The organism is Aquimarina sp. 433, from assembly GCF_054054605.1.
The window spans coordinates 230,686-346,028 of record NZ_JBSWZK010000003.1; the positions used below are offsets into that span (position 1 = coordinate 230,686).

Genomic DNA, 115,343 nt, shown 5'->3' on the forward strand with positions numbered 1-115,343 from the left:
AGAAAATAAGTCAGATTTTCAAGTCCATACCGGCCCAGCACTAGGTTCTTTTAATCAATGGGTCAAAGGAACATCTTTAGAACACTGGAAAAACCGTCATGTTGATGAAATAGGCATAAAAATAATGGAAGAAGGAGCTGATATATTATCAGAGAAACTTTTAAATATGATAAAATAAAAAAATACTATGAAAAACAATTTAATACAGATTATCAAAGACAACTTACTGGAGATTTTACCAGAATTACAGGATCAGGAAATTTCCACAACTGAGACCTTCGTCGATCTCGGTGCTAATTCTGTGGATAGAGGTGAGTTAATTACATTGACATTAGAAAAATTAGACTTGGATGTATCTAGAATCGAGTTTGTGACCGCAGAAACTATTGACCAATTAGCAGATTTATTAATGGAAAAACAAAAGTAAATGAATGAAAATCAGATTTTTGAATTGATCGTTGCTAATATTAAAAAAATAGCTGTCCATTTGGAAGATGTAACCATCAAAAAGAATGCAATCTTATCGCCTCTTGGTTTAGATTCTATTGGTAGAGCTGAGTTAATTATACAAACGATAGAAGACCTTCAAGTAAATGCTGTGTCTTCTGAATTTTATTCGGCAAGAAATTTAGGCGAATTAGCAAGAATGTTTGAGCAAAAAGTTAATAACATAAATTAATGATTTTACCTGTTACACAAAATAATGTTTTGGTTACCGGGATGGGAGCTTGTACTCCAATCGGAGTTGGACTGAATGAATTTTCTCAGTCCTTAATGAACGGAAGTACTAATTTTTCAACTACAGAATTTAAAGAACACGATAAAGAGTTTATATATCCAATAGCAGAGCTAGAAAATTTTAATTTTAAAAAATCTGTAAACGAATTTATATTGGATGATCCTATTGTAGATAAGATAAAGTATTTAAGGAATGTGTCGAAAAGTATTGGTAGTGGCTTATTTTGTGCAATCGAAGCTTGGTATGACTCAGAATTAAATCGTAGCGATGTAGATTTAGATAAAGTGGCAATAGTTTCCTCAGGGACTAATATTCAGCAAGCATATCATCAGGAAGTACGGAAAAAGTATCAAGACAAAGTCCATTTTATAAACCCAAATTACGGTTTTAATTTTTTTGATACTGATGTAATAGGTGTTTTGTCCGAGTTACTTGAGGTTAATGGAGAAGGACATGTAGTTGGAGCTTCCTCAGCTAGTGGAAATATGAGTATAATCCAGGGAGTTCGACTTATCAGAAATAACGAATATGATGTAGTAATTGTAGTTGCACCTGTGATGGATCTTTCCATTTATGAGTTTCAGGGTTTTACAGCTTTAGGTGCTATGGCTAGAGTTGATAAGCTTTCACCTAATGAAATTTGCAGGCCATTTGATTCCTTGCGAAAAGGCTTTGTGTATGGTCAATCTGCTGCGTGCCTCATTCTAGAATCAGAAAAGCATGCGACTGCCAGAAGAAAAAAGGCTCACGGTGTAATTGCCGGATACGGAGTTAACTTGGACGGGAATAGAAATCCTAATCCTTCATCCGAGGGAGAAAAAAAAGCTATGATTAAAGCTATGAAATCTGCAAACGTGTCACCAAGTGATATACGATATATTAATACCCATGGGACGGCCTCAATTTCTGGTGATACAGCCGAAATTGAAGCCCTGATTGGTTCAGGACTGAGCGGGATAAAAGCAAATAGCACTAAATCACTAATTGGGCATTCTTTATCTGCATCAGGGGTGATTGAAACTGTGGCTACATTACTTCAAATGCAACAGGGATATCTTCATCCTTGTCATAATTTATCCAATCCGATAACTGATAAAATCCAATGGGTTTTAAACTCCAAACAATCATTGATGCATAGCTATGCGATTAACAATAATTTTGGCTTTGGTGGTATAAATACATCAATTGTAATAAAGAAATAATAAATAAAATAAAATAAAAATATGGATGTAGGGATAGAAGCTATGAATATTTATTGCGGTTCAGCGACTCTAAATGTTTCTGATTTAGCAACGGCAAGAGGTTTAGATGCAATGCGCTTCGAAAAGTTATTGATCAATGAGAAAACGGTTATCATGCCATATGAAGATCAAGTTTCTAATGGAGTAAATGCGGCAAAACCTATACTCGATAGTTTATCCAAAGAAGAAATTGATCAAATTGATATGATTATAACTTGTACAGAGTCTGGTGTCGATTTTGGAAAGTCTATTAGTACGTATATCCATCATTACTTAGGATTACACAGAAACTGTCGTCTTTTTGAAGTGAAAAATGCATGTTATTCTGGCACAGCGGGATTACAAATGGCTATCAATTATATTTACTCGGAGACATCGTTGAATAAAAAAGCCCTTGTAATATGTACCGATATCATTCGGGTAGGGGAGCTAGATGGATCTATAGAAATGTCTTTTGCAGAGCCAAGTTCTGGATCTGGTGCCGTTGCAATGCTGGTAAGTAATAACCCTGTAGTTTTTAAAGTGGATAAAGGAGCCAATGGTTATTATGGATATGAAGTAATGGATACATGTAGACCGGCACCAGATGTTGAAGCCGGAAACGCAGACCTTTCCTTGTTATCATATCTTGATTGTTGTGAAAAAACATTTGAAGAATATCAAAAAAAAGTGGACGGAGTAGATTACGAATCTACTTTTGGATATTTAACTTTTCATACCCCTTTTGGAGGAATGGTAAAAGGAGCGCATCGATCAAACATGAGAAAGTTTAAAAAGGCAAATCCAAATTATATTGACCAAGATTTCGATAAACGTGTAAAACCGTCTCTGCAATTTTGTCAACGAGTAGGTAATATAATGGGGGCTACAACGCATCTAGCATTGGCAAGTACTATTGAAAATGGTGATTTTAAAAACGGTAAACGTATAGGGGTATTCTCCTATGGATCGGGATGTTGCTCTGAATTTTACAGTGGAGTAGCTTCTGAAAAGTCCCAACAAAAATTAAGAGAATTTAAACTAACCGAACATTTAAATAATAGGTATCAACTATCCGTAGAAGAATACGAAAACACATTTTCTGTAAACACAAAATTAAAATTTGGAACTAAAAATTACCAGCTAGATTTTGAACAATTTTCAGAACCTTTTAGCCATATACAAAATAAAGGTAAATTAATTCTTACCGAGATTAAAGATTACCATCGAATCTATAAATGGACTTAATATGCATACAGAAGAAAACCCATTTAAAACAATCAAAATAAACCAATGGAGACAAACTGTTACAATTAAAATAAACAGGCCAGAAGCGAATAACGCAATTGATCTAACATTAATTAATGAAATAACAAAAGTCTTTACCCAGTTCGAATTGGACAAGGATATCAAAGTGGTTTTGTTTGAAGGATTGCCTGATTTCTTCTGTACTGGTTTAGAATTTAAAACGATCGAAGTTGAAAACTTTGAAATATCAAATAAAGAAAGTCAAAATAAATTTTATGATTTATTAAAAAGTATCGCTTTTAGTTCTAAGGTAACCATAGCTAAAGTTAAGGGTAAAGTTAATGCAGGAGGAATTGGGATAATAGCCTCTTGTGATATAGTAATTGCAGATCACAGTGCAACTTTTGGGTTGTCCGAGGCTTTGTTTGGTTTACTTCCTGCTTGTGTAATGCCTTTTTTAATTCGGCGTGTTGGATATCAAAAAGCACAATGGATGGCACTAATCACTCAAGGGGTGTCCGTAGATAAAGCTCTTGAGATTGGATTGGTCGACGAAATCGGGACAAATTTAGAAGAGAATGTAAGAAAAAATTTACTTAGGTTAACAAAGTTAGAGACTGATACAATTAAAGAACTAAAAGAATATATGGGCGAATTGTGGATTATTAATGAACAAACTAAGGAATTGGCAGTAAATAAGATTTCTTCTCTTTTAATGAGAGATACGGTACGATCGAAAATCAACAGTTTTGTCAATGAAGGAAAAATGCCATGGAATCAGTAGTAAAATTAAAAGAGCTAGGTCATGATATTGTAGAAGTTACAATGTGTGATAAGGAGGCTAGAAATACTTTTTCAGAAAGACTAATCAATGGCCTTGTAGACATATTTGAGAAAATCAATAACAATACTACATATAAGGTAGTGATACTTGCTGGATATGATAATTACTTTTGCTGTGGAGGAACCAAAGATGAGTTGATTGCCATTCATAAAGGAGAAATAGTCTTTAATGAGAATCCATTTTTTACCGCCCCATTGCATTGTAAAATACCTGTAATTTCTGCAATGCAAGGCCATGGAATTGGTGGTGGATTTGTGTTTGGTTTGTATGCCGATTTTTGCATCTTGGGCAAAGAGAATATTTATACTACAAATTTTATGAATTATGGTTTCACTCCAGGTATGGGTGGGACCTATATGGTACCCTTTAAGTTAGGATCCGAATTAGGAAAAGAAATGTTGTTTTCTGGACTTAATTATAGAGGTCAAGAGCTAAAAGAAAGAGGCATTCCTTTTAAGGTAGTTCCTAAAGTAAATGTATTGAAAGAGGCGTTTTCTTTTGCAAAAACACTTAGTCAAAAACCAAGAATTTCATTGATAACGCTTAAGGAGCATATGAACGGTGAGTTAAAGAAAAAATTGCCAACAGTTATTGATCAAGAACTTAAAATGCATGAGATAACTTTTCATCAACCGGAGGTAGCAGAAAGGATAGAAAAAATGTTTGGCAGATAAGTCATTTAAAAGGATTATAAAAACAAGTTATACCAATAATTTTGATAAATAATAATGTAAAGATAGGATTTCTATTCTCTGGTCAAGGGAGTCATTATAGGAAAATGGGACAAAAATTGTTTGAAAATAATAACGTTTTTAAACAAAGTCTTATCACCAGTGATTCTATTATTCAGAAAAATATAGACCGATCACTTATATATGAATTATACAAAGAAACGAATCCTACATTCGATGATCTTCTAATTACCCATCCGGCAATAGTAGCCATAGAGATTGCAATGTATACAGTAATGGAGGATCTAGGAGTATTTCCGGATTATGTTTGTGGAAACAGTCTAGGAGAGTTTGCTGCAGGAGTGGCCAGCGGAATATGGGATGCAAGAAGTGCTCTGGAAGCATCAATAGAACAAGCTAAATCTATTGTACGAGAAAATACAGAAGGAGGAATGATAACAGTATTTCGAGAAGGAATTAGTAAGTTAAATAAGTTGTATACAAAGCATAATTTGTATTTAGCATCTTCTAATTTTAGTGGACATAACACATTTTCAGGTTTAAAACACGATATAGAAGCTTTTAAACGCGAATTGAAAAAACTAAATTTAAATCATGTTCAACTTCCTGTAAATTATCCTTTTCATTCTCCATTGATTAAAAATGCAAAACACGGATTTGATTATTTTATGAGTCATAATATTTCTCTATCAACACCACGTTGTAATTATTACTCTGGCGCCGATGGCAGACAACTTTCTGAATTTGGTAGAGAATATTTTTGGGATGTTATAAGCCGTTACAATAATATTTCTAAGACAGTAGAATCGATAGAATCCAATGGAGAAGGCATATATATAGATTTAGGACCTTCTGGGACTATGGCAACTTTTGTTCAATATAACATAAACAAAAGTTCTAAATCCAAAGTTTTTAAAATCATGACTCCTTTTCAGCAAGAAGAAATTCAATTGGAAAGATTTATCAATGAATACAAAATTAATACCACTTGAGATAGCTCTGGTATGCTTTTATGATTATTAATGAATTTTAGAAAGAGTCAAGCCTTAAAATATAACATATGAATAGATTAAATTAATGATTGGAGAAGGGAAAATTATTTTACAAAGAGACAAGATGACCTTTGTTTCTTCATTTTGCGTGCTAAATAAAGATGCTATCGATTTGGATCAATATTTACACTTTTTACATAGAAAAGAATTGAGATATCTTGAAACATTAAAATTTGAAAAAAGAAGATCAAACTTTTTAATGGGAAGAGTAGCAGCAAAAACCGCCATATCTAAACTAAGTGATGAACCATTGGACTCAATAGCCATAGAGTATGGGGTATTTAAATTTCCAATCGTAAAATCCATAGGGATTCATAATATCCAAATAGGTATAAGTCATACTAAAAATATAGGCTTTGCTATTGCTTTTCCCGAAGAACATCCTATGGGAATAGATGTTGAAATTATAGATGATAATAGGGTAAATACAATAAGAAAATTTATTACAGAAAAAGAGCTGGGTTTAATTGCCAATATTGAGAAACCTTTTAATATGACCTCCACGTTGGTTTGGTCGGTTAAAGAAAGTATTTCTAAAATATTTAAAACCGGATTGACAATGGATTTTAATGTTTTGGAAATGAAAACTTTAATTAAAAAAGGAGATTTTTATATTAGCACATTTCAAAATATAGCACAGTATAAAGGAATTTCTTATCAAAATCAGGAGTATATTTTTTCTTTGGTGTTACCAAAAAACACCGTAATAGATTTAGAAGTATATAAGAATACAATAGATCAAATCTTAAACACAGAATGTAACAAATAAGTTTATGTAAGTTACTCTTACTATAGAAATGCTCTGAAGTAAATTAATTTATAAAACTAAGTGGAAAATAGATAAGCAATTAATGAATGTTAAAACTTTTTATGTGTCCGGTCTTTCGGTGAAAAATCAATGTTATTTAATACACTTAAATAATACTGGAATTTTTATCGATCCGGCTTGGAATTATGATTTGCTTAATGGTTTTTTAGAAGAAAATAACATTAAGCTAAAAGCTATTTTACTCACTCACTCTCATATAGACCATATCAATCTTGCAAATGAATTTGCTCAAAAATATAACGTACCAGTTTATATGTCCAAGGAAGAAATAGATTACTATAATTTCAGTTGTACAAACCTTATAGAAGTTAAACACCTTCAGGATATTATTCTAAATGGTTTTAGAATACAACCAATTCTTACTCCAGGTCATACCAAAGGTAGTGTTTGTTACCTGATAGAGAACCATCTTTTTTCTGGGGATACTGTATTTATAGAAGGAGTAGGGATTTGTAGTGTTGAAGGTAGCGATGTGCATCAAATGTATGATTCTGTTCAGTATCTCAAAAAAAGTTTACCATTGGATACTTTTATTTGGCCTGGACATTCTTATGGAGAATTGCCCGGAAAAACCTTGAGGTTTTTGTTAAAAAACAATATTTATTTTCAATTAGAAAACAGAAAACATTTTACAAGTTTCAGAATGAGAAAAGGCCAAAAAAACCTGTTTGATTTTATGTAGTAGTAATAACAATGAATTTAAGAAAATTGATTTTAATTTAAGTAAGTATGAATAAGGTAATTTATTGTTTTACTTTAAGAGAATATAGAAAACAACATGCACGCTATCAAAAAGAAATTAGGTTTGAAGATGCACTAAAACTTGCTATAAAGGAAATTACACTATCTATTTTAATTTCTAAGAAAAAAGGGTTTGTAACAGAATTGATAACAGATGTAGAAAGTTATCAAGTTCTTAAGAATCTTCCTTGCGATAAGCTGTCTCTGGACTTAGAATTTATATCGGATAAGTATTCATCTTGGGTTGAGGTAAAAGCATTTATCATTGCAAAACAAACAGAACCTTTTGTTTATATGGATTGGAATATTTTGCTCAATGATGATGCAATAGTGCAATCGTTAAAAAACTGTAAAGAGGATTTTGTAATAGCTTCACTTTATGATATTCCTTACTATTATCGTGCGGAAGATCAAATGAGAGTTTCTCATAGAGACATAGGAGAATACTCTTGGCTTATAGATATTGGAGGGAATTATATAGAAGAATTTCAGCAACATCATTTGTATGCATTCAATTGTAGTATTTTAGGGTTTAATAACTTAGATTTTAGAGATGCATATATTGAGAATTTTCTAAAGTGCCTAAACGTTATACGAAAAACTGATAAAAAGAACGACTCTATGCGTACAATAGAGGAATATCTTTTGTATGCAGTTGCTAAGTCCAGAGATGCATCTTATAATGCATTGTTTCATGAAATTTATGAGGAGCGAAAACGTGAGAATAATTTATTCAATTCAAGATCATTACTTAGATCAAAAAAGTTAAGAGAAGCACTTTCTAAAATTCTACTTAGACAAGAAGAACATAGATTTAGTTCCTCAAACTTAAAGGACAGAAAGTTTTCGTTAATCTTGGCAAAACATCGAAAATTGAGACCCGATTTATTCAATGAACAAACTTTGAAATTATCTAAAATTTTAGCCAAAAAAACACCAACCGAGATTCATGATATTTTCAAGAAGGAATTCCCAGATCATCCACTGGTGAGTACTAAAACAAATACAAAAGCTTTTAATGGTGTTATGATAAGTTTATGTACCGTAGTGATGAACAGAAAGGAGCATTTGATAAAAACTCTTAAACACAACTTATCCATAATAAAGGAGTTTAAAGGAAAAGTGGATATTAATGTCATAAATTATAATTCAACTGACGGATTAGAGGATTATTTGTTTGAGCAAAGTTGGTTTTTAAAAGGGGTACAAAAAGGTTATATAAATTATTATCGTAATTATAGTGCAAGATTTTACCATCGTACATTGCCTAAAAATGCAATTCATTTCCTTGCAGAAGGTACATATCTTATTAATATTGATGCTGATAATTTTGTGAGTACAGATTACTTAAAATATTGTATGTCTTCAATAAATGAAGATCACAATGTTTATTTTCGGCCTTCACGAGAAAGCGCATCAGGAACATACGGCCGTATTGGAATTCATAGAAGAGACTTTAAACATATTGGTGGTTACAATCTCAAAATTGAAAATTATGGTTTTGAGGATGTAGAAATTACTATTAGATTACGTAAAAAAGGAGTTAACCAATTACTAGTACCTGCATTTTTATGTCAGGACGCTATTGATCATAAAGACGAAATACGTACCGAAAATGAAAAGAATACTAAGATCTTTAATGATAATTGTGATGAATCAGATCATAGAAATAGAAGAATTGAATTTGATCTATATCCAAATAAATATCTAAATGTGGACATCGAAGTATTTAAAATCAATCATAAAAGAATCCCGGAAAAAGTTTTAGACCTGGAGGTGAAATAATATGAAAGCTTTATTTTTTTTATTAAATCATCAAAATGAAGGCACCTTTGAAGTTGAATTTCAATAATTAATAAAAAAACATATGTTTTTTTGAATAAAATTAGTGTCAACAAAATACCTCTTCCTATCTTTGTTCGACCAAAGAAGTTGGTTGATAACATTGTTTTTACCTAAAAATTAATCGATTGAAACTAAATATTAAAAACGAAACTTCGAGGCTTAGAGCTGTTGTTTTAGGAACCGCTGTAAGTAATGGTGCTGTTCCCAAAGTCGAGGAAGCATATGACCCAAAATCTATAGAGCATATAAAAGCTGGTACCTATCCAAAAGAAGAAGATATGGTGGCAGAAATGACAGCAGTGGCTAACGTTTTTGAAAAGTATGATGTAAAGGTTTACAGACCTCAGATAATAGAAAATTATAACCAAATTTTTGCACGTGATATTGCTTTAGTAATTGAGGATAAATTTATAAAATCCAATATCCTTCCGGATAGAGAAAAAGAGATTCAGGCTATCCAATACGTTATTGATGAAATTGCACCGGATAAAGTTTATAAAGCTCCATCAGATGATATTCATTTTGAAGGAGGTGATATTATGCTTCACAACGATCATATTTTTATTGGAACATATAAAGGCGAAGATTATAGTGATTGTATTGTCGCAAGGACAAATATGAAAGGAGTTTCTTATATTCAATCGCTTTTCCCTAGTAAAATAGTTAAAGAATTCGATCTCAATAAGTCTATGGAGGATCCAAGGGATAATGCTTTACATTTGGATTGCTGTTTTCAACCTGTTGGTAAAAATAAAGCAATTATACATAAAGAAGGTTTTAGAAACTTAGATGATTATCAATATTTAGTAGATCTTTTTGGAAATGAAAATCTATTTCATATAGATAAAAATGAAATGTACTACATGAACTCTAATATATTTTCCATTTCTGAAGATGTGGTAATTTCTGAAAAAGGCTTTACAAGATTAAACTCTTGGTTAAGAGGTTTAAATATAACGGTAGAAGAAGTTCCTTATTCCGAAATAGCAAAACAAGAAGGATTGCTTAGATGTTCTACGATGCCGTTAATCAGGGATTAAATGGTGGAGAATTATATAACAACTTTTGTAAAAAGATGAAACAAGTTACAAATACTATAGTAATGATTCGTCCTGTTAGATTTAGGATGAATGAACAAACAGCCGTTAATAATTATTATCAGAAGACCTCAGATGATAAGATAGATGTTAACAAGAATGCTCAAGAAGAATTCGATGCTTTTGTTGGAAAACTGAGAGCGGTTGGTGTAAATGTTATCGTTGTCGAAGATAAACTGGAGAATGATACTCCAGATTCTATTTTTCCAAATAATTGGGTGTCTTTTCATGAAAATGGAGATATTGGCTTATATCCAATGTTTGCAGTTAATAGACGTCGAGAAAGGCGTCCTGAAATTTTAGATGCTGTGGAGAATGAAGGTTTTGAAATAAAAAATGTTGTTGATTATACCTCTGCAGAAGAGGATGATGTTTTTCTTGAAGGTACAGGAAGTATTGTATTGGATAGGGAAAATAGAAAAGCATATTGTGCTTTATCTCCACGAGCAGATGAAGAGTTGTTTATTGAGTTTTGTGAGGACTTCGAGTATACTCCTGTAATTTTTACAGCGTATCAGACGGTAGAAGGAGAAAGATTGGCTATTTATCATACGAATGTAATGATGGGTATTGGTGAGACTTTTGCAGTAGTTTGCCTAGATTGTATAGATGACAAAAAGGAACGCAAAAACTTAGTAAACCATCTGAAAGACGACGGAAAAGAAATTGTAAACATCACTGAAGAACAAGTAAATCAGTTTGCTGGAAATATGCTTCAAGTTGTTGGCGCAAAAGAGCAAAGATATTTAGTGATGTCTTCTGCTGCATTCCATAGTCTAACTCAAAATCAAATTACAACCATAGAAAAGCATTGTGAAATCCTTCATAGTAATTTGGAAACTATCGAAAAATTAGGTGGAGGAAGTGCTCGTTGTATGATGGCTGAAGTATTTCTGCCCGAAAAATAATGAAACTTATCTTTAGTGGCTTGTCTATTCATGTTTGCCAGAAAAAACATAAAAGAATATAGAAAAAGGTGATGTAATATCTTTTAGTTATTTTTGAGTATTGTAAAAATGATTAAATGCTCTCGAAAAAAACAAAATATGGTTTAAAAGCTTTGACCTATATCGCAAGAAAAAAATGTGAGCATCCGGTTTTGATATCCGAAATAGCCAAAAGTGAAAATATTTCGCAAAAGTTTTTAGAAAGTATATTACTAACCTTGCGTAAAAATGGAATTCTAGGATCTAAAAAAGGGAAAGGTGGTGGATATTATTTAATTAAGCCGCCTAAAGAAATTTCAATGGCTGCTGTCATTAGAGTATTAGAAGGACCTATCGCGATGCTACCATGTGTGAGCTTAAATTTCTACGAAAAATGTGATGATTGTCCAGATGAAGATGCTTGTACAGTTCATAAACTGATGATAGAGGTAAGAGATAATACCTTAAAAGTTTTAGAAAACAAGACTTTAAATGATTTTATAGAATAAAAAGGATAAATTGTTAATTTTCAATAACTCTAATAAAATCATAAGGACCTTCAATCTTACCCCAAACTTGTTTTCCTTCGCTATCATATCCACGATCCCAAGAAGATATTTTATTCCTGCTCATAACAATATTACTTGTAGTGTATTTAATTTTTTTACTAAAACTACTGGAGCAAGAGTTTTTACTGGTTTTTCCTTGATATATGGTCGACGTCTTTTTTTTAAAATAAACGTCACAACCTGCTCTAACGGTTAAACTGTCAATTGTTAACTGATTAAAAAGAGACGTGTCTTTCCAACCATTAATGTATTTTTTTTGATTAGGGATTATATAGCTGCTACTACTTATGGTAATACTGTCTACTCTTTTAATGTTAATAATTCTTTGGTTATAAATCGCAGTACTTTTTTCTTCATTAAACAGTTCTTGATAGAACCAATAGCCAGATTGATCTTTCCATATTGGGGAGTTAATAAGGCAAACTGCTGCATACCCGGATTCTTCTTTAGCTTGTTTTTTGGAAGAAAACTTACCTGTTAATATCTGTACAAAATCTTCTAATTCAGGATCGTTTATAACTTTACTGTTGCAGTTACATAAGAAGATTAGTGTGATAAGAAAAGGGAGTAATTTCCGCATTTGCCTTTTTTTCAAAAATACTAATATTTATTACAAAAAACGTATTTTATCGACTTAAATTGCCTTTTGTCTATGTTTTATTGCGTTTTGAGAAGAGATATTTCGTATCATTCCGCCGAAAATAAAGTAATGAAAAGGAACCATAACATACCAATACAATCGTCCCCATATCCCTCTTGGCCTAAAAGTAGCAGTTTGATGAAGTATGTTGTTTTGATCAATATCAAATTCTAACCAGGCTTCTCCTGGTACTTTCATTTCTGCGAATAGTAGTAAACGTTTTTCGGTTTTATCTGCTACAAGTACTCTCCAAAAATCTAAGGCATCTCCCGAATTAATTTTATCAGGATTTGTTCTACCTCTTCGTAATCCTACTCCTCCAAAAAACTTATCAATATGGCCTCTTATTTTCCACATCCAATCACCGTAGTACCAACCGGTCTCGCCACCAATTGCCCATATTCTTTCTATAACAAGTTCTGGATCTTTTATTTTTATCTTTTTTTTGTCTTTTAGGCACCCTTTTCTAGGTACCGTAACATATTTTTGAATATCCTGATTAAATCGACCACTTATCATAGAATCTTTCCAGCTTGATACAACCTGGTTCTGCTCTATTTTTATAAATGCTAGTTCTAGAGCTTTGGTATACGTCATAGGTTCTATACCTAGTATTTTTTGTAATCGCTTATCATTAGCAACCACAGGAATACTCATGCTATCTACTAGATTTAGTGCGAGCTTATAGGATGTAGAAGTTACAAAATATAGCCAATACGAAGAAAGCTTAGGAGTCATCACCGGTAATGTGAAAATAAATAGCTTAATACCTCTAACCTTAGCGTATAATTGAAGCATCTGTTTGTATGTAATAACATTAGGGCCGCTAATGTCAAAGGATTGGTTATAGCATTCAGAATTTCCCAGTACGCCAGTCATAAAGCTTAAGACGTCTCTGATAGCTATAGGATGTGTTTTTGTGTTTACCCATTTTGGCGTAATCATTATCGGGAGTTTTTCACAGAGATCTCGAATGATTTCAAAGGAAGAACTTCCAGAGCCAACAATGATTCCAGAACGTAAAACTGTTAAATTAAAATCGCCTTTATATAATGTTTCTTCCACATTTTTTCTAGACCATAAATGCTTAGATAGGTTTTTTTCATTAACTATTCCACTTAAATATATGACCTGTTTAATATTAGTGTTTTTGACTAAAATGTTAAAGTTTTGAGCAGAGATTTCTTCTTTCTTATCAAAATCTGAGGTAGAAGAGCTCATAGAATGGATAAGATAATAAGCTACATCAATCTGGTGTGGTAATTTGCTTGGATCTGGACGCTCAAGAAAATCTATTTCAACAATAGAAATCTTATCGGCCATTTCTTTATCAATAGAAAATCTATCTCTATCTCTTACACAACAGATTACGTCGTGACCTGCATCTAAAAGTAAGGGCAATAACCTCATGCCAATATATCCATTGGCTCCAGTAAGTAATATTTGCATTTTTTTTGATTTGGAATTGCTTAGCGCATTACTAAAAATGTATTTTTTCTTTTATTACAAGATACGAATTGATATCGATAGAACTGGTAGAACCTGATATTTCTTTTATCTTTGCAGCCTGATTTTGAGATCAAATACAATTAATAAAATGACATTACAGCAAATCATTTCAGAACAGGTAAAAGCCGCCATAAAAAAACTGTACAACGCAGATTTAGAATCTGTAGAATTGCAAGGAACTAGGAAAGAGTTTGAAGGAGATATAACCGTAGTAGTTTTTCCTATGCTTCGTGTGGTAAAAGGTAACCCAGTTCAAATAGGGGAGGCCATAGGTGCATATCTTGTCGAAAATGTTGAAGATATTACTTCTTTTAATGTGGTAAAAGGATTTTTGAATCTGGTAATTGCAGATTCATATTACCTAAAATTCTTTAAGGATGTTAAAGACAAAGAAAATTATGGTTTCCTAAATCCAAAAGAAGGAGATAAAGCTGTAATGGTAGAATATTCTTCTCCAAATACTAATAAACCTTTGCATTTGGGACATATCAGAAATAACTTATTGGGATATGCAGTAGCCGAAATTATAAAAGCTAGCGGTAAAAAGGTATATAAAACACAAATTATCAACGACCGTGGAATTCATATTTGTAAAAGTATGGTAGCATGGCAAAAATTTGGTAATGGAGAGACTCCACAATCTACTGGTTTAAAAGGTGATAAATTAGTAGGGAATTATTACGTGAAATTTGATAAAGAATATAAAAATCAGATTGCTACACTAGTAGATGAAGGAAAATCAGAAGAAGAAGCTAAAAAAGAAGCACCAATATTAATTGAAGCCCAAGAAATGCTACGTAAGTGGGAAGCTGGAGATACAGAGGTCGTAGATCTTTGGAATACCATGAATAATTGGGTATATGATGGCTTCGAACAAACGTATAAAGCTTTAGGTGTAGACTTCGATAGTTATTATTATGAAAGTAACACCTATTTGCTTGGTAAAGATAATATTGAAGAAGGTCTAGCAAAAGGAGTGTTCTTTCAAAAAGACGATGGTTCTGTTTGGTGTGATCTTACCGATGAAGGTCTCGATGAAAAACTAGTATTAAGAAGTGATGGTACGGCCGTGTATATGACTCAGGACATAGGTACAGCAATCCAGCGAGTAAAGGATAATCCAGATATTGGAGGTATGATTTACACGGTTGGAAATGAGCAAGATTATCATTTCAAAGTTCTCTTTTTGATTCTTAAGAAATTAGGATATGATTGGTCCGATAATTTACATCATTTAAGTTACGGAATGGTAGATTTACCAAGCGGTAAGATGAAAAGTAGAGAAGGTACCGTGGTAGATGCGGATGATCTAATAGTTGAAATGACCGAAACAGCAGGTGAAATTTCTAAGGAATTAGGGAAATTAGATGGGTATAGCGAAGAAGAAAAAAATAATGTTTATAAAACTATTGGTTTAGGAGCATTAAAATATTTTATCTTAAAAGTAGATCCTAAAAAAAGAATTCTTTTTGATCCAGCAGAGTCGGTTGATTTTCAAGGAAATACAGGGCCTTTTATACAATATACCTATGCTAGGATTCAGGCGATTCTTCGTAAAGCAGATTTTAATTGGAAAGAGGAAGTTAGTGATATAGCTCTAACAAGCAGAGAGAAAGAACTTGTTAAATTATTAGAGGTATATCCCGAAATTATTCAGAATGCGGCTAAGGATCTTAGTCCAGCGGTGATAGCAAATTATACTTATGATTTGGTAAAGGCGTACAACTCCTTCTTTCAAAATATATCTATTTTTGGAGCTGATTCAGAAGAAGAAAAGATATTTAGAGTACAACTTTCTGGAGCAGTAGGAGAAACCATTAAATCTGCGTTTGGATTATTAGGAATAAACGTGCCGGAACGCATGTAAATGGGAAACTATGATGTATGGTGCTTGGGTAATCTAATACAAAACGTACTTCCTTGCCCAAGCTTACTTTCTACCTCTAACGTTCCTTGATTAAGTAATATTAATTCATTACATATTTTTAATCCTAACCCTGTTCCTGATTCATTATCTGTTCCTTTGGTGGTTAAAGTAATATCAGAAAACAGTTTTGTGATGTTTTCTTTTGGTATTCCAACGCCAGTATCTTTGAAATAGATGCTTACTGAGTCCTTTTGCTCTTTTTTATTTATAGTGAGAGAATCACCAGCTTTGCAAAACTTAACCGCATTAGCGATGATATTTTGCGCTACAATCGTGCACATATCTTTATCTGCAAATACTTTGGTGAAATCAGTAATATTATTAATCAGTTTTACTCCTTTTTCAGAAGCACGAGAAGTAAAGAAGACAATTTTTTCATTGATAACTTCAGTAAAGTCAAAGTCCTTTGGAGTAGCTTTGAGCTCTTTCATTTGAGATTTCGACCAATTTAAAAGGTTGTTTAATAGTATTGAAGTCTGATGTGTGCTATGAGCTAAGATAGGAATGATTTCTTTAAATTCGGTTTCGGAAATAACGTCATCTTTTAATAAATTAAGAGTTTTGTCTAAACCATGAATTTCATTTTTTAAATCATGTGAGACTATAGAGAATAATTTGTTTTTTACCTGGTTCGATTGGTTTAGTTCTTTTATGTATTTTGCTCTTTGGATACGCGCCTTAATAATTCCTATGATGAAGATAAAAGCAACTATAAACGCAGCAATGGCAAGATATGTGTAGATTTTTTGTTTAAATAGTTCTTCTTTAGCTTCTTGTTTTTCTCTTTTTTGTTTATCTAGAGAAGCTTGTTGTTTTTTCTCATTTTCTAATCTACTCTTTACAATATCTATTTGTTGTGTCGTTTCTTTTAATGTGTGTTTTTGATACAAATCCTTGTACTGTTTTTGCCATTTGTATGCATTTAAAAAGTCGCCTCTTGCAGAATCTAGAACAGCATATAGGTCATAAGAGTTGAGAAGGAGTGGAGTAGAATTCATTTTTTCTGATTCTTCTTTGGCAGAAGAAATATAATTTTCCGCTTCTTCAAACTTTTTTGTAGTAATAGCGATTTCGGCTAAGGACAATTTCGTTCTAATCAGCCTTTCTTTGTAGGCAACTTTACCACCAATAAAAAGAGCAGATTCATAATATTTTTTGGCTTTCTGATAGTCTTTTTTGATAAATGATATTCTTCCTAATGCACTATAACTTTCAGCTATTCCGTAGCTATAGTTCTCCTTTTTATTCATCTCCAAGGATTCATTAGAAAAATACAAAGCACTATCTAATTTGTTTTCTTTAATGTAAATAATGGCTATGTTGTGAAGCGTAGAGCCTACGGTATTCGAACCTGTTTTCTTTTTTAATTCTAATGATTGTCTATAATATTTTTTAGCGGGCTCAAAGTTCTTTAAATGGGCATATACATTACCGATGTTGTTGATAGTGGTAGCTAATTTTAGGCTATCTTTTAGTTTCTCATAATAGGAATAAGCTTCTAGGAGATGAATCAAGCTTTTTTCTGCGTTTCCAAGCCTTTGTTCGATAACGGCTTTGTTATTTTGGGTAATAGCTAATCCTCTAGTATGATTTACCCTTCCGTAATATAAGAAGGCCTGATCATAACAACGTAAAGCCTCAAAAAGTTGATCGGTTTGGTTATAAATATTTGCTTTTTCATTATATAGCTTTCCAACCCCTTTATCATATTTTATTTGTTGAGAGATTCTTATGATAGTGTCGGAATATCTTAGACCTTCTTCAAACTTTTCCTTTAGGCTTAAATCATATATGAGATCAGCAGCTAGGTCAATATTCGAAGAATCGGCGATAGAATTTGTTGCATTCACAATACTATCCAACTTTTGATGTTGACTATAGGTATGTGCATACAGAAATAGCGCTACAAACGCTAGATAGTAAGTAGTAGGTTTCATAATAAGATTTAAGGCACTTAAAAATTACAATATTTTTGGGGACTTTATATTTTTTTTAACAAAAAATTTTATTCCTAAGTCATTTTTCTTATTTTTATGGAGACTGACGTTTTACCCCAAAAGATTAGAAGAACACTTCTGTTTATTTCATGAATTACCTAATATCAAGAGCTACCGATACTGATTTACCATTAATGCAACGACTGTTTTATCAAACAGTAACGATGTATGGTTCGAAAATTTTCACTAAAGCCGAAGTGAAAATATATTCCCGTCTTGCATTGGATAAAAACCATTGGATTCAAAAATTCAAAGATGATTTTATTTATAATGCCAAGCTTAATGGAGAAATAATAGGATCATTTACTCTTAACAAAAATGGAGATATTGAATATATTTTTGTTCATCAAAACTATCAGGGAAGAGGGATTGCAAAAAAACTATATCAAAAATTAGAAGAAGTTGCAAAAGATGCTGGTGTAGAAATGCTTTCGACGCAAATAAATCTCAATACAAAAGCTTTTTTCGAAAAAAATGGTTTTAGAGTTGTTAAGAACATTGAGAAAGTTGCTGGAGGTGATGATGTAGTGAGTTATAGTGGAATAAAACACCTTTAAAAACTAAGACGAAAAAAAGCATTTGGAGTTGTTCCGAGTCCAAATTCCTGTATTTCTTCAATCTGATTTGTATCGTTTAGCGTATAGTATTGATTAAACGTATTTTCTTGGTCCAAAACATTCCATACAGAAACTCCTGTTAATCCACTTAAGTAATTGTTAATTTTAAACTTATACGTAGCAGATAAATCAACTCTTATGTAGTTATTCAGTCTTGAGCTATTTGGAGCTTCATACGTAATAGTATCTCCCATATCATTGTTTGTGAAATCAGGTAGTGTGTTAGGTTTTCCACTGTGCCAGTTGATACCTGCGGATATTTTGAGATTATTTCTATTATAAGCAGCGGCAAAGTTAATGTTGTGTCTTATATCTATATTATTAGCAAAATTAGATGGGACAAGATTATTAAAAGAATAAGTGTTGTCCGCATAAGAATAACTAAGCCAGGTACTAAAATTTTTAAACCTTTTATTAATCAAAAAATCTACTCCCAAAACCTCATAAGAACCATGATCATCAGAAAATTCGAATTGATTCTGAAACCCTTGGCTTCTGGTAATGATACCAGATACTTCTTTGCGATATATATCTGTAGATATTAGCCAGTTATTATGATTATAACTAAGCCCAACTGAAATCTGGTTGCTTTTTAAAACAGGAATGTTATTGTCATTGGATAGTACCCATCTCCTGTTTTCAATACCCAAAAAGTCATTTTGAAGGTCAATGATTTGCGAGGTCGATTGACTTTTGATTTCGCCCAAGATCTCTAGCGTAAAATGATTAGAAAATCTCTTATAAAAATTTATTCTTGGTTCTAGAATATATGTATCAAATTTTTCCAAATAATTAAGACGAGCTCCTAAATTACCATATAAAGATCCATCTTTAGAATGGTATGCAAGTTCTGAAAAGATACTATGAGTTCGTATTACTTCTTTTGTCAGATTCCTAAATGTAGGGTTATTAAGGTCTTGCAGATAGGTAATACCTGTTTCATTAAATTGATATCCATTTTTAAAATTGAGATTGGTGTTTACCTTTAATTCAGTATTCAGTTTTAAACCGTTTTCCAATACGTCATTTTCCTGAAGTAGGCGTTGATTATTTTGGATATCTGAGTTGATGGTTTCTAATCGATAATTTGTTCCATAGAGAAGTAGTTCTGTTTTGAATACGTCGCTCCATTTTCTTTGATATAAAAGACCACCAACCAAATTATTTTGTTGGGCACTGCTTTCCCGAGAAATATCTATCTGGTTATCAAAAGAGTTTTCTTGGAAAACTAAATTGTTTCTCATAATGAGTCCATTAATCTTTATTAGGTCTTTATCGGATAATTGATACAACCACCTAAGACTTATATCATAAAAAGAAAACCTTTGTCCAGAATTACCATTACTAATCACTTCAGAATTTTGAAAAGCTTTATCAAAATATTGATTATAAGTAGGTGTTTCTATAATGTCATTAATAGAATGTCGAATGGCAAATTGAACAGAAGATTTTTTGCCGATAGGCGTATCAATGTAAGTGTCGGCACTAATTAGGTTTAGTCCGATACTTGCATCTAATTCTTTATGAACTTTATCAGAAGTGTTCATAGCAATCACACTAGATACTCCATCACCATATGCAGCACTTGAACCATTTTTAAAAACTTGAACATTCTTTGTAAGAAAAGGATTAAAAGCAGATATGAGACCGAAAAAATGACTGGATTGATACATTTTAATTCCATCCCAAAGAATAAGGTTTTGATCATTTGTTCCTCCTCTTACATTAATATCAGAAACAGTTTCATTTACACTTAAGACACCTGGAAGTGCCTGAATAGTTTGTAATAAATCAGGTTCCACAAGACCGGGAAGAATTCCAAAATCATTATAATCGATCTGTATTGAACCGTCTAATTGTTTATCAATCCCCTTGATTAAATAATCGTTAATCACAATTTCATTGATATATTCAAATTTTGGTGTTAGAAGGATTTTTTTACAAGGTTGTTTAATAAAATCAAAAGCCGAAATTGTTAGGGGTGTATATCCTAAAAAACTAATAGTTATTTTTTCATTTGGAGAATCTATTTGAAGCGAAAAGTTTCCAGTAGAATTGCTGATAACCGAATCTGCCGAACTTACAACAGAAGCGTTGGCTATAACTTTTTGATCAATATCATATAAAATTCCACATATCTTTTGAGGAATGAATTGAATCGTTATCGTATTGTCAGGTAGTATAACATACTCAAATGGTGTGTTTTCTCTTAAATATAACAGCACATCATCTAAAGATAAAGTTTCCGGAGGTTTGTTAATAGATATATACTCTAATTCCTCATTTACATATGAGAAATCATATCCGAATTGTTGTTGTACATCTCTTAAAATAGAGACAAGAGGATATAGTTCTTTTTCAGTTTGACAATAACTAGTAAAAAGAATAAAAAAAAATAGAATAGTAGAAACGAGGATTTTGGGTCGAATCACTCTTTGAATAAAGTTACAGTTTTGTTATTAATCACATATTTCAAACGCATAGGAATCGTAATTGATTTCAATGCTAATTCAATATCTGAATGTACAAAATTACCTGTAAATATTATACTTGGATCGATATTTTTTGTTTTAATTTCAACCCCATATTGCCATTCTAACTCTTTTAAAACTCTGGAATAAGGAGTTTTGAAAAAATAACTTTTGTTGTAGTACCATTTTGGTTCCTTATCATTAACCTTTAATTGTTTGATACCTTTTGAGTCATATACAACAGCATCTCTTTCTCTAAGATACTTTGTTTCTTTGTTAATTGTAACACTTACAACCCCTTCATAACAGGTTACTTCTAATAAGTTTTCTCTTTGTTTTACATTAAACCGAGTACCTATGACACTAATTGTTCCTAATGAAGTTTCAACGTCAAACTTTTTTCCTTGAGCAACATTAAAATAAGCTTCGCCAGATAAATGTATTTTTCGCTTAGTATTCCAATTCTTTTCATCATATGTTACTAAAGAAGTGGAATTTAATCTAACGGTTGACTCGTCGGGTAAGTTAATTTTGGTTTTTTGGCTTGCTAATGTTTCTACTTTAGTGTTATAATCATTTGAGAAAGCAAAATATAATCCAATTCCAATTACAAAAGCAGCTGCAATACGTAATACTACTTTCAAATAATTCTTACTTGGTGAATTTGTATTTCTAGATTTTAATTGCTGATTCATTTTCTGCATATTCTCTGACACATCAAATTCTGGAGCACTAAATTTTTTAGCGGTCTCTGATATTTTTACATAAGAATCATAGACGTCCAATTTTTTGAACGCCTCTGATTCCTGCTTAGTGAGTTGTTCGTTGTCCAACCACTTTTGTATAAGATCTTCCTTTTTCATAACAAGATTCTTAATTATATAACAATTGGTAGGTCTAAATTCCTACCTGCTTTTTAATTTTTTTAAATTCCCTCTATTTCTGTTCTTAGTTTTTCTAGTGCAGTATAAATTCTTTTTTCTACGGCTTTTCTAGATATTCCTAAAAGTTCAGCAATTTCTTTATGCTTTTTACCCTCAACTCTGTTCATTAAAAAAGCAACACGTTGTGCTTCTGTAAGATTAGAAAGAGCGTTTTGATATTTTAAAAGGTATTCTTTCTCTTCCAAAATGAATTCAGGACTTTCATTGGTGCGATCTTTTTTTTCAGATAATTTATATTTTAATTTTACTTTGTCATGTTTTATCTGATTTAATGTGAGATTATTAGCTACAGTAAATAAAAAGCTTTTGGCTTTGTCTACAGTAACATTACCACAGTTATCCCAAAGTTTCATAAAAGCTTCTTGAACTTGATCTTTTGGATTGACTTGCGAACCGTATTTGAAATAAATGAAATCATGAAGATTTTTAGAATGTTTTGTAAAAAGTTCAGAAAACAATCGTTCCTCACAAATATCCTTAAATAGGGATTTAGGCATTTTGATTTTTTTTCAAATGTAAAAAAAATATAAAGTTGGTGGGAATTTCATCTTTGAAATTGTTATACTAGTTGAATATAAAGAAGAAAAGAGTATGCGTGTTTTAAGAAAATGTTTTTTGACAATCTTGTTTGGTTGCGGGTTAGTATTAATTTCCTGTCAGGAAGAAGAACAAGAGATTATAGATCCAACTATTGACAATACTATTCCTCAGAATTCTCGACTTGCAGGTCTTATGAGAAATATTGTTACACATGATGGTTCATATGATGACGTCGTAGATGGAGGAAATTGTTTTAGTATTAACCTACCTTATACTATAATACTTAATACTCAGCCAACGATAATCGATTCCATCGAGGATTATAATCAATTTAGTAGTTCAGATGATATAGAAATCCAATTTCCGATTAAAATTACAACAGCTAATCATGTAGTTGAAACTATAGAAAATAAAAATGATTTAAATGCATTAGCGAATACTTGTGAAATACAAGATGAGGATATCGAGTGTGTTGATTTTGTATATCCTTTTGTGTTTGCAACATTTGATTCTGGTAATAATATATTAGGGACGACAGAAGTGTTTCATGATGCTCAAGTGTTTGGATTTATGGGAAGTTTGAATGAAAATACCGTAGTATCTATTAACTATCCTATTCAATTGCTTCTTAGTAATGGAGAATTTTTAGAGGTAGCACATAATACCGATTTACTTTCTGGTATTGAGGCGTTTGAACAATCATGTGAAGAAAATGATGGATAAAAAATGTTTAATTTTTTAACTAAAAAGTTAAACAAAAAGTTAAAAAAGTGCTAAAATCATATTTTGAGGTAGCAATTTTAGAAATCGAGTTGTTTCATCATCGAACAAATAATTAAAAATAAAAACCAATAACATGAAAAATTACTTCAAAAAGGCTTTTTTCGCATTATGCTTAATTTCGATCGTTGCTTGTAGTGACGATGATGATACTACTTTTATCCCTGTTTCAATGACCATCGCGGATTTCGTTGCGGACAATGCGGATTATAGTTCTTTACTTGCAGCTTTAGAAAGAACAAATCTGGATGTTACGTTAAATAGCAATGGAGATTTTACAGTATTTGCACCAAACAATGCAGCATTTACTGAATTCTTAGACGGTGCAGCTTTAGAAGATGTACCAGTTGAAACTTTAGAACAAATTCTATTAAATCACGTTTTAGATGTTAGAGCTCCATCTTCTAGTCTCTCTACAGGCTATGTGAGTAATCTAGCAACAGAGTCCAATAGTAGTGCTAATCTTAGTATGTATATCAATACATCTAACGGAGTAGTTATTAATGGTGATGTTACGGTAACAACTGCTGATATAATGACCGACAATGGGATTATTCATGCAGTAGATAAAGTTATTCCACTACCTACTATGCTTACATTTGTAGGAGCTGATAGTAATTTTTCAACCTTAGCTACAGTTGCAACGACTACCACTGGGTTTTTAACAGACTTTGGAGCTGTTCTTAGTGGAGCAGATAGTAATTTAACATTATTAGCTCCAGATAACGATGCTTTTACTGCTTTAGGAGATATTTCTGGTGTTCCAGCAGCTACTATCGAGCAAATTTTATTAAATCATGTGATAGCGGGAACAAATATTTCTTCTTCCCTTACTACAAGTTATAATAACACTCTAGCTACTTATGGAAGTACTATGAACAATCTTAGTATTTATATAAATACGGAAAACGGAGTTTCCTTTAATGGGATTTCCACGGTTACAGAAGCTGATATTGTAGCATCTAATGGAGTAATACACAAAGTTGGGTCGGTAATTACTTTACCTACTGTAGTAACATTTGCTACTGCAGATGCAACTTTTTCTACACTCGTAGAAGCTTTAACAACGCTAACACCTTCTACAGATTTTGTAGCTGCCTTAAGTACAGAAAATGGAACAGCACCAGCTCCTTTTACAGTTTTTGCACCAACTAATGATGCATTTGCAGCGATTGATGTTCCAATGGATGAGAATGTTTTGGCTAATATTTTAAATTATCACGTAGTTGGAGAGAATAATGTGCGCTCTACTGATTTGGTAGATGGTCCTGTTACTATGTTAAATGATATTGATGTCACTATTGATGCTTCCGCACCGAGTGTTACTGGATCAGGAAATACAACGGCTAGTAATATTGTCGTAGTGGATGTGCAAGCCGCAAATGGAGTGGTACATGTGATTGATCAAGTTTTGATCCCAGCTCCAACAAATTAAGATAGAACCCTCTTTTTAAGATTACCCCAAAATAAAAATTCTTCTTTAAGGGCATTTAGTTATAGATTGATTTTTCAATTAGTTAAGAGCTAAATGCCCTTTTTTACACACTCATTTTAAATATTAACTAATTTAAATTAAAACCTATGAAAACGTTAATCAAAAGATTATCGGTGCCTTTGTTGTGCCTTTTCGTAATCAATGTTTTTATCTCTTGTAAAACAGATAATGAACAGTTAAATGAATCAGATCCAAGTTTGATTGAATTTGAAGAATCAAACATCATCAGCTTTGATGAAATAGAAGAAATGACCCAAAATATAATTGATGGTGAGTTGCTAGAGCCTGAAAATGAAGAAGAAGCTTTTGGCTTGTCTAAAAATTCTTTATTTGATATTAGTAGAGAAAGAAGAGTATATGATTTTTCTGCATCAATCAATAGCGGAGCTGGAGCAGGAACTAATATTGAAGGTGAACTTCGTTTAAATTTTACTTTATATCATGCCAGTTTTACCATTGTTAGAGGAAACTTGGTATTACCAGATGGCTCAAGAGCACGAACTAGAGGAGCTATTATAAGTGATGGTATTGTTTATCTAATCATAAATCCACCCGGAAGGAATTTAATTTTTGGAATTGGTAGAGTAGATGAAGAAGGTAACTTAGAAGGAGGATTTAGAATTTTTGGGAATGGTATTGGTAGAGGAGAATGGAGTGCGGAATTAATTAAAACAATTTTCCCTGATAAAACAATAGTGGAGTTAATTGTTGAGGATGGTAGATTCACCTCTTTAGTAGGAGCATTACAAGCTACTGATTTAGTAGCGCCTCTAACAGGAGAAGGTCCGTTCACTGTTTTCGCTCCAACCGATGAAGCGTTTGCTGCATTGGATGAGGTTCCAGAATTAGAAGTTTTAAAACAAGTACTGTTATATCATGTAGCGACTGGGAGATTAAATACCCCACAGTTATTGGCACAGGAAATGATTGAGACATTACAAGGAGAAAATGTAAAAGTTAGTCTAGATGATAATAATGAAATAGTAATCAATGATACCGTGAAATTACTTTCTGCAAACATCGGAGGATCTAATGGAGTAATTCAGGTTATAGATGCAGTATTGATACCGCCATCATTTCAGCCACTACCAAGTATTGTAGAGATTGCTGTAGCCACTCCAGAGTTATCAACTTTAGTAGGTGCTTTGCAAGAGGCTGATCTTGTTGATACTTTGAATGGAGACGGACCTTTCACAGTATTTGCACCGACCAATGATGCATTTGCCTCTTTAGAATCGATTCCTAGTGGAGAAGCTCTTACAGAAGTTCTTTTATATCATGTTGCAGCAGGTAAGTTTACGGCAGAAGATTTAATAGCTGGTCAGACGGTTACAACAGTGCAAGGAGATGAGGTAACTATAGAAATGATAGATGGAGAAGTGTTTCTAAATGGGTCTATTAAAGTTGTAATTGCAGATGTTGAAGCTTCTAATGGTATTGTTCATGTTATAGATGGGGTTTTACTACCTCCTGCTAATTTACAATCAATCGTAGAGATAGCTGTGGCCACACCAGAGTTATCAACGTTAGTAAGTGCATTACAAGCGGCTGATCTTGTTGATACGTTAAATGGAGATGGTCCTTTCACAGTATTTGCACCGACCAATGATGCATTTGCTGCTTTAGAAGCGATTCCAAGTGGAGAAGCTCTTACAGAGGTTCTTTTGTATCATGCTGCAGCAGGTAAGTTTACGGCAGAAGATTTGATTGCTGGTCAGACAGTTACAACAGTGCAAGGAGATGAGGTGACTATAGAAATGATAGATGGAGAAGTATTTTTAAATGGATCTATTAAAGTTGTAATTGCAGATGTTGAAGCTTCTAATGGTATTGTTCATGTTATAGATGGGGTTTTACTACCTCCTGCTGATTTACAATCAATTGTAGAGATAGCTGTAGGTACACCAGAACTTTCTACTTTAGTGGGTGCATTACAAGCAGCTGATCTTGTTGATACGTTAAATGGAGACGGACCTTTTACTGTATTTGCTCCAACTAATGATGCATTTGCTGCTTTAGAAGCGATTCCAAGTGGAGAAGCTCTTACAGAAGTTTTGTTATATCATGTTGCAGCAGGTAAGTTTACTGCCCAAGACTTATTGGCTGGTCAAACTGTAACTACCGTACAAGGAGAAGAAGTAACTATAGAAATGATTGACGGTGAGGTGTTTTTAAATGAGTCCATTAAAGTGTTATTGGCAGATATAGAAGCTTCAAATGGAATTGTACATGTAATTAATGAAGTTTTAATTCCATCAGCATTGCACTAAAAGAAACAGACATTTGAGTTAGCCATAAATAATTGTCTGAAGGAGCTATTAGAAAGAATTTTTAATGTCTTTCTAATAGCTTTTTCTTTTTTTAATATTAATTGCAGGATGATGTAGAATTCTATCTTAACCATTTTTTATAAATACACTTCAAATCATTAAATTTGCACCATTCTGCTAAAAAAGTAGATGTTGAAAAATCAGAATAAAGTATATGTTTGATAATTTAAGTGATAAGTTAGATAAAGCGTTACATATTTTAAAAGGTCACGGTCAGATTACTGAAGTAAATGTTGCTGAGACACTTAAAGAAGTACGTAGAGCATTGGTAGATGCTGATGTTAATTATAAAATTGCTAAAGATTTTACAGCAACCGTAAAGGAAAAAGCATTAGGTCAAAACGTGCTTAAATCGCTTAAGCCTGGTCAATTAATGGTTAAACTTGTAAAAGATGAGTTAACTGAATTAATGGGTGGTGATGTAGCTGGAGTTAATCTCTCAGGAAATCCTTCTGTCATCTTAATGTCAGGTTTACAGGGTTCTGGTAAAACAACATTTTCTGGAAAGCTAGCGAATTATTTAAAGAATAAAAAAACTAAGAAACCACTTTTAGTGGCTTGTGATGTTTATAGACCAGCAGCGATAGACCAGTTGCATGTTGTTGGTGAACAAATTAATGTAGAGGTTTTTAGTGATAGAGGTAACTCTGATCCAGTTGCTATCGCAAAAGCAGGTGTTGCTCATGCAAAAGCTAATGGATTTAATGTAGTTATAATTGATACTGCAGGTCGTTTAGCTGTAGATGAGGTGATGATGACCGAGATTGCAAATATTCATAAAGCCGTTACTCCAAATGAAACATTATTTGTAGTAGATTCCATGACTGGGCAGGATGCTGTTAATACTGCGAAAGCATTTAATGATTTATTGAACTTTGACGGAGTAATCCTTACGAAGCTTGATGGAGATACCAGAGGTGGAGCAGCTATTTCTATTAAATCTGTTGTAAATAAACCGATAAAATTTATTGGTACTGGTGAGAAGATGGAAGCTATCGATGTGTTCTATCCTTCCAGAATGGCGGATCGTATACTGGGGATGGGAGACGTAGTTTCTTTAGTGGAAAGAGCGCAGGAGCAATTTGATGAAGAGGAAGCAAGAAAGCTACAAAAGAAAATTGCAAAAAATCAATTCGGTTTCGATGATTTCTTAAAACAAATCCAGCAAGTAAAGAAGATGGGAAATATGAAAGATCTTGTGGGGATGATTCCTGGAGCTGGTAAAATGATGAAGAATGTAGATATAGATGATGATGCATTTAAGCATATTGAAGCGATTATTCATTCCATGACACCTGAAGAGCGTACAAAACCTCAAATTATTAATGCGAGTAGAAAAAAACGTATTGGAAAAGGTTCAGGCACCTCAGTTCAGCAGGTAAATCAACTACTTAAACAGTTTGATCAAATGAGTAAAATGATGAAGATGATGCAAGGCGGCGGCGGCAAGCGTATGATGCAAATGATGGGTAAGATGAGATAACTTTTATAATCAATTAATAATTTTAAATATAGAGTAGGGGCTTACTATGGAAGTTTTAGACGGAAGAAAAATAAGTAACGATATAAAAAACGAAATTGCTGCTGAAGTTCAAAAGATGAAAGATCGCGGCGAAAAAGTTCCACATTTAGCAGCTGTTTTGGTTGGAAACGATGGGGCGAGTTTAACTTATGTAGGAAGCAAGGTAAGAGCTTGTGAAAAAATCGGATTTGAGTCTACTTTAGTTAAAATGCCAAGTACTACAAGTGAGGTAGAATTACTAGCAAAGATTAAAGAGTTAAATGAGAACTCAGATATCGATGGATTTATAGTTCAATTACCATTACCACCTCAGATAGATACTCAAAAAGTGCTTTTGGCAGTAGATCCTGATAAGGATGTAGATGGTTTTCATCCAATGAATTTTGGGAAAATGGCGTTAGATATGTCAACTTTTATACCAGCGACACCGTTTGGTATATTAGAGCTATTAGAACGTTATAATGTAGATACTAAAGGAAAGCATACCGTTGTAATTGGAAGAAGTCATATCGTCGGTAGACCCATGAGTATTTTAATGGGTAGAAAGGGTTGGCCTGGTAATTCAACAGTTACGCTTACTCATAGCCATACAAAAAACATTACTCAGATTATTTCTCAAGCTGATATTGTGATCTCCGCTTTAGGGGTTCCTAACTTTTTAAAAGCAGAAATGGTTAAAGATGATGCTGTTATTATTGATGTGGGTATTACCAGAGTTGCGGATGATTCTAGAGAAAAAGGGTATAGAATTGTAGGTGATGTGGATTATGAAAATGTAAGTAAGAAAGCTTCTTATATTACACCTGTTCCTGGTGGTGTAGGACCTATGACAATAGCCATGTTGCTTAAGAACACTTTGTTAGCAAGAGAAAGACATAGAAAATAAGTTTCTTTTTATTGTTTAGGTGTATTTAAATTAAATAGAAACATCATTACATAATAAAAAAGCTCTAGTTCGATTGAACTAGAGCTTTTTTATACCGCTTATTAGGTTGTTTTAGAAAGTTGTTATTTAGTCCAGTTTGTAGAGAACTAAGCAGAAAGGAAAATAAAAGAGGTGCCATAAAAATGGCACCTCTTTTATTTTTACATTTATTATTGGTGATAATAAATTATAATTATGTGTGTTTTTTAATATTTTCCGAACGCACTTGCGTCAATGTTGTCTTGATCTTCTGCATCATTACCATAAAGTGTTCCATTTGGTAATAAGTCAAGAGATAAACTATATGAAGGTACATTCATTCCTTCAGGAGTTTTGATTGTGTTGTAATCTAAGATATCCTGACCTTTTTCGTATAGAGGATTCTTCGTAAATTGTCCTTGTCCTCTTCCTTTAGGAGCATTTGGATCTTCTCTCCAATCTTTTCCATAAGCAATAACACAGTAGTACTCACCTTCAGGAATATTTCTTATGTATTGTGTTTGATTACTATTGATATATACAATTCTGATTGTTTCATCGTCTTTTGCTGTTTTACCCATTTTCACAAGTTTTACAACAACATCTGTATTTTTACCAACTTCTATTTTAAGGTAGTTGTCCAACTTATACTCGAACTTACCTTTAAAGTTAAAGGATTTTGGTGTTGCTCCAGATTTGTATGTTTTCTTTTCCCAGCTTGAGAATTTATTTTCTCTTACTGCTTTAGATGGAGCAGCGGCAGCTCTATTAGAAGAACTTGCATTGCTTCCGTTAGAAGATGTTTTTGATTCTATAGGTGTATAAGCAGTTTCAGTAGAACCAAGAGTTCTTTTGTTTGCTTCTTCTAATGCTTTCTGAGTTTCAGCTAATTCTGCAAGTCTTCTTTGCTCAGCCACACTCTTATTTTTATTAGCGGCAGCAGCGGCAGCGGCAGCAGCCGTTGCTTCCTGTTCTGCTAATCTTTGTAATCTTTCAGCTTCTGCAATAGCTTTTCTCGCAGCTTCGGCAGCAGCTATTTTAGCAGCTTCAGCATCTCTAATTGCTTTTTCTGCGGCAGCTTTAGCAGCTCTTTTCTTAGCTTCTGCAGCTTTAGCAGCTCTTTCAGCTTCAGCAATACTATTATCTTCTGCTAATAACTTGGTAAGTACGAATCCATTACCATTCTTATATTGTACAGTACTCCAATCACCATATCCAGAACTAATAACGTATACTTGAGTTCCTTGTGGTATCTCACCGATAATATCAAAATTCGCTCCAGGTCCAGTTCTTAACTCTAACTTTGCAGTAGACATTAAATAGCGGTCTAATGACTTTATCTGAGCGAAAGTCGAAGAAGTCATCACCAATAACAAAATAAATGTAAAAATTGATTTCATAATCTTTCTGTGTTTACATAATTAAAATTCAAAAATAAAGCAGATTAGGGTCTATAATCTTTGTATTGCTTTTTTTCGGGTTTACTCTATAATATTAAAAAATTTATTCAAATTCATGTTCAAAAATGCGTTCTCAAAAAAGATGCCAAACTTATTTTTCTGACATTTAGAAATTGTTAACGATTTATAGTTTCGTTAAAAATATTTCCAATTTTAAAGAACGTTTTAGCTTGTAAGTTCCTGATTTAAAGCGATTTACACATGTTTTTTTATAGTGTAAGTTTAAACTTGTTAATTAATCACCTGAAATGAAAACTATTAAACTATAAACAAAAGTAAGTTATTAATCTGAAAAACGCAACTAGTTTTCACTTTATTTACATAAAGTTTTACTTTTTTTTTATTCAATTTGTGTTTTTCAACGATTTTTTTGTGTATTACATCTGATTTATATTGATTTTATTGGGCTTGAAGTCGGTTCGTGTTTTTTGTTAGTTCGTGATAATATTTTTTAGGTTTTTTCGAAGATGCGAATGAAGTTAAAAACTTAAATTTTCACAATATTTTAACATAATTAATTATGCTTGCATAGCTTTTTTTTAAATTTGAGTAGATTGAATTTTACTTTTATTAGATTTATTGTTTTGATAATTAAATAGTTATATTTTTTCTACTCTTCGTTTTTATAAAATCGAAAATTGTTTTTGAATTCTTGAAAAGTGGTGTTTCATTTTATCTATTATGGTTTTACCTTGGGGGTATTTTGGAATTTATTTGGCATAATTTTTAGCCATATTTATCTATGGTCAGAAATTGCTGACGGTTTTTTGTGTGTACGATTTTAGTGAGAATTTGATTTTTATTCAGAAGAATTTGTTGTTGTGCAACTAGAATATGCTTAGTGAGTATTCTTTATTAATTCAGGGAATTTTTTCTGAAAACGTTTTAATCTAGGCACGGAAATATTTTGAATATACCTGTTGTAAGGGTTTCTTTTTTCATAATCCTGATGGTATTCTTCTGCTTTCCAAAATTTTTGAAAAGGCATGATTTCTGCAGCAATTTTTCTATTGATACTTTTGCTTAAAAACTCCTTCTTTTTTGTAATAATTTCCTTTTGAGTATCATTTTGATAAAATATAATGGATCGATATTGGGGACCTCTATCAGGGCCTTGACCGTTTATTTGGGTTACATTTTGTGATCCAAAATATACATCTACTAAGGTAGAAAACGAAACTATTTTAGGGTCGTATAGTACTTCAACAGCTTCTGCATGACCGGTCCGCCCTGTATTACTTGATTCATATGTCGGGTTTTCTGTATGTCCTCCGGAATACCCAGAAATAACCTCTTCTACGCCAATTACACTTTCATAAATTGCTTCAACACACCAAAAACATCCACTTGCAAAATAAGCTCGTTCCAATCCATTTATTGGTTCAACTTGAACAGGCGTCATATTTTGTGTTTCTGTATTTGTTAGTGTATTTTTCGTTTGACTAGTTCCTTGGCAGCCAAAAAGTAAAATCGAAATAGTGAGTGTGCTATATAATAATGTCTTCATGATAATAGTTTTTGCTATTAGTAGTCTGAGTTTTGAAAGAAACCTTTCAAGATGCACTTGTAGCAAAATTAATTAGATTCTGAGTAATGAGGTCTTAAAGAAGTTGTAAATAAAGAAGGCTATCATATCGATAGCCTTCTTTATTTAAGTTTTATTGAATTTTTTATCCATTCATGGATATTAGAAATTCGTCGTTATTTCTCGTTTGTTTAAATCGCTCATTAATGAATTCCATCGCTTCGACAGGATTCATGTCTGCTAAATATTTTCTCATTACCCACATTCTTTGAATTGTGCTTTCGTCTAATAAGATGTCATCTCGACGTGTGCTAGAAGAGGTGAGGTCAATTGCAGGGAATATTCTTCTATTAGATATTTTACGATCTAATTGTAATTCCATATTACCAGTACCTTTGAATTCTTCAAAAATAACTTCATCCATTTTAGATCCGGTTTCGGTTAAAGCTGTTGCAATGATTGTTAATGATCCTCCATTCTCAATATTTCTGGCAGCTCCAAAGAATCGTTTTGGTTTGTGCAAAGCATTAGCATCTACACCACCACTTAGAATTTTACCAGAAGCAGGCTGTACTGTGTTATATGCTCTTGCAAGACGTGTAATAGAGTCTAATAATATGACAACATCATGGCCGCATTCTACTAATCTCTTAGCTTTTTCTAGAACGATATTGGCAATTTTGACATGTTCATGAGCTTCTTTATCAAAAGTAGAGGCTATTACTTCTCCTCTTACATTTCTTTGCATGTCTGTTACTTCCTCTGGGCGCTCATCAATCAGTAATATCATTTGATACACTTCAGGGTGATTTGCTGCGATTGCATTAGCAACATCCTTTAGTAACATGGTTTTACCTGTTTTAGGTTGTGATACAATCATACCACGTTGTCCTTTTCCGATAGGTGAGAATAAATCCATGATTCTTGTAGAGATAGTACTTTGCTTCTCTGCAATTTTGAATTTCTCCTGAGGGAAAAGAGGAGTAAGGTGTTCAAAAGATACTCTATCTCTTACTACCTGCGGGTCAAGTCCATTGATTTTGTTTACTTTTATTAAAGGAAAATATTTTTCTCCTTCTTTTGGAGGTCTTACTTGTCCTAAAACGGTATCTCCTGTTTTTAATCCAAAAAGTCTTATTTGAGATTGAGATACGTAAATATCATCAGGAGAAGAAAGGTAGTTGTAATCACTAGATCTTAAAAAACCATATCCATCTTGCATGATGTCCAGAACTCCTTCACTCTGAATAATTGCATCAAATTCATAATCGGGTTCTTTATAGCGATTTCTGTTATCTCTATTTCCATTATCCCTGTTTCCGTTATTTTCTTTTTTATTATTGTTGTTATTACGGTTTTTGTTCTGGGATTTATCGTTATTCCTGTTTCTATTGTCCTTTCTTTCTTCTTTTCGCTCTTCCTTTTTATCCTCTTGTTTTTTGTCCTCTTGCTTTTTCTGAGGTTTTTTGTTTACAACAGGTTGTTTGTTGCTTTGATTTGTGTCTCTTGCTTCTTTTTTAGGAGTAGTGCTTTTTTCCTGAGCGCCTGTTGCTTCTTTTGCAGTAGCTGTATTCGGTGCTTGAGCTTTTTTTGTGCGTGGTCTTTTTTGACGCGCAGCAGGTTTTGGTTTAGCTTTTTCAGTTTTAGCCGAAGTATCTTCTGTAATGACCTCTTTTACCTTATTAGGGTTCGCCGCTTGGTAATCTAATATTTGATATACCAAGTCTAATTTTTTCATGCTGCGAAATTTAGGCACATTTAAACTTTTCGCAATTTCCTGTAGCTCAGGAAGCTTTTTCGCTTTTAATTCAGAAATCTCTAACATTTAAGTTTGTTATATAATTTAAGGTTCTGGTGTTAAATTTTCTAAAGAAGAATTCTAGGAAAATTTTATTAAGAAGGTAAGTAACCTAATTAAGAATGGGTTACATCATTTGTGATGCAAGTATACGACTTTATTTTTGATTTTTTACACATATTTATAAAAAGAAACTCTTATTTTTGCTTTTCCAAAAGAAGAAGGGGTAATGATACAACGAATTCAATCCATATACTTACTATTAGTAGCGTTAATAGCTAGTGTAGTTTCTACATTAGTACCTTACGGATTTGATCAAGATAAAAATGAATTATTAGCAAAAGATAATCTTTTGGTGTTAGGAATGTTTGCTGGATCTGCGGTTTTAGCAGTGGTGAGTATTTTTTTGTTTAAAAATAGACAGCTTCAATTTGTTTTGGGGCGAATCAATATCTTATTAAACTTTATTTTACTAGGAGTATTTGTTTATTGGTCGCTAACATTATCTGGAGAAACATTGGTTTCAGAGAAAGGTATTGGGATGTTACTTCCTATTATTTCTATCGTTTTATTAGTGGTAGCCAATAAGGCTATTAAAAAGGATGAAAATCTCGTAAAATCAGTAGACCGATTACGATAAACCTAAAATCTTAGTAGTATTAGTGCGTTAGAACCCGGAGTATGCCAACTTCGGGTTCTTATTTTTTACCAAGTTCGATTACTTCTAGATTTTCTATTTTATCCTGATCTATAGTAAATCGCAACATTGTTCTTATTTTATGGAAGCCGTGTTTTCCCGCTGCTCCAGGATTCATGTGCAATACTCCGTTTGTTTTATCAGGAATTACCTTTAATATATGAGAGTGACCACATATAAATAAGTCAGGAGGATTGTTTTTTATTTCTTGTCTGGTATTGCTGTTATATTTTGGTGGATAGCCGCCAATATGAGTAATCCATACAGATACTTTTTCGCAATGAAATCGTTGATGTAAAGGAAAGCTTACTCTTGCTTTATCATTATCTATATTTCCATATACCGCTCGAAGCGGTTTTATATTTTCAATTGCATCCGTTACACTTAAGTCTCCTATGTCTCCTGCATGCCAAACTTCGTCAGCTTGTTCTACATAGTGTAAGATCCGATCATCTATATAACTATGAGTGTCACTTAGTAAAAGTATTTTTTTCAAATTGATGTATTGGTTTGGTTTATTATCATATAAATAATCGCAAATATGATCGTAGAATTAATCTCTTTTATATGAAGTATATTTGCCATCATATTAAAAACAAAAATAGAATAAAGCTTTGAGATATTTTTTAGAACTTTCTTATAAAGGAACTTCTTATCATGGTTGGCAAAGACAGCCTAATGCAATTTCTATACAAGAGGTGTTAGAAAGTTCTTTGTCCTTATTATTAAAAGCAAAAATAGAGATTGTTGGAGCAGGAAGAACAGATGCAGGTGTTCATGCAAAACAGATTATGGCGCATTTTGATTATGAAAAGGATATCGATGTAGACCAATTATGTTATAAGCTTAATTCTCTTCTTCCTAAAGATATTGCAATTCAAAAGATATATTTAGTGCAAGAAGAGGTGCATGCTAGGTTCGATGCTATGAGTAGGTCATATGAGTACATTATTACTTTAGAAAAAGATCCTTTTAGTATAAATCATGCTTACTATCTTAAAAAGGATTTGGACATAGATTTAATGAATAAAGCTGCTAAATTACTGTTAAACTATACGAACTTTAAATGTTTTAGTAAGTCCAAAACCGATGTAAAAACGTATAATTGTACTATTACAAATGCTGTTTGGGAAAGAAATGGTAGTTTGTTGATTTTTAAGATTACGGCTAATCGTTTTCTCAGAAATATGGTTAGGGCTGTCGTAGGAACTCTTGTAGAAATAGGAGAACATAAATTAGATCTTGAAGATTTAAAAGAAATTATAAAAAGTGAAAATCGTAGTGAAGCTGGGTATTCTGTACCAGCTCATGGATTATATTTGACAAAAGTAGCATATCCCAATACTATATACTTAACACAATAATGGCAGGAAAAAGCGGAAAAGCATTTGATTTTAAATTATTCAGAAGATTGATAGGGTATACAAACCCTTATCGATTTACCTTTTATTTCGTAGCGCTATCTGCAATATTGTTGTCAGGATTTGCTATACTAAGACCGCTACTGCTGCAAAAAGCGATTGATAAAAGTTTTATTCCTAAAGACGGTAATTTAATCTTGTTTTACATTGGTTTAATGCTAGGAGTATTGCTGTTAGAAGTAGTGTTTCAATTTCTGTTTATTTATTTTGCAAACTGGTTAGGGCAAGAAGTTATAAGAGATATAAGGGTAAAACTTTTTGATCATATGTTGAGTTTTAAAAAACAATATTATGATCAATCTGCTGTGGGAAGATTAGTTACTCGTGCGGTTAGTGATATAGAAACCATAGCAAGTATTTTTAGCCAAGGACTTTTCATGATTATTAGTGATCTGCTTAAAATGTTTGTGATTCTTTGTTTCATGATTTATTACAGTTGGCAACTTACATTAATTGTTCTTGCTGTATTACCTTTTATTGTTTTTGCTACCAGAGTTTTCCAAAGAAAAATGAAAACAGCGTTTGAGGAAGTAAGAACGCAAGTTTCTAATCTTAATTCTTTTGTACAAGAGCGAATAACAGGAATGAAGATTGTTCAGCTTTTTACCAGAGAAGAAATAGAGTATAATAGTTTTAAAGAGATTAATGAAAAGCATAAAAAAGGTTGGATAAAAACTGTGTGGTATAATTCTATCTTTTTCCCAATTGCAGAAATGTCGAGTTCGATTACTACTGGATTGATCGTATGGTATGGAGGTTTAAAAGCTGCACAAGGAGATGTAATTACCTTAGGAGTAGTGATTGCTTTTATAGAACTCTCACAGATGCTTTTTAGACCTCTGAGACAAATTGCAGATAAGTTTAATACACTACAAATGGGTATGGTAGCGGCAAATAGAGTGTTTGCTATTCTAGATACGGAATCTAAGATCAATGATTTTGGACAAATAGAGCTTGAAACGATAAAAGGAGCAATTGATTTTGAAGATGTAAGGTTTAGTTATGTTGAGGACGAAGAGGTTTTAAAAGGAATTTCGTTTTCAGTAAAACCAGGAGAAACCGTAGCGATTGTAGGAGCTACTGGTGCTGGAAAATCTACCATTATCAATTTACTAAATAGGTTTTATGAAATAGATGATGGAGTTGTTTCTATTGATAGCACAAACATTCATGATATTGATTTAAAATCCTTAAGGAATCATATTGCAGTTGTGTTGCAGGATGTGTTTTTATTTGCAGATACTATTTTTAATAATATTACACTAAACAATCCTGATATCACAGAAGAAAGGGTGGTAAAAGCTGCTAAAGAGATAGGAATCCATGATTTTATAAAAAGTCTTCCGAATGGATATCATTATAATGTAAAAGAAAGAGGTGTAATGCTTTCTTCTGGGCAAAGACAATTAATTTCTTTTCTAAGAGCGTATGTAACCAACCCTGGAATTTTAGTGTTGGATGAAGCTACCTCTTCTATAGACTCGCATAGCGAACAACTGATCCAAGATGCTACGGATAAAATTACTCAGGGAAGAACCTCTATAGTAATTGCTCACCGACTAGCTACCATCAAAAATGCAGATAAAATTATTGTAATGGATAGTGGTAAAATTGTAGAGCAAGGAAACCATAACGAACTACTAGAAGTAGAAAATGGGTATTATAAAAACCTCTACGACGTGCAGTTTAGTGAAATGAGGGAGGTTTAATTAAACCGCTTTCTTCTAATATTCCAGAAGCTATTCCTGCGGTAATCGCAATTCCAAACACTATTAAACTTATTAATAGAAATCCAACAAAACCCTTAATTATGACTCTCCAATAACTAATATTATATAAGTTTTTGAACAAGAAGGTTGCATAAATAAGTTGTATTAATAAAAATATAGAACTAGTCTCCTCTACGTAGTCTCCAAAACAAAAAGTAATAATGTAGGGTATAAAAGTAAGTATGGTAATATGAGCTATGAGATACGCATTGATTACGTTGTGTTCTAGAAAATTGTACTTTCTGTATTTTCTAAAGACAAAGCGAGACATGAGTGAAAACAGAGGTATTAAGATAAAATATCCCAAGGTTGGAAATTTTTCTACCGTTTCTTTTAAAAACTCTACTACCTCAGAATTTTTATCACTTTTATCTATTTCGGAAGCAATGTTAAATGCTTTCTCCTTTATAAAACTTAAAAGAGTAGATAGGGTAAGAGATAATAACAGATATGATGGTAAGTTTAAATGCTTTTTTCTAACTCCATTGATATAGTCATTAATAACAATGTGAGGTTTTATTGTTAAGTCCTTAATGGTTTTTATAAGGGTACCATCAATATTTAGATATACTTCTGTTATTTCAGCAATTAAATTTTTATAGGTAATTCTTTTTGTAATCTTTTTAGCTCCGCAGTGAGAGCAAAAGTTTACATTTTCAACATTATATCCGCAGTTCTTGCAATTAGAAACTGTAACAGTTTTATCCATTTATTTCTTAGGTGATTTTTAAATATTTGATGTTTTAAATAGAAGAGCTTCCGTCGATAGGCATTACACCACTTTGTATCATAATAAAAGCAATAACAATGGAGAAAATAACAAATAATATGCTCATGATTACAAAAAACAATAGTGTTTTTAAAATGATCTTTTTCCAACTTAAGTCATATAACTTCTTTAAAACATATGCGATGTAGAATATAGAAGCAGAGAATTGAACCCATAGTACTGGATAAAGATTCTCAATAGTTAAAAGTATAGGCAAGGTTATGAAGCTTATTACCATGGTAATGTGTGAATAAGCGTATAGATGAATAACCAAATGTTCCGTTAGATTATACTTTTTATAATTTAAAAACACTAGCCTAGAGATTAAGGCTAATATCGGAATTGTTAAGAAAGAGGTAACAGATTGGTATTCAAAAGAAATATCAGATGCTATTTTACTTACTTCTAGTTGTTCTTCGGAGACCATTGTTTTCGCAAAGATATCCTCCATGTATTTTTTTAGAATAAATGTATATAAACTTGCTATGGTAAGAGAAATTGCAAAATAACTAAAAACGTTTATATACCTTTTTCTAAGTCCATTAATAAAACCATCAATTACATCCTTTGGTTTTGTGAAAAGATGAACGAATGTTCTAATAAAAGAATTATCTAAGTTTAAAAAACGATCACTAAATTCCTGAGTTAAATTTTTAAAAGTAATTCGCTTCGTAATTTTTTTAGCACCACATTCTGGACAAAAGGGAAAGTTGGCAATTTCGAAGCCACAGTTCTTACAATATTTAAGGTTACTAAGTTTATTGTCCATCTATTGTAGATCTTTCTTTATTTTTTCAATCAATTCTTCTGGTGTTTTAAAGATGACAAATTCACCATTTTTTATATAAGATATCTGACCAGTTTCTTCACTTACAATAATAGCTAATCCATCGGTTTTTTCGGTAATTCCTATGGCAGCACGGTGTCTTAATCCAAATCGTAAAGGGATGTCTCTGTCGTTTGAAACTGGTAATATTACTCGAGTAGCAACAATTCTATTGTCTTCAATTATCATAGCTCCATCATGTAATGGACTATTTTTATAAAAAATGCTTTCTATTATTGGTGTTTTAACCAATATGTCGAGTTCATCGCCTGTGTTTTTAACAAAGTCTAATGCGGTATTTCTTTTAATTACAATCAATGCTCCCGTAAAGGTATCTCCCATTTTCTGACAGGCTCTCACAATAGCACCCACATCAGTTACACTATCTTCTGGAGTGTCTCTAATGAATTTTAATTGTCGCAAAAATTTTCTTCTTCTACCAAAGTTTGTAGATCCAATCATAAGAAGAAATTTTCTAATCTCTTGCTGAAAAACAACAATCAACGCAAACATCCCTACGCCAATAAACTCGCCTAAAACACTACTAAGCATCTCCATTGCTAGAAACTGAGTCAGCTTCCAGACAAGATAGATCATTACGATTCCTATAAAAATATTGATAGCGGCAGTACCTTTAACCAATTTATACATATAGTAGAGTAGCAGTGCTACCAACACGATATCTAGGATATCTAATATTCTAACATTGATTAAATCCAAAGGCGGTCTTTTTGTAAAAATAGAAAAATTAGCGAAACTCTGTTTCAGATCTTTTATTCAAAATGATTAATCTGTAAAATTATTGTATTTGTTTACTAGATTTACACATTCCATAGCTTCTTTTACATCATGAACTCTTAATATAGAAGCTCCTTTTAACAAAGCAATAGTATTGAGAGAAGTAGTTCCATTCAGCGATTCAGAAGGAGTGCTATTCAGAGTTTTATATATCATCGATTTTCGAGAGACACCCGCTAGGATGGGAAGTTCTTGTAGCTGTAGTAGTTCTAATTTATTCAGCAGTTCAAAGTTCTGATCAATATCTTTAGCAAATCCAAAGCCAGGATCTATAATAATATCGTTGATACCCGCTAGTCTTGCTTCTGCTACTTTTTGAGAAAAATAAAACTGAACTTCTTTCACCAAATCCGAATATTGATTTAGTGATTTCATGGTTTGTGGGGTGCCCTTCATATGCATCATAATGTACGGGACTTTTAATTGACCTACAATGCCAATCATATCCCTATCAAGATTGCCCGCTGAGATATCATTTATAATTGCCGCTCCAGCATCAATACATTTTGTGGCGATACTACTTCTAAAAGTGTCAATGGATAAAATGGCATTTGGAAATTTAGAAAGAATTAAAGTTACAATAGGTAAGACTCTTTTCTCTTCTTCATCAACAGAAATATGAGCTGCTCCTGGTCTGGAAGAATAAGCTCCAAGATCAATAAATGTAGCTCCTTCTTGCAGCATTTTTTCTACCTGCAATAAGATTTGTGATTCATCTTTATATTTTCCTCCGTCATAAAAAGAATCTGGAGTTAGGTTTAAAATTCCCATTACCTTCGGGGAACTGAGATCAATTAAAGACCCTTTGCAATTGATAGTCATAGAAAGGTTTATGCTATATTTTTAATGTTTATTTGGTATAATTGCCATATTAAAGCGAAATTTACGCAAAATTCAACAGTTATATGCAAGATACGTCTACCCAATATGACGCAATAATCACCAAATGTCGTGATTTATTTACTAAGAAAATGAAAGATTATGGAAGTGCCTGGAGAATCTTAAGATTACCATCACTTACAGATCAAATTTTTATAAAAGCACAACGAATTCGTGGGCTACAGGAAAATAAAGAAAGAAAGGTAGATGAGGGAGAAGTTTCTGAGTTTATTGGGATCATTAATTATAGCTTAATGGCTTTGATTCAATTAGAAAAGGGAGTGGTAGATCAGCCGGATTTATCTGTAGATTTGGCGACAGAATTATATGATAAGCATATCAATATTACTAAAACATTGATGATGAATAAGAATCATGATTATGGCGAGGCTTGGCGTGATATGAGAGTAAGTTCTCTTACCGATCTAATCTTACAAAAACTATTAAGAGTAAAACAAATCGAAGATAATAAAGGTAAAACTTTAGTAAGTGAAGGGATCGATGCAAATTATCAGGATATGATTAATTACGCCGTATTTGCGATGATTCATTTGGGTGAAGCAAATTAATTTTTGATTTTATAAAATACTGTTAAACTAAAAATAACAAGATATAAACCCTTTATCTTGTTCGCGATAACTTATAATCTCCATATTAAAGATGAAAATACTAGTTGGTTTTTCCAGAATATTTGTAGCAGCACTTTTCTTATTTTCAGGATTTATTAAGCTAAATGACCCACTTGGGTTCTCTTATAAATTGCAAGAATATTTCAGTGAAGGCGTTTTAAATATGGAGTTTTTGATTCCGATTGCATTATTGCTAGCAGTGTTTCTATGTATTTTTGAAATTATCGTCGGAATCACCTTATTGTTAGGATATTTACCAAAGTTTACGGTATGGTCTCTATTAGGCATGATCGTTTTCTTTACATTTCTTACGTTCTATTCAGCTTATTTTAATAAGGTAACAGATTGTGGGTGTTTTGGAGATGCACTTCCATTAACTCCTTGGGAATCGTTTACAAAAGATGTGATTCTCTTAGTGTTCATTCTTATTTTGTTTTTCGGAAGAAAATATATTACACCTATTCTTCCAGAGAATTCACATAAGTGGATCGTATTTGTATCCTTTACAGCTTGTTTGGCATTCTCTTATCATGTACTAATGCATTTACCAACTTTCGATTTTAGAGCGTATAAAATTGGAACTAATATAGAAGAAGGAATGTCAGTGCCCGAAGGAGCTCCTGAAGCAGAATTTGAATATTCGTGGAAGTTTGATGTAAATGGAAAAGAAGAAATTATCAAAACTAGCGGAGAATATCCTCAGGTAGATGGCAAATATATTGGGGTAGAAACTAAAATGATCGAGGAGGGATACATTCCACCAATTCATGATTTTGCGATAGAAAAAGATGGAAATGATTACACCGCCGAGTTTTTAGAAAAGGAAAATGTGGTTCTTATCGTAATGTATAATCTTTCCAAGAGTGAAGGAGAAGGAATGAGTGTTATCAAGGGATTAACAGATAAAGCAATGGCTCAAGGGTATGATGTGATAGGGCTTACAGCCTCATCTCCTGAAGCAGTAGCACAGAAAAAAGAAACCTATAATCTTAATTTCGATTTTTATAGTACCGATGAGACAGCGCTTAAAACAATTCTAAGATCCAATCCTGGAATTGTGAAGTTGAATAAGGGAACCATTACCGAAAAACTACATTGGAATGATGCCGATCAGCTGATTTTAGATAAAGTAACACCTTCCAGGCCTAGAATAAATGCAGAACTAAAGTCTAAATTAGATAGTATTGCTAAACTAGATCAGAAGTTTAGAAAATTAATGCAAGCTAAAACAGTTGAAGAACGAGATAGTATTGCGAAGTTGGTAGGAGCTACTGAGGAAGAAGCTTTGAGTGATTATTGGTTCCAACAAAATAAAATTGATTCTTCGAATACAGTATATATAGAGCAGGTATTTAAGCAATATGGGTATCCTGGTAAATCTCTTGTAGGCGAACCTACAAATAAAGCTGCTTGGTATGTAATTCAACATTCTGATAGAATAGATAAATACCTTCCTTTAATTAAAGAAGCTGGAGAAAAAGAAGAAATTCCTTTTAGACTTGTAGCAATGATGGAAGACCGATATTTGATGGGTAAAGGAGAAGAGCAAGTATATGGTACACAAGGAATGACATTTAATTCTGATACCAATAAACCAATTGATATTATCTGGCCCATAAAAGATGCGGAAAATGTGAATGAAAGAAGAGTAAAAGCAGGATATAATACTACCATTGAAGAGTACGCCAAGCTTTTGTATGGCGATACTTTCGAATATAAAGTTTATACCTTAGAAGAGGTAGAGCAATTAAAGCAAAAGTCAAACTAATATGATTTCCTACTTCTATAAATTAGGGTATGCATTACTTACTTTATTAGGAGTGATAACAGTAATCTTTCTTTTATTTACAATTCTTCCTGGTGATCCTGCTCAGATGATGATGGGGCAAAACGAAAATCAGGAGCAGTTAGATATTATCAATAAGAAATATGGCTTTGATTTGCCATTGACAACACAATATCGATACTATCTAAATGATCTGTCTCCCATTTCTTTTCATAGTACTCAAAAGGATGACTTTTCCTATTTCGATACAAAAAAGTATGTTGGAACATCTTTATTAAACATCGGTAATGTACATATGGTTTTGAAATACCCCTATTTAAGAGAGTCTTTTCAGAAAAACGGAAAGAAGGTAAGTCAGGTGATTAAAGAAACCTTACCTAATACAGTGGTTTTAGCTGTTTCTGCAATTTTTATAGCTATTTTATTGGGGATTACTATGGGTATTATTAGTGCATTGACCAAAGATCAATGGCCAGATCGATTATTGCAATTGATTAGTACCATCGGTATGAGTGTTCCTTCTTTTTTTAGTGCTATAATTTTTGCTTGGTTGTTTGGTTATGTATTACATGAATACACCAATTTAAACATGACAGGTAGTTTGTATGAGGTAGATGATTTTGGAGAAGGAACATATATTCAATGGAAAAACTTACTATTACCAGCAATCGTATTGGGAGTTCGTCCACTGGCAGTAGTGACTCAATTAATGAGGAATTCTTTATTAGAAGTAATGAGTCAGGATTATATAAGAACCGCTAAAGCAAAAGGTTTGTCTCTATTTCAGATTATCCGCAGACATGCATTGAAGAATGCATTAAATCCTGTAGTGACCGCCATCTCTGGATGGTTTGCATCCATGTTAGCAGGAGCTGTTTTTGTAGAATATATTTTTGGATGGAATGGACTAGGGAAAGAAATTGTAGATGCCCTAAATACTTCGGATCTTCCAATAATTATGGGTTCGGTTATTGTAATTTCTTCTGTATTCATTCTAATCAATATATTTGTAGACGTTATCTATAAATGGTTAGATCCCAGAATTAGAGCATAACGATAGTGTTAAAAATGTAACCAAATAAAAACCACACAAATAAATTAAAATTAATGAGAGCAAAAATTGTAGCAGGAAACTGGAAAATGAATAAAAACCTTGCCGATACTGGAGTTTTACTTTCTGAGTTAAAAGAAAAACTAAACACATCAACAGAAGCCCAAGTAATAGTGGCACCAACTTTCACCAATCTGTATTATGCTTTTGAAGAATTAAAAGGATCCAATATTGGGGTGGCAGCACAAAATATGCATCAGGCAGAAAGTGGAGCCTTTACTGGAGAGATTTCTGCAGATATGTTAAGTAGTATTGGTGTAAAAACCGTTATTTTAGGTCATAGCGAAAGAAGAGCGTATTTTGGAGAAACGGATGAATTGTTGGCTGAAAAAGTTGCAACTGCTTTAAAACATGGTATGACAATTATATTTTGTTTTGGAGAAGAATTAGAAGAACGTAAAAGTGATAATCATTTTAATGTTGTCGAAAGTCAGTTAAAGAATGCATTATTTAAGTTGGATAGTGAAGCTTGGAAACAAATAGTATTAGCATACGAACCCGTTTGGGCAATCGGAACAGGTGAAACTGCAAGTCCAGAACAAGCACAAGAAATGCATGCATTTATACGTAAAACAATTGCAGAAGCATATACAGCAGAGATTGCAGAAGAAGTTTCTATATTATACGGTGGTAGTGTGAAACCAAATAATGCCAAAGAAATTTTTGCTAAACCAGATGTTGATGGTGGTTTAATAGGAGGAGCTTCTTTAGATGCAGAAAGTTTCTCTGCGATTGCAACTTCTTTTTAAACACTAGATATTATTATAAAACAGAAAGGTATTCGCTAAAACGAATGCCTTTTTTGTTGAACAAAAGATTAACTTTGCGCTTTAATTTTTAGCATATGACAGTACCGATATATATAGGATATTACTTTACCATACAACCATTACAACCAGCTACAGAGATTCTGATTGCAGAGTTAGGTTATGCAGGTTTTGAAAGTTTTGTGGAAACAGAAACTGGAGTGGAAGCATTTATTCAAAAACCAGAGTGGAATGAGCATATTTTAGACAACATCCATATTCTAAATTCGGATGAATTCGAGATTACTTATACAACCAAAGAAATAGAACAGGTAAATTGGAATAAAGAATGGGAAAAGAATTTTAATCCTATTGTAGTGGATGATATTTGTGGTGTTAGAGCTCCTTTTCATGAAAAGTCGGATGTGATGTATGATATCGTGATAGAACCTAAAATGTCATTTGGAACAGGGCATCATGAGACTACACATATGATGATCCAACATTTACTGAAAGCTGATTTAGAAAATCAAAAAGTGTTGGATATGGGTTGTGGTACAGGTGTTTTGGCTATTTTAGCAGAGATGCGTGGTGCACAACCTATCGATGCAATTGATATTGATAATTGGTGCTATTTGAACACTGTAGAAAATGTAGAGCGTAATCAGTGCAAACACATTACAGCATATGAAGGTGACGTTTCCTTGTTAGAAGATAAAAAATATGACGTAGTGATCGCTAATATTAATAGAAACATATTGTTGAAAGATATTTCTATATATGCAAAAACACTAAAATCCAACGGACAACTTTTTTTAAGCGGTTTTTATAGCGAAGATTTAGAGCTAATTACTAAAGAATGCAATGCTAATAATTTAGAGTTTGTAAATAGTTTGGATAGAAACAATTGGGTAGCAGCTTGTTACAAGTTAAAATAATCTAATATACGATTCGTTTTTCTGTATGAAATAGTATATTTGTATAAAAATAAGGAGATGAGCACACAAGAAAAGGTTTTAGAAGAAGTTTTAGAAAAAACCACAGAACAAAATAATAATGAAATTGTTCTCTATAATGATGATGTAAATACTTTTGATCATGTTATAGAGACTCTGATTTATACGTGTGAGCATACTCCGGTTCAGGCAGAACAATGTGCGATGTTGGTACATTATAAAGGAAAATGCACGGTAAAAACTGGTGCTTATGAAGAATTAGTGCCCAGATGTTCGAAGCTGCTTCAGGCTGGTTTAAGTGCAGAAATTGTTTAACAAAAATATTTATAAAGAAACGCTCAATATATTTTTAATATTGAGCGTTTTTTTGTTTGAAATTAAAATTTTGTTGGAGTAAATTATAACTCCTTCTTTAATATTAGCTAGTTAAAATAGAAGCCTTGCTGAAGAGTTTAATAGTAATGATATTGCAGCATTGAATTATCTATACTAAGATCTTATTACCTTTTTTGGTCTGATAATCAGAGTGTAAAAATTATGAAAACCCAACTTCGGTTGGTTTTTTTATGCTTATTATGTGTTCGGTCCTTAAGCTAATTGAAAAAAGAATGATGGTGTACTCTTAAGTTTTTTTGCAAAAAGTCATCAATAAATAGATGTTAATAAATTTTTAACATTATTTAGTTAAAAATTTATGACATGTAGGAAAAAACCTTCCAATTGTTATAAGTGTGATTTTTGTTTACATTTATTTAACATCGTTCGAAATATCATTGTTGCGTCCTTAGTTTTGTTAATTTATTGTAAAATTTCAAGTGCACTTCATCGGTTATATTGTGTGAATTAAAGACGAGGTTTTGTTAGATTTTTCGCAACTTTGTTGCATTTAATTTATCCTTTTTAAGTATTGATAGAGAATAGTTTAAGGAATTAACTGATATATCCAAAAAATTATCATATCTTCAACCCGCTTTAAATTTAAAAAGATTCAAAGCTTGTTAAATTAATAGCAATAAAATAGGTTTACTTATGAGAATCTATTTTAGAAAAAAGTAACTACACAAACTCAACTTTTTTAAAATGAAAAAAATCAAAGTATTAGCGCTTTGCGCTATCGCGGCTGGTGTAATCACATCTTGCCAAAAAGACGAAATTAATAACGATCTTCAACCAGAATCAATAGAGCTTAGTAAAGATCTTCAAGACAAGATGTTAGCTGCAGGTGTTAACCCTGGTGACGCTTATATCAAAGATTTAGTTAATCCATTGACCGGAGAATCCCAAAGAGTGGTGACTTCTGGTGATATTACGTTGTTTGAAGATATTCTTAAATCTGGAGGTTATGCATTAGGAGATACTGAAGATGGTAACAAGCAATATAGAACAAACAACTTAGTTTCTTCTGGAAACAGAACTATTGATATTCTTGGTTATACTGGTTCTTGTTGTGCTTTATCAAGTAGAATGCAAACGGGTCTTCAATGGGCAGTAAATAACTATAATAGAATCAATACTACATTAAATTTCAGATTAACATTTGGAACGAATTTCCAAGCCGCTGATATGGTAGTATATGATAATGGACAAGGTGGACAAGGTGGTTCTGCAGGATTCCCAGAAGGAGGTAGACCATTCAAGTTTATCCAGATTTTAAGTGGTATGGCTAGCGCAAGTAATAACGTTAATGAGCACGTTATTGGACACGAAATAGGACACGCTTTAGGTTTCAGACACACAGACTACGCTCGTAGAAGATGTGGTGGAGCTAATGAAGGAACTGCTGGAGTTGGTGCAATCAATATCCCAGGAACGCCTTCTGCTAACCAGTGGGGACAGAGTGGTTTAGACTCTGGTTCTTTAATGATTTCTTGTTTCGACGGAAGCGAGGATGGAGAATTTTCTAACTTCGATATCGTAGCATTAGAATTCTTGTACTAAAAAAAATAATCCTATCGTGTATAGGTATATATAAAAAAGCTTTGAATCCATAATGTAGAAACCATCTCAATACTGTTGAGGTGGTTTTTTTATTCTAGGAGGGTTAATATCCCAAGGCTTGACTCGCAAGTAAAACGTAAACAGTGTGACACTAGAAGTCCTTTGAATACTCCGTGAACTTGCTCCCGAGATTTTTACTTTCAGGTAGATTCTTATTATAAATTACATGTAGTATACAGCTCAATATGTGGTGATGTGCTAGAGCGTGTTATTTCCTATGGCTACTAGGAATAGATAGTATATACTTCTTGTAATTGTTTCTTTAAATGGTTTTAACGTGATGGGGTTTTAAAAGAAGCTGCTAGAAATCAACTCTAAAGGATAAATTTGGCGTAATTCCAGCAGATATAGTGTTTACTTCTTGTAATAAAAAGTCATTGTTGTCATCGAATCTAATATTGTAAGTTCGATTTAGGGTGTTTTCCTTATCATACAAATTGAATAAAGAGAACCCGATCTTGCTTCTCCAGGTATCACTTTTAGACAACTTAAACTTATAAGAAGCAGAAAAATCTAATCGGTGATAGGTGTTTAATCTTTCGCTATTAGTTTCTTTATAATCAATGAATAGAAATCCATTATCTTCTGTAATTCCTGATGCGGGAGTATAGGGTCTGCCATTTCTAATTGTCCATCCGAGAGAGAATTCAAAATTATTCCATTGATAACTATGAATCCATGAAAGAGAATGTTGAACATCAAAATTCCCAGGAAAATAATTACCATCGTTTACATTTTCGAATTTAAAATCTTGGTTAGTGTATGAATATCCAATCCAAGTTCGATAATCCCGAATTCTTTTTTTGATTAACAAATCAATTCCAAAAACTTTGCTTTCTCCAGTTTCCAAATCTAACACCCCATTAAATCCATTAGCAAAGGATGTTAAGCCTTCGGTATCTTTATAGTATCCTTCTATATCAATATGCCAATTATTCTTGTTAATAGTAAACCCTCCTGATATTTGATCACTGCTCAGCATAGAAACAAATTCTGAATCTGCCAATAGCCAAATCTGATTATCCAGATTAAAATCGTTAGGTAAATAATTTGCAACCTGACTAATTACTTGATTTCTCCTTTCTGCAGCGATTTTAGTAATTATATCATTAAATATATTAAACTCTATATTAATTCGTGGTTCCCAATATGTTTTGTCTAGAACAGAAAAGTAATTGCTTCTGATCCCTGCACTTAGTTTGAATTTTTCGTTTAAGTTTAACTTGTATTCTCCAAATACAGCATGTGTAATATTATTATCGCTTTCATCGAATGTGAAATTATCTGCGGAATAGTCGGCATTGTATGTTACATCATTACTAGAAAAATCATAGCCTATCGAAAGACTATGTTTTGAATTGATGCTCCAATTGGTGTGAACTGATGCTCCTGCATCTCTGATGGTATTCGTTTCTATAATGTTGTTATTTAAAAAAAGGAAACCATCGCTAGAAGCCCTAACTTCACGCAGTCCGTCATAATTAAAATTATAGTTCGAAAAGTAAATATTGGCCGAATGAGAAAAGTTGTTACTCCATAGTTTTTCCCATTTTATGTTTGCTCCCTGATTTACGAACTCTAAGTTATCTTTTTGGTTCTCATCGAAAGGTTCACTAAAACCTTGTATGTTTTTAATATTTAAAGTGTAATCGAGATTATTATTGGTAAAAATAGAACTAATGGTAAGCTTGTCGTTTTGTTTGTTGTTTTTTGATAAATCTAAAATAGCTTTGAGAGTTAGGTCTGTGAAATAAAATATATTTTCGTTTTCAACAGTTTCTTGATCGAGATTTTGATTGTCAACAAAGAATCGGATACTTTGAAATGCTCTATCAGAATAACTCCTAAAAGTAGGTGTTTCAATAAGATCAGTAAAGGCTCTTCTTGCAGAAATGATAACACCTAGCCCGTCATCTACAGGAGCTTCAAAATAAGCATCGATATTAGTCATATTGATGCCAACTCCAAACCCTAAATCTTTAGGTATTTCGTTTTTTGATTCTATATCAACTACACCAGAAATTCTATTACCGTATTTAGCTTCTGTACTACTTCTGGAAAGTTTTATGTTTTCCGTTATGTAAGGGTTAAAGATAGAGAGCAGATCAAAAAAATGACCAGAACTGTACATTTTAATACCATCCCAAAGTATAAGGTTATGATCTGGTGTTCCCCCTCTTATATGAAGTCCGGAAGCGGTTTCTGTAGGACTTTGAACCCCTGGTAAAAACTGAAGTGTTTGTAAAATATCTGGTTCTACCAATCTTGGTAGAATACCTAGTTTACTGGGATCAATATTTATGGCACTATTTGCTCCTTGTCGAGATATTCCTGAAGTAACATACTCTGTAATAACAACTTCGCCTAGTTGAAAGTCATCTTCCTTCATTAAGATTTTAATGCAATCTATGTTTTCCAATTCTTTTGCTATGAAATATCTATTTTTATAGCCCAAAAATCTAATATCGATTGTATCATTTGGTTTTGCTAAGTGAAGCTGGAAGTATCCATTATCGTCAGTAGAAGTTGTTTTAGATTGATTCCGATTAACGACTAGAGCTTCTTGTAAAGGATTTTGTCTTCTATAATCTAAAAGATATCCACAAATCGTTATTCTCCCTACCTTTTTTTTCTTACGAATTACATAATATCTATCGTTAATTTTTTCGAAAAAAAGAGAGGATTGACTTTCTATTTCTTTTAGAATGTCTGAAAGTATGTTTTTAGAAGGAGTTGTAACTTGTTGTTTTTTAACAATTTCTGGGTTAAAAGAGAATTTAATACTATAAGAGTCTTCAAGATTTTTTAAAACTTCTTCTAAAGAAATTTTATCATAACTTAATGACTCTGTTTTTTGCGAAAAAGAGGGTAGGTGTAGAAGGATTAAGAGGAGAAAAAAAAATGATTTCATTTATTCTTTAACGAGAACTATGTTGTTTTCGTTGTTAAAAGTATATGAAATTTCCATAGGAACAAAGATTGTTTTTAATGCTAATTCAATATTTTGGTGACTATAGCTGCCTGTAAAACGTTTATTAAGGTCAATTTTTGCAGTATCAAATGAAATATTAAACTGATTTTCTAAGGATTGAATCACCTGATTTAGTGGTGTATTCGTAAAAGTAGTTTCACCAGATAGCCAACTTGGTAATGAGGATTTGGTGTTCCAGTTTTCTACGACAGAATTAGCAATTCTAAACGCATTTCCTTTAGTAAGTGTTGCTTCGCCAGTACTTTCTGATCCAATAGCTTTTACTTTTCCTTCATGGCAGATAACTTCAAAAAAATCTTTTCTGGTATTCATGTTAAATTGTGTTCCTAAAACTTGAACAGTACCGGAATTAGATTCTACAATAAAATTCGAACCTTTTGTTACTTTAAAAAAGGCTTCTCCTAGCAAGACCACTTTTCTACTATCAGTCCAATCAGATTTTTTATAGGATAATTTCGATTTTGAATTTAAAATTACCTCCGATCCATCTAAAAGTTGAACCGTCATTTGTTCTCCATAATTTGTAGTATAAACAGTAGAACGGTTAAAGAAAAAGAAAAGACCAATAAGAACTAGTAGCGTAGCGGCAATACTATAAATCCATTTTGGAGCGAAAGAAATTACTTTAGTGCTGTTAGTAGCATCAAGCATATTTTTCTTTATCCTTTGCAAATTTTGCTTTTTGTCATAAGCCGGAGACCCCAACATTGCTACCTTATCAACGATAACCTTGTATTTTTGATATTCCTCAGAATTTTCAAATTCCATTTTCTCCTTTGGGTCAAGGTCGTTATTGAGCCATCGAGCTAAAAATGTTTCGTCTGAATACGGATTTTGCATTTGTTTTTTTGTTCTTCGTTTATGCTTTCTTTTTAATTAACAGTCTTATGTTGAATTACCCTACATAAAATTATAAAATATCTCCTAATTTTTCTCTTAAACTTACTAGCGCATAATGTATTCTCTTCTCTATGGCTTTTACAGAAACCCCTGTCATCTCAGCTATTTCCTTGTAGGATTTTTTGTCTATTCTTGATAATAAAAAGGTCTCTCGCTGTTTTTCAGGAAGATCGTCAATGGCTTTTTTAAGTTTTGCCATAAACTCTTTTTCTTCAATTATAAACTGAGGGTCTTGATTATTCAAATCCGAATGCGGCTTTTGTTCGTATTTTAGAACAACCTTCTTGTGCGCAATATGATTTAGTAAATTGTTATTTGCAACTGTAAATAAGTAAGATTTGGCTTTATAAAAAACTACTTTCTTGCAATTTTTCCATAATTTGATAAAAGCGTCCTGTATAATGTCTTCCGCAAGACCAAGGTCACCGCATTTGTAATAAATAATATTGCGCAAGGACTCGGAACAATCGTCAAAGATTAATTCGAAATTTTTTTCATCACATACAGATTTCTTTTCCATAATAATTCTCGAAGATATTTATTTTCCGGAGATATTAAAATTTATTGTTTTAACAGTTTTATTTAGCTTCTATTGTTACACTTAAAAAACATCGTTTTTGAAATTAAATTTTATTGAATTCCTACAAAAGTTAAAGAAATAATAAATAAATTTTGTATTTAACTGGTAGTGAGGGTGTTTTAATTTATGAATTTTAAAAAAAATAGATTATGTTAGCGAAATTAAAAAAAAACAATAGAAAAAGTAGGGTTTTCTACCTTTCGATTGTTTATTATAGAAGTAACTCAACAAAATTTGTTTAAATGAAAAAAATTATTCTTGTTATTGTTGCGTGTTCGTTTTGGTTCGCGGGTACTGCACAATTTAATTCTTCGGCTCCTTGGATGAAAGAGCTTAATGCGCAAAAAAAGTCTTCCGGTGATAGTGAACCTTTAAAATTCCAAGAAATTGTAGATGCTTTTAATGAGTATTGGAAGGATAAAGATCATACTAAAAAAGGTTCTGGATATAAGCCTTTTAAAAGATGGGAGAATTTTTGGAAGGATTGTTTAAATGATGATGGAACCTTAATGAGCCCAAAACAGATTTGGGATGCTGGAATGCAAAAAAATGCATTACAAAGTAAAATGGTGGATAACAGTAATTGGGTGGCTATCGGTCCAGATGATATTATTGATAGATCTTTTTCTAGCGCTAATATTGGTCGTGTGAATACCATTATTGTAGATCCTGTTGATCCTAATAAATATTATGCAGGTACACCAGCAGGTGGTATTTGGAGATCTTTAGATGCGGGAGCGTCTTGGGTACCACTATCAGATGAATTACCTCAGATTGGGGTTTCTGCAATAGCAATTGATCCGGTTGATACTGATATTATTTACATTGGTACTGGAGATGATGATGCTAATGACACCGTTAGTGTAGGTGTTTTGAAATCAACAGATGGAGGACAAACCTGGAATACCACAGGCCTAACATTTACGGTTTCTGGAGCTAATAATATCAGTGAGATATATTTAGATCCTTCTGATAGAAATAAAGTTTTTGTTTCTAGTAGTAGAGGGTTTTATAAGTCTACAAATGGAGGAACTAATTTTGCCAGAATTTTTAATGCTGATCTTAATGATATGAAATTAAAACCTGGAAATTCTAATGTGATATACGCGGTTTCAGATTCTCAAGTTTTTAGATCCGATGATAATGGAGATTCTTTTTCAACAATTACGAGTGGATTACCACTATCTTCAACTTTGTCAAGAATGGTAATTGATGTAACTCCTGCTAATCCAAATTACGTTTATGTAATGAGTGCAGCGAATGATGCTAATTTTAGCTTTGAAGGAATTTACAAATCTACTGACAGTGGTGTGAATTTTACTAAAACGGCTTTTACAAATACAGATATTTTTGGAGCTGGTCAGGCGTGGTATGATATGGCATTAGCTGTTTCTGATACTGATGCAGATGAAATATATACTGGAGAATTGGATATCTGGAAATCTACAGATGGAGGAGATAACTTCACTCAAGTAAATAGATGGTCCGTTAGAACAGAATCTTATACACATGCAGATATACATTTCTTACGTTTTTTTAATGGAGATTTATATTGTGGTAGTGATGGTGGTATTTTTAAATCTACAAACGGAGGTAACACCTTTAGTGATCTAACACAAAAAATGCAAATTGGTCAATTTTACGAGATTGCTGTTTCTAATTCTAACGGTAAGTCTAAGAAAATGGCAGGTGGATTACAGGATAATGGAAGTTTTGGATTAACAACTGCAGGAGAATGGAATGTATATGGTGGTGGAGATGGTATGGATGCTGCTATTGATCCTAATAATGATGATAACTATTATGGTTTCATGCAGTTTGGTCAAAATTTATGGATTTCTACTAATGGAGGTCGTACTCAGACATCAAGAGTAGCAAGACCAGGAGATGTAACCAATAACACAGCAAATTGGGTTACACCACTTCGAATGAATAGTGAAAGTGAATTGTATGCAGGATACAACGCAGTTTATAGACTAGATGGAAATGCTTTTGTTCGTGTATCTCCAGATTTTACAGGTTCTTCGGATACTGGAAGACATAGAATAGACCAATTAGAAATTGATCCGTCTAATTCTGATATTATGTATGCTACCATTAACGAAACGATGTGGAAAAGTACAGATCGAGGTGTGTCATTTACAGAAATAGAATCTTTTACCTTAAGTATATCTTCTGTAACTATTCATAGTAGTAATAGTAACATAGTATACGTAACAACATCTGGAAGATCAGGCGGTGTATTTAAATCAACTGATGGTGGTCAAAATTTTACGGATATTACTGGAGATTTACCAGCTGTTCCGAAATTGGTAATTAAGCACCAAGGATTACATTCTCAAGATCCTTTGTATGTCGGTACAACAATCGGTGTGTATAGAACTGATAATACAACTCCAGGAGTTTGGGAGACATTTGATAATAATTTGCCTAACTCTCCTGTTAGAGATCTAGAAATTAATGTTAATGATGGTAATATTACAGCAGCAACTTATGGTAGAGGTGTTTGGCAGTCTCCTATTCCTGTTGAATTAGCTCAAGATGATATTCGTTTAGTTGCAATTAATTCTCCAGGTACGGAAATTAATTGTGGAGCAGTTTCGCCTTCTTTTACAGTTAAAAATAACGGTACTAATCCAATTTCTTCTATTGATATAGAGTATGTGGTTGATGGTAATTCTAATACTACTACTTGGACAGGGACTATAAATTCTAATGCAACTGCGGTAATTGATTTACCTGAATTAAATTTAGATTTAGGAGAGCATAGTATCAGTGTTGTAGCTTCGGTAGCAAATGATGCAAATGGAGGGAATAATTCTATAGACGTTAATTTTAATACTAATTCAACTTTTAATGTTTCAGAAGGTGTAAACGATTTTGAGGATGCAAGTGATGCTTTATTAACAGGTGGAGGAGTTTTATGGGAAAGAGGAGTTCCAGCAGGTGCTTTATTAAATACAGCTGCGTCTGGACAAAATGCTTATGCAACTAACCTAGATGGTAACTATCCTGATGGTATAACTAGTTATTTGATTTCTAAATGTTATGATATGACTACCGTTGGAGAAAATCCTGTTCTTAAGTTTAATATGGCTTTTGATATAGAGTTGGATTGGGACTTTATCAATGTAGAATATTCTACAGATGGTGGGGCTGCATGGAATATTCTTGGCTCAGCTAACGATCCAAACTGGTATAATAGTGATACGGCGGTTAATTTAAGCAATTGTGCTACTTGTCCTGGAGCACAATGGACTGGAACTGATGCGACTATGAAAGAGTACAGTTATGACTTATCAGCGTTTTCTGGTGAGAGTAACTTTGTTTTCAGATTTAACTTTGTGTCTGATGGAGCATTTAATAATGAAGGTGTGGTTATTGATGATGTTGTTATTGAAGGAAATACACTTAGTGTAGAAGAGGTAGAAAACAGACCGGCACTAAGCTTGTTCCCAAATCCTTCAAGTGGTATTTTTAATATACAATGGAGAAACGCTGCTAATGTTTCTTATACCGTTTCTGATTTAACAGGAAAGGTAATTGCATCTCAAAAAGGATTAATTTCTTCTGAAAATGCAGCTCAAATTAATTTATCTAATTACGCAAGAGGAATGTATTTCCTTAATGTAAACTTAGATGGTGTAGAAGAAACAAAAAAGCTTATTAAAAACTAAAGGTTTCACTTATTAATAGGTTATTATTATCATCTGTTAATAAAAAATAACTTTAATATAAAGAAGGCTGTCAGCAATTTATTGCGGACAGCCTTCTTCGTTTTATCTGTCATCACTATTTAAAAAAGATGGATCTAACGATCAGTTTTCGTTTAATAAACAAAGATATTCCAAAGAGAATATAGAATACACTTTTGAAAGTATACCAAAAAGTAAACTGATAAAAAGCTCCTGAAGGAACACCACTTGGTTTTATAATGATGAGTGTGTGTAATACTATCCTTAGTAATCCATAACCAATTAGTAATATGCTCCAATATTTAATTAGTTTTGGAGTGTTTTTTTTCTTTTTAAATAAATAAAAAAAGGGAGATGTTAGTATTATCATTATCAAAAAAGGGTAGAATATACCTGCTAATAGATATTCAATACTTTTAATGATAAAGGGAATAAAACTTACAATTAATAAGATTTCATATAGCTTGTTGGGTAATGTTTGTCTTTCAGGTCTCATTGTGCTAGTTTTTTAAAAATTTTGAAAACGAAGTTTGTGGAGGATAATAGGTACTCAAAATTGATAGTTTCATAAGTGTCTTTGGGAGTGTGAATAAAAGGTGTTGTATCTCTTTTAGCATATTCTTCAGAAATTCCAACAGTGTTAAAACCCTCATCAATAAATGATTTATGATCAGAAGAGCTTACTGTAGTGCTGTATATGGGAATGTGGTATTTCTTAGCATTGCTTTCATATAGATTTTTAAGCTTCTTAGAGGGTAGCTCTATTTCAATTCCATAATTTTGATCCTTGTCCCATCCCATCATATCTATAGTGTGTACAGAATGTATCTTTCTATTCATTTTTTTTAGCATTTTTGCGTAAGCTTTACTGCCGACTTCTCCATCCTCCTCTTGATCGAACAAAACGATAAGAAAATTGATGTTTCTTTTCTTTAGTTTTGCGAGTTTATAGGCAATGGCTAAGCTTAAGGCTACTCCTGTAGCATTATCAATAGCGCCAGGACAATTACGTTCAGAATCATAGTGTCCTCCAAATAGTAGGTATTCATTGCTATCTGTAGTAGCAGGTAATATCGCTGCAACGTTAATTCCCTGTACGGGTGGTAAACATAAATCAAGTAATGGATTTCCGTTTGAGGTGCGGTAATAATGATTTTCAAGTTGCCAGCCTATTGAAGATAAATAATCAGATAGATAATTTGCGGTAATATCACGCTCTTTGGGTGATGCCCTTTGGTTTAAATAGGTTTTGTATTTAATAGGAGTCTTTCCTGTTAATTTTTGTAAGATTTCCATTTGCATTGAGGTGATCTCTTTCTCAGGTGCTAGTTGATTTTGAGAATTAGATAAAAAAGGAGTTAATAGTAGACCAATGATACTGAGTTTTTTTAATAAATTATTCATTTACATTTGTTTAAGTGTTTTTCAAATCTATAGGTAATCATTCCTTTGAGCTAAATTTTATGATCAATATAGATGTGTATACTGCACACTATATAAATTTATGGGTGCAGATGTATCTATGTGTTTTTGTAGCGCATTGGTCATTGTTTTAATAGTGTTTATCCATTAAATTAGTTGAGATCATCAAAAAGAAATACATTTGGATTATGTCTAAGCGTTATAGAGAATATTTTCATGTCATACTTCTTGGAACTATTATTCTCATTTCTGTCATTGGAATGGTTCGATTCAAAAGGCTTGAAGAACTTTCAGGATTACCAATTCATGATTATTATTTTTATGTATTTCAACTTATCTTTTTGCTTACTATTGGATACATTGTAATACGTTGGTTTTTCAATTTGTGGAAACAATATCAAACACTTAAAAATGATAAGAATAAGGCTGAATTAATGCTATTAAAAAGTAAGGTGGATCCTCATTTTTTCTTTAACACGTTGAATAATCTATACGGTCTCGCGATAGAGAAATCGGAGAAGGCTCCTGATGTAATCTTAAAACTTTCGGAAATAATGCGTTATACTATTTACCAAGGAGCGGAAGATGTGGTGTCTATACAACAAGAAGTAACGTATTTAGAACAATATATTGAGATTCACTTGTTAAGATATAAAAAAGAGGTAGCTATTTCTTTTAAAAAGGATATAGATGATTATCATCTAAAGATAGCTCCATTGTTGCTTATCATGCTGCTAGAAAACGCTATTAAGCATGGTGTGGAAAGTATGATTACAAATGCATATGTTAAAATAAATTTGAGTGTAAAAAGTAGTACGTTGTCTTTTGAAATAGAAAATAATTTTAAGTCAAATACTAAAAATGAGAATAAAGAGGGTATAGGTTTGAAAAACTTAAAGAAAAGACTTCAGTTGTTATATCATAAAAAACATCAATTAACACTTAGCAGGGATCATGATGTTTTTAAAGCAAATCTAGAGATAAAGTTATGATTAGGTATGTGATTTTGGATGATGAGCCTATCGCACATCGGATTATTGAAGGTTTTGCAGATAAACTCCCAATGTTGCATAAGGTTGGAAATGCATATAACGCATTCGAAGCACTTTCTCTTTTAAAAGAAAGTAAAACAGATCTATTGTTTTTGGATATTAATATGCCAGAGTTAAGCGGCTTCGAGTTTTTAAAAACGCTTTCTCTCCCTCCAAAAATAATTGTTACCTCTGCTTATAAAGAATTTGCACTAGAAGGATACGAGTTGGACGTAATGGATTATTTGTTAAAACCTTTTGCATTTGAACGATTTCTAAAAGCTGTTAATAAAGTGATTCTTTTAGAAAAAAATGAAATACCGTTAGAAGGCTCGGAAAGGAATCAGTATATATTTATTAAATCAGGTAAGAAACAAATTAGAATATCTTTAGATGATATTCTTTTTATCGAAGCTGCTGGCAACTACTGTAAAGTATTTCTGGAAAATCAAATGATTCTTACCTTATATAAAATATCAACCTTCGAAAAAGAGTTACCCTACAATTTTTTGAGAATACATCATTCATTTATCATATCAAAAGAAAAGATCCAAATTATAGAGGGCAATCAAATTAAAATAGGTGATCATAGCATTCCTATTGGACAAACCTATAGAAGTACTGTGAATAAAATGTTGTCGAGATAAGAGGAAAGCTTTCTAGAGCTTAAAAAAAATATAAAAGAGGCTGCATAGTACAGCCTCTAGTAAGTTTGGAAATTATGTTAATTCAAGGTGGCAATAGGCGCAGTATGTCCTCCTTTACTTACGGATCCATCAGTAGCAGTACTATTACCTCTTAATAGTAGTATTCCAGCTACATGTGGTGAGGCCATAGAAGTACCTGAGATTCTATTAAACTGTCCGTTTAACCAAGTTGACCAAACATCTGTTCCTGGAGCCCAACGATCAACACTTCTTCCGAAGTTTGAACCAGAGGCAGGAGCATCTGTATTAGTCATATTACCTACAACCCAAGTATTAGGGGTTTGTAATAATTTTGGAGAATAAAATTGAGTGTCGTCATTGCTATTACCTGCAGATGTAGCTCCATAAGTGGTACGCTCTAAGTTTCTGAATGCATCATCTATTGCTTGCGAGGTAAATCGACTATTGAAACCTACACTAAAATTCCAGGTTTCACCGGTATTTGCGTTATCCGCAACATAATCTACTCCTTGAATCAGACCGTCAACAGTACCATTTCCATCGGCATCTAGAACTCTAACGGCAACTACGGTTGCGCCGTATGCCACACCAATAACTCCAGAGCCGTTGTTTCTGGCAGCAACTGTTCCTGCTACATGTGTTCCATGTCCGTCTTCATCTACCCAAGATCCACCAACAAAACTTATGCTTTGATTAGTATCTATAGTTAAATCGCTATGAGGGGCAATACCGCTATCTATTATCCAACAAGTTTTTCCGACACCATTTCCTCTACCTACTCGATTTATACCCCATGGTAAAAACTCTCCATTACTTAGCTGTGAGTCATTGGTTACAGCTTTGTTTTGTACCGTAGGAGGAAGACTGCTTACCGGTTTACCAGATTTAAAATTTGCTTTTAGTATATAATTCGGTTCTACATAGGCAACTGCAGGATCTTCTCTAAGTGATGTTGCCTGTTCTGCAGATAGATTTCTAGCAGTAAAACCTTGTATTGCTTTGGAGTAAGTGTTTTTGATATTCTTAATCGAAATTCCCTGTCGGGATAGGATTTTGTTGGATTTATTTTCTATTTCTGCACTTTTACCAGAAATGGATTGATCCTGATGATATACTATAATATATTCACCAGGTATGGCCTGATTAGCTCCTATATCATTTACGATATCTATTTCAGATGCTGTATCGTTAAAGGTTTCTTCATTCTTTTCACAACTATAAAATAGAAATGAAAAAACGGTAATTGTGCTTAAAATTCTAAATCTAATCTTCATGATTTTGAGTTTTGTGTTAAGGTTTAATTTAAGAGTATGATGAGCGATTAGTTTACGTGCTCATCTCTATTATAAACGTTCGAAAAATGAAAATCCCTAAAAAGGAATTGATGTATTGTATAAGCGGAATATTCCGCTGTATAAAACGTTGAAAACACTAAATAAACAACAGAAATAAATTGAACGATTTTAACAAAAGAAGAGTTAATTCTTAGTGTTTTTTGTGAATTAATACGATTGTTGTAATGAAAATAAGAATTGTGTTGATAAAATTTTAATGGGTAGGAATAGGCTAAATTTTAGAAAAAAAGTCATGCTTCTTTACTGTTGTATTTACTTTGTATATATCTATAATTTGTTTCCTGCTCTCTATTTGGTTTGTTACCAAAAAATACCTTGAATCCTTATTATCCGAGTGTCATAAAACTATTTTTTTGTTTGTACTCGGATTCTTGAACGAGTTCAAATCTTATACAAACAAAAAAGCTCACCATTTGGTGAGCTTTTCATTCTTAAGTGACCTCGGCAGGATTCAAACCTGCAACCTCTTGAGCCGTAATCAAGTGCACTATTCAGTTATGCTACGAGGCCTTTTTTGCGGGTGCAAATATATGTGAAAATTATAAATTAAAAAACTATTTTAAAATTTCTTTTTTAAAATTTTCAGTGATTTTATAAGCTTCTTGAAGATTATCATCCTTTACTAAAAGCTCACTCGAATTTTGAAAAGTTCCAAAGCCTGCTAATCTTGCAGATTCATCATGATTTTTAATGATGGTAGCAATGCCTGCCTCATCAAGTAAAAAAGCTAACCTGTTTGCAAGTATTGATGTTCCGATATATAATTTTACGTATGTTCCCATAATGCGATATTTTTAAATATTTTTTAAGTGGGATGCATTATACATCCCATTCTTAAATTCTACTCTTTAGATGTTTTTTGAGACATCATTTTTTTTGCTAAGTCCGCACCAATTAGTGATTGTAATAGGTTGGTGTCTTTTCCTGATTTTCCTCCATCCTGAATATAAATTTCAGGTAGTTTTAGATCCTTTAATTGCTTGGCAACGTTTACAGAGGTTTTAAATTCCCATTCAGCTCGCTCCTGTGGTGTAAGACCAGCATTTACCAGCTTTGCATTCTCATAAGACTGTGCGTCTGCCATTGTTTTCTGAGTTTTTGCTTTAAACTGTGCTACTTCATAGTTTTTTCGCTCTTCTATAAGATTGAATTCTGCCACCTTAGCTTTTGTTTCTGCTTCGATGGTTTTTTGAATTTGCTCTTTTTCTAAGCGAGCTCTTTCTGCAGCTTTCTCAGCTTCTCCACGAGCAATCTCCTTTTGAGCTCTATAGAATTCGCGTTCTGCCTGCTGTTTTTCTAATTGTGTCTGTGCTACTTCTTCTTTCTGTAACTGAAGACGTTTGTCAAACTCAGGCTCCCAGTCGATTTCAGTGACAACTGCTTGTACCACCGTTAAACCATATCCTCTTAATGAGTTGCCTTTCTCGCGAACAGGCTCTCCATTATGATATTTTATACGAAATCTCTTTTGTTTCGATTCTTTATTAGGAATAGTTCTTACTGTAGTACTATCACCAATAGTTTCTCTGGTTTCTGTAGCAATAAACTCTTCCAAAACATACATTCCGTTTTCTAGCTGATCTTTGAAATACCGATCAAAATCAGATGCTTGTCCAGATATATAATCTTGTGCATCCATAAGTTTACAAGTATTCTTAATAGACTGATCTATGTTAGGGATAATTCTGGATCTGATTAAGTTTTTCTCCGTTTTGTTACGATCTGCCACAGATAAAAATTGATCTTCATCTGCAGTGTTGATACTAATCACTACCGAAGTAGCGATTCTCGCTTTTACCGCATCGCTAAATGCCCAATATTTTGCTTTGTCTACATTAGCGTATTTGCTTTGCTCGCCCAACTCATTTTTCTTGTTAGGGATAACGTATTTAATAGGTAATTCAAACTGTATAGGGATTAATCTTCCCCACATTTTGGTATTGATTCCCTGGTTAACTACTGCTTTCTGGCTTCCCCAAGGGTATTGTACTGCATACGCTGTTCCCGGTTCTGCATAAAAGAACATCCCAGAGATGACACTCATACATAACCCTATAAGGATCATGGCAATGTTTCTTTGTCTAGTGAACTTGTGTAATAATTTTGATTCTTTGAAAAATGGTTTGATGATGAAAATGGTAACTCCAATAATAACCATTATGATTCCTAAATATGTAAGCATAGCAATGACTTTTTAAAATGTTAGTTATTTATAATTAATCAAAAAGAAAGACTATGTTTTACATGATTTCTAGGTTTTAAATTGAAAATAATTGTTATCGTATTGTTGTACTTTTTTAAAATATAGTACTAGAAGTTTATAAAAAAATATTTTGGAAGAAATCTATGAAAGTGAATATTTTTTGTAATCTAAAAGATGATTCATGTTTTATTATGTAATTATATACTCTTTAATATTGTTATAAAATATAACTTAAAAAGAATTTTTTATAAGTAATTGTAAGAATTGAAGGCTATTTTTTGAGATGGTTTTATAATCCAAGAGGCTTTTGATAATTTTTGAGGCTCTTTTTTCGATTTTCATTATTTTGCAACTATGAACATAAAAGAACTGATAAGAGATATTCCTGACTTTCCTAAACCAGGAATTATATTTAAAGATATTACTCCTTTACTAGCTAATTCTGAAGCTTTGGTATATGTAGCAGATCAACTTGCGGAGTTAGTTCCCAGTGAAATTAAAGTAGATAAGGTAATTGGTATTGAAGCTAGAGGCTTTATTCTAGGAAGTATGATTGCGCAACGTTTAGGTGCTGGATTTGTTCCAGTTCGCAAACAAGGTAAATTGCCATCAGACACTTATAGCAAGAGTTATGGGTTAGAATATGGAGAAGATGTTTTAGAAATCCATCAGGATGCTATAAAAAAAGGAGAACGTATACTAATTCATGATGATGTGTTGGCAACTGGAGGAACGGCAAAAGCCGTTTGTGAATTGGTAGAACAACTAGGAGGCGAAGTTGTGCAGTGTAATTTTATTATGGAATTAAGCTTTCTAAATGGAAAAGATAAACTTGATTATCCTATAGCTTCTGTATTACAATATTAGCAGAAGGGACAAATAAAAAGCGTCTTTACCGCGGTAAAGACGCTTTTTATTTTTGTATTATTCTCTAAAAAATTATTTTTTGGTAATCGCAATGATGGCGCCATCTTTTGCTTTATCTCCATATAGGCTAATGGCAATATTAGATTTTAAGAAATCTACTTCTTCTAACTTATCGGCTTTGGCTAATTCATCCAACGTTTTGAAGTCTGCTTCTTTTCCATCTATAATGATTAATTTTTCGATATCTGGATCATCTACAAAGCTGTACTTCTTAGATTTTCCAAAATTCGCAGGGAACTGCTGGTTGTTAAAGAATATATTCCCATCTTCATCTTCATTAAAATCAAAAGAATTCATGATTTGATCTTTTAATTTCCCAATGTTAAAATGTTTTCCATTGAAGAATATTGAATCCCCTTCCTGGTCAAAATCAAAATTGAATCTGAAATTCTGGTTTTTTAAAATGCTGTCTAGGTCAATAGTTTGATGATTAAAACCAATTTGATTTCTCCATGAGTTGATATCAAACATTCCGGAATTGGTGATATATAGATTACCATTTTTATATCCAAGTTCTACATCAGATATGGGTTCTGATGATGAGGAAGAATATTTACTTTTCGCATTTCCCTTTTTTAAAACGATGCTTAAGCTAGTGATTTCATTTTGTTCATTAAACTGTATCTTTTCGATAATTAGCTCAATACCGCTTTCAGAAAAAAAGTCCTTTAGGTCTTCTAACTCCTTTTCTGTGGTGTCTTTATTAATTGTTGCAATAATCTCATTAGGTTGCAAAGTATATTGAGCGGAGTCTGTAGGTAGTTTGGATGTAAATGCTGTTAAGGAAAGTATACCTAGTATACCCATTCCTAAAAAGATCCATTTTTTCATACTAAATATTATTTTTCGGGTTTCGATTTTTAATTGAAATGAATTCGATTATAAATACGAAAACGGAATAAAGATGTTGCAAAAAAGATCTATTGTAGCAGTGTAAATTTCTGAAAGTAAGATTTATAAAGCTCTTTTTGTGACATATAATCTCCACCCAAAAATAAGTAGCTGAAGTTTAGAGGCTTTACTTAAATCTAATCTTCTTTTTGTAAAGCTAGGGAGTAATATTTTGTTTACTCTAGCTAAAAAAATAAAGAATGGTTTGGTCATATCAGTAAATCATAAGGTATGAAGAAAATCTTTCAGATATAAAAATATAAAAATAGAGAAATAGATAATTAAAAAAACTCACTTGATTTTAAGTGAGTTTTAATATCTACTGTATGATGGACGTATTACTTAGTTAGGATTTCAACTACACCATTTTCAGCTTCAACACCGAATTTTTTTAGTGCTTTTTCGCCTTTATAGACGTTTACAGACTTAATTTTGTTTTTGTTTATACTACCAAGCATACTCTGATCTGCTTTTTTTCCGTTAATGAATATTAACGGTTTTTTACCATCTTCAGTGGAGCCAAATCGAATATCCTCATTATCTATATGAATGTCTAAACCAGTTTCTTTTTTATAGTTCTTTTTGGCATATTTCTTAGTGGTAATCTGAATAACTCCATCTTCTGCTTTTTTTCCGTATTTTTCAATGCCTTTTTTACCTTTAAGTACTTCTATTGTTGCGATATCATCTGATTTTAGTTTTTTGACATCTTTTTGACTAGCTTTTTTACCATCTATATAATAAAGAGGTTTCTTTTTAGAATTGCCATCAAACTTAAAGGTGGTTTCATGACTGTCAGAATGGAAACGAATACCGTCTTCATCATCATTACTTTTGATTATGAAACTATTTTCACCTTTCTTTTTGGATAGTTTGTGTTTAGATTCTTCATTAATAATGAAATAGCTTTGTCCTTCATCATCCGATTGTATTTCTATACTTTGAACATCAACATGTCTGCTTTTGCCGTCTTTGCTGATCCAAATATTCTTGTTTCCTGACTGACCGATATTGATCTTTTCTTCCTTACTGTCGTAGGATAATACCAAAGGATTGATGGGCTTGTCATCAGACACGGAAAAATTAGCATTACTTTTACTAGAGGTTACTTCTATGCTGATGCTTGTGATTTCGTTACCACTATTTCTTTCGATATCGCTAAAACTTACTTTTACGTCGTACTCGTTTTTTAAAATACGCTTTACTCGCTCTAGTTCTTCTTTTGTAGATGTTTTGTTAATAACAAACTCGATAGTGTTTTTCTTTTTGATTTTGGAAACCTGCGATTCGACGATCTTGTTTTTCTGTGAATTAATTTTTGGTTTTTCAGTTTTCTGAACAGCACCTATTTTTTGTTTAGTAGGAAGATTTTTAGTAGGATACCTGTTTTCTGATGAAATTGCAACCTCTTCCTTTTTTGGGGATTCTAGTTCATTTTCTTTTTTAGTGATATTGGATACCGAAGAGATTTTGTCGTTAGAAGTAATTACTTCTTCAGGAATATCGGCCTGATCGATATATCGTATTTCAGTTTTGGTATTAAAACTCCATAAAAATAAACTTAGCAATGGAAGGATGATAGTGGCTTTCCATAGATTCCTGTGATTTGACTCTTTTTTGTTTAACATAACGATTCGTTTTTTGATTAATGATTGATAAAAATTATTTGTGATTGATGAATAATTATTTGCTGATACTTTGACTAATGTTAGTTGATAATCCTTTATAGAAGAAAGGTCTCTAGTAGCTTCCTGATCGGCTATAAACTCCAGATTTTGTTGTAAACTTTTTTTATATAACCATGAAAGAGGGTTCATCCATTGGAATATTACAAATAAATTGATAAGTAAGATATCAACGCTATGGTATTGTGCGGCATGGATTTTTTCATGTTTCAAGATCATTTCTAATTCTTTAGAATCATGTAGTAAGGGATTGAAAATAATGTATTTGAAAAATGAAAAGGGTGCAATATCTTCTTTGGTTTTTACAAAAGAAAACCCCTCATCTTGACAATTATGGCTTTTATTTAAAATTTTGCGCAATGAAAAAAGTTGAATTGCAAAACGAACTAATAGTATTGATGTAGTTACCAGATAGATACTTAAAAGAACGGACCACCAATCGATAATTGAAGATGTTGCTACAACTTGTGTAGGAGTATCAGTACCATATTCAATAAAATGAAAATTGGGTTGCTCTATAAATTTTATTTGGGTAAACTCTAAGAAGGGTAATAAGATTGCTCCAAGTACTCCTGCTATCAAAAAATGTCTATTTGCAGAAAAGAAAGTGTCTTTTCTCAGTAGAAAGAAATAGACAGCGTAGAACAATGAAAGTATGATACTCGATTTAAGTAAATATAATAGAAACGCCTCCATAGCTTTATTTTTTTTGTTCAATTACATTTAAAATCTCTCTTAGTTCTTCTGCAGTGATTTTTTCTTCTTTGGCAAAAAAGGAAACCATGTTTTTGTAAGAGTTGTTGAAGTACTGAGTCATTGCTTTACCTACAAAATTGTTTCTATAAGCTTCTTTAGTTATGACTGGATAGTATTGATGTGTTTTTCCAAAAGCTTTATGATCGATATATCCTTTTTCTTCAAGATTTCGAATGATCGTAGAAACTGTGTTATAATGCACTGTGTTGTTTAATTCAGCTTGTACTTCTTTTGCAAATGCTTTTTCTAGCTTCCATAAAGCTTGCATAATTTCTTCCTCTTTATTGGTGAGTTTTTCCATAGTCTCATTTATTTGAGTTCAAATATATAACTACAAATCTAGTTTCACAACTATTTTTATAGTTATTTAACTATTTTTATAGTTTTTAATTGATTTCAAGGTGTTTGATTTGTTAAAAAAAGGCTGTAACATTTACTAGATATGATATACTTATTCTATATTCGCAATCAAATTAATAGCATATGATTCAGAGTATACTTTTTGTGGTAATTGGTTTTGTTTTACTCGTGGTAGGAGGAGAGTATTTAGTGCGTTCTTCAGTAGCATTATCGTTTCGATTAAAGTTGTCGAAGATGGTTATCGGGCTTACTGTGGTATCGTTTGCTACTTCTGCACCTGAGTTATTGGTGAGTTTGCAAGCTGCATTGGGTGGATCGGCTGACCTTTCATTAAGTAATGTAATTGGATCTAATATTGCTAATATCGGTTTGGTTTTAGGGATAACTGCATTAATTGGTCCTTTGGCAATTGATAAAGACTTTTATAAGTTTAATTGGCCAGTTATGGTGTTATTGTCTTTAGTATTGTATGTTTTTCTTGACAATGATGGTGTACTTACTAGAATAGAAGGTGGTGTTTTATTGGGTTCTTTGTTGGTATATATGTTTTTGTTGATAAAAAGAGCGAGAAAGCAGGCCGATAGCTCCGTTGAAGATGTGGACGATTCTTTAGAAAGTGTATCTAATTTTAAAATGATACTTTGGTTGTTGATAGGTGGTGTTGCTTTGTATTTTGGTTCTGAATTGTTAGTAGAAGGAGCAAAGGATATTGCTACCAGAATGGGAGTGAGTGAGGCGGTTATTGGACTTACTATGGTAGCTGTTGGAACTAGTGTGCCGGAATTGGCAGCATCTGTGATTGCCGCATTAAAACAGGAAAAAGCAATCTCATTAGGAAATCTTATTGGGTCCAATATTTTTAATATTGCTTCGGTATTAGGAGTGACTTCTTTAATCCAACCTATTTCTGTTACGGATACTCGGTTGATGAATATTGATATTTTTTGGATGTTAGGTTTTGCTATGATATTATTACCGTTAGCTTTTATTCCAAAAAAAATGGTCCTCGGTAGGCCTAAAGGATTCTTAATTTTTGCAGGCTACTGTATTTTTATAGCCTTGGTTTTTATAGGTTAGTTTCAAAAATAAACATCGTATTAGTAAAGTTTGCTTTTAATAAGTTTCCTATAGTTTTGTTTAGTTGTTATTGCAAGTTAATCATGGACGTACAGTCTTATTTTGCTTGTGTATAATGTTTCTTTTGTATTGACTTTTTAAAAGGTAAAGAAGTTAATAAGGAAGAAAACCAGCTTTCTTTGTTTTGGATCGCATTTAATGTTATATATAAATAAAAAAAACAGCCTTCAATTACGAAGGCTGTTTTTGCGTTTAACAACTTTAGTTAGTTACTATCTTTATGTTATGCTGTAACTGGTATTTCAGCAGTTTTTACAGTCTTAACAATTCTTGCAGCAATTTTGTATGGGTCTCCATTAGAAGCTGGACGACGATCTTCTAACCAACCTTTCCATCCTTTTTCTACAGTAATGATAGGGATTCTAATAGACGCTCCTCTGTCGGATACTCCATAAGAGAATTCATGTATCGACTGTGTTTCGTGTTCTCCAGTAAGTCTTTGGTCATTAAACTCTCCATAAACTGCGATATGCTCTGCGGTTACAGGTCTGAATGCTTCACAAATTGCTTCGTAAACCTCTTTAGAACCACAAGTTCTTAAAATCTCGTTAGAGAAGTTTGCGTGCATACCAGAACCGTTCCAGTCACCTTTGATTGGTTTTGGGTGGTACTCAATGTAGTATCCATATTTTTCCGTTAATCTGTCTAGTAAGTATCTAGCTATCCAGATTTCATCTCCTGCTTTCTTAGCTCCTTTAGAGAATAACTGAAATTCCCACTGTCCACTTGCAACCTCTTGGTTAATACCTTCGAAGTTAAGACCTGCATCGATACATAAGTCAGCATGCTCTTCTACGAAATCTCTTCCGTGAGTATTTTTTCCTCCTACAGAACAATAGTACATTCCCTGAGGGCCTGGATATCCACCTACAGGAAACCCTAAAGGTAACTGAGTAGTTTTATCCATAATAAAGTATTCTTGTTCGAAACCAAACCAGAAATCATTATCATCATCATCAATAGTCGCTCTTGCATTTGATTCGTGAGGTGTTCCGTCAGCGTTTAAAACCTCAGTCATTACTAAATATCCATTTCTTCTTGTTGGATCAGGATAAATAGCAACAGGCTTTAATAAACAATCAGAAGATCCTCCTTCTGCTTGCTTTGTAGAACTACCATCAAATGACCAAGTTGGGCAATCTTCTAACTTCCCACTAAAATCTTCTTCAATTTTTGTTTTACTTCTTAGATTAGCAGTTGGTTTATAACCATCTAACCAAATGTATTCTAATTTAGCTTTACTCATAATTAACACTTTATAAATTGAACTCTTAAAGGTTTCAAAATTAGTTTTATTTTGTGATAACGGAAAAAAAATAGGGGGTCAAATGTATTTTTTTTATTAATTTTTATCAACACCCTACTTTTTTATAGGGTATTTTAGTTTTATTTTAATTTTTATGGAGCATTTTTTTGATTTTAGCAATGAAAACTTCCTTTATATTTGCAAATAAATTTTCTTGATTATGGCAACACTTAGATTCGAAGCATTAAAAGAAACCTTAAATCGTAAATCTGTAATAGTTACGGAAACTGAAAGAAGGTCTGTATTGTTTGGTGAAAACGTTTTTAATCAGGCAACTATGCTTCAGTATCTAACCAAAGATGCTTACAATAGCGTCATGGATGCCATTGATAATGGTGCTAAAATTGATAGACAAATAGCAGATCAAATTGCATCAGCTATGAAGGAGTGGTCTTTATCTAAAGGTGTTACACATTACACACATTGGTTTCAGCCACTTACTGGTGCCACCGCAGAAAAACACGATGCATTTTTTGAAACTATTGGCGATGGTCATGGAATTGAAAAATTTGGAGGAGGTCAATTAGTGCAACAAGAACCTGATGCGTCTTCATTTCCGCATGGTGGTATTCGAAATACATTCGAAGCTAGAGGATATACTGCTTGGGACCCATCATCTCCAGCATTTATATATGGTACAACACTTTGTATTCCAACAGTTTTTGTCGCTTACACCGGAGAAGCTTTGGATTATAAAACACCATTGTTAAGAGCTTTGCACGCTGTGGATCAGGCTGCAACTGGGATTGCTAAATATTTTGATAAAAACGTAAAAAAAGTGAATGCCTCTCTAGGATGGGAGCAAGAGTATTTTTTAATTGATAAAGCTTTAGTAGAATCAAGACCAGATCTTGTAATGACAGGAAGAACCTTGTTAGGACATTCCTCTGCAAAAGGGCAACAATTAGATGATCATTATTTTGGTAGTATTCCAACCAGAGCACTGAATTTTATGAAGGACCTAGAAGTGGAATGTATGCTTCTTGGAATTCCGGTAAAAACAAGACATAACGAAGTAGCTCCAAATCAATTTGAATTGGCTCCGATTTATGAAGAAACAAATCTTGCTGTGGATCATAATTCATTGTTGATGGATATCATGGAAAAAGTAGCTGCTAGACATCATCTAAAAGTATTATTGCATGAAAAACCATTTGCAGGAGTAAATGGATCCGGAAAACATAACAATTGGTCTTTGGGTACGGATACTGGAGTCAATTTGTTAAGTCCTGGAAAAACACCGATGAGTAATTTACAGTTTTTAACGTTTTTTATAAACACAATCAAGGCAATCAATGAGTATGAGGAGCTAATGAGGGCGGGTATTGCTTCTGCAAGCAATGATCATAGATTGGGAGCCAATGAAGCACCACCTGCAATCATGTCTGTATTTATTGGTGAACAACTGACTTCTGTCCTTAAGGATCTAGAAGGAGTAACCGATGGAAAATTGTCACCAAAAGAGAAAACAGATTTAAAACTCAATGTAGTTGGTAAAATCCCAGAAATTTTACTCGATAATACCGACCGTAATAGAACATCTCCTTTCGCCTTTACAGGAAACAAATTTGAGTTCAGAGCTGTAGGTTCTAAAGCTAATTGTGCGAACCCTATGACAATCCTAAATACGATTGTAGCAAAACAATTGGTAGATTTTAAAAAGGAAGTAGATCTTTTAATTGATAAAAAAAGCCTTAAAAAAGACGAAGCAATTTTTAATGTATTAAGAGAGTATATCAAAACATCCAAGGATATTCTTTTTGAAGGAAATGGTTACGGAAAAGATTGGGAGAAAGAAGCTAAAAAAAGAGGGCTAAGTAATAATAAAACTACACCACAAGCATTAAAGGTAAAGATTTCTAAAAAAACACTTGATCTTTTCGAAAAGATGAGTGTGATGAATAAAATAGAAGCCGAGGCTAGATATGAAATCGAAATAGAAGAGTATGTAATGCGTATACAAATCGAAGGCAGAGTTTTGGGTGATATTGCCCGAAATCATATTATTCCAACAGCGATTAAGTATCAAAATATGCTAATCAATAACGTTTCTGGTCTAAAGAATTTATATGGAAATGATTTCAAGAAATACGGAAAAGAACAAATGGATATTATCGAAAAGATTTCTGAGCATATAGGTGCTATTAATATGAAGGTAAATGAAATGATTGATGAAAGACGTAAAGCAAATGCTTTAGAAAATCTCGAGAAAAAGGCAATTGGATATTGTGAAAAAGTAAAGCCTTTATTTGATCAAATTCGATATAACTGTGATGAATTGGAGTTATTAGTAGATGATGAGTTATGGCCTTTAACAAAGTATAGAGAGCTTTTGTTTATCAGATAGGTAAGAATTTACTGACCAAGATGCTTTTTTGTTTTATTTTTAACAAAAAATTAATATCTGTTAAAACCTTGAAAAAATCGCATAAAACTCTGTTTGTTATGGGTTTTCCGTAATGCATTTTGTCGAATTCTTACTAATATTATAAAAATCCCCTTAATGTTTTCATAAATTTGTTTTGTTCCTAAAAAACAAAAGGATTCCCCTGTTAGGAATATCTCCCCAGATTTTTCATTGAAAACCCGATTTCAGATAGTGTTAAGGATTGTCTGAGATTGAATCATGCGCCCCAAAATAAAGAATTGAATTATTAATCAAATTTAATATATTTTACGTATGAAAAAAGTAATTTTTAGTCTAGCAGCTTTATTAAGCGCGTCAGTGATGGTGGCACAGTCAAACGCCAGTAGTGTTGATCAATCAGGTGATGCCAATGCAGCAAATATTACGCAAGTTGGTTTAGCAAACACTAACACAACTACTCAATTGGGATCAGGTAACAGCGCAGAAGCCATTCAGGGTAGTGAAGCATTTGCTTCTAGAAACGGAGTTGTAACTCAGATGCAAACAGGTGATAAGAATACTGCATTTGCACAGCACGAAGAAGACAGAAACGAGGTGTATCAGGTTCAGATTGGAAACGGTAACTCTGCTTCTGCTACTCAAAATCTTTTAAACTTTGGAGGAGATAACCTTTCTGAGCAACTTCAAGAAGGAAATGGTAATACAGCTACTATTTCTCAAGAAGGAGCAGGATTCTTTGGTGATGGATCTTTAAACTACGCTGGTCAAGGGCAATTTGGAGATGCAAATACTGCTACAACTTCTCAAGGTGGAGAAGAAAACTTTAGTTTAATCATTCAGTCTGGTTCTTTTAACACAGCTTCTATGGCGCAAGTAGGAGATGTAAACTTAGCAGACCAAAGACAAACAGGTGAGGCTAATTTAGCTGCTGGTGAGCAGTGGGGAACAAGCAATACTTTAATCCAGTCACAAACTGGTGGAGGTAATATCGCAACTTCTCTTCAAGGAAGTAGCTTCTTTGACTCTAGAGGAGGTATCGTAGATCAATTACAAGAAGGTGATGAGAACGAAGCTTTTGCTCAACACGAAGAAGATAACAACTTTATTATCCAAACTCAAATTGGTGATGGAAACTCTGTTTCTGCTTCTCAAAACTTAGCTTTCTTTGGTGGTGAAAATACAGCAAGCCAATTCCAATTAGGAAATGGAAACGTTGCTACAGCTACTCAAGAAGGAGATTTCGGTCTTTTCGGAGAAAGTAACTTGGTATTACAAGGACAAATTGGAGACGAGAACACAGCTATCTCTTCTCAAAACGGAGCTAGTAATGTTAGTGATATCTTTCAGTTAGGAGATTCTAACTTTGCACAAGATACTCAGTTTGGACAAAGCAACACTACTTTTGTAACTCAAACTGGAGAGTCTCACAGTAGCATTATTCTTCAAAGTGGAACTGGAAACGCAGCTGTTGTAACTCAGTCTGGTTCTGGAGAACTATAAGAAATAATTTAATATATTTGAAAGGGTTATGCTAGCTAAGGTTAGCATAGCTCTTTTACTACTTTTAAAACCCTTTACTGATGAAAAAATATTTCGCATATTGTTTAGTGATAGTATCCTTATTTTTGGGTGAGAATATCTATGCTCAGAATAACGACGATCAGGATGAGTCATTGGTAGAGAGCCAGGAACGATTCATTACGTTAAATCAATTACAAAATAACTCAGTTGTGCAAGCTCAAAGAGAAAGCTTTATGAATAATAACTCTGTTTTTATTCAGCAAGTGGGGACAAACAATCAGGTTTTTTCAACCATAACAGCGCAAACTTCTGATATTCGATTAAATCAGAACGGAGAACAAAACTTGATTGATATTAATGAAACTTCTAAGGATATCGAAAAGTTTATTACTCAAAACGGTAATAATAATCGTGTTATTGATTTTTCCTTTAATCCAGAAGTTTCTACCAATTTAGAAATTCTTCAAGATGGAGATAATCTTTCGTTTGAAAAGTTTGGTAGTAACGAATTATCAAATAATCTAAAATTTAAGATGACTGGAAATGCTCGTACGATTATCGTAAGAAGTTTTTAAGGTACTAAAAAGCGGTTTGTTTTATGTGTTTTAAACTAGCTGTAATATTTCTGTTTATATTTCAATTTGCTAGTAGTCAGTTTACCAATACTGATGTTATTGCTAAACTAAAGACAGAAAGAATTGATGATATTATTTCCGTAAATGCGGAGGCAACCAACGCCACCGAGGTATACAAAAGTTTAAAATATACGTTTTCAATTTTTAGAACCGATACCACAAAAACTGTTTCCAAAAGTAATCAAGAAGAAAGATTTACACTAGAAGCTAATGAACAAAAAAGTCTTACTAATGCTACAATTGGTGTAGATGAGAAAGATAAAATTGTGATGCTTTTATTAGTCTATGAAGAAGATAAGATTGTAGGCAAAGCTCGAATTGCCTTTAATGAAAAAGATCAAAAAAAAGAAAAAGAAGAAGAAGAGTATGTTGAGGATGATGGTATTGTTTTAAAAGGTATTGTTATCGAAGAAACCAAAACAAAACCTGGAAAGGATTTTTATGATTTCTTTTATACTTCCTATACCTTAAATAGAATTAACGGTTCTAAGATAGTCGGCGTTTATGAAAAACTTAGTTTTGGTAGAAGCACCATCATTCAAGTAAAAATAGAAGATAAAGTCATTCATGAATTTTTAGGTAAACCAGATATCGAATATTTGGAGCAAATGTCAAAGGTTTCGATTCGAAGAGTTTATAAATATTTCAAGGATTTAAAGAAACAGAAAAGAGATATTTTTCAGTATTAATAATTACTTATAAAAATGAAGTCAATAATAGTCACTATAATACTTGTCTTTTGCTCGTATCAATACAGTATGGGTCAAGACTTGATTTATAGACCCAAGAATCCAGCTTTTGGAGGTGATACTTTTAATTATCAATGGTTGTTGAGTTCTGCAGAAGCTCAAAATACATTTACAGATGAAAGTGATTCTGATGGAGATAATAGATCAGAATTGGAGAGATTTACCGAAAGTTTAAACAATCAGTTACTTAGTCAGATATCCAGAACTTTATTTAATGAGCAGTTTGGGCAAGAAGGTCTTACCGAAGGTACTTTTAGTTTTGGAACACTGTTTATAGAGATTTTCCCATCGGGAGAAGGGTTGGTAATTAATATTTTAGACACTAGCACAGGAGATCAATCCCAAGTAATAATTCCTAATTAAATTTTAATGTATCACAAGTTTTATCAAGTAATTCTAGTAATTACTTGTGTCATATTGTTATCCGGATGTGGAACATATTTTAACCAGCCCATCACGGTAGAACAAGCAAGAATAGGGGAAGACACAAAATTCACTCAAACACTCAGAGATTTACCAGTACCAAAAGAACCTGTGGTTGTAGGAGTCTATAAGTTCAGGGATCAAACTGGACAGTATAAGCCTACTGAAGCAGGAAGTACTTTTAGTACTGCAGTTACTCAAGGGGCAACAACAATATTAGTGAAGGCATTGGAAGATTCTAAATGGTTTGTGCCTATCGAACGAGAGAATCTAAGTAACCTACTGAATGAACGTAATATTATTCGTTCTACAAGAAAAGAATACCGAAAAAATAAAAACACGAATGAGCCACAATTGCCTCCACTTTTATATGCAGGTATTATTTTAGAAGGAGGGATTGTTTCTTATGATTCTAATATTATTACTGGCGGATTAGGAGCAAGATATTTTGGGGTTGGTGGATCTACTCAATACAGACAAGATCGTATTACTATTTATTTAAGAGCTGTTTCTACATCTAATGGAAAAATCCTAAAAACGGTATATGTTTCTAAAACAATTTTATCACAGGCGTTGGATGCTAGTTTCTTTAGATATGTGAAGTTTAGTAGGTTGTTAGAAGCGGAAACAGGATTTACTAAGAATGAACCAGGACAAATAGCAGTTTCTGAAGCGATAGAGAAAGCTGTAGAATCTTTGATCATTGAAGGTATTGAAGATAGATTGTGGAGTCCTGCAGCGGATCAGCAAGAGGTAAATGAACTTTTAGCAGACTACAATGCGGAAAAAAATGAAGCACAAAATACAGGACTTTATGAGCGTTATTTTAAGGAAAGACGTGGAAAAAAATCACTTTTTGTAAATGGAGGATTGGCATTAATTAGCGGTGATTATAATAATGCGGATTTATCATATTCTGCCAGAGTAGGAGGTAAATGGTATTTTAATCCATACATAAACGCTAATGCCAGTTTAAGTAAATTTCAATTGAGAAATGAAGAAGCATTCTCAGAAGGCTTTAATGCGATCGATATCAATGCTGAGTTAACACTCTTGCCTTTTGAAAAACTTACACCTTTCTTCTTCGGAGGTTTAGGAACTGTAAATTCGGATGATTTTGATCGAACATTTTTTAAATTTCAATATGGTGGTGGAATAGAATATTTAGTTACTGATCAAATAGGAGTAGCTTTTAATGCTACTCATAATCTTGTTTTAGGAGATAAATTAGATAATGTATCACAAGGTAAAAGAGATGATCAGTATTTTAATTTCTCTTTAGGACTCAATTGGTATTTTAAAAGTCCGTTAAAAATGGATAAAGAGTTACGTAAACAAAAACGTAGAGAAGAAAAAGAACTTAGGAAGTTAAAAAAAAGAAACAGACAAGTAATTGAAAATGGGGAGGTTCCTAAAGGATAATGCCTAAAACTCTTATGGAAATGAAAAGATATTTTATAAAATTAGTATTGGTTTTTACTGCGGTATTAGTGAATTCCTGTAGCGAAGATACTATCGATTTAGAAGGTTTAGGATCAGTACGTGGACGAGTAGTGGCTGTGGGTACCAATGAACCGTTAGAAAATGTGAAAATTTCAACAAATCCATCTTCTAGTACAGTTTTTACAGATGAGAATGGAGAATATTTAATAGAGAATATTCCTTCTGGAGATTATTCGTTAGCAGCTCAGCGCGATGGACTTTTGGCTCAATTCGAGGCGATATCTATCATTGCAGATCGAGAATTGGAGATCGTTTTTGAAATGGATATAGAAACTGCAGGGAATAGACCGCCTGATGCAGCTGTTCTAGATACTCCAGCAGACAATGCTGTAGATCAACCAGTAGAAGTTACATTGGTCTGGACTGGTGCAGATCCAGATGAAGATTCACTTACATATACAGTAACTTTGAGAAATGATGAAAATACAGATGTCGAGATATTCGAAAATATTACGGATACAACTTATGTGCTTACCGATCTTCAGTATAACGTAAAATACTTTTGGCAAGTAAGTAGTAGTGATGGAATTAATGATCCTGTAAATAGTAATACTTTTGCTTTTGAAACAGCAAGTCCTCCTAATAATCGAATTATTTATACTAGATCCGTTGGAGATAATAGTGTTATTTATTCTGCAAATGAGCAAGGGGATACAGAAATTCAATTAACTTCTGAAACTAACAATAGTTTTAGGCCAAGACGTCATGTTGCTACAGGGAAAATAGCATTCTTGCAGTCAGTAGGATCAGATACACATTTATTTGTTATGAATGAGGATGGAACTCAGGTTTCCCAGGTAACCTCTCAGGTGTCAGTTGCGGGATTTGATTTAGGCGAGATTGATTTTTCATGGTCCGATAATGGTGCAAGGTTATTATTTCCTAATCAAGATAAATTATATAGTATTGATGTTGATGGTAGTGGATTAACTCTTGTGTACCAGACATCTGATGGGGATCTAATTGCAGAGGTGGATAAAAATGATAATAATGGAGTGATTGCTTTAAAAACTAATAATCTAGATGGTTATGAGGTGGAGATATTTACAATTAATGCAGCTGGAACGGTTCTAGAAACTATTTTAACTGGAGTTTCTGGAGCTGCTGGTAGTATTAATCTTTCTGTTGATGGTACAAAATTATTATATAATCAAGATATTTCAGGTTTTGAGAGTAGTGATTACAGACAACTAGATTCTCATTTGTTTATCTATGATTTTGGCGACAGTTCACGTTTAGATATTTCTATTCAGAAACCGTCGGGGACTAATGATTTAGACGCACGATTTTCTCCAAACGAAGCTGCGGTGATTTTTGTGAATACATCTAATGATGGGATATCACAAAGAAATATTCAAACCATGACAATTCTGGAAATTGCTAATAGAGCAGATCTTATACTTAACGCTTCTATGGCAGATTGGGAATAATCTTAATATCTTACAGAAAATACGAGAATTGCGATTTACTTCTAATAAATCCCAATTCTTAGTGCCAAAATCGAAATTAATTCGATTATCTTTGCCCTTTACTAGTGGTATAATATAATAATAATGAGTCAAGAAGTAAGTAAACGCTACGCTCAGCGAGGTGTTTCGGCATCTAAAGAAGATGTTCATAGTGCAATAAAGAATATCGATAAAGGTCTTTTTCCACAAGCATTTTGTAAAATCGTTCCTGATTATCTTACAGCAGATGAGGACTATTGTTTAATAATGCATGCAGATGGAGCTGGTACAAAATCTTCTCTTGCTTATATGTACTGGAAAGAAACAGGAGATGTCTCAGTTTGGAAGGGGATAGCACAAGATGCGTTAATAATGAATATAGACGATTTATTATGTGTAGGGGCTACAGATAATATCATGTTGTCTTCTACCATTGGTAGAAATAAAAACTTAATTCCTGGAGAAGTAATTTCTGCAATTATTAATGGAACAGAAGAGTTGTTAGAGGAACTTAAAAGCTTTGGAGTTACAATTCATTCTACCGGTGGAGAAACTGCTGATGTGGGTGATTTGGTGAGAACAATTATCGTAGATTCCACAGTAACCGCAAGGATGAAACGTAAAGATGTTATTGATAATGCGAATATTAAGGCTGGTGATGTGATTGTAGGCCTTGCATCTTTTGGTCAGGCTACGTATGAAAAAGAATATAATGGAGGAATGGGTAGTAATGGGCTTACTTCAGCAAGACACGATGTGTTTCATAAGGTGTTAGCAGAGAAATATCCAGAAAGCTTTGATGCTGCAGTTCCTTCTGAACTTGTGTATTCAGGAAAAACAAAGCTTACGGATGCAGTAGAAAATGCTCCCATAGACGCAGGTAAACTTGTATTGTCTCCTACTAGAACTTATGCACCAATTATTAAAAAGATATTATCTAAATTTGATAGTGATACGATTCATGGAATGGTACATTGCAGTGGAGGAGCGCAAACTAAGATTTTACATTTTGTAGAAAACCTTCATATTATCAAAGATAATTTATTTGATGTGCCACCTTTGTTTCAGTTAATACAAGAAAATTCTGGAACTGATTGGAAAGAGATGTATCAAGTGTTCAATATGGGGCATCGAATGGAGTTGTATGTTTCTCCTGAAATTGCAGATGAAATTATTAGTATTTCTAAAAGTTTTGATGTGGATGCTAAGGTTGTAGGTCGAGTAGAAGAAGCTGCATCCAAAAAACTTACTATATATAGTGAGTTTGGTGAGTTTATGTATAGCTAAATAAGCCCTTTTGTTTTGTGAGCATATTTTTCCTTTAGCAATTGTAGTTTTGGGTGTATATAACGTTTGCAAAATGGTTTTTCAGGATTATTATTATAATAGTTAAGAAGTTCTTCTCTTGATGACTGAAATGATTGAAATTTTAGGATTTGAGTAATTAACTTATTATCAAAATCGGGATTTAGTTTTGAGATAATAGCAGCTATAACTTCTTTTTCATGATCATTAAAATAATAAATTGCACTTCTGTATTTTTTTCTGAAACTATGATTAGAAGTACTTTTATGTGTATGTAAATGGATTTCTATTAAATCATGTAACTCAATTGTTTGAGGGTCATAGGTTACGACAACTGCTTCAGAAAAATAATTATTTTGATCAGTGCTGGCAATATAGCCTTGTTCTACTTTTATGATTCCATGTAAGGACTGAAAAACAGCTTCTGTACACCAATGACATCCACCTCCAAAACCAATTTTTACATAACTCATAATTGTAAAAATCGTAATTAAATCCTTTATTAGTACTTCTAAATTAATTAAATAGTTATGGGGAATCCAATAATTAATATAAAGAAAGACGCTACAGATATTGTATTTGAAGTATGTGCATTTATAGGTTTGGGAGTTTTGTTATTACTTCCGATTATCTATAATGCTGATCTTCCAGATCAAATTCCAACACATTTTAATGCAAAAGGCGAACCAGATAATTACAGTTCTAAAACCTCAATTTGGGTGCTACCAGTAATTGGGTTGTTGATGGTAGTAGGTCTTTATATTCTTAATAAGTTTCCTCATAAGTTTAATTACCCTTCGAAAATATCAGAAGATTCCGCTCCTAGGTATTATAGAATAACCACTAGATTAATAAGGGTAATTAATTTAATCATTGCATGGTCTTTTGCTTATATTTTATATGGTTCTATACAGGTTGCGATTGGGGCTTATGATGGTTTAGGAAATTGGTTTTTGCCAGTATTTATTGGTGCTTTACTTGGTGTGATGATATATTTTATTTTGAAATCCAGGAAAATTGCTAGTTGATTTTCGAGAGCTCGAAACATTTGTTCAAGCTCTCGAGAATGTAAACTTTGATCTGTAAGGTGTTATCCGAGTTCTTTGTTAAATTGAATTGTTTCTGATTCGTTGTCCTCTTCTTTTGTTTCTATGAGTTCAATTGTGTTATCATCATTGAATTTACCTTCTTTTTTCTGATAGAAGATGGGTACAGGAATCATTGCGACCATAATAATAAATAATACTAAGACAATTCGTCTTATTGCTTTTTTAAATCTTTTCATTTTTAAAATAGTGTAAACCACTAGCAGGTACGATAGTGGAATTAATGATATTTGAAATAAAGGATTAGGTCTTTTGGAAGACCTATATTTTAAACAAAAAGACTTTCTTCTTCAGAAGAATAAGTAGGGATGTGGAATAATAAATGATACTTAATTTCCGATGAAATTATCGTATCAAGTTTTTTATACATGATCGAAGCAATAGTTTCGTGGTGCTTCGAAATTGAACTTAGTGTGGAGGTAGTAATAAAATAGGAAGATTCATTAAACGCATTCTCAAAAGAAATTACTTTAACTAAGCTTTGCTGATCAGAAACAACAAGTTCAACACTTTCTTGAAAAGAAATAGGTGATGTATAATTAGAATATCCTCCAATGCCCAAAAAGAGCAGAAGCGTCATAAACCAACTAAAAATCAGCTTTTTGTTGTATGTATTATTGTTTCCAGTCATATGAGTTGTAAAGATACATTTTTTTGAGTTACAAGATTGTTGTTTAGATTCAGAAAATGCGTATGACCTTTGCTCAAAAAAATGTACTTTTGTAAATTCCACGGACAGGACAGATAGAATTATGATTGATAAATTAAATATTGTTAAGCAGCGATTTGATGAGGTGAATGATTTGATCATTCAGCCTGATATTATTGCAGATCAAAAAAGATATATAAAGCTTAATAAAGAATATAAAGATCTCAAGGCTTTAATGGATGAAAGAGATCGGTATATTGAGTTAACAGATAATAAGAAAGAGGCTGAAGAAATTATTTCTGATGGGAGTGATCCAGAAATGGTAGAAATGGCTAAAATGCAGTTAGATGAGGCTAAAGAGGAGTTACCTGCTTTAGAAGAGAAAATTCGTTTTATGCTTGTTCCTAAGGATCCTGAAGATGCTAAAAATTGTGTGGTCGAAATTAGAGCGGGAACAGGTGGTGATGAGGCGAGTATTTTCGCGGGAGACTTATTTAGAATGTATACTAAGTATTGCGAAGGAAAAGGATGGAGTACTAGCGTAGTGGATCTTAGCGAAGGAACTAGTGGTGGATACAAGGAGATTATTTTCGAAGTGAATGGAGAAGATGCATACGGAACCATGAAATTTGAAGCAGGAGTGCATCGTGTACAAAGAGTTCCACAAACGGAAACCCAGGGTCGAGTGCATACCAGTGCAGCTACTGTAATGGTATTGCCAGAAGCTGAAGAGTTTGATGTGGAATTGGATATGACAGAAGTAAGAATCGAACGAACCACTTCTACGGGACCAGGGGGACAGTCAGTGAATACCACATATTCTGCTATTAAGTTACATCATGAGCCTACAGGGATGATCGTAAGTTGTCAGGATCAGAAATCATCCCACAAGAATTTAGAAAAAGCACTAAAAGTACTTAGATCGAGATTATATGAATTAGAACTTGCCAAAAAGCAAGCTGCAGATTCTGAAAAGCGTAAAAGTATGGTTTCTTCTGGAGATCGTTCTGCTAAAATTAGAACTTATAATTATCCGCAAGGTCGTGTTACAGACCATCGTATCGGGTTAACTTTATATGATTTAAGTAATATCATAAATGGAGATATTCAGAAAATTATTGATGAACTTCAGCTAGTAGAAAATACAGAGAAATTAAAAGAATCCAACGAAGTTTTTTAGTCTTAATATGATTATAAGACAAGAGAAAAGGATTTCTTGAAGAAGACAAAAAGAGGAAAGTTTTAAAACTTTCCTCTTTTTTATATAATATACTTGGTTAGTTATTTTAACGTGTATGATTTTGGTGCTTCTTCTACTTTTTTTGCTCTGACTACGAAATAAAGACCAACTAAAATAAAAGGTATGCTCAGCCATTGTCCTGTAGATAGGGCATCCCCTAAAGCATCTTCAAAACCACCTTGACTCTTTTTAACACTCTCTACGATAAATCGAACAATAAATATCAACATCATATACATACCAAAAAGGAATCCTCTATTGTTTCTTTTGTCCGTTTTCCAATAAATAAACCAAAGAATCAAGGATACAAAGATATATCCAAAAGCTTCGTATAATTGAGCAGGATGTCTATAAGGAATCGCTTCTAAAAGGTTTGCGAATTTAGGATTATTTACTACTGCAGAATAGGCATCATTTACATTTTTAATTCCAGTTTCTCTTATCACTTCTGCTTTACTTAGACCATCACGGATAAATTTTACACCAAATGGCGAATCTCCAGAAGGTTCTCCTATAATTTCTGAATTGAAAAAATTACCTAAACGTACAAAAATACCTCCAAATGCTGCAGGAATAGTTACTCTATCCATTACCCATAATGGGTGTTTTTTTAAGACGTTTTTAGAGTAATAATACATAGCAATGATAAAGGCGATGGCAGCGCCATGGCTTGCAAGTCCTCTAAAACCAATGAATTCAAACGCAGGATTAAACTTAAACGGTAAAATGATTTCAAGGAGATTGTTTCTGTAGTAGTCCCAATCATAGAAAAATACATGACCAAGCCTAGCTCCTAATAGTGTTCCTATGACAGCATAGATAAAAACAGAATCTAGTTTTTCCATAGAAATCTTTTCACGGATGTATATTTTTTTCATCAAATACCATCCTAGAGAAAAAGCAACAACAAACATTAGGCTGTAGAAACGAACGACAAAAAAACCAAGATCCAATCCTTCGATCGGATTCCAAACTATTTTAGAGAATATCATATAGAAATCTATTTTTCTAGGGTAAATATAGGTATTTAATTGAAGTCAAAATTATAATTGAAATAATATTGAGTTAAACTATCATATGATTGAGTTAACTTTTCTTTTTGCAGCAAGAATCAGGAACAGGATCATATCCGCTGCCTCCCCAAGGATGGCAACTAAAGATACGTTTTATAGCAAGTTTTCCACCCTTAATTAATCCGTGTTTTCGAAGCGCTTCTACACTATAATGAGAGCATGTTGGCTGATATCGACAAGTTGCAGGTGTTAATGGAGAGATGAAGTTTTGATAAAACTTAATCAATCCAATAAAAGGAGCTGTCAAAATTTTTCGCAACGTTATTCTAGCGCTCAAAATATATTAGTTAAGGGTAAAGCTGGTTCCTTCTCGACCATCTTTTAACTGAATCCCCATTGCTAGCAATTCATCTCTTATTTTATCACTAGTAGCAAAATCTTTGTTTGCTCTAGCTTCGGCTCTTAAATTGATTAACAATTCTACTGTGCTAGAAAGCTTATCGCTAATATCTGAAGATGCTTCATTAATATTTACTAGTCCTAAAACATCAAAGACAAAATCATTTATTTTTGTTCTAAGATTTTCATAATCCTCCTTAGAGATAGTAGCTTTTTCTTCTTTTACAGAATTGATGAATTTTACCGCTTCAAATAGTTTAGCTATCAAAATCGGACTATTAAAGTCGTCATTCATGGCGTCGTAACATTCTTTTATCCAATTTTGAACATCGAAACCATTGGTATTATCGCTGATTTTTAGATTTTCTAAGGTTTTAACGGATTCCATTAACTTGTAGAAACCTTTTTCAGAAGCTTCTAAAGCATCATTAGAAAAATCTAAAATGCTTCTGTAATGAGCTTGTAACATGAAAAAGCGCGCTACTGTTGGAGCAAAAGCTTTATTCAATTTATCACTCTCGCCACTAAATATTTCTGCTGGAGATAGAATATTTCCAGTGGATTTTGACATTTTTTTACCATCTAACGTCAACATGTTAGCATGCATCCAGTAATTTACTGGTGTTACTCCACAAGCGGCTTCTCCTTGGGCGATTTCACATTCGTGATGTGGGAATTTAAGATCCATTCCTCCGCCATGAATATCAAATTTTTCGCCTAAGTATTTTGTGCTCATTACGGTGCATTCTAAATGCCATCCTGGGAAACCGTCACCCCAAGGTGATGGCCATCTCATAATATGTTTAGGTTCTGCTTTTTTCCATAAGGCAAAATCTTGTGGATTTTTTTTATCACTCTGAGCAGTCAATTCTCGAGTATTAGCAATCATGTCTTCTAGATTGCGGCCACTTAATTTTCCGTATTGATTAGTTTCGTTAAATTTCTTTACATCAAAATATACAGATCCGTTAACTACATAAGCAAATCCGTTATCAATAATAGTTTTAATAATCTCAATTTGCTCCACGATATGACCAGTAGCTGTAGGTTCTATACTCGGTGGAATGTTGTTGAACTTTGCTAAAATATTATGAAAATCTAATGTGTAACGTTGTACAATTTCCATGGGTTCTAGCTGTTCTAAACGTGCTTTTTTAGCAACTTTATCTTCACCTTCATCAGCATCATTTTCTAAATGACCAGCATCTGTGATATTACGAACATAACGTACTTTATATCCTAGGTGTTTTAAATATCTATATACTAAATCAAAAGAAATAAATGTTCTGCAATTCCCTAAATGTACGTTACTATAAACAGTAGGTCCACAAACATACATGCCTATGTTTCCTTCTGTTATAGGAATAAATACCTCTTTCTGACTAGAAAGAGAGTTGTAAATTTTAAGTTCCTGAGTTTTGTACAACGGAGTTGCTACCATAATTTTGATTGTGCTTATTGTGATTGATTAATAAATGTGGATTAAAATCTAGTGTCTAATTTAATGTAGTCTAAAAATTCTCTACGAACAGATTCTTCTTTGAATTTACCTCCAAATTCGCTAGTAACCGTACTACTTTCGATATCTCTAATTCCTCTAGAGTTTACGCATAAGTGTTTTGCATCTATCACGCAAGCGACATCTTTAGTGTTTAGTACTACCTGAAGATCCTGAACTATCTGCATCGTCAAACGTTCTTGAACCTGTGGTCGTTTTGCATAATAATCCACGATACGATTCATTTTTGATAGGCCAACAACGGTACCGTTAGAGATATAAGCTACATGTGCTCTTCCTATAATGGGGAGTAGGTGGTGTTCGCAAGTAGAATAAACAGTAATGTTTTTTTCAACAAGCATTTCACCATATTTGTAGTTATTGTCAAAAGTAGAGGCTTCTGGTTTTCGCTGCGGGTGTAAGCCTGCGAAAATTTCATTTACAAACATTTTTGCAACTCGTTGTGGAGTTCCACTTAGACTATCATCATCAAGATCTAATCCTAAGGTTTCCATAATGTGTCTTACATCTTCTCTAATCAAAGCGATTTTTTCTTTATCACTTAATTTAAAAGCATCTTCTCTTAGAGGTGTAGTTGCGCTAGTAGCTACATGATTATCACCTAGCGCTTCAATAGCTTCAAGGGCCTTGTCTATCTTCACAAGTTCAAATTTTTGTTATTACTTCAAGAATTATAATCGTACACTTGTGTTTGCAAATGTTTATTATCTAAAATTGAAAGAAGATTACTTGTACTTACAATTTTAAGGTATTCTTTTTTTAATTTCCTACATTTTATAATCAAGTTAAATTCTAAAAATTGTAATTCAAAAGAAATCAATTATAAAACAGGCTGCAAAGATACAATTTTGTCTTTTTACTTAGTAAAAGCTATGTTAACAATTATAAATATTCTTGTGGTTTTCTAGACACTTTCTTAAAAATTAGTAAATTTAATTCCTACACAAGAAAATAGACTAACCTACGTTATATAAAATATGTCAAAATTACTACCTCAAATCTTATTTTATTTTGCGCTATTTGGCCTTTGTGGTCAATATGTCAATGCTCAGGATTTTGATACTGCCTGTCAGAATTCTCAACCCTTTTGTTCTGATGAATCATTAGAACTTACTTTTCCTAATACAACTGGTGATATCAGTGGGCTGGGAGAAGTTGGGTGTTTAAATACTACTCCAAACCCTTCTTGGTATTTTATTCTCATAGATGAACCTGGCGAATTAGTCTTTGATATTCGTCAATGGGTAGATGCTGATGGAGATAGTCGTTTAGATCGTGATGAACGACAGTTAGATGTTGATTTTATCGCGTGGGGACCATTCCAGACATCTTTTATTATCGATTGCGAAGATCAGCTTTCTCGTGGATGTGACCTTAATGGAGATGGTGAGAATATACGACCAGCAGAATGTGTGAACAATGCAGATGAGCCAGATTTTTATATTAATGATGAGGATAATACAAATATTGTAGATTGTAGTTATGCAAGAACCTCAGATGATAATTTTATAGAGACTTTTACGATTCCTGATGCTCAAACAGGCGAGTTTTATATTGTGTTAATCACAAATTTCGCTGATGAAGCAGGAGTGATTCAATTAGAGCAGACCAATCTTGGTGAAGATGGAGCAGGAACTACGGATTGTAGTGTGTTGGAACCTGGGATACCACAAGATAGAATTGCCACGTGTGGAGAGTTTCCTTTAACAATAGAAGGTAGGTTTCCAGCAAGTTCAGGTCCTCCTGCGGTTCCAGCTGCGGTAACATTTCAATGGGCTAGAGCAGATTTAGGAGATACTAATTTTGTGGATATACCTGGAGCTACATTTCCTTTTTATGATAATGTTACTTCAAATGGGGTTTATCAACTGAGGGGTTTTGATTCAAACGGTATCGAAGTGCCAGACTCACCAGATCAGGTATCTGTATTAGATGTTTCGCAAATAGCTTTTCAGGTAGATTATACTATAACAGAAGAATCTTTTTCAGGGTTTTATACACTTACTGCAGAGGTATCTACAGATCCTATAGTAGAGGCGGAAGGCTTTACCGACTTTGAATACCGATTGGACAGAGATATTAATATGGATGGAGTGTTTGTTGAGTATAGAGAATATCAATCATCACCCGTTTTTGAACAGGTTCCTCCTGGAGATTATAGAATCGTTGCTAGATATGCAAACTGTCCAGATAATGAAAGAACCTCAGTGGATATTATGATTCTGGGATACCCTAAATATTTTACACCTAATGGAGATGGTTTTCATGAAACATGGAACCTTATAAATCCAGAAGATCAACCTACTCCCGCTTTAGTGTATATTTTTGACAGACACGGTAAATTGTTAAAACAATTAAATCCAACTGGGCCTGGTTGGGATGGAACCTATAATGGAAATTTAATGCCTTCTTCTCAATATTGGTTTAGAGTAGAATTTAATGAGCAATCGGATCGGGATCCGAATAGAGGTAGAAGAACTTTTTCTGGAAGTTTTTCTCTAATTAGATAAGAAATAAAAAAGGAGTTGATGATAATCAACTCCTTTTTTATTTTGCGACTTTATATCTTTTATAAATTGAGACTGAGTGTAAATGTAAGGTTGTCTCTATAACTATCTACAAAAGCAAAATTGGTGAACGAAGAATTTGGATAAAATTGCTGGTTTCGTTGTTGCTCGGAATAGTCATAGGCTACATCAAATTTAACTTTCCCAAAATTATAACCAATACCAAGAGATAGACCAGTTCTATCTCCGAGAGTTATTTCGTCCTGATATGGACTTTCTTCGTAGCTGTAACCACCTCTAAAACTCCAGTTTCCATTTCTTAATTCTCCTCCAATTCTAAGAGTAGAAGCTCCTTGTAAAGTATTTTCTATTTCTCTGTTCAAATCTGAAAAATCATCAAATCCATCTGAATCAAATTCAGTTGATCCATAATTTTTGTATGAATAATCCAGGCTAATAAGACCTCGTTTTCCAAATAAGATAGCAACACTTCCAGTTGCTCTTGCAGGAGTTCGTAATTGATACTCGGGAAAAATATTGATTACATTAGGGTCGACAACATTAATATTTCCTGTCGTGTTAACCGTTCTAACGCGTTGCGAAGTCTCTTCTTCAATATAATACCATGTTGGTGACTCGAAGGAAGCTCCTAATCTTAAACGATTAGATACTTTTAAAATTCCACCTACTTGTGCAGAAAATCCCGCACCAATGGTAGATAATCTATTAGTAAAAGAGATTTCATTTATACTACTTCCAGCATTATTATTGAATTCATCAAATATGGTAACTCTATCATAATTGATAAAATGTGAATTTAAATTGAATCCCAAATGGAATCTTTCGTGTATTTGCATTCCTGCATTTACGGTAAACTTACCATTAAGTCCTGTGCTTTCGTAATAATAATCTTGATCAACCGGATTGTTGATGTCTGTAACTACAGCAGAAGAATAATTTACATTATCAGGATCACTTGGGTCATCTGCGATTATGATACCACTTTGATTTCCTAAAAAAGCTTGTTGATATCTAAAACCATTATTGCCACTATTTTCACCAAGATCTATATAAACATCTTGGACGCTTTCATTTCCTGTAGTCGGTCCAACGATTGAAAGTGGCACACCTTGAGCCTGTGCTACAAAATATTCGGCAATCGAACTGTTACTACTTCCAAAAGCAAATAATTCTTCAGCAAAATCGGTTGTTTGGTCATAAGCAATTCCTAATGATATTCTGCCAATTTTGGAGGATTCATTTCTGTTATTGTATACAAAAACAGCTCCTAATTGATTAAAATTTAGATTAGTAAAAGAGGATTCGTTAAAACCATTTAGATAGCTTACATCATTTTGAATATTAGATGATGAAAGTGTAATAGATCCTGATGAGTTAAGAAATACAGCAGAGCCTGCAGGGTTGATTTGCAAGGCAGAAAGATCGCCACCTAAAGCTCCAAATGCTCCACTCATTCCTCTAAAGCGAGCGGTTCCTAAAATTTCTTGTTGAGAAAATCTAACCGCATCAGTGATATCCTGCGCATTTGTTAAAGAGAAGGACAATATGCTTATAATTAAAAATATCTTTTTCATATATGGATTCGATAAATAAGAGAAACTCTTAATTATTTATATATAACAAGTAGATACGATCAAGATATTAGTAGGGTATTAAAATGCTATAAATATCTTGATCGAATAAACTGTATTATAATGTAATGGGTTTATTTGTTATAAATGAAATTAAGTAGAGGTAACTACTTGTGTTGTATTATCTTCTTCCACCACGACTTCTTCCGCCACGGCTACCACCTCTTGATCCGCTGCTTCTAGATCCACCACTACTTCGGTAAGAACCAGAACTACGACTACTTCTTGAAGATCCTGAGTAACTTCTAGATCCAGAACTTCTGGAGCTCCTAGAGCTTCCGCTATAGTTTCTTGATCGAGAACTACTTCTGTTAGGGCTAACAGATCTTGATCTTGAGTAATTTCCGTTATTAGAGGATCTAGTTCTTCCAGAGTATGTGGAAGTTCTTGTACGTCTATTATTGTTAGCAGAAATTCTTCTCCTATTGTTATAAGAACTTCTGTTGTTATAATTTCGGCTTCTGGATCTATTATTAAAAGATCTAGATCTTGCATTGTAAGCGCTTCGGCTTCTGAAATTACTAGCGTAAGCATTTCTAAAGCCACGATTTCTAAATCCTCGATTGTATGCTATTCTGTTACGTCCATAAAAACCATATCCGTAGTTGTAATAAGGAGGACACCAGAATCCACCGCCATACCAGTATGGGTTACCCCATCCGAATCCAGCATTCCAGCCCCAGTTGTTCCATCCCCATCCAAATCCAGGACCCCAACCGGCATTCCAACCCCAAGAGTTGAATCCCCAGTTGTTCCATCCCCATCCAATACCAGGACCCCAGGCATTCCAACCCCAGTTATTCCATCCTGTATTAATGATGTTGACAGATACTTCGTCATAATCACTACCCCATGTAGGTTGACCACCTTCATAGTTTAAAGCTACACCAGTAGTGTCTGCTGGATTGTAATTATCACTAGAATAAGAATCTATATCAGTAAAAATCGCATCTTGTTCAATTACATTGTCAATCTGAGCAGATTTTTCTGAAAAATAATTAGAATAATAATTTGAATTAGATTGTGGTGTGGTTTCAGTTGGTTGAGGTTCATAGTTCCTTTGGCTTCTTGCTTCACCATAAATACCATCATCATACGATACATATTCATACGAGCCACAAGATGTCAACATAAGAACAGAGACTACTAGGAAAGTCCCCACAGCTCCATTTTTTTGAAAATAATTTTTAAGTCGCATATCTCCTTATTTTATTGTTGAACAATACAAATTTAGTTAGTTTTGCGCTAACTATTTTTTATTTAACAAAGTCACAACATTTGTGCCAAATAGCAAGTTATGAGCAAAAATCTAACGAAACGTAGTGAAGATTATTCTAAATGGTATAACGAATTAGTCGTAAAGGCTGATTTAGCTGAGAATTCAGCGGTAAGAGGGTGTATGGTAATTAAGCCCTATGGGTATGCAATTTGGGAGAAAATGCAGGCTGAATTGGATAAAAAATTTAAAGAAACAGGTCATCAAAATGCATATTTTCCTCTTTTTGTGCCTAAAAGTCTCTTTGAAGCAGAAGAAAAAAATGCAGAAGGGTTTGCAAAAGAGTGTGCTGTAGTTACCCATTATAGATTAAAAACAGATCCAGACGATGCTTCGAAATTAATAGTGGATCCAAACGCAAAATTAGAAGAAGAACTTATAGTACGTCCTACTTCTGAAGCTATAATTTGGAATACCTATAAAGGTTGGATACAGTCTTATAGAGATTTGCCGATATTAGTGAATCAATGGGCAAATGTAGTAAGATGGGAGATGAGAACACGTTTATTTTTGAGAACGGCGGAATTTTTATGGCAGGAAGGACATACGGCTCATGAAACAAGACAAGAGGCTATTGCAGAAACGGAACAAATGAACAACGTATATGCAGATTTTGTTGAAAATTTTATGGCGATTCCTGTTGTAAAAGGAAGGAAGACAGAGAGCGAACGTTTTGCGGGTGCTGAGGATACTTATTGTATCGAAGCGTTAATGCAAGATGGAAAAGCACTACAAGCTGGAACCTCTCATTTCTTAGGGCAAAACTTTGCAAAAGCTTTTGATGTGAAATTCACCTCTAAAGAAGGAAAGCAAGATTATGTTTGGGCAACTTCTTGGGGAGTTTCGACAAGATTAATGGGGGCGTTGATTATGACGCATAGTGATGATAATGGGTTGGTTTTACCTCCTAATTTAGCTCCAATTCAAGTGGTTATTGTACCTATTTATAAAGGAGAGGATCAGTTAGATCAGATTTCGGAAGTGGCAAATCAGTTAGTTGCAGATTTAAGAGCTAAGGGGATTTCGGTAAAATTTGATAATCGAGATACACATAGGCCTGGAGCAAAATTTGCGCAGTATGAATTACAAGGAGTGCCTTTGCGCATTGCGATAGGACCTAAGGATTTGGAAAAAGGAACTGTGGAGCTTGCTCGTAGAGACACATTGTCAAAACAGTTTGTACAAAAGGATGATGTTGTTAACACCATCGAAGCTTTATTAGTGGAAATCCAGGAAAGTTTACATTTAAAAGCAACTCAGTATAGAGATAGTCATATTACTGAAGTAAATTCTTTTGAAGAGTTTAAAGAAGTTTTAGAGAATAAAGGAGGGTTTATATCTGCTCATTGGGATGGTACAGCAGAAACAGAACAAAAGATAAAAGAGCTAACAAAAGCTACTATACGTTGTATTCCTTTTGATGCGAAAGAAGAAAATGGTGTTTGTGTGTATAGCGGAAACCCTTCTAAAGTAAGGGTGTTATTCGCAAAAGCATATTAATTTTAGAAAAAAATAAAATAACACTTGCGCCATTAAAAAATAGTTGTATTTTTGCATCCGCAATTAGGCAAACAACTATGGCCCGTTCGTCTATCGGCTAGGACGCCAGGTTTTCATCCTGGTAAGAGGGGTTCGATTCCCCTACGGGCTACGAATAAAAAAATAATTGCAAGTTTAGAGTGAAAGCTATAAATTTGCATTCCTTGAAAAAGGAAAATGGCCCGTTCGTCTATCGGCTAGGACGCCAGGTTTTCATCCTGGTAAGAGGGGTTCGATTCCCCTACGGGCTACGAATTTTTAGAAGAAAGAATTTTAATAGAGAAAAGATGGCAAATCATAAGTCAGCATTAAAAAGAATTAGAAATAGTGAGACTAAGCGTCTTAGAAATAAGTATCAGCATAAAACTACACGTAATGCTATAAAGAAATTACGTGAAGCTGATAAGAAAGAAGCTGAAGCGTTATTTCCTTCTGTAGTTTCTATGATTGATAGATTAGCTAAGCGTAATATCATTCATGATAATAAAGCTGCTAATTTAAAATCAAAGTTAGCGAAGCACGTAGCAGCTCTTTAATATAAAGAGAATTCTTAAAAAGAAATTGTAGCCTCTTCATTTTTGAAGAGGTTTTTTCGTTTTATATAATCAAAAAACGTAACCAGATTTTAAGAACTATCGTCTTAACTATAAAAGATAAGAAATGAATTCTAAGTTTTTATATTTTCTGGAGTTAGCTTCTCGATGGTATGTTTTTGCATTGCTTACTGTATATGGATTAGGGAAGTTATTAGGTGGGCAATTTTACAGAAAAGGTAATTTGCCAGATGAGATAGCTAATATTCCATTATCAGAAGTTGGTGGTTTTGATTTAGCATGGTCTTTTATGGGGTATTCATATGCTTATATCTTATTTATAGGTGTTTCTCAGCTGATCGGAGCGGGTTTATTGTTGTTTGAAAGAACTAAACTGTTTGGTGTTTTTGTTTTGATTCCTGTTTTGTTAAATATTATAGTATTCGATGCGATCTTTTTTGATACCTATGGCGCAATGGCAAGCGCAATACTGTACTTTCTTTTACTTGTTTTGGTGTTGGTGTTGAATAAGGAGAGATTGATTAAAATTATTCGTTTAATTGGTTTGCGTCAATCTTTTGGGGCAAAACAAAATTGGTTGCATACAGTTGGTTTTGTTTTTCTGTTACTGCTATTGTTTTTTGGTATTGATCAATTTTTTGTAAACGTCTTAGGGTATTAGTTGTTCTTGTTTTTCTCTTCAATCCACCTCGACATGAATTCGGTACTTCGTATTGTGTGATATTGTAACATCGAGCCAATAAAATTTGAAGCACGGTGATTTTCTAGGTTTTTTTGAATGTTTTTAATACTTTTTATGAAAGGTGTACCTAGTTTTTCCTTGTGAAATCGGGTATTTATAATTTCAATTCCATTTTGTTGTGCTTGATGCCAAATGTTTTTATTGTTGTATAGTGTTACAGCTGCTTTGGCAAACTCCTCAGGATTGTCTTTAATAAAACCATTCCAGTCTGTATCGTCATTAAGCATTCCTTCGGATCCTATTTGTGTGGTAATACTTGGTGTGCCACAAAGCATAGCTTCTGCAAGTTTGCCTTTGATTCCTGCTCCAAAACGTAATGGTGCTAGGCATACTTTCGCGTCTTTCATAACTTCTTTAGAGTCTTTTGCCCATCCTTTTATAAGGAAGCCTTGTTGTTCGTTATGTAGTTGTGTTGCTTTTGGAGGCGGATAGGCGCCGTAGATATGCAATTCGGCAGTTGGTAATTTCTTTTTTATTAGGGGCCAAATGGTTTCTTTTAGATATAAAACACTGTTCCAGTTAGGTTCGTGACGAAAATTCCCAATGGTTATAAAATGATTTCTGTCTTCATAAGAAGGCCAGTTTTTTTTAGATTCAATATTTATTGGATCCAATAAGAAGGGTAAATAGTATAAAATATTTTGTGGAATGTTAAATTCTGTTTTTAAGATATCTATTTCTGTATCTGAAATAATGAGAGATTGGTCACATCTGTATATACTCGCAATTTCTCTTTTCGTAATGTCGTTTTTCTTTACGTCTAAAAAATTAAAAGCTTTCTTATTTTTAAATAGCTCTTGTCTGGATTTTCTTAGGCTATGTAAGTCTTCTGTATTTAATATTTTAAGTGCTTCTGGAAGTTGTTTGGATACTCTCCATCCAAATTGTTCTTCGGTCATAAACCTATCGAATAAAACAATATTTGGTTGCAAAGAGAGTAGGAAATCATCAAAGCTCTTATCGTTGATGAGAATAGTAGCTTTTTTTACCCCAAGACTTTCTATGTTATGCATATGCTCACTTGCTGAGGCTGCGCTAGCAAAGGTGATGTTCCATTTATGAGATAAGAATAGTTGTATTAGTTGGAGCATTCTTATGCCAGCTGCTGATGAATTAGGCTCAGGCCATACACTTCCAATAATTAGTATCTTATTCATTGTCTTATTGTAATCGTAGAGTTTGCGTTTTGATTAAAAAAAGAAAAGCCTCAGGAATTCTGAGGCTTTTGGTATTTGTTGAAAAATGGATTAAGATAATTTAGAAAATAAAGCTTCCATTTTTTCTTTTTCTTCTTGTGCTAATGCTTGGTCTACCAGTATACGTCCACTGTGCTCATCGGTAATGATCTTCTTACGAGAAGCAATCTCCATTTGTACTTGTGGAGGAATAGTGAAAAATGAACCTCCCGATGCTCCACGCTCGATAGGTACGACTGCTAGTCCGTTTTTTACATTTTTTCTAATTCTTTTGTAAGCGGAAACAAGTCTTTCTTCTATGTTGTTCTGAAAATCTTCTGATTTAGCTATTAATGCCTGCTCTTCTTTTTCAGTTTCAGCTAAGATTGCATCAAGTTCACCTTTTTTGTGTGCAAGATGTTTATTTCTTTCAGTAAGGCGCTCCTTTGTCTGATCAATGATTTCGTTTTTCTGAATGATCTGAGCTTTAAATTCCTTGATGTGCTTTTCAGACAATTGAATTTCTAATTCTTGAAATTCTATTTCCTTGCTTAGAGAATTATATTCACGGTTGTTACGAACATTCTTTTGTTGTTCGCCGTACTTTTTGATTAAGGATTTTGCTTCTTCGATTAGATTTTTCTTCGACTTAATACCATCATCTATGTTTTCAAGATCTGTATTTAGTTTTTCTAATCTCTTATTTAATCCGGCTACTTCATCTTCAAGATCTTCTACCTCTAATGGAAGTTCTCCACGTACATTTCTGATCTCATCAACTCTAGAGTCAATTAATTGCAAATCATATAGTGCTCTTAATTTTTGCTCAACAGTAACTTCTTTCTTTGCCATATTTTATATGTATTGAATTGGATTGGTGTTTTTATCCGATAAAATGATTGCAAAATTACTGATTTTTTTTCTAAGATAGCTAACAATTAAGTTTTTTGTGTACTGTTCGCTTTCATAATGACCAATATCTGCAAGAATCAATTTATTTTCGGCTTCGTAAAACTGATGATATTTGAGATCGGCGGTGATAAAGATATCCGCTCCTGCGGATTGTGCGTTTCTTATTGCAAAACTACCGCTTCCTCCTAAAACGGCAACTTTTTTTATAGGTTTTCCTAATAGTGCAGAGTGTCTTACACATCCTGTTTTGAAAGTGGTTTTTACGTGCTTTAAAAAAGCTGTTTCTTCCATCTCTTCTTTCAATTCTCCGATCATCCCCATTCCGATATGTTGGTTTGTATTCTCTAATGAGGTTACTTCATAAGCAACTTCTTCATAAGAATGATTTTCAAAAAGAGCTTTTAGAATTTTACATTCACAATGTTTTGGGTATGTTATTTGGATTTGGGTTTCTTTTTCTTGATGTGTTTCTCCTAATTCACCTACGGATGGATTAGCATTCTCCAAGGCTCTAAAAGTTCCTAATCCTTCAGAAGAAAAACTGCAATTATCGTAGTTTCCAATTGTTCCTGCTCCTGCTTCAAATAATTTAGATTTTAATGTGTCTGCTTCTTTTATTGGTGCGAAAGTGGTTAGTTTTTTGATCGTACCTTTTTGGGGAATAAGAATTTTCCTGTTGATCAGTTGTAATTGTTCACAAATCATATCATTAACACCTTGTAATGCATTATCAAGGGCTGTGTGAATTGCAAAAATTGCAATATCATGTTTGATCGCTTTCATTACTACTCGCTCTACATAATTATTTCCATTAAATTTTTTGATTCCTTTAAAAACAATCGGATGAAAACTAACAATCAGATTGCAATTTTTTTCAATGGCTTCGTCAATAATTATTTCTAAAGTATCAAGTGTAACTAAGACACCGGTTACTTCTGTGTTTTTGTCTCCTACTAATAGTCCTACATTGTCGAAATCTTCGGCATAGCTAGTAGGAGCCATGTTTTCAAGGTGTTGTATTACCTCTTTTATTTGCATCAAAATATGTTTTTAAATATCTATTATGGAATGTAAAAAAACTTTTAAGAATAATCAAAGTTTCAATGGTGTTTTAATTTTATCCGCTAAGAAATGTTTTTCATTTATAGGAACTTACCAAAAGTTTTGTAACGCCTAATTTCGTTTTATACATTTGCCAATAATGCTTTATTAATAAAATCGTTACATTTTTCCTTTTGAACTTTTTAAGAAAAATACTTTTACCTATTGTTCCGATATACTTTGTTGTTACCTGGTTGAGGAATAAGTTATATGATTATGGGATTAAAAAATCTACGAGTTATGATTTTCCTGTTATAGCTGTCGGAAATTTAAGTGTTGGAGGAACTGGTAAGTCGCCAATGGTAGAATATCTTATCAGGTTGTTACAAGATAAGGTGGTGCTAGCCACTTTAAGTAGAGGTTATAAACGGGAAACAAAAGGTTTTCAGTTAGTAAAAACTTCGGCTACTGTTAAAGAAGTTGGAGATGAACCATTGCAGTTTAAAAAGAAATTTTCTGAGGTGTTAGTTGCTGTTGATGTAGATCGACGTAATGGAATTGCTAACATAAAAAAACAAGTACCCAATCCAGAAGTTATTTTGTTAGATGATGCTTATCAGCATCGTAAGGTAAAAGCGGGTATGTATATTTTGCTGAGCTCCTATTACGATTTGTATTGTGATGATATTGTGTTGCCAACTGGTAACTTAAGAGAACCTCGGAGTGGGGCGGATAGGGCAGATGTAATAGTGGTTACAAAATGTCCTAATCATCTTAATGAAGAAGAACAAAAAGCAATTAAAGATAAACTAAAGGTTAAACCTTCGCAACTGGTTCTATTTGCAACTATAAATTATGGAGATTTTATTATGAATACTTCGGATACGAAGTCTATTCAAAATATGAAAAACACTCCTTTTACACTTGTAACAGGAATAGCTAATCCTAAACCGCTGATAACATATTATTCCGAATTGGGATTAGAATTTACTCATATTAATTATCCAGATCATCATAATTTTTCAGAACAAGATATTGATAGTTTAAAAGCACATCCTTTTATCGTAACTACAGAAAAGGATTATGTAAGGTTGGTACCTCACCTTTCTTCAGAATCTCTTTGGTATCAACCTATAGAGATGCAGTTTATTAATGGTCAGGAGAAGTTTGATGATTATATCATTTCCTTCATAAAAAAATGAGACCTTCTATAAGATCTCATTTTATATATTTTGGCTAACTCAACAACAAAGAAAAAGGTTTCTATGTTATGTTAGTAATATCAATAGATGTGCCAAACTTTAAGTTGCAGTTTGTTTTTCGGATAATGCTTTGTGTAATTTTGTAAAGAACTCTTCTGTTTTATAAGGTTTAGGAATAATATCATTAAAACCATTATTGTAAAACTCATCTAAATTATCGTCTAATGTTACTGCTGTAAGGGCTACTATAGGAATCTTAGTATTAAATTCTCTAATTTGTTTTGTAGCTTCGATTCCACTTATGCCTGGCATGTGTATGTCCATTAGGATTAAATCAAAATCGTTATCTTTTGTTTTATTAATGGCAATATTTCCATTGTCTGCTACATCACAAATCATCTTATTTTTTTCTAAGATTTTTCTAGTAATAAGTTGATTTATCTTATTGTCTTCTACTACTAGAACCCTTTTGTCAACCATAATATTATAGTCAATCTTTTTGGCCTCTTCCTGATAGTTAGAAACAACGTCTTCAAATACTTCGAATTTCAAGTCAAAATGAAATCTTGATCCTTGTCCTAATTCGCTTTCTAACTTAATTTCACTGTCCATTAGCGAAAGTAAATTTTTAACGATGGAGAGTCCTAAACCAGTACCTCCAAATTTTCTATTAATTTGAACAGATCCTTGTGTAAAATTTTCAAAAATACTCTGTTGTTTTTTATCAGAGATACCAACACCATTATCCTTAATTTCAAAATTTAGGAACACTTTATTTTCAATACGATTGATCATTTTTACAGTAATCCAAATATCTCCATTCTGAGTGAACTTAATGGAATTACCTATCAGATTGATTAGGATCTGAGAAATTTTTAATGGATCACCTTTCAGCTTGGCTGGGATTGATTTGTCAAATTCGTAGTGTAGTTTATTATTTCTGTCTTTGGCAGATTTGCCAAGAGCTATCAATACGTCGTTAATTCTCTTTTGTAGATTAAATGAAGTGTTCTCAATCTCTACTTTGTTGGCTTCTAGTTTGTTGAGATCTAGTATGTTGTTTATTAAAGATAGTAGGTATTCTCCAGAGAACTTTAAGGAGTTTAAATGCTCTTTTTGATTAGGAGTAGGGCTTTCTTCTAATAATAAATGTGTTAAGCCTGTAACTGCATATAGCGGAGTTCTGAGCTCATGTGTAATAGTTGATAAGAACTGAACTTTAGCTTCGCTAGCTCTTTCCGCATTTTCTTTTGCTAAGATTAATTCGGTGTTTTTATTTTGCAAAAGCTCGTTTGCTCTCGCTCTTAAATTATTGTTTTTATATAAGGAAAGAGTAAGTAGAGATAGAATAGTAATTAAAGCGATACTTAAAATAGTAGTTAGTCTTCCTAGTTTTAAAGATTTTTGCTGTTGTTTGTTCTCTTCTTTAAGCTCTTCTATTTCAAATTTTTCATCTTCAATATTAAATTTGGCTCTTGCGTCTTGTGCAATGATTTCCTTATTGACGTTAAAAAGAGAATCTTTAAATCTCTCATGAGATCTTAGATTAATTAATGATGTTTCAAATTCTCCTTTTTCCTGAAAAATTCTGCTATTTAGTTCTAAGCTTTCGGATTGTATTTCTAAGAAGCCCATTTTTGCTCCTATGTTCATCGCGAGCTCATTTGTGCTCACAGCATCATCTAATAATCCGAGCATCATTTGAGCTTTAGCTTTTCCAATATAAAGTTTGGCTTTATGGTAGGATTGCTGTAAGGATTCTATCTTTGGCAAACCATTATTGAAATAACTTATAGCTGATTCTGGTTCATTCATTTCCAGTGACAATAGTCCAAAATTTATTTGTATTGGACCTTCTAACTCTTTTAGATTGTTTTTTTCTGTCAAAGAAGCAGATAAATCAAGATGTTTTTTGGCATTTTCGAATTCTTTCAATTTGGTAAGAATAGATCCGCATACATTATAAGAATTCGCTAGTGCAATTTCATTTTCGAGTTTAGTTTGTATTTCTATTGCTTTTTTTATTTGTTCTTTGGCGCTGTTTAAATCACCTAATTCTAAATATAATTCAGCAAGTACTCGATTAGTTTGGGCTATATATTGAATGTCCTGACTTTCTATGGCAAGTTCTTTAGCTTTACTTATGTTTTGTAAAGCGTTTGCTAATTTATCAGTGTTTATCGCTTCAGAAGCATTGATGAGATAATTTTCAATAGAATCTTTTATTGCAATATTTTTCTCTGTTTCTTCGGATTGCGAATACGCATAGAAACAACAATTGAATAAAAATATAAGTATAAAATGTTTGATTTGGTAAGGCATTTTCCTTGTTATAACTCAACTAATATAGTTATTTCTTAGAAATGTTAATAATTAAATCAATTATTCTATTGCTATATCCTATTTCGTTATCATACCAGCCAATAATTTTCACCATTTTTCCTATAACAGATGTCATTAGCGAGTCAAATACACAAGAATGTGAGTTACCAAGAATATCTACTGATACGATAGGGTCTTCTGTATAAGCTAATATCCCTTTAAGATCAGATTGAGCCGCTTTTTTAAAAGCCGTATTAATTTCTTCTATCGAGGTTTCTTTTTTTACATTAAAGGTGATATCCGTCAGAGATCCATCCGGAACTGGTACTCTTATTCCGCATCCACCAATTACATCGCTCAGATCAGGAAAAACCTTGGTAAGGGCTTTAGCAGCACCAGTTGTTGTAGGAACTATAGATTGACTGGCGGCTCGGGCGCGTCTAAGATCTCTATGCGGTTGATCATGTAGGCTTTGATCGGTGGTGTAACTGTGAATTGTGGTAATATATGCTTGTTCAATTCCGCAAAGTTCATTTATTACCTTAATCATCGGCGCAGCGTTATTTGTAGTGCAAGATGCATTGGAAATAATCGTTTCTGTACCATCTATTAAATCATCATTTACTCCAAGTACAATCGTTTTTACAGAGTCTTCTAAAGGTGGTGCAGATAATATAACTTTTTTGGCACCAGCAGCTACATGTTGCATAGCAAGCTCTCTAGTCTTAAATTTACCAGTGGCTTCAATTACTATATCTACGTTGTAATCTTTCCAATTACAATCAGCAGGTTGTTTTGCATTTAATAAAGGAATGGATAAATCATCTACTATAATATGACTATTATTATGAGAAACGTTTTCTTGTAACACTCCGTGAATACTATCATATTTGAGTAAATGACTAAGCGTTTTGCTGTCTGCAAGGTCATTTATAACTACAACATCAATATTAGGGTTCTTAAGCAATAGTCTAAACAGGTTACGACCAATTCTCCCGAATCCATTAATGGCTATTCTTATAGGTATATTCATTAATTCTTAAGTAAAGAAAAGAAGTTAGGTAAGGTGTTTTTGTGCCTTGTAGGAAGATCGAACTAGTGCTCCGCTTTCTACATGTCTGAATCCCATTTCTAATCCAATCTGTTCATATTTTTTGAATTGATCAGGAGTAATGAACTGTTTTACTGGCAAGTGCTTTTTACTAGGTTGTAAGTATTGTCCAATAGTTACAATATCTAAGTTTACAGTTCTCAAGTCTTTTAGAACTTGGATTACTTCTTCTTCCGTTTCTCCTAGCCCTAACATAATTCCACTTTTAGTGCGATTAATACCGTTGTCTTTTAGGTATTTTAAAACTTGTAAACTTTGTTCGTACTTAGCTTGTATACGAACCTCTCTAGTTAACCTTTTTACCGTTTCCATATTATGAGAAACAACTTCTGGCTTAACATTTACAATACGATCAATGTTTTTTGTTTTTCCTTGAAAATCAGGAATTAGAGTTTCTAAAGTTGTATGTGGGTTAAGTCTTCGAATTGCCTGAATAGTCTCAGCCCATATAATAGATCCTCCATCTGCTAAATCGTCTCTATCCACAGATGTAATCACTGCGTGTTTGATATCCATTAGTTTAATAGAGCGGGCAACTTTTTCTGGCTCTTCCCAATCCACAGTCTCTGGTCTTCCAGTTTTTACACCACAAAATCCACAAGAGCGAGTGCAAATATTACCAAGTATCATAAAAGTAGCGGTTCCTTCGCTCCAGCATTCTCCCATATTAGGGCAGCTACCAGAAGTACAGATGGTATGTAAATTATATTTGTCTACAAGTCCTCTAAGTTCGGTATACTTTTTTCCAGTAGGCAATTTTACACGTAGCCATTTTGGTTTTCCCTTGGGTGGTGCTACTGCGGTCACTTCATTATTCATACTAAGCAATATTTTAGGCAAAAATACGAAGAAAGCTTCTATAAAAATAGGGTTTTTGATTTTCTTGGGACTTTACTAAGAAAGACTCTAAAAGATAGAGAGATTTAAATGTAGACAGAAAATTTGTAAGAAATCACCGTGTTCTCGAAAAAAAAGCATACAATTATTGAGTATATTTTCTGTTAATAGTATATTAAGGATTAAAATCTTCTCAATTTTTTGCAAAAGGGAATTTTTGGAAAAAAAAGAGAGATTTTTTCAACTAACTAATTGCCGAAAATTATGGTCTTTGAAAATATTGTAAATTTCTGTAAATCAATGTTTTGAATCAATAATAGTTTGATTTTGTAGGAATAAAAAGGGATTTATTCTTATTAAAATTGCGGTAAAACCGTAATTTTAATAAGGTTTTTATAGCTTTATATGAATTCTTTTCCTATTTTTGATGTACATAATTTTTAGTAGAAATACTTTAGGTCATGGTTAAAATTAGCTTAACCCCATTTTTTAGTCATTAAAAAAAAGTTAAAAAACCAATTAAAAATGTCAAAAGAAGAATTAGAACAACAGAAACAACTGAAAAAAAACAGAAAGCGAGTAGAAAAATGGTTAATTAGTAATCAAAAATTTATTAATATAACCGGAATCGAAAAAGAGATATCAGCTCCTAAAGGACTGGTTCAGAAGTTTATTAAGTATGATAAAAAAATCAATGATAAATGGATAGAGCCTTTACACGGAGTTTTAAAGAAAATTTCCACTTTTAGTTTACGATAAAATAGGGAATTGTTTACTCTCATAATAATGAAAAGAATTAATCACTGCTAAAAATGGATTAATTCTTTTTTTTATTCGTGATGATTTCCGCCAAAAGCTTTCTAGCTCTTAACAGTTTTACTTTTACGTTGTTCATAGGCTCATCTAAAACTTCTGAAATTTCTTTATAACTTAATTCTTGGAAGTACCTTAAATTAATAACCTCTTGGTAATGAGGTTTAAGTTGTTTGATAAACCTAAGTAGTTGGGCAAGATTTTGCTCGGTAATTAATTTGTCTTCTGGAGTAGGAGCATCATCGATTATTTTATAAACAGAATCATCAACATCCGTTGTAGTTTTCGATCGTATGGAAGCGTTCTTTTTTCTGAGTAAATCAATATGAATATTTTTAGAAATCTGAATTAACCAAGTCTTAAAATTATACTCTTCTTTAAAAGTATCAATTTTATCAAAAGCTTTAGAGAAACTTTGTATAGTTATATCTTCAGACTCATATTCATTATTAGTTCTTTTAAGTTGAAAATTGAATACATCATTCCAATATGTGTCCAACAAATAATTAAAGGATGCTTGCTTTCCTTCTTTAGCTTTTTTAATATGCTCTAGTAATTCTATTGATTCGTTTTTCAATGAAGTGGTTTTGAAAAGAAGTGCTTTGTTATTTATTTAGCATGTTCAGTTTCATTGCAATTAGCATATTGATCTGGTGTTTTACCGCAAAGTGAACAAGACTCACCTTCCTTATTCAGAAAAGGACTTTGACTAGCGCATGTTCCTGCAAATTTTCCATCTTTCTTCGCCCATAATTTAATAGCAATCCCAGCAAAAGCAACTAATAAAAGTGCTACGGTAAGTAATACTAATTTCATAATTAAATATGTTCCTTAATTTGGTACAAAGATACGAAGAAAAACAGCTTAAAATGAGAATTTAAGAAAATTAGAAGTGCTATTTTTATAAGGATTTTGCTATTTAATAATATTTACTTCGGTTTCTAAAGAAATATCAAATTTTTGCCGTACAGTTTCTTTTATTTTTAAGGATAGTTCTAGTATTTCTTTTCCAGTAGCATTATTGTGATTTACTAATACAAGTGCCTGTTTGCTATGAACTCCTGCGTCTCCCCAGCGTTTTCCTTTAAAGCCACTTTGCTCTATCAGCCAACCTGCAGGGACTTTAATATGTTTTTCATCAACTTTATACGAAGGAATAGTAGGGTAGGTGTTTTGTAAAACAGTAAAAGCAGTAGAAGAAATCACCGGATTTTTAAAAAAACTACCACTATTTCCTATTTCGGATGGATCTGGAAGTTTACTTTTTCTAATGCTTATCACTGCTTCAGCGATATCTTTAATTGTAGGTTTGGTACAATTTTTATCCTTTAACGCTGCCTCAATGGCTCCATAACTAGTGTTTAAGAGATGTTGAGCTGTAGTTAACTCAAAAGTTACCTTAGTGATAATATAAGTTCCTTTTAATTCATTTTTAAAAACAGAGTTTCTGTAGCCAAAATTACAATCTTGTTTTGTAAAGATTCTTTTTTCTTTTGTTTGGGTATGAATAGCCTCACAGCTTACGAAGTTATCTTTTAATTCTACTCCATAAGCTCCTATATTCTGAATCGGAGCACTACCTACATATCCTGGAATTAAAGAGAGGTTTTCAAGTCCTCCGTATCCCTTATCGATACAGAATTGTACAAAATCATGCCAATTTTCTCCAGCATTTGCAGATACTAAAACTGTATTATCGGTTTTTTCTGTAACAGAAATACCAGATATGGAAATGTGTAGAACAGTTGCGTCAATATCTCGAGTGAGTAACATATTGCTTCCTCCACTAAGAATAAAAATGTCTTCATCTTTACAAAGAGTCAATGCTTCATAAAGTTCCTCTTCGGAGTTTATTGAAATGAACTTTTTTGCTTTTACATCTATTCCGAATGTGTTGTACTTTTTAAGAGATTTCTGATGTTCTATCTTCAAAAAACAAGAATTTTAAAGTTGTATGAATTTTAATTATGTGAAAGATATAACTATTTATAGTTTTATAAACTAACTTTTTCTTCTGTTGGTACAAAAGATTTCTTATCCATATATTTTTCCAATCCCAGTTTTAGAATATTTACAGCTTTTTTTAGATCTCTCCTGTTAAGTACATATGCAATTCTTACCTGATTTAACCCTTGATTTGGGCTAGAATAGAATCCAGAAGCAGGTGCTAGCATTACTGTTTCATTATTCACATGAAATTCATCAAGTAACCATTTAGCAAAATCATCGGCGTCTTTGATGGGTAATTCAACAATACAGTAAAAAGCTCCACGAGGAGTAGCTACCTGTACGCCTGGAATATTCTTCAGACCTTCAACCAAAGTATCTCTACGCTCTTTGTATTTTGCTACCGTTTCTTTATAATATGATTCTGGTGCTTCTAAAGCAGCTTCACTAGCTATTTGTGCCAATGTTGGTGGACTTAATCTAGCTTGTGCGAATTTCATAGCTGTCTGCATCACATCTTTATTTTTACTTACCAAACAACCTATGCGAGCTCCGCACATACTGTATCGTTTAGAAACAGAATCAACTACTATAGCATGATCATTAAGGGATCTTTCTTGAAGAATTGAGTAGTGTTCTGAGTCGTCATAAACGAATTCTCTATATACTTCATCTGAAATTAAAAATAAATCATATTTAATTGCTAAGGCCGCTAGATCTTTTATTTCTTCTTTGCTATATAAATATCCTGTTGGATTACCTGGATTACAAATTAAAATAGCTTTGGTTTTTGGTGTGATAAGTTTTTCAAACTCTTGAATAGGAGGTAATGCAAAACCATTCTCTATTTTAGAGATTACAGGTACAACTGTCACTGTTGATTGTGTAGAAAAACTATAATAATTTGCATAAAAAGGTTCTGGAACAATAATTTCATCTCCCGGATCGGTAATACTACCCATCGTAAAAATTAATGCTTCACTACCACCAGTGGTGATCAGAATATCTTCTGATGATATCGTAATATCATGTTTTGCATAATAACCAGCAAGCTTATTTCGAAAACTTTCAAAACCGGCTGAATGACTGTAAGCAAGAACATCTAATTTGTGTTCTCTGACCGCTTTCATTGCTTCTATAGGTGTTTTTATATCTGGTTGACCTATGTTAAGATGGAAAATATGTTTCCCTTCTTTTACCGCTTTTTCTGCAAAAGGAGCAAGTTTCCGAATCGGTGATTCTGGCATTGCTTTTCCTTTACTTGATATTACAGGCATTCTATTTAAATTTATAAAGTAAAATAGCGGTAAATTTCTTAAATTATTTAGGATTTAAGTTAATTATTATCAGGAATTTTCAAGTATTTTTCTATATTTAGCGGAATGAAGATTTTGTACAGGGATTTTTATCATTTTCTTAAAGAGAAGGCCCTTATTCTACTTTTACTTACTCCTTTTATCCTAAAAGCGCAAGATGGTTTTAAGTTACCTGAAGGAGAGACTGGCGATAAAATTAAATTCGAACTAGCTAACAACCTTATTATTATACCTGTAGAGCTTAATGGTGTGCAGTTGTCTTTTATTTTAGATACTGGTGTTGGCTCAACTATTCTTTTTAGTATCGATAAACGAAAGTCATTAGAGTTAAAGAATGCTTCTAAAATTTATCTCAGAGGCTTGGGAAATGAAGCGCCAGCGGAAGCAATTAAATCTACAAACAACATATTAAAGATTGGCAATGCTTATAGTGATGATCATACCGTTTATATGATTTTTGATGAATCCATGAACTTTTCGCCGTTGATGGGATTCCCCGTTCATGGAATTATAGGCTATGATTTTTTTAAAAAATTTATTTTAAATATTAATTATTCAAAAGGCATTATAAAAGTATTTGATCCGGTTTCTTATAAATATAAGAAGTGTAAGAAGTGCTATCAAACAGATTTGAATTTAGATAATAATCGTAAGAGACCAATGATCAAAGCAAAATATAAGACAGATAAGGGGCTTGTAGATGTGAATCTTTTATTAGATTCAGGATCAAGTTCTGCTCTGTGGTTATTTGAAAATCCGGAAATTGGTATAACCGTCCCAGAAGAGTCATTTGGTGATTTTCTTGGAAAAGGTTTTAATGGAGATATTTATGGAAAAAAGACTAAGGTGGAAGGATTAAATATAGGAGATTTTGAAATAAAACAAGTAACGGCTTCTTTTCCTGACTCTTTATATATTCAGGGGATTTCTCTTAAGACTAGACAAGGTTCTATTGGAGGTAGTGTTTTGAAAAGGTTTAATATGATCATTGATTATCCTAATAAGAAAATTACTTACAAGAAGAATAGATTTTTTAGCAAGCCTTTTCATTATAATATGAGCGGAATTACTATTCAGCATAATGGAGTTAGAATTGCTAAGAATTATAATATACGTAGAAGTCCATCAAGACCATCCTTGGATTTTGTTACTAAGGAGAATGGTAAAATTTCTGTAAATGTCTTTAAAGCTGATGTGAGTTCATTTGTCTACTCTTTAGAACCCGAATTTAAAATTGCAGAGGTGCGGCCTGGTTCACCAGCTGCTGTAGTAGGTTTAATGAAAGGAGATAGTGTATTAGAAGTTAATGGGAAGAAAGCTAGTTTGTATAAACTGTCGGATCTTAATGATTTGTTCTATTCTGAAGAAGGGAAAAGAATAAGTATTAAGATAGAACGATTGGGTATAGAAATGAAATTTACTTTTAGACTCAAAAAAGTAATATAAAAAAGGCCTTACGTTAGTAAAGCCTTTTTTTATGGTTAATACATATAATTTCTAATTTTTCTTTTCCAATACACTTTTTGTATCATCCAATACTCTTCCTGTTATTCTAATTGCTTTCGTAGATTCTTCAGCATTTGAATATACAGTGATTAATTTACGAATCGGACCTACACGTTTAGTGTCATATTTTACCTCAATAACTCCATTTTCTCCTGGAGCAATTGGATCTTCCGGTTTTTTAGGAATAGTACATCCACAACTTGAATATACTCTAGAAATAATTAGCGGAGCATTTCCTGTGTTTGTAAATTCAAACTGGCGAACACCATCACTACCCTTAGTAATTTCGCCATAATCAATTACTTCTGTTTTAAATTCGATTTTTGCTTTGGCATCCTGAGCGTTTAGGGTAATTCCCAGAAAACCAATAAATAAAATCATGATTACATTTCTCATAACGTAGGTTTTTATAATATGTAAAAGTAGTTACTTTTTATCCAACTTCAAAATTGCAAAAGACTTTCAAGTTGTCGTATATAATAATTACTTTTGCACTCTAAAATCCAAAAATCGGACCAAACTATGGCGTTAGCAGGAAAATATGATGCAAAATCAGTAGAAGAAAAGTGGTATAACTACTGGATGGAGAATAATTATTTCCATTCTGAAGTTGATGAACGAGAAGCATACACGATTGTTATTCCTCCGCCAAACGTCACAGGTGTATTGCATATGGGACATATGCTAAATAATACGATACAGGATGTTTTGATTCGAAGAGCTCGTCTGAAAGGGTATAATGCTTGTTGGGTGCCAGGAACCGATCATGCTTCCATTGCTACTGAAGCTAAAGTTGTGGCTAAACTAAAAGAGCAGGGGATTAATAAAAATGATCTTACCAGAGAAGAGTTCTTAGAACACGCATGGGAATGGACACATAAACATGGCGGAATTATATTAGAGCAGTTAAAAAAGCTTGGAGCCTCTTGTGATTGGGAACGAACTGCTTTTACAATGGATGACAATTTGTCGCAATCCGTAATCAAAGTATTTGTGGATTTATACAATAAAGGCCTTATTTATCGAGGGTATCGAATGGTCAATTGGGATCCAGAAGCAAAAACAACATTATCTGATGAAGAGGTTATTTATGAAGAAAAACAAGGAAATCTTTATTATTTAAACTATAAAATAGAAGGAAGTGACGATGTGTTAACAATTGCAACTACTCGACCAGAAACTATTATGGGAGATACTGCAATTTGTATCAATCCAAATGATGAAAGATTTACACATTTAAAAGGTAAAAAAGCAATTGTACCTATCGCTAATAGAACAATTCCGATCATAGAAGATGAATATGTAGATATGGAATTTGGTACAGGATGTCTAAAGGTTACACCTGCTCATGATCAGAATGATAAAGTTTTAGGAGATAAACATTCTCTAGAAGTAATTGATATTTTTAATGATGATGCAACTTTAAATTCTTTTGGACTTCATTATGAAGGTAAAGATCGATTCGTTGTTAGAAAGGAGATTATAAAAGAACTAGAGCAGCTAGGAGTGCTTGAAAAAGTAGAAACACATCTTAATAAAGTAGGAACAAGTGAGCGTACCAAAGCTGTTATCGAGCCTAAACTTAGTGATCAGTGGTTTCTGAAAATGGAAGGTTTAGCTAAACCTGCCTTAGATGCTGTTATAAATAAGGATGTTAATCTTGTTCCAGAAAAGTTTATTAATACCTATCGCCATTGGATGGAAAATGTTAGAGATTGGAATATCTCAAGACAATTATGGTGGGGACATCAGATTCCAGCATATTTCTATGGAGATGGTAAAGAGGATTTTGTGGTTGCCGAAACTAAACAAGAAGCTCTTGTATTAGCGAAGGAAAAAACAGGAAACGTTGGATTAACAGAAGATGATCTGCAGCAAGATCCTGATGCGTTAGATACCTGGTTCTCTTCTTGGTTATGGCCAATGAGTGTGTTTAACGGGATTTTAGAGCCAGAAAATGAAGAAATAAATTATTATTATCCAACAAATGATTTGGTAACTGGTCCTGATATTATTTTCTTTTGGGTGGCCAGAATGATTGTTGCTGGGTATCATTATAGAGAACAAAAACCTTTTTCGAATGTTTATTTTACTGGGATTGTTAGAGATAAACAAAGACGTAAAATGTCCAAGCAATTAGGTAATTCTCCAGATGCCTTAAAGTTAATCGATGAATATGGAGCGGATGGAGTTCGTGTAGGACTATTACTTAGTGCACCAGCAGGAAATGATTTAATGTTTGATGAAGATCTTTGTGATCAGGGAAGAAAATCATTTGTAAATAAGATCTATAGTTCTTTTAATTTAGTTAGTGGATGGGAAGTGGATAGTGCTATCGAACAACCAGAAGCTTCTAAAGTGGCTATACAATGGTATAAGTCTAAATTTCAAAAGGCTTTAGTAGAATTAGAGGATGCGTACACCAAGTATCGAATTAGCGATGCATTAATGATTACCTATAAATTGATTAGAGATGATTTTAGTAGTTGGTTATTAGAAATGGTGAAACCAGCGTATCAAAGTCCTATAGATGCTAAAACTTATAAAGAGATTATTGAGATTTTTGAGGATAATCTAAAAATCTCGCATCCTTTTGTACCTTTTATTTCAGAAGAGATTTGGCAACAAATAGCTGATAGAACAAAAGAAGAAGCGTTGATTGTTTCTAGTTGGCCAATCATTACTTCGGTTGATGAAGAGTTGATTGCGGCCTTTGATTTTGCTAGTGATGTGATTTCTGGTATTAGAACGATACGTAAAGAAAAGAATATTTCTTTTAAGGAAACTATAGAATTATCAGTTTTAAATAGTGAAAATAGTACTAAAACTTTTGATTCTGTAATTTCTAAACTAGGTAACATCGAGGCATTGTCTTATGTAGATGCTAAAGTAGATGGGGCTCTTTCTTTTAGAGTAAAATCAAATGAATATTTTATTCCTATTTCTGGTTCGGTTAACGTAGAGGATGAGATTAAGAAATTAACAGAGGAGTTGTCTTATACTGAAGGGTTTTTGAAATCTGTGCAGAAAAAACTTCAGAATGAGCGTTTTGTAAATAATGCGCCAGAAAAAGTGATTGCTAATGAGCGTAAAAAACAAGCAGATGCAGAAGCTAAAATAGCTACCCTAAAGGCAAGTCTTTCAGGACTGCAATAGTAGGAATAGTTTAGATAATAAAAAAAGGCTTTGATTTTTACACCAAAGCCTTTTTTTATACATCTGTAATATGCTTATTTACTAGTTCTATGTATTTAAGTTTTGCTTCTTCTGAAGTAAGGTTTTTTACCTGAAAGAGCGCATTGAGTTTGAAGGCGTTTCTTAATTCGCTATCTCCAGAAGGTGTGTAAAAACCTTCGGTATGGGTTGCGTGTTTATAGTAAGCATAAAAATGAAGCATTACATCAGGAGGTAATTCAATTTTTGTGTTACAGGCTTTTTCAAAAGCCTTTTGAAAAGCAATATTTAATTCCTCGCTGGTCATACTTATACATTGGCGATAATGCTTTCGCCACCTCTTACTTTTTGATTTAAGGAAACGTTTACTTCTGTTCCTACCGGTAAATAAACATCTACTCTGGATCCAAACTTTATAAAACCACTATCGGATCCCTGAACAACTTTTTCGCCTTCCTCTGCATAATTTACAATTCTTTTTGCAAGTGCCCCAGCAATCTGTCTGTAAAGCACTTCTACAAAATTGTTTTTTACCACTACAGTCGTACGTTCATTTTCTTCAGACGCTTTTGGATGCCATGCAACAAGGTATTTTCCTGGATGGTATTTGCTAAAAGCTACTTTTCCATTAATCGGGTGTCTGGTTACATGAACATTTATAGGAGACATGAATATCGATACCTGTAGTCTATTTTCTTTAAAATATTCCTTTTCGAATACTTCTTCAATGACAACCACTTTTCCATCTACAGGAGCAACAACTGTATTGTCATTAATATCCGTATGTCTTTTTGGATTTCGAAAAAACTGTAGTATCAATATTAAAAAAACTAATGTTACCGCAAATATGGCAATAATCCATTGGTCAATTTGAATTGCAACATAAGATGCTGCATTAATGCCTAGAAAAAGTACTATGGCTACTGCTATGATTTTATAACCTTCTTTATGAAACATGGTTTAATATTTGTAAAAATGCGTATAAAAATGGACTTGCAAATATAATACTATCTAAACGATCAAAAATACCACCATGGCCTGGCATTATAGAACCACTATCTTTTACTCCAGCTTGTCTTTTGAACTTAGATTGTATAAGGTCTCCCAGTGTACCAAAAATACTCATTATTATACTTATAATCAACCAAAGATAGATAGATAAGGTGTTAGAAAATATAGCAATTAAATAACCCGCTATTAGTGTAAAAATGAAACCTCCTATAAAACCTTCAATTGTTTTTTTAGGAGATATCCGTTCTAGTAATTTATGTTTTCCAAAGTTTTTTCCAACTAAATAGGCAAAAGTATCATTAGTCCATATCATTAGTAAAGGTCCGGCAATCATAATTGGGTTGTATATACCATCATAACAGGGTATAAGAGTAAGGAAAACAATGGATGTGATAAGATAAAATATGCTTGTAAAATATTTTCTTTTCTCGAACATAGGAATGATCCTAATGGTAATAAGGTCTCTAACTAAAAATAGTTGAGTGATTATGGTAAGCCCTAAAACAATTAAAGGAACCCATATTGGAATTTTTAAAGCAGGAATATGGAATAATAAAAGAAAGCCAATAAACACAAGATATAACCAAGTGTTTTTTAAATGAATTAATTTTTGAAATTCATATAAGCAGATAATCCCAAAGATCACGAACACTCCAATGAAGGTATATTGAGAAACGAAAATAGAAATTAATAATAACGAGATATATAAAAAACCCGATAAAGACCTTGTGAGTATTTCCTTCATATTATAAATCTTCCAACAGCAGCAAATATAGATTTTTTGAGCTACTTCCGTAACTTAAGAAGTCTTTTTCTTTTTGCGGTTCGAAGTTTTTTATGGTAGTGATATTAGAAGGAATAGCGTTTTTATTTTTCTCTTTTATTCCTTTTAAACCTTCGCCAATACTATTAACTAATTGACTTGTTGATGCTAGTATTATAAAATCATCTGGTAATTCTGTTAGTTTCTTTTCTCTAAGCTGATTAGAGGAAACTAGAATTGCGCCACTATCTGCAATCAAATATTCGCATGTGGCGAAAAAAAATGAAGCGGGCGATTTCTTGATATAATTGAGGTTAAATCCTGAAAATTTATGTTCTAATCCAATATCAAAACAGCAAACATCTTTTTCATACCAATCATTTTCTAAAAGGATCTTGTCAAAAGAATCAAGAACTTCATCATCACTATCGCAATAAAGGAATTTACCACCATTCCTTTTAAAATTTATCATAAAGCTTTCATCAACAGGTAGGTTGATTTCAGGCATATATTTACTGCGATCTTCAGCATGTCGTTCCTTACTCTTTTGGTCTGATTTAGATTTCGAGGAAAATAATCTTCTAAATAGACTCATTTTTAGATGTCGTCGGGGATTTACGGGTTAACATTACTTTCAAAGATAAAAAAATCTTAACCTAATACTCTTATTAGATTAAGATTTTTTTAATTTACTTGTAAAAAAACGATCTCTTTCTAAGAAGGTTCAATGATCGTTTCTTCTTTTTTGTCGAACGGACGTTTACCAAAAATTTTCTCTAGGTTGTCCTTAAAAATAACTTCTTTCTCTAACAATACTTCTGCTAGTTCTGTAAGTTTATCTTTATTTTTTTCTAACAATTCAATAGCACGCTGATATTGCTCTTCGATGATGTTCGAAATTTCTTTATCAATCAGCTCGCTAGTTTGCTCACTATAAGGTTTTGTGAAACCGTACTCGTTTTGACCTGAAGAGTCATAATATGTTAGGTTTCCTATTTTATCATTAAGTCCATAGATAGTAACCATGGCTCTCGCTTGTTTTGTAACCTTTTCTAAATCACTTAACGCACCTGTAGAAATTTCATTGAAGATCACTTTTTCAGCAGCACGACCTCCTAAAGTTGCACACATTTCATCTAGCATTTGGTTTGGTCTTACGATCAACCTTTCCTCAGGTAGATACCATGCAGCTCCTAACGATTGTCCTCTCGGTACAATGGTTACTTTTACTAAAGGTGCGGCATGTTCCAACATCCAACTTACTGTAGCATGTCCCGCTTCATGAAATGCAATTGCGCGTTTTTCCGCTGGAGTAATAATTTTATTTTTCTTTTCTAAACCACCAACAATTCTATCTACTGCATCTAGGAAGTCCTGTTTACCTACAGCTTTATTTCCTTTACGAGCAGCAATAAGGGCAGCTTCGTTACAAACATTCGCGATATCAGCTCCAGAGAATCCTGGAGTTTGTTTAGATAAAAAGTCTGTGTCTAATTCATCCTCCTTTTTAA

General features: G+C 32.9%; 105 protein-coding genes and 3 tRNA genes (2 of these 108 only partly in view). 56 read left to right on the forward strand and 52 right to left on the reverse strand.

Going from position 1 to position 115,343, the window contains the following annotated elements; translation table 11 throughout:
• The 14 genes from fabD to ACWNT5_RS07715 form a co-directional block, all read left to right on the forward strand.
• Positions 1-178, forward strand: the 3' end of a protein-coding gene (fabD, locus tag ACWNT5_RS07650; RefSeq protein WP_299608339.1) for an ACP S-malonyltransferase. Its footprint begins 2,114 nt before the window's first position; the window shows 178 of its 2,292 coding nt (coding positions 2,115-2,292); the start codon falls outside the window, past its left edge; the stop codon is at positions 176-178.
• A gap of 9 nt (positions 179-187) precedes the next feature.
• Complete coding sequence (locus ACWNT5_RS07655) at positions 188-427, forward strand: phosphopantetheine-binding protein (RefSeq protein ID WP_299608337.1); 240 nt, start codon at positions 188-190, stop codon at positions 425-427.
• Positions 428-679 carry an acyl carrier protein gene (locus tag ACWNT5_RS07660; protein WP_299608335.1) on the forward strand — a complete coding sequence of 84 codons (252 nt, stop codon included), beginning with the start codon at positions 428-430 and terminating at the stop codon, positions 677-679.
• Entirely contained in the window at positions 679-1,941 is a 1,263-nt protein-coding gene (locus ACWNT5_RS07665; protein ID WP_299608333.1) for a beta-ketoacyl synthase N-terminal-like domain-containing protein, read from the forward strand. The genes ACWNT5_RS07660 and ACWNT5_RS07665 overlap by 1 nt, the downstream gene beginning before the upstream one ends.
• Positions 1,942-1,962: 21 nt before the next feature.
• Entirely contained in the window at positions 1,963-3,207 is a 1,245-nt protein-coding gene (locus ACWNT5_RS07670; RefSeq protein WP_299608331.1) for a hydroxymethylglutaryl-CoA synthase family protein, read from the forward strand.
• A 1-nt stretch (position 3,208) separates the two neighbouring features.
• Positions 3,209-3,991 (forward strand): enoyl-CoA hydratase/isomerase, encoded by a 783-nt coding sequence (locus tag ACWNT5_RS07675; protein WP_299608329.1) that lies wholly within the window; start codon positions 3,209-3,211, stop codon positions 3,989-3,991.
• Entirely contained in the window at positions 3,979-4,725 is a 747-nt protein-coding gene (locus tag ACWNT5_RS07680) for a polyketide synthase (protein ID WP_456517021.1), read from the forward strand. Before ACWNT5_RS07675 ends, ACWNT5_RS07680 begins: the two co-directional genes overlap by 13 nt.
• A gap of 41 nt (positions 4,726-4,766) precedes the next feature.
• Positions 4,767-5,735 (forward strand): acyltransferase domain-containing protein, encoded by a 969-nt coding sequence (locus ACWNT5_RS07685; protein WP_299608325.1) that lies wholly within the window; start codon positions 4,767-4,769, stop codon positions 5,733-5,735.
• Positions 5,736-5,820: 85 nt separating this feature from the next.
• Positions 5,821-6,564: a 4'-phosphopantetheinyl transferase family protein gene (locus ACWNT5_RS07690; protein WP_299608323.1), complete on the forward strand. Its 744-nt coding sequence runs from the start codon at positions 5,821-5,823 to the stop codon at positions 6,562-6,564.
• An 82-nt stretch (positions 6,565-6,646) separates the two neighbouring features.
• Complete coding sequence (locus tag ACWNT5_RS07695; protein ID WP_299608321.1) at positions 6,647-7,306, forward strand: MBL fold metallo-hydrolase; 660 nt, start codon at positions 6,647-6,649, stop codon at positions 7,304-7,306.
• Between the two features lie 47 nt (positions 7,307-7,353).
• Positions 7,354-9,150, forward strand: coding sequence for a galactosyltransferase-related protein (locus ACWNT5_RS07700; protein WP_299608319.1), 1,797 nt, complete (start codon positions 7,354-7,356; stop codon positions 9,148-9,150).
• A gap of 185 nt (positions 9,151-9,335) precedes the next feature.
• Entirely contained in the window at positions 9,336-10,250 is a 915-nt protein-coding gene (locus tag ACWNT5_RS07705; RefSeq protein ID WP_299608317.1) for a dimethylarginine dimethylaminohydrolase family protein, read from the forward strand.
• Positions 10,251-10,285: 35 nt separating this feature from the next.
• Complete coding sequence (gene ctlX, locus ACWNT5_RS07710; RefSeq protein WP_299608314.1) at positions 10,286-11,215, forward strand: citrulline utilization hydrolase CtlX; 930 nt, start codon at positions 10,286-10,288, stop codon at positions 11,213-11,215.
• 116 nt (positions 11,216-11,331) lie between these two features.
• On the forward strand, positions 11,332-11,742 hold the full coding sequence (locus tag ACWNT5_RS07715) for an RrF2 family transcriptional regulator (RefSeq protein ID WP_299608311.1): 411 nt from the start codon (positions 11,332-11,334) through the stop codon (positions 11,740-11,742).
• 13 nt (positions 11,743-11,755) lie between these two features.
• On the opposite strand, the gene ACWNT5_RS07720 is transcribed toward ACWNT5_RS07715, so the two are convergent.
• Positions 11,756-12,382 carry a chromophore lyase CpcT/CpeT gene (locus tag ACWNT5_RS07720; protein WP_456517022.1) on the reverse strand — a complete coding sequence of 209 codons (627 nt, stop codon included), beginning with the start codon at positions 12,380-12,382 and terminating at the stop codon, positions 11,756-11,758.
• 54 nt (positions 12,383-12,436) lie between these two features.
• Positions 12,437-13,891, reverse strand: a complete 1,455-nt coding sequence (locus tag ACWNT5_RS07725) for an SDR family oxidoreductase (protein WP_456517023.1) — start codon at positions 13,889-13,891, stop codon at positions 12,437-12,439.
• A gap of 148 nt (positions 13,892-14,039) precedes the next feature.
• On the opposite strand from ACWNT5_RS07725, the gene argS reads away from it, so the two are divergent.
• Positions 14,040-15,818, forward strand: coding sequence for an arginine--tRNA ligase (gene argS, locus ACWNT5_RS07730; RefSeq protein WP_456517024.1), 1,779 nt, complete (start codon positions 14,040-14,042; stop codon positions 15,816-15,818).
• 8 nt (positions 15,819-15,826) lie between these two features.
• Here argS and ACWNT5_RS07735 read toward each other — a convergent pair whose 3' ends face one another.
• Positions 15,827-17,815 carry an ATP-binding protein gene (locus ACWNT5_RS07735; protein ID WP_456517025.1) on the reverse strand — a complete coding sequence of 663 codons (1,989 nt, stop codon included), beginning with the start codon at positions 17,813-17,815 and terminating at the stop codon, positions 15,827-15,829.
• Positions 17,816-17,964: 149 nt separating this feature from the next.
• Here ACWNT5_RS07735 and ACWNT5_RS07740 point away from each other — a divergent pair, with 149 nt between their 5' ends.
• A complete protein-coding gene (locus ACWNT5_RS07740; protein WP_299608301.1) occupies positions 17,965-18,432 on the forward strand; it encodes a GNAT family N-acetyltransferase in 468 nt (155 codons plus the stop codon).
• Here the strand turns inward: ACWNT5_RS07740 and ACWNT5_RS07745 are convergent.
• The 3 genes from ACWNT5_RS07745 to ACWNT5_RS07755 form a co-directional block, all read right to left on the reverse strand.
• A complete protein-coding gene (locus ACWNT5_RS07745) occupies positions 18,429-20,924 on the reverse strand; it encodes a TonB-dependent receptor plug domain-containing protein (protein WP_456517026.1) in 2,496 nt (831 codons plus the stop codon). The two genes, ACWNT5_RS07740 and ACWNT5_RS07745, sit on opposite strands and share 4 nt — an antisense overlap.
• Entirely contained in the window at positions 20,921-21,826 is a 906-nt protein-coding gene (locus tag ACWNT5_RS07750; RefSeq protein ID WP_299608296.1) for a FecR family protein, read from the reverse strand. The genes ACWNT5_RS07745 and ACWNT5_RS07750 overlap by 4 nt, the downstream gene beginning before the upstream one ends.
• Positions 21,827-21,888: 62 nt before the next feature.
• On the reverse strand, positions 21,889-22,404 hold the full coding sequence (locus ACWNT5_RS07755) for an RNA polymerase sigma factor (RefSeq protein ID WP_299608294.1): 516 nt from the start codon (positions 22,402-22,404) through the stop codon (positions 21,889-21,891).
• Between the two features lie 118 nt (positions 22,405-22,522).
• Here ACWNT5_RS07755 and ACWNT5_RS07760 point away from each other — a divergent pair, with 118 nt between their 5' ends.
• The 5 genes from ACWNT5_RS07760 (at position 22,523) to ACWNT5_RS07780 (ending at position 29,460) form a co-directional block, all read left to right on the forward strand.
• A complete protein-coding gene (locus ACWNT5_RS07760) occupies positions 22,523-23,170 on the forward strand; it encodes a hypothetical protein (protein ID WP_456517027.1) in 648 nt (215 codons plus the stop codon).
• 133 nt (positions 23,171-23,303) lie between these two features.
• On the forward strand, positions 23,304-24,662 hold the full coding sequence (locus ACWNT5_RS07765) for a fasciclin domain-containing protein (RefSeq protein ID WP_299608290.1): 1,359 nt from the start codon (positions 23,304-23,306) through the stop codon (positions 24,660-24,662).
• A 146-nt stretch (positions 24,663-24,808) separates the two neighbouring features.
• A complete protein-coding gene (locus ACWNT5_RS07770) occupies positions 24,809-26,992 on the forward strand; it encodes a fasciclin domain-containing protein (protein WP_456517028.1) in 2,184 nt (727 codons plus the stop codon).
• A gap of 214 nt (positions 26,993-27,206) precedes the next feature.
• Positions 27,207-28,535, forward strand: coding sequence for a signal recognition particle protein (gene ffh / locus ACWNT5_RS07775; protein ID WP_299608285.1), 1,329 nt, complete (start codon positions 27,207-27,209; stop codon positions 28,533-28,535).
• Positions 28,536-28,581: 46 nt separating this feature from the next.
• Complete coding sequence (locus tag ACWNT5_RS07780; RefSeq protein WP_456517029.1) at positions 28,582-29,460, forward strand: bifunctional 5,10-methylenetetrahydrofolate dehydrogenase/5,10-methenyltetrahydrofolate cyclohydrolase; 879 nt, start codon at positions 28,582-28,584, stop codon at positions 29,458-29,460.
• Positions 29,461-29,705: 245 nt separating this feature from the next.
• Here ACWNT5_RS07780 and ACWNT5_RS07785 read toward each other — a convergent pair whose 3' ends face one another.
• From ACWNT5_RS07785 to rho, 3 genes are all read right to left on the reverse strand, one after another.
• Positions 29,706-30,878, reverse strand: coding sequence for an SH3 domain-containing protein (locus tag ACWNT5_RS07785; RefSeq protein WP_299608281.1), 1,173 nt, complete (start codon positions 30,876-30,878; stop codon positions 29,706-29,708).
• Between the two features lie 898 nt (positions 30,879-31,776).
• On the reverse strand, positions 31,777-32,445 hold the full coding sequence (gene msrA / locus ACWNT5_RS07790; protein WP_299608279.1) for a peptide-methionine (S)-S-oxide reductase MsrA: 669 nt from the start codon (positions 32,443-32,445) through the stop codon (positions 31,777-31,779).
• A 163-nt stretch (positions 32,446-32,608) separates the two neighbouring features.
• Positions 32,609-34,288 (reverse strand): transcription termination factor Rho, encoded by a 1,680-nt coding sequence (gene rho / locus ACWNT5_RS07795; protein WP_456517030.1) that lies wholly within the window; start codon positions 34,286-34,288, stop codon positions 32,609-32,611.
• A 202-nt stretch (positions 34,289-34,490) separates the two neighbouring features.
• On the opposite strand from rho, the gene ACWNT5_RS07800 reads away from it, so the two are divergent.
• On the forward strand, positions 34,491-34,901 hold the full coding sequence (locus tag ACWNT5_RS07800; RefSeq protein ID WP_299608274.1) for a DUF4293 domain-containing protein: 411 nt from the start codon (positions 34,491-34,493) through the stop codon (positions 34,899-34,901).
• A 58-nt stretch (positions 34,902-34,959) separates the two neighbouring features.
• Here the strand turns inward: ACWNT5_RS07800 and ACWNT5_RS07805 are convergent, their stop codons facing one another.
• Positions 34,960-35,454 (reverse strand): metallophosphoesterase family protein, encoded by a 495-nt coding sequence (locus tag ACWNT5_RS07805; protein ID WP_456517031.1) that lies wholly within the window; start codon positions 35,452-35,454, stop codon positions 34,960-34,962.
• A gap of 118 nt (positions 35,455-35,572) precedes the next feature.
• Between ACWNT5_RS07805 and truA the strand changes: the two genes are divergently transcribed.
• Together truA and ACWNT5_RS07815 are read left to right on the forward strand one after the other, a co-directional pair.
• On the forward strand, positions 35,573-36,322 hold the full coding sequence (gene truA / locus ACWNT5_RS07810; protein ID WP_299608270.1) for a tRNA pseudouridine(38-40) synthase TruA: 750 nt from the start codon (positions 35,573-35,575) through the stop codon (positions 36,320-36,322).
• Positions 36,322-38,088 (forward strand): ABC transporter ATP-binding protein, encoded by a 1,767-nt coding sequence (locus ACWNT5_RS07815; protein ID WP_299608268.1) that lies wholly within the window; start codon positions 36,322-36,324, stop codon positions 38,086-38,088. The genes truA and ACWNT5_RS07815 overlap by 1 nt, the downstream gene beginning before the upstream one ends.
• Here ACWNT5_RS07815 and ACWNT5_RS07820 read toward each other — a convergent pair.
• From ACWNT5_RS07820 to folP, 4 genes are all read right to left on the reverse strand, one after another.
• A complete protein-coding gene (locus ACWNT5_RS07820) occupies positions 38,066-38,857 on the reverse strand; it encodes a DUF3667 domain-containing protein (RefSeq protein WP_456517032.1) in 792 nt (263 codons plus the stop codon). The genes ACWNT5_RS07815 and ACWNT5_RS07820 overlap by 23 nt on opposite strands.
• A gap of 34 nt (positions 38,858-38,891) precedes the next feature.
• Positions 38,892-39,686, reverse strand: coding sequence for a DUF3667 domain-containing protein (locus ACWNT5_RS07825; protein ID WP_456517033.1), 795 nt, complete (start codon positions 39,684-39,686; stop codon positions 38,892-38,894).
• The gene (gene cdaA, locus ACWNT5_RS07830) at positions 39,687-40,463 is read right to left on the reverse strand and encodes a diadenylate cyclase CdaA (RefSeq protein ID WP_299608262.1); all 777 of its coding nucleotides are present in this window, start codon (positions 40,461-40,463) and stop codon (positions 39,687-39,689) included.
• 66 nt (positions 40,464-40,529) lie between these two features.
• Positions 40,530-41,363, reverse strand: a complete 834-nt coding sequence (folP, locus tag ACWNT5_RS07835; RefSeq protein ID WP_456517034.1) for a dihydropteroate synthase — start codon at positions 41,361-41,363, stop codon at positions 40,530-40,532.
• Between the two features lie 83 nt (positions 41,364-41,446).
• Here folP and ACWNT5_RS07840 point away from each other — a divergent pair, with 83 nt between their 5' ends.
• From ACWNT5_RS07840 to ACWNT5_RS07870, 7 genes are all read left to right on the forward strand, one after another.
• Complete coding sequence (locus tag ACWNT5_RS07840) at positions 41,447-41,989, forward strand: DUF1599 domain-containing protein (RefSeq protein ID WP_456517035.1); 543 nt, start codon at positions 41,447-41,449, stop codon at positions 41,987-41,989.
• 91 nt (positions 41,990-42,080) lie between these two features.
• Positions 42,081-43,817: a BT_3928 family protein gene (locus ACWNT5_RS07845; RefSeq protein ID WP_456517036.1), complete on the forward strand. Its 1,737-nt coding sequence runs from the start codon at positions 42,081-42,083 to the stop codon at positions 43,815-43,817.
• 1 nt (position 43,818) lies between these two features.
• Complete coding sequence (locus ACWNT5_RS07850; RefSeq protein ID WP_456517037.1) at positions 43,819-44,889, forward strand: ABC transporter permease; 1,071 nt, start codon at positions 43,819-43,821, stop codon at positions 44,887-44,889.
• A gap of 53 nt (positions 44,890-44,942) precedes the next feature.
• A complete protein-coding gene (tpiA, locus tag ACWNT5_RS07855; RefSeq protein ID WP_299608251.1) occupies positions 44,943-45,695 on the forward strand; it encodes a triose-phosphate isomerase in 753 nt (250 codons plus the stop codon).
• Between the two features lie 95 nt (positions 45,696-45,790).
• Positions 45,791-46,630: a 50S ribosomal protein L11 methyltransferase gene (gene prmA / locus ACWNT5_RS07860; RefSeq protein ID WP_456517038.1), complete on the forward strand. Its 840-nt coding sequence runs from the start codon at positions 45,791-45,793 to the stop codon at positions 46,628-46,630.
• Positions 46,631-46,687: 57 nt separating this feature from the next.
• On the forward strand, positions 46,688-46,963 hold the full coding sequence (locus ACWNT5_RS07865; RefSeq protein WP_299608246.1) for an ATP-dependent Clp protease adaptor ClpS: 276 nt from the start codon (positions 46,688-46,690) through the stop codon (positions 46,961-46,963).
• Between the two features lie 765 nt (positions 46,964-47,728).
• Positions 47,729-48,586 (forward strand): M57 family metalloprotease, encoded by an 858-nt coding sequence (locus tag ACWNT5_RS07870; RefSeq protein WP_299608244.1) that lies wholly within the window; start codon positions 47,729-47,731, stop codon positions 48,584-48,586.
• 361 nt (positions 48,587-48,947) lie between these two features.
• Here ACWNT5_RS07870 and ACWNT5_RS07875 read toward each other — a convergent pair whose 3' ends face one another.
• The 3 genes from ACWNT5_RS07875 to ACWNT5_RS07885 form a co-directional block, all read right to left on the reverse strand.
• Complete coding sequence (locus tag ACWNT5_RS07875) at positions 48,948-51,557, reverse strand: TonB-dependent receptor (RefSeq protein WP_456517039.1); 2,610 nt, start codon at positions 51,555-51,557, stop codon at positions 48,948-48,950.
• Positions 51,558-52,478 (reverse strand): FecR family protein, encoded by a 921-nt coding sequence (locus ACWNT5_RS07880; RefSeq protein WP_456517040.1) that lies wholly within the window; start codon positions 52,476-52,478, stop codon positions 51,558-51,560. It abuts the gene before it with no gap.
• 70 nt (positions 52,479-52,548) lie between these two features.
• Positions 52,549-53,058 (reverse strand): RNA polymerase sigma factor, encoded by a 510-nt coding sequence (locus tag ACWNT5_RS07885; protein ID WP_299608237.1) that lies wholly within the window; start codon positions 53,056-53,058, stop codon positions 52,549-52,551.
• A gap of 302 nt (positions 53,059-53,360) precedes the next feature.
• Between ACWNT5_RS07885 and ACWNT5_RS07890 the strand changes: the two genes are divergently transcribed.
• On the forward strand, positions 53,361-56,795 hold the full coding sequence (locus tag ACWNT5_RS07890; protein WP_456517041.1) for a T9SS type A sorting domain-containing protein: 3,435 nt from the start codon (positions 53,361-53,363) through the stop codon (positions 56,793-56,795).
• Positions 56,796-57,305: 510 nt separating this feature from the next.
• Here the strand turns inward: ACWNT5_RS07890 and ACWNT5_RS07895 are convergent.
• Positions 57,306-58,217: a M28 family metallopeptidase gene (locus ACWNT5_RS07895; RefSeq protein WP_456517042.1), complete on the reverse strand. Its 912-nt coding sequence runs from the start codon at positions 58,215-58,217 to the stop codon at positions 57,306-57,308.
• A 206-nt stretch (positions 58,218-58,423) separates the two neighbouring features.
• On the opposite strand from ACWNT5_RS07895, the gene ACWNT5_RS07900 reads away from it, so the two are divergent.
• Together ACWNT5_RS07900 and ACWNT5_RS07905 are read left to right on the forward strand one after the other, a co-directional pair.
• Complete coding sequence (locus tag ACWNT5_RS07900; protein WP_456517043.1) at positions 58,424-59,227, forward strand: sensor histidine kinase; 804 nt, start codon at positions 58,424-58,426, stop codon at positions 59,225-59,227.
• On the forward strand, positions 59,224-59,913 hold the full coding sequence (locus ACWNT5_RS07905) for a LytR/AlgR family response regulator transcription factor (RefSeq protein ID WP_456517044.1): 690 nt from the start codon (positions 59,224-59,226) through the stop codon (positions 59,911-59,913). The genes ACWNT5_RS07900 and ACWNT5_RS07905 overlap by 4 nt, the downstream gene beginning before the upstream one ends.
• Positions 59,914-59,990: 77 nt before the next feature.
• Here the strand turns inward: ACWNT5_RS07905 and ACWNT5_RS07910 are convergent, their stop codons facing one another.
• The 4 genes from ACWNT5_RS07910 to ACWNT5_RS07925 all read right to left on the reverse strand — a co-directional run bounded on the left by ACWNT5_RS07910 (position 59,991) and on the right by ACWNT5_RS07925 (position 63,471).
• Positions 59,991-61,208: a S8 family peptidase gene (locus tag ACWNT5_RS07910; protein ID WP_456517045.1), complete on the reverse strand. Its 1,218-nt coding sequence runs from the start codon at positions 61,206-61,208 to the stop codon at positions 59,991-59,993.
• A 517-nt stretch (positions 61,209-61,725) separates the two neighbouring features.
• A tRNA-Arg gene (locus ACWNT5_RS07915) sits at positions 61,726-61,799 on the reverse strand.
• A gap of 44 nt (positions 61,800-61,843) precedes the next feature.
• Positions 61,844-62,071, reverse strand: coding sequence for a putative signal transducing protein (locus ACWNT5_RS07920; protein ID WP_299608194.1), 228 nt, complete (start codon positions 62,069-62,071; stop codon positions 61,844-61,846).
• Positions 62,072-62,130: 59 nt separating this feature from the next.
• Positions 62,131-63,471, reverse strand: coding sequence for an SPFH domain-containing protein (locus ACWNT5_RS07925; RefSeq protein WP_299608192.1), 1,341 nt, complete (start codon positions 63,469-63,471; stop codon positions 62,131-62,133).
• 375 nt (positions 63,472-63,846) lie between these two features.
• Between ACWNT5_RS07925 and ACWNT5_RS07930 the strand changes: the two genes are divergently transcribed.
• Positions 63,847-64,359: an adenine phosphoribosyltransferase gene (locus ACWNT5_RS07930; protein WP_299608190.1), complete on the forward strand. Its 513-nt coding sequence runs from the start codon at positions 63,847-63,849 to the stop codon at positions 64,357-64,359.
• 72 nt (positions 64,360-64,431) lie between these two features.
• On the opposite strand, the gene ACWNT5_RS07935 is transcribed toward ACWNT5_RS07930, so the two are convergent.
• From ACWNT5_RS07935 to ACWNT5_RS07950, 4 genes are all read right to left on the reverse strand, one after another.
• Positions 64,432-65,250, reverse strand: a complete 819-nt coding sequence (locus ACWNT5_RS07935) for a hypothetical protein (RefSeq protein WP_299608188.1) — start codon at positions 65,248-65,250, stop codon at positions 64,432-64,434.
• Between the two features lie 123 nt (positions 65,251-65,373).
• Entirely contained in the window at positions 65,374-65,523 is a 150-nt protein-coding gene (locus tag ACWNT5_RS07940; RefSeq protein WP_299608186.1) for an SsrA-binding protein, read from the reverse strand.
• A 125-nt stretch (positions 65,524-65,648) separates the two neighbouring features.
• Positions 65,649-67,691, reverse strand: coding sequence for a M56 family metallopeptidase (locus tag ACWNT5_RS07945; RefSeq protein WP_456517046.1), 2,043 nt, complete (start codon positions 67,689-67,691; stop codon positions 65,649-65,651).
• A 4-nt stretch (positions 67,692-67,695) separates the two neighbouring features.
• The gene (locus ACWNT5_RS07950; RefSeq protein ID WP_299900773.1) at positions 67,696-68,052 is read right to left on the reverse strand and encodes a BlaI/MecI/CopY family transcriptional regulator; all 357 of its coding nucleotides are present in this window, start codon (positions 68,050-68,052) and stop codon (positions 67,696-67,698) included.
• Between the two features lie 182 nt (positions 68,053-68,234).
• Between ACWNT5_RS07950 and ACWNT5_RS07955 the strand changes: the two genes are divergently transcribed.
• Positions 68,235-69,188 (forward strand): calcium/sodium antiporter, encoded by a 954-nt coding sequence (locus ACWNT5_RS07955; protein ID WP_299608171.1) that lies wholly within the window; start codon positions 68,235-68,237, stop codon positions 69,186-69,188.
• Between the two features lie 283 nt (positions 69,189-69,471).
• Here the strand turns inward: ACWNT5_RS07955 and ACWNT5_RS07960 are convergent, their stop codons facing one another.
• On the reverse strand, positions 69,472-70,494 hold the full coding sequence (locus tag ACWNT5_RS07960; RefSeq protein WP_456517047.1) for a glutamine synthetase beta-grasp domain-containing protein: 1,023 nt from the start codon (positions 70,492-70,494) through the stop codon (positions 69,472-69,474).
• A 220-nt stretch (positions 70,495-70,714) separates the two neighbouring features.
• Here ACWNT5_RS07960 and ACWNT5_RS07965 point away from each other — a divergent pair, with 220 nt between their 5' ends.
• The 8 genes from ACWNT5_RS07965 (at position 70,715) to ACWNT5_RS08000 (ending at position 80,488) form a co-directional block, all read left to right on the forward strand.
• Complete coding sequence (locus ACWNT5_RS07965; RefSeq protein ID WP_299608166.1) at positions 70,715-72,901, forward strand: glutamine synthetase III family protein; 2,187 nt, start codon at positions 70,715-70,717, stop codon at positions 72,899-72,901.
• 333 nt (positions 72,902-73,234) lie between these two features.
• Positions 73,235-74,422 (forward strand): hypothetical protein, encoded by a 1,188-nt coding sequence (locus tag ACWNT5_RS07970; protein ID WP_299608164.1) that lies wholly within the window; start codon positions 73,235-73,237, stop codon positions 74,420-74,422.
• Between the two features lie 80 nt (positions 74,423-74,502).
• A complete protein-coding gene (locus tag ACWNT5_RS07975) occupies positions 74,503-75,018 on the forward strand; it encodes a hypothetical protein (protein WP_456517048.1) in 516 nt (171 codons plus the stop codon).
• Positions 75,019-75,041: 23 nt separating this feature from the next.
• Positions 75,042-75,767 (forward strand): CsgE family curli-type amyloid fiber assembly protein, encoded by a 726-nt coding sequence (locus ACWNT5_RS07980; protein WP_456517049.1) that lies wholly within the window; start codon positions 75,042-75,044, stop codon positions 75,765-75,767.
• Positions 75,768-75,782: 15 nt separating this feature from the next.
• On the forward strand, positions 75,783-76,190 hold the full coding sequence (locus ACWNT5_RS07985) for a curli production assembly/transport component CsgF (RefSeq protein WP_299608156.1): 408 nt from the start codon (positions 75,783-75,785) through the stop codon (positions 76,188-76,190).
• Between the two features lie 6 nt (positions 76,191-76,196).
• Positions 76,197-77,672 carry a CsgG/HfaB family protein gene (locus ACWNT5_RS07990; protein WP_299900764.1) on the forward strand — a complete coding sequence of 492 codons (1,476 nt, stop codon included), beginning with the start codon at positions 76,197-76,199 and terminating at the stop codon, positions 77,670-77,672.
• A gap of 20 nt (positions 77,673-77,692) precedes the next feature.
• A complete protein-coding gene (locus tag ACWNT5_RS07995; RefSeq protein ID WP_456517050.1) occupies positions 77,693-79,183 on the forward strand; it encodes a carboxypeptidase regulatory-like domain-containing protein in 1,491 nt (496 codons plus the stop codon).
• A 123-nt stretch (positions 79,184-79,306) separates the two neighbouring features.
• Positions 79,307-80,488 carry an AIR synthase related protein gene (locus ACWNT5_RS08000; protein ID WP_456517051.1) on the forward strand — a complete coding sequence of 394 codons (1,182 nt, stop codon included), beginning with the start codon at positions 79,307-79,309 and terminating at the stop codon, positions 80,486-80,488.
• On the opposite strand, the gene ACWNT5_RS08005 is transcribed toward ACWNT5_RS08000, so the two are convergent.
• Positions 80,485-80,979 (reverse strand): peptide-methionine (S)-S-oxide reductase, encoded by a 495-nt coding sequence (locus ACWNT5_RS08005; protein ID WP_456517052.1) that lies wholly within the window; start codon positions 80,977-80,979, stop codon positions 80,485-80,487. The two genes, ACWNT5_RS08000 and ACWNT5_RS08005, sit on opposite strands and share 4 nt — an antisense overlap.
• Positions 80,980-81,036: 57 nt before the next feature.
• Here ACWNT5_RS08005 and ACWNT5_RS08010 point away from each other — a divergent pair, with 57 nt between their 5' ends.
• A complete protein-coding gene (locus ACWNT5_RS08010) occupies positions 81,037-81,534 on the forward strand; it encodes a DUF1648 domain-containing protein (RefSeq protein ID WP_456517053.1) in 498 nt (165 codons plus the stop codon).
• 62 nt (positions 81,535-81,596) lie between these two features.
• Here ACWNT5_RS08010 and ACWNT5_RS08015 read toward each other — a convergent pair whose 3' ends face one another.
• Positions 81,597-81,791: a hypothetical protein gene (locus tag ACWNT5_RS08015; RefSeq protein WP_299608140.1), complete on the reverse strand. Its 195-nt coding sequence runs from the start codon at positions 81,789-81,791 to the stop codon at positions 81,597-81,599.
• 89 nt (positions 81,792-81,880) lie between these two features.
• A complete protein-coding gene (locus ACWNT5_RS08020) occupies positions 81,881-82,243 on the reverse strand; it encodes a hypothetical protein (protein ID WP_456517054.1) in 363 nt (120 codons plus the stop codon).
• Between the two features lie 121 nt (positions 82,244-82,364).
• Here ACWNT5_RS08020 and prfA point away from each other — a divergent pair, with 121 nt between their 5' ends.
• Entirely contained in the window at positions 82,365-83,441 is a 1,077-nt protein-coding gene (prfA, locus tag ACWNT5_RS08025) for a peptide chain release factor 1 (RefSeq protein ID WP_299608135.1), read from the forward strand.
• A 101-nt stretch (positions 83,442-83,542) separates the two neighbouring features.
• Here prfA and lgt read toward each other — a convergent pair whose 3' ends face one another.
• The 4 genes from lgt to folE all read right to left on the reverse strand — a co-directional run bounded on the left by lgt (position 83,543) and on the right by folE (position 87,073).
• Positions 83,543-84,493: a prolipoprotein diacylglyceryl transferase gene (gene lgt / locus ACWNT5_RS08030; RefSeq protein ID WP_456517055.1), complete on the reverse strand. Its 951-nt coding sequence runs from the start codon at positions 84,491-84,493 to the stop codon at positions 83,543-83,545.
• Between the two features lie 94 nt (positions 84,494-84,587).
• On the reverse strand, positions 84,588-84,833 hold the full coding sequence (gene yidD / locus ACWNT5_RS08035; RefSeq protein WP_456517188.1) for a membrane protein insertion efficiency factor YidD: 246 nt from the start codon (positions 84,831-84,833) through the stop codon (positions 84,588-84,590).
• Positions 84,834-84,857: 24 nt separating this feature from the next.
• Positions 84,858-86,354 (reverse strand): cysteine--tRNA ligase, encoded by a 1,497-nt coding sequence (gene cysS, locus ACWNT5_RS08040; protein ID WP_299608129.1) that lies wholly within the window; start codon positions 86,352-86,354, stop codon positions 84,858-84,860.
• Between the two features lie 41 nt (positions 86,355-86,395).
• Complete coding sequence (folE, locus tag ACWNT5_RS08045) at positions 86,396-87,073, reverse strand: GTP cyclohydrolase I FolE (protein WP_299608126.1); 678 nt, start codon at positions 87,071-87,073, stop codon at positions 86,396-86,398.
• A 336-nt stretch (positions 87,074-87,409) separates the two neighbouring features.
• On the opposite strand from folE, the gene ACWNT5_RS08050 reads away from it, so the two are divergent.
• A complete protein-coding gene (locus ACWNT5_RS08050) occupies positions 87,410-88,942 on the forward strand; it encodes a T9SS type B sorting domain-containing protein (RefSeq protein ID WP_299608123.1) in 1,533 nt (510 codons plus the stop codon).
• A 59-nt stretch (positions 88,943-89,001) separates the two neighbouring features.
• On the opposite strand, the gene ACWNT5_RS08055 is transcribed toward ACWNT5_RS08050, so the two are convergent.
• Both ACWNT5_RS08055 and ACWNT5_RS08060 read right to left on the reverse strand, forming a co-directional pair.
• Positions 89,002-90,534: an OmpP1/FadL family transporter gene (locus tag ACWNT5_RS08055; protein WP_456517056.1), complete on the reverse strand. Its 1,533-nt coding sequence runs from the start codon at positions 90,532-90,534 to the stop codon at positions 89,002-89,004.
• A gap of 178 nt (positions 90,535-90,712) precedes the next feature.
• Positions 90,713-91,789 (reverse strand): hypothetical protein, encoded by a 1,077-nt coding sequence (locus tag ACWNT5_RS08060; protein ID WP_456517057.1) that lies wholly within the window; start codon positions 91,787-91,789, stop codon positions 90,713-90,715.
• 99 nt (positions 91,790-91,888) lie between these two features.
• Here ACWNT5_RS08060 and proS point away from each other — a divergent pair, with 99 nt between their 5' ends.
• From proS to ACWNT5_RS08085, 5 genes are all read left to right on the forward strand, one after another.
• Positions 91,889-93,367, forward strand: a complete 1,479-nt coding sequence (gene proS / locus ACWNT5_RS08065) for a proline--tRNA ligase (protein ID WP_456517058.1) — start codon at positions 91,889-91,891, stop codon at positions 93,365-93,367.
• A 79-nt stretch (positions 93,368-93,446) separates the two neighbouring features.
• Positions 93,447-93,518: transfer RNA gene (locus ACWNT5_RS08070), tRNA-Glu, on the forward strand.
• A 67-nt stretch (positions 93,519-93,585) separates the two neighbouring features.
• Positions 93,586-93,657, forward strand: a tRNA-Glu gene (locus ACWNT5_RS08075).
• A 36-nt stretch (positions 93,658-93,693) separates the two neighbouring features.
• Complete coding sequence (rpsT, locus tag ACWNT5_RS08080; RefSeq protein WP_299611094.1) at positions 93,694-93,942, forward strand: 30S ribosomal protein S20; 249 nt, start codon at positions 93,694-93,696, stop codon at positions 93,940-93,942.
• Positions 93,943-94,066: 124 nt separating this feature from the next.
• Positions 94,067-94,621, forward strand: coding sequence for a hypothetical protein (locus tag ACWNT5_RS08085; protein ID WP_456517059.1), 555 nt, complete (start codon positions 94,067-94,069; stop codon positions 94,619-94,621).
• On the opposite strand, the gene ACWNT5_RS08090 is transcribed toward ACWNT5_RS08085, so the two are convergent.
• From ACWNT5_RS08090 to ACWNT5_RS08100, 3 genes are all read right to left on the reverse strand, one after another.
• Positions 94,618-95,859 carry a glycosyltransferase gene (locus ACWNT5_RS08090; RefSeq protein WP_456517060.1) on the reverse strand — a complete coding sequence of 414 codons (1,242 nt, stop codon included), beginning with the start codon at positions 95,857-95,859 and terminating at the stop codon, positions 94,618-94,620. The genes ACWNT5_RS08085 and ACWNT5_RS08090 overlap by 4 nt on opposite strands.
• 90 nt (positions 95,860-95,949) lie before the next feature.
• The gene (locus tag ACWNT5_RS08095) at positions 95,950-96,729 is read right to left on the reverse strand and encodes a zinc ribbon domain-containing protein (protein ID WP_299611085.1); all 780 of its coding nucleotides are present in this window, start codon (positions 96,727-96,729) and stop codon (positions 95,950-95,952) included.
• A gap of 3 nt (positions 96,730-96,732) precedes the next feature.
• Positions 96,733-97,827 (reverse strand): Nif3-like dinuclear metal center hexameric protein, encoded by a 1,095-nt coding sequence (locus tag ACWNT5_RS08100; RefSeq protein ID WP_456517061.1) that lies wholly within the window; start codon positions 97,825-97,827, stop codon positions 96,733-96,735.
• 197 nt (positions 97,828-98,024) lie between these two features.
• Between ACWNT5_RS08100 and lpxK the strand changes: the two genes are divergently transcribed.
• The gene (gene lpxK / locus ACWNT5_RS08105) at positions 98,025-99,032 is read left to right on the forward strand and encodes a tetraacyldisaccharide 4'-kinase (RefSeq protein ID WP_456517062.1); all 1,008 of its coding nucleotides are present in this window, start codon (positions 98,025-98,027) and stop codon (positions 99,030-99,032) included.
• Positions 99,033-99,131: 99 nt separating this feature from the next.
• Here lpxK and ACWNT5_RS08110 read toward each other — a convergent pair whose 3' ends face one another.
• Genes ACWNT5_RS08110 through lipA form a run of 3 tightly spaced genes read right to left on the reverse strand, consistent with a single transcriptional unit; the run spans position 99,132 to position 103,284 of the window.
• The gene (locus ACWNT5_RS08110; protein ID WP_299611076.1) at positions 99,132-101,354 is read right to left on the reverse strand and encodes a response regulator; all 2,223 of its coding nucleotides are present in this window, start codon (positions 101,352-101,354) and stop codon (positions 99,132-99,134) included.
• Between the two features lie 28 nt (positions 101,355-101,382).
• Positions 101,383-102,387, reverse strand: a complete 1,005-nt coding sequence (gap, locus tag ACWNT5_RS08115) for a type I glyceraldehyde-3-phosphate dehydrogenase (protein WP_299611073.1) — start codon at positions 102,385-102,387, stop codon at positions 101,383-101,385.
• 24 nt (positions 102,388-102,411) lie between these two features.
• Positions 102,412-103,284, reverse strand: a complete 873-nt coding sequence (lipA, locus tag ACWNT5_RS08120) for a lipoyl synthase (RefSeq protein WP_299611071.1) — start codon at positions 103,282-103,284, stop codon at positions 102,412-102,414.
• A 543-nt stretch (positions 103,285-103,827) separates the two neighbouring features.
• Here lipA and ACWNT5_RS08125 point away from each other — a divergent pair.
• Complete coding sequence (locus ACWNT5_RS08125) at positions 103,828-104,061, forward strand: hypothetical protein (RefSeq protein ID WP_299611068.1); 234 nt, start codon at positions 103,828-103,830, stop codon at positions 104,059-104,061.
• A 58-nt stretch (positions 104,062-104,119) separates the two neighbouring features.
• Here ACWNT5_RS08125 and ACWNT5_RS08130 read toward each other — a convergent pair whose 3' ends face one another.
• From ACWNT5_RS08130 to ACWNT5_RS08145, 4 genes are all read right to left on the reverse strand, one after another.
• Complete coding sequence (locus tag ACWNT5_RS08130; protein ID WP_299611065.1) at positions 104,120-104,692, reverse strand: RNA polymerase sigma factor; 573 nt, start codon at positions 104,690-104,692, stop codon at positions 104,120-104,122.
• Positions 104,693-104,724: 32 nt separating this feature from the next.
• A complete protein-coding gene (locus ACWNT5_RS08135; protein WP_299611062.1) occupies positions 104,725-104,931 on the reverse strand; it encodes a membrane or secreted protein in 207 nt (68 codons plus the stop codon).
• Between the two features lie 99 nt (positions 104,932-105,030).
• A complete protein-coding gene (murB, locus tag ACWNT5_RS08140) occupies positions 105,031-106,047 on the reverse strand; it encodes a UDP-N-acetylmuramate dehydrogenase (RefSeq protein ID WP_299611060.1) in 1,017 nt (338 codons plus the stop codon).
• Between the two features lie 62 nt (positions 106,048-106,109).
• On the reverse strand, positions 106,110-107,339 hold the full coding sequence (locus ACWNT5_RS08145; RefSeq protein WP_299903292.1) for a pyridoxal phosphate-dependent aminotransferase: 1,230 nt from the start codon (positions 107,337-107,339) through the stop codon (positions 106,110-106,112).
• A 105-nt stretch (positions 107,340-107,444) separates the two neighbouring features.
• On the opposite strand from ACWNT5_RS08145, the gene ACWNT5_RS08150 reads away from it, so the two are divergent.
• Positions 107,445-108,824: an aspartyl protease family protein gene (locus ACWNT5_RS08150; protein ID WP_456517063.1), complete on the forward strand. Its 1,380-nt coding sequence runs from the start codon at positions 107,445-107,447 to the stop codon at positions 108,822-108,824.
• 51 nt (positions 108,825-108,875) lie between these two features.
• On the opposite strand, the gene ACWNT5_RS08155 is transcribed toward ACWNT5_RS08150, so the two are convergent.
• Positions 108,876-109,280 (reverse strand): DUF1573 domain-containing protein, encoded by a 405-nt coding sequence (locus ACWNT5_RS08155; protein WP_299611053.1) that lies wholly within the window; start codon positions 109,278-109,280, stop codon positions 108,876-108,878.
• Between the two features lie 126 nt (positions 109,281-109,406).
• On the opposite strand from ACWNT5_RS08155, the gene ACWNT5_RS08160 reads away from it, so the two are divergent.
• Entirely contained in the window at positions 109,407-112,040 is a 2,634-nt protein-coding gene (locus ACWNT5_RS08160) for a valine--tRNA ligase (RefSeq protein ID WP_456517064.1), read from the forward strand.
• Between the two features lie 55 nt (positions 112,041-112,095).
• Here ACWNT5_RS08160 and ACWNT5_RS08165 read toward each other — a convergent pair whose 3' ends face one another.
• From ACWNT5_RS08165 to ftsH, 5 genes are all read right to left on the reverse strand, one after another.
• Complete coding sequence (locus ACWNT5_RS08165; RefSeq protein WP_299611046.1) at positions 112,096-112,365, reverse strand: acyl-CoA-binding protein; 270 nt, start codon at positions 112,363-112,365, stop codon at positions 112,096-112,098.
• 2 nt (positions 112,366-112,367) lie between these two features.
• Positions 112,368-113,015, reverse strand: coding sequence for a phosphatidylserine decarboxylase family protein (locus tag ACWNT5_RS08170; RefSeq protein ID WP_299611043.1), 648 nt, complete (start codon positions 113,013-113,015; stop codon positions 112,368-112,370).
• Complete coding sequence (locus tag ACWNT5_RS08175; protein ID WP_299611041.1) at positions 113,005-113,814, reverse strand: phosphatidate cytidylyltransferase; 810 nt, start codon at positions 113,812-113,814, stop codon at positions 113,005-113,007. The genes ACWNT5_RS08170 and ACWNT5_RS08175 overlap by 11 nt, the downstream gene beginning before the upstream one ends.
• 1 nt (position 113,815) lies before the next feature.
• Positions 113,816-114,427, reverse strand: coding sequence for an LUD domain-containing protein (locus ACWNT5_RS08180; protein WP_299611039.1), 612 nt, complete (start codon positions 114,425-114,427; stop codon positions 113,816-113,818).
• A gap of 119 nt (positions 114,428-114,546) precedes the next feature.
• Positions 114,547-115,343: the final stretch of an ATP-dependent zinc metalloprotease FtsH gene (gene ftsH / locus ACWNT5_RS08185; RefSeq protein ID WP_299611036.1), read on the reverse strand. 1,153 nt of this gene lie beyond the right edge of the window; 797 of the gene's 1,950 nt are visible here — the last part of the coding sequence; the start codon falls outside the window, past its right edge — the gene reads right to left on this strand; the stop codon is at positions 114,547-114,549.

Bases quoted from the DNA above. Each gene is read 5' to 3' on its own strand.
- ACWNT5_RS07655 (WP_299608337.1), top strand. From the start codon at position 188: ATGAAAAACAATTTAATACAGATTATCAAAGACAACTTACTGGAGATT.
- ACWNT5_RS07660 (WP_299608335.1), top strand. From the start codon at position 428: ATGAATGAAAATCAGATTTTTGAATTGATCGTTGCTAATATTAAAAAA.
- ACWNT5_RS07665 (WP_299608333.1), top strand. From the start codon at position 679: ATGATTTTACCTGTTACACAAAATAATGTTTTGGTTACCGGGATGGGA.
- ACWNT5_RS07670 (WP_299608331.1), top strand. From the start codon at position 1,963: ATGGATGTAGGGATAGAAGCTATGAATATTTATTGCGGTTCAGCGACT.
- ACWNT5_RS07675 (WP_299608329.1), top strand. From the start codon at position 3,209: ATGCATACAGAAGAAAACCCATTTAAAACAATCAAAATAAACCAATGG.
- ACWNT5_RS07680 (WP_456517021.1), top strand. From the start codon at position 3,979: ATGGAATCAGTAGTAAAATTAAAAGAGCTAGGTCATGATATTGTAGAA.
- ACWNT5_RS07690 (WP_299608323.1), top strand. From the start codon at position 5,821: ATGATTGGAGAAGGGAAAATTATTTTACAAAGAGACAAGATGACCTTT.
- ACWNT5_RS07695 (WP_299608321.1), top strand. From the start codon at position 6,647: ATGAATGTTAAAACTTTTTATGTGTCCGGTCTTTCGGTGAAAAATCAA.
- ACWNT5_RS07700 (WP_299608319.1), top strand. From the start codon at position 7,354: ATGAATAAGGTAATTTATTGTTTTACTTTAAGAGAATATAGAAAACAA.
- ctlX (WP_299608314.1), top strand. From the start codon at position 10,286: ATGAAACAAGTTACAAATACTATAGTAATGATTCGTCCTGTTAGATTT.
- ACWNT5_RS07715 (WP_299608311.1), top strand. From the start codon at position 11,332: ATGCTCTCGAAAAAAACAAAATATGGTTTAAAAGCTTTGACCTATATC.
- ACWNT5_RS07720 (WP_456517022.1), bottom strand. From the start codon at position 12,382: ATGCGGAAATTACTCCCTTTTCTTATCACACTAATCTTCTTATGTAAC.
- ACWNT5_RS07725 (WP_456517023.1), bottom strand. From the start codon at position 13,891: ATGCAAATATTACTTACTGGAGCCAATGGATATATTGGCATGAGGTTA.
- argS (WP_456517024.1), top strand. From the start codon at position 14,040: ATGACATTACAGCAAATCATTTCAGAACAGGTAAAAGCCGCCATAAAA.
- ACWNT5_RS07735 (WP_456517025.1), bottom strand. From the start codon at position 17,815: ATGAAACCTACTACTTACTATCTAGCGTTTGTAGCGCTATTTCTGTAT.
- ACWNT5_RS07740 (WP_299608301.1), top strand. From the start codon at position 17,965: ATGAATTACCTAATATCAAGAGCTACCGATACTGATTTACCATTAATG.
- ACWNT5_RS07750 (WP_299608296.1), bottom strand. From the start codon at position 21,826: ATGAAAAAGGAAGATCTTATACAAAAGTGGTTGGACAACGAACAACTC.
- ACWNT5_RS07755 (WP_299608294.1), bottom strand. From the start codon at position 22,404: ATGCCTAAATCCCTATTTAAGGATATTTGTGAGGAACGATTGTTTTCT.
- ACWNT5_RS07765 (WP_299608290.1), top strand. From the start codon at position 23,304: ATGAAAAATTACTTCAAAAAGGCTTTTTTCGCATTATGCTTAATTTCG.
- ACWNT5_RS07770 (WP_456517028.1), top strand. From the start codon at position 24,809: ATGAAAACGTTAATCAAAAGATTATCGGTGCCTTTGTTGTGCCTTTTC.
- ffh (WP_299608285.1), top strand. From the start codon at position 27,207: ATGTTTGATAATTTAAGTGATAAGTTAGATAAAGCGTTACATATTTTA.
- ACWNT5_RS07780 (WP_456517029.1), top strand. From the start codon at position 28,582: ATGGAAGTTTTAGACGGAAGAAAAATAAGTAACGATATAAAAAACGAA.
- ACWNT5_RS07785 (WP_299608281.1), bottom strand. From the start codon at position 30,878: ATGAAATCAATTTTTACATTTATTTTGTTATTGGTGATGACTTCTTCG.
- msrA (WP_299608279.1), bottom strand. From the start codon at position 32,445: ATGAAGACATTATTATATAGCACACTCACTATTTCGATTTTACTTTTT.
- rho (WP_456517030.1), bottom strand. From the start codon at position 34,288: ATGTTAGAGATTTCTGAATTAAAAGCGAAAAAGCTTCCTGAGCTACAG.
- ACWNT5_RS07800 (WP_299608274.1), top strand. From the start codon at position 34,491: ATGATACAACGAATTCAATCCATATACTTACTATTAGTAGCGTTAATA.
- ACWNT5_RS07815 (WP_299608268.1), top strand. From the start codon at position 36,322: ATGGCAGGAAAAAGCGGAAAAGCATTTGATTTTAAATTATTCAGAAGA.
- ACWNT5_RS07820 (WP_456517032.1), bottom strand. From the start codon at position 38,857: ATGGATAAAACTGTTACAGTTTCTAATTGCAAGAACTGCGGATATAAT.
- ACWNT5_RS07825 (WP_456517033.1), bottom strand. From the start codon at position 39,686: ATGGACAATAAACTTAGTAACCTTAAATATTGTAAGAACTGTGGCTTC.
- folP (WP_456517034.1), bottom strand. From the start codon at position 41,363: ATGACTATCAATTGCAAAGGGTCTTTAATTGATCTCAGTTCCCCGAAG.
- ACWNT5_RS07840 (WP_456517035.1), top strand. From the start codon at position 41,447: ATGCAAGATACGTCTACCCAATATGACGCAATAATCACCAAATGTCGT.
- ACWNT5_RS07845 (WP_456517036.1), top strand. From the start codon at position 42,081: ATGAAAATACTAGTTGGTTTTTCCAGAATATTTGTAGCAGCACTTTTC.
- ACWNT5_RS07850 (WP_456517037.1), top strand. From the start codon at position 43,819: ATGATTTCCTACTTCTATAAATTAGGGTATGCATTACTTACTTTATTA.
- tpiA (WP_299608251.1), top strand. From the start codon at position 44,943: ATGAGAGCAAAAATTGTAGCAGGAAACTGGAAAATGAATAAAAACCTT.
- prmA (WP_456517038.1), top strand. From the start codon at position 45,791: ATGACAGTACCGATATATATAGGATATTACTTTACCATACAACCATTA.
- ACWNT5_RS07865 (WP_299608246.1), top strand. From the start codon at position 46,688: ATGAGCACACAAGAAAAGGTTTTAGAAGAAGTTTTAGAAAAAACCACA.
- ACWNT5_RS07870 (WP_299608244.1), top strand. From the start codon at position 47,729: ATGAAAAAAATCAAAGTATTAGCGCTTTGCGCTATCGCGGCTGGTGTA.
- ACWNT5_RS07875 (WP_456517039.1), bottom strand. From the start codon at position 51,557: ATGAAATCATTTTTTTTTCTCCTCTTAATCCTTCTACACCTACCCTCT.
- ACWNT5_RS07880 (WP_456517040.1), bottom strand. From the start codon at position 52,478: ATGCAAAATCCGTATTCAGACGAAACATTTTTAGCTCGATGGCTCAAT.
- ACWNT5_RS07885 (WP_299608237.1), bottom strand. From the start codon at position 53,058: ATGGAAAAGAAATCTGTATGTGATGAAAAAAATTTCGAATTAATCTTT.
- ACWNT5_RS07890 (WP_456517041.1), top strand. From the start codon at position 53,361: ATGAAAAAAATTATTCTTGTTATTGTTGCGTGTTCGTTTTGGTTCGCG.
- ACWNT5_RS07895 (WP_456517042.1), bottom strand. From the start codon at position 58,217: ATGAATAATTTATTAAAAAAACTCAGTATCATTGGTCTACTATTAACT.
- ACWNT5_RS07900 (WP_456517043.1), top strand. From the start codon at position 58,424: ATGTCTAAGCGTTATAGAGAATATTTTCATGTCATACTTCTTGGAACT.
- ACWNT5_RS07905 (WP_456517044.1), top strand. From the start codon at position 59,224: ATGATTAGGTATGTGATTTTGGATGATGAGCCTATCGCACATCGGATT.
- ACWNT5_RS07910 (WP_456517045.1), bottom strand. From the start codon at position 61,208: ATGAAGATTAGATTTAGAATTTTAAGCACAATTACCGTTTTTTCATTT.
- ACWNT5_RS07920 (WP_299608194.1), bottom strand. From the start codon at position 62,071: ATGGGAACATACGTAAAATTATATATCGGAACATCAATACTTGCAAAC.
- ACWNT5_RS07925 (WP_299608192.1), bottom strand. From the start codon at position 63,471: ATGCTTACATATTTAGGAATCATAATGGTTATTATTGGAGTTACCATT.
- ACWNT5_RS07930 (WP_299608190.1), top strand. From the start codon at position 63,847: ATGAACATAAAAGAACTGATAAGAGATATTCCTGACTTTCCTAAACCA.
- ACWNT5_RS07935 (WP_299608188.1), bottom strand. From the start codon at position 65,250: ATGAAAAAATGGATCTTTTTAGGAATGGGTATACTAGGTATACTTTCC.
- ACWNT5_RS07940 (WP_299608186.1), bottom strand. From the start codon at position 65,523: ATGACCAAACCATTCTTTATTTTTTTAGCTAGAGTAAACAAAATATTA.
- ACWNT5_RS07945 (WP_456517046.1), bottom strand. From the start codon at position 67,691: ATGGAGGCGTTTCTATTATATTTACTTAAATCGAGTATCATACTTTCA.
- ACWNT5_RS07950 (WP_299900773.1), bottom strand. From the start codon at position 68,052: ATGGAAAAACTCACCAATAAAGAGGAAGAAATTATGCAAGCTTTATGG.
- ACWNT5_RS07955 (WP_299608171.1), top strand. From the start codon at position 68,235: ATGATTCAGAGTATACTTTTTGTGGTAATTGGTTTTGTTTTACTCGTG.
- ACWNT5_RS07960 (WP_456517047.1), bottom strand. From the start codon at position 70,494: ATGAGTAAAGCTAAATTAGAATACATTTGGTTAGATGGTTATAAACCA.
- ACWNT5_RS07965 (WP_299608166.1), top strand. From the start codon at position 70,715: ATGGCAACACTTAGATTCGAAGCATTAAAAGAAACCTTAAATCGTAAA.
- ACWNT5_RS07970 (WP_299608164.1), top strand. From the start codon at position 73,235: ATGAAAAAAGTAATTTTTAGTCTAGCAGCTTTATTAAGCGCGTCAGTG.
- ACWNT5_RS07975 (WP_456517048.1), top strand. From the start codon at position 74,503: ATGAAAAAATATTTCGCATATTGTTTAGTGATAGTATCCTTATTTTTG.
- ACWNT5_RS07980 (WP_456517049.1), top strand. From the start codon at position 75,042: ATGTGTTTTAAACTAGCTGTAATATTTCTGTTTATATTTCAATTTGCT.
- ACWNT5_RS07985 (WP_299608156.1), top strand. From the start codon at position 75,783: ATGAAGTCAATAATAGTCACTATAATACTTGTCTTTTGCTCGTATCAA.
- ACWNT5_RS07990 (WP_299900764.1), top strand. From the start codon at position 76,197: ATGTATCACAAGTTTTATCAAGTAATTCTAGTAATTACTTGTGTCATA.
- ACWNT5_RS07995 (WP_456517050.1), top strand. From the start codon at position 77,693: ATGAAAAGATATTTTATAAAATTAGTATTGGTTTTTACTGCGGTATTA.
- ACWNT5_RS08000 (WP_456517051.1), top strand. From the start codon at position 79,307: ATGAGTCAAGAAGTAAGTAAACGCTACGCTCAGCGAGGTGTTTCGGCA.
- ACWNT5_RS08005 (WP_456517052.1), bottom strand. From the start codon at position 80,979: ATGAGTTATGTAAAAATTGGTTTTGGAGGTGGATGTCATTGGTGTACA.
- ACWNT5_RS08010 (WP_456517053.1), top strand. From the start codon at position 81,037: ATGGGGAATCCAATAATTAATATAAAGAAAGACGCTACAGATATTGTA.
- ACWNT5_RS08015 (WP_299608140.1), bottom strand. From the start codon at position 81,791: ATGAAAAGATTTAAAAAAGCAATAAGACGAATTGTCTTAGTATTATTT.
- ACWNT5_RS08020 (WP_456517054.1), bottom strand. From the start codon at position 82,243: ATGACTGGAAACAATAATACATACAACAAAAAGCTGATTTTTAGTTGG.
- prfA (WP_299608135.1), top strand. From the start codon at position 82,365: ATGATTGATAAATTAAATATTGTTAAGCAGCGATTTGATGAGGTGAAT.
- lgt (WP_456517055.1), bottom strand. From the start codon at position 84,493: ATGATATTCTCTAAAATAGTTTGGAATCCGATCGAAGGATTGGATCTT.
- cysS (WP_299608129.1), bottom strand. From the start codon at position 86,354: ATGGTAGCAACTCCGTTGTACAAAACTCAGGAACTTAAAATTTACAAC.
- ACWNT5_RS08050 (WP_299608123.1), top strand. From the start codon at position 87,410: ATGTCAAAATTACTACCTCAAATCTTATTTTATTTTGCGCTATTTGGC.
- ACWNT5_RS08055 (WP_456517056.1), bottom strand. From the start codon at position 90,534: ATGAAAAAGATATTTTTAATTATAAGCATATTGTCCTTCTCTTTAACA.
- ACWNT5_RS08060 (WP_456517057.1), bottom strand. From the start codon at position 91,789: ATGCGACTTAAAAATTATTTTCAAAAAAATGGAGCTGTGGGGACTTTC.
- proS (WP_456517058.1), top strand. From the start codon at position 91,889: ATGAGCAAAAATCTAACGAAACGTAGTGAAGATTATTCTAAATGGTAT.
- rpsT (WP_299611094.1), top strand. From the start codon at position 93,694: ATGGCAAATCATAAGTCAGCATTAAAAAGAATTAGAAATAGTGAGACT.
- ACWNT5_RS08085 (WP_456517059.1), top strand. From the start codon at position 94,067: ATGAATTCTAAGTTTTTATATTTTCTGGAGTTAGCTTCTCGATGGTAT.
- ACWNT5_RS08090 (WP_456517060.1), bottom strand. From the start codon at position 95,859: ATGAATAAGATACTAATTATTGGAAGTGTATGGCCTGAGCCTAATTCA.
- ACWNT5_RS08095 (WP_299611085.1), bottom strand. From the start codon at position 96,729: ATGGCAAAGAAAGAAGTTACTGTTGAGCAAAAATTAAGAGCACTATAT.
- ACWNT5_RS08100 (WP_456517061.1), bottom strand. From the start codon at position 97,827: ATGCAAATAAAAGAGGTAATACAACACCTTGAAAACATGGCTCCTACT.
- ACWNT5_RS08110 (WP_299611076.1), bottom strand. From the start codon at position 101,354: ATGCCTTACCAAATCAAACATTTTATACTTATATTTTTATTCAATTGT.
- gap (WP_299611073.1), bottom strand. From the start codon at position 102,387: ATGAATATACCTATAAGAATAGCCATTAATGGATTCGGGAGAATTGGT.
- lipA (WP_299611071.1), bottom strand. From the start codon at position 103,284: ATGAATAATGAAGTGACCGCAGTAGCACCACCCAAGGGAAAACCAAAA.
- ACWNT5_RS08125 (WP_299611068.1), top strand. From the start codon at position 103,828: ATGTCAAAAGAAGAATTAGAACAACAGAAACAACTGAAAAAAAACAGA.
- ACWNT5_RS08135 (WP_299611062.1), bottom strand. From the start codon at position 104,931: ATGAAATTAGTATTACTTACCGTAGCACTTTTATTAGTTGCTTTTGCT.
- ACWNT5_RS08145 (WP_299903292.1), bottom strand. From the start codon at position 107,339: ATGCCTGTAATATCAAGTAAAGGAAAAGCAATGCCAGAATCACCGATT.
- ACWNT5_RS08150 (WP_456517063.1), top strand. From the start codon at position 107,445: ATGAAGATTTTGTACAGGGATTTTTATCATTTTCTTAAAGAGAAGGCC.
- ACWNT5_RS08155 (WP_299611053.1), bottom strand. From the start codon at position 109,280: ATGAGAAATGTAATCATGATTTTATTTATTGGTTTTCTGGGAATTACC.
- ACWNT5_RS08160 (WP_456517064.1), top strand. From the start codon at position 109,407: ATGGCGTTAGCAGGAAAATATGATGCAAAATCAGTAGAAGAAAAGTGG.
- ACWNT5_RS08165 (WP_299611046.1), bottom strand. From the start codon at position 112,365: ATGACCAGCGAGGAATTAAATATTGCTTTTCAAAAGGCTTTTGAAAAA.
- ACWNT5_RS08170 (WP_299611043.1), bottom strand. From the start codon at position 113,015: ATGTTTCATAAAGAAGGTTATAAAATCATAGCAGTAGCCATAGTACTT.
- ACWNT5_RS08175 (WP_299611041.1), bottom strand. From the start codon at position 113,814: ATGAAGGAAATACTCACAAGGTCTTTATCGGGTTTTTTATATATCTCG.
- ACWNT5_RS08180 (WP_299611039.1), bottom strand. From the start codon at position 114,427: ATGAGTCTATTTAGAAGATTATTTTCCTCGAAATCTAAATCAGACCAA.